Genomic DNA, 115,343 nt, shown 5'->3' with positions numbered 1-115,343 from the left:
TGCTGCGCACCCAAACCTCCAATGTTCAGATCCGTACTATGAAACAGCAGGCACCACCGCTGCGTATCATTGCCCCGGGACGGGTCTATCGTAATGACTATGATCAAACCCACACCCCAATGTTTCATCAAGTGGAGGTGTTGATGGTGGATACCCAGGTGACTTTTGCCGCTCTCAAAGGGATCTTACACGACTTTCTCGTCCATTTTTTTGAAGAGCCCCTATCCGTGCGGTTTCGTCCCTCCTATTTTCCCTTTACCGAGCCCTCAGTGGAGATCGATATTAGGCGCTCGGATCAGCGATGGCTGGAGGTGCTGGGTGCTGGCATGGTGCACCCTAAGGTTCTAAGCGGTGTCGGTATCGATCCGGAGATCTATTCTGGATTTGCTTTTGGTATGGGGGTGGAACGGTTAGCGATGTTGCGCTACCGGGTGCCCGATGTTCGCTCTTTTTTTGAGAACGATGTTCGCTTCCTACAACAGTTCAAATGAGTGAGGCCGCTTGAGTATGAAATTGAGTGAAGCGTGGCTACGCGAATGGGTTGATCCACCGATCAGCTCAGAACAGCTGGCTGAACAGCTGACCTTGGCAGGCTTGGAAGTGGAGCAGCTCACCTTGGTGGCTGGGGACTGCCTGTTTGAGATCAGCTTAACCCCGAATCGGGCCGACTGCTTAAGCATTGCTGGCATGGCACGTGAAGTAGCGCTATTCAACCAACTGCCGTTGAAGGCACCGACAATCACCCCTGCAACAGTGACTATTGAAGATACGGTATCCGTTGGGGTTGAGAGCCCAGCTGCTTGTCCGCGTTATTGCAGTCGGGTCTTGAAAAATCTTGATGCCCGGGTTGAAACGCCTAGGTGGATGCAGCAAAAGTTGCAGCATTGTGGCATTCGCCCGACCCACTCCATTGTGGTCGATATCACCAACTATGTGCAGATCGAGCTAGGTCAGCCCCTGCATGCGTTTGATTTGGCAGTGATTGAAGGTGCGGTGACCGTTCGTTTCGCCCGTGCTGGCGAAACATTAACCGTCCTTGATGAACGTCAGGTGACGCTGGAGTGTGACACCTTGGTGGTGGCTGATCAACGTCAGCTACTGGCCATGGCCGGAATGATGGGTGGGCAGTCGTCCGCGGTTCAACCATCGACTCAACAGCTGCTGTTAGAGAGTGCTCACTTTGATCCTCGAGTCGTTAGCGGCCGAGCACGACGCTATGGGATCACTAGCGAGGCCGCCTACCGTTTTGAGCGTGGTGTTGATCCGCTGCTCCCTGAACGGGCTTTAGAGCGGGCTACGGCCTTGTTATTAGCACACTGTGGCGGTGAGGTTGGTCCGCTGATGGAGGTTACTACCCCGGCGGCATTGCCTCAACCGCCCACCATTCATCTGCAGCACCACGCCCTGGAGCGGCTTATTGGGCATCACTTTGACGCTGCTTGGGTCGCCGCTCAACTGACAGCGCTGGGCTGTCAAGTTCAGAGCATTGCGGAGGGTTGGCAGGTGGTTCCACCCAGTTGGCGGGTCGATCTAGCCTTAGCCGTGGATTTGATTGAAGAGATCGCTCGGGTGTATGGCTACCATCGGATCCCAGCCTGTGCGCCTCAGGCCCCATTGCTGTTTCAATCCCATTCTGAGGAGCAGTTACCACTCAACCGCCTGCGGACACGATTGGTTGACCGAGGTTACCAAGAAGCGATCACCTACAGTTTTGTCGATCCAGAGCAGCAACAACGGCTACATCCGCAGCAGCCTGCTTTAGTTTTGCCGCATCCTATTTCTGTAAAACTCTCCGCCATGCGGCTATCGCTATGGAGTGGTTTATTAGGGGCACTCCTCTATAACCAGCATCGTCAGCAACAGCGGATACGGCTATTCGAAATGGGTCTACGGTTTATTCCCAACGACCAGGCGGAACAGGGGGTTTTACAGGAGCGTGTTATTGCCGGCGTGATCAGTGGTGATCGTGATGAAGCACATTGGGACTTACCGCGCCATAGTATCGATTTTTTCGATATGAAAGGGGATGTAGAAGCTCTGGTCGCACTCACAGATCACCCGGACAGTCTACGATTTAAACAGCACGCTCACCCGGCATTACATCCGGGGAAAAGTGCTGCTATCTATCTACGGGATGGGTTGATAGGGTACCTGGGTGCATTACATCCTACGGTTGAGCAGCAGCTGGAGCTTAATGGCAGCACGTTAGTATTTGAGCTGTTAGTCGACCCATTACTACAGTGCACGGTGCCACGTGCTCGGGAACTCTCTCGTTTTCCGGTTAACCGTCGGGATCTTGCTGTAGTGGTTTCTGAAACGGTGACTGCTGAATCAGTGATGGAATTGTGCAAGGAAGTTGCTAAAGATGAGCTAATGCGAATAAACTTATTCGATATTTATCGCGGTGGAGCGGTTCCTAGGGGGTGTAAAAGTTTGGCAATGAGTTTATGGCTACAGAGTAGCCACCATACCCTGGAGGAAGGCGAAATGGCAGCGATAGTATCGCGGGTAGTGACGGCATTACAACAACGATTCCAAGCATCCTTGAGGCATTGAACGATGGCGCTAACCAAAGCCGATATGGCTGAAAATTTGTTTGCGAAATTAGGGCTCAGCAAACGGGATACCAAACAGCTTATCGAAACCTTTTTTGAAGAGATCCGGACTACTTTACAGAGCGGTGAACAGGTGAAATTGTCTGGCTTTGGTAACTTCGACTTACGAGACAAGAGCCCACGTCCTGGACGCAACCCAAAAACCGGAGAGAACATTCCGATTACGGCGCGGCGTGTGGTTACTTTTCATCCAGGTCAGAAGCTAAAAAACAGAATCGTCTGGCAACAAGCGCCCTAGAAGTACAGCATCTAAGCACTGCTCGGGGCATGAAGCTTTAAGCAGAGATCAGGGCCGCTGATTGCATGCCCCACAGGCGGTAGGCGATCAGCTTGAGCTTACCGCCTTAGCAGGCGCATCCGAGTCTGGTTGGATATGGATTGCATGCTGGCCCTTAGCGCCCTTCTGGAGGGTAAATCGCACCTGCTGACCTGCTTTGAGGGTACGGTAGCCCTCCATTTGAATCATAGAGTAGTGAGCAAAGACATCTTCGCCACTCTCAGGGTGGCAGATAAATCCAAAACCTTTGCCATTATTAAACCACTTGACGATACCTGTCTCCATATCATTACAATCCTTTATTAATCCATTAACTGATGACCAATAGTCTAACTATTTGTTTTTTAAAAAACAAAAATAGCCTACGGGTACTTTAATAGAATTTAGCGCCACGTCAAGTAGTTACTTCTGCTACTTTGCAATGGATTGAGTAGAATAGCGGCTAAAGGTATCTTTCAGCTAAGCGAGATCGCCAGGTAGCCTGAAGCCGTCCCGCTTGTGTATCCTAGAACCAGCTACTGAATAGGATGTCGATCGGGGAGAGTCCGATGGCGAAAAAGAGCCATTTATCCGGGTATTCAAGAGAAGGATACAGCAAGATACAAAAGCCGTTACAACATCGAGTATTTCTTTAAGAACATTAAAGAAAATAAAAGGCTCGCTTTGCGGTTTGATAAACTGGATATAATGTTCTTCGCTTTTTTTACCTTAGCTTGCTTGAAAGTCCTGAAATTATTTTGTTAACAGTGCCATGCAAGGGGTGGTGGCGCAATAAAAAGCGCTGACTAGTTCAATAGCCACTCAGGTCGCTGCGGCAAGCGTGCCTTAGCGACAGCGGAAAATGATACGCCCCTTAGAGAGATCGTAGGGGGTTAACTCCACGGTGACTTTATCGCCGGTTAAAATGCGGATATAGTTTTTACGCATCTTGCCGGAGATGTGGGCTACGACGACATGCCCGTTCTCCAGTTCGACGCGAAACATGGTATTTGGCAGGGTCTCTAAAATAGTCCCCTGCATTTCAATACACTCTTCTTTAGCCATTGCTGCTCCGTAATTTCATGCTCTGCATTGAGTCAGCGCAGATGATGCCGAAAAACCTGGGTAGTGTAAAGGATTACAGAAATGAAAGGGGGCACGTCACCGCAGTGTTGTCTAGAAAGCAGGCAAGGTAGAAAGCAGTTTTTCTACGATCTGAGTTATGTAATATATTGAAATAGTTTGATTACCTTGTTAACGCCTTGAGTCTGTCTAGCAATCTCAACCGCTGTTTCAGCTTCTACGTGGGTGACTGAACCGTATAAAAACACCTCCCTATTTTCCACCGCCAATTTCACATGGTTGAATTTTATCTTTTTGTTTGCTAGCAGTTGCGAGCGGATTTTGGTCGTGAGCCAGACATCATGAGCAGCAACCTGTGCAGTGATGACCGGGAGAGGTCGGATTTCATTGTGGATCGCTAAGATCCCAGGGACCGAAGCGACGATCTGCTCGATTTGTTGTTGCAGTGAAGGCGTAGGCGCTTGCCCAGTGAGTAGCACCACGCCGGTATGGAGGTGAAGCTGATACCGAGTATTTTTCTGCACCACTTGATCTTGCCGTAAGGCAGTCAGGATGCGTACTTTCAACGTATGGTCATCCAGCTGATGACCCACAGTTCGTGGATCAGTGGTTGCTTGAGTGGCTATGACGGCCGCAGCGCCGATTACCCCGGCACCGATACAGCCTGACACTGACAATACTATCCCAAAAAACAGACTATAAGCGATTAGCAAGCGATGCATCTGTCACCCCTATTCATGATCTTGCGACTTAAATAATCTATGATCCACGAGATCACACAAACAGTTGAGGGCGACGGTGTGGACCTCTTGAATTCGAGCGCTACTTTGGGAAGGTACCCGAATTTCAACATCTTGTGGGCCAAGTAAACCCGCTAACACGCCATCGTCATCACCCGTTAAGGCGATAATGGTAATGTCACGCGTTACAGCCGCTTCCACTGCCTTAATGAGCGCTGGATTGGTATTGCGTTCAGATATCACCAGCAAGATATCACCAGCATGACCAAAAGCGCGCACCTGTTTAGCATAAATCTCATCCTGTAAATTATCATTAATAATAGCCGTCAAAGTAACGGCATCAGCGGTTAGCGACAGTGCGGGTAAACTGGGGCGCTCGGTTTCACAATGGTGGATAAGCATGGCGCTAAAACGTTGGGCGCTGGCGGCTGAGACCCCATTCCCACAACAGAGTATTTTATTGCCATTTAATAGGCTTTGGACAATGGCTACTGCAGCCAGGGCAATGCTTTCTGGCAGAATTTCCGCAGCGGCAATTTGCGTTTGAATGCTTTCGGTGAGGCAGGTTTTTATTTGATCTAACATAGGCTACCTGTTAGCGTTAAAAGCATTGGGGATCCATTCGACCGTTGCGGGGTCGCCGTTGAAGGCCAGTAGATCAAAACGACAAGGGGTTGTGTTTAGACAGAGGCCTTGTCTAAATAACCATACACGCGCGGCCTGGTATAAACAGCGCTGTTTGCACCGCGTAAAACTGGCTATTGCGCCGCCACAGTAGTTTGAGGCACGGTAACGAACTTCAACAAATATCCAAATCTGTTGCTCCTGCATGATCAGATCAATTTCGCCGCCCCGGAGTATTACATTAGCCGCAATGAAGCGCAACCCAGCGCGCTCTAAGTAGAGTCGTGCCAGGCGTTCGTAATAGAACCCCTGTTGACGCCGGGTTAGGGTACCAAAAGCTTTTGGCCTTGATAGTAACGTGCCCATGTTAACTGCCGATGAATAATACCATGAGAATCCGCCTTCAGAATACCTGTGGTGCCTGATAATCGAAAATAGGGTAGCCTTAAGAGCTCTTCGAAGTGGTTGGCTAGCAGCCAGGCATCATGTCCCATGGCGTAGAGGCGGATCAGCGAAAAATCCTTATTAAACCGTTTAGCTGCCTGCTGGCTAATAGACAGGGGCTGTTGGGTGATCAGCAGAGGAATATCACCGAATTGTAGCCCTTCCATCTCTAAACGTAGATCGGGGCCAATGGTGGAGCGAAAACTGCGTGAGCTGGCATAGAGTGCAGGTCTTTTATCTGCCGCGGGGATGGTCGTATCCAGCAGGGACTTAAGAAGAGTGAACTCTTCAGGCGTAGCGACCATGTAGACGGCATCAATGGTTGGAAGATCCCACACCACTGAGCCCTCTTCGAAGCGGTTGTCTTGGTTAGGAAATAGTGTTAGCAAAGAGAGCTCTTCAACAGGTTCTTCCGGTCTATCAGGCAGTGTGGCAGTCGCTGCTGGCTGGGAGCGGCTTGATAAGTGATTGATAGTCTGTTTTAACTCCGTGACAGGCGAAAAATAGTGAACCACCGGTTTATAGCCAGAGAGCTGCTGCCACGTGTGCTGAAAAGCCCGAGCTGCTTGCTCCCCCAAAGGGCTTTGAGGCACTAACACTAAAGGCTGTTGTTTTTTTTGGTGCCATAAGTGGCGGGCAGCATCTTGAGCTTCATCGCTTGGAGTGAGCCCGTAGTAACAGATGGAGCGCTGCATCGTTGGCGGCTGCCAGGGAACGTTCAGTGCTAAGAGGGGCAGGGGTACTTTCAGCTGACTGAGCTGTTCAACCTCCTGCTTGAGCAAAGGACCGACGAGTAGTGAAACCTGATCACGTTGCGCCTGGGCCAACAATGCTTGGATAGGCTGGGTCGTGGTATCATAGGTGACGATGTCTGGCAGAGTACTGGCAGGGGTTTCCTCGGTGAGGAGCGATTCAGCTTGCTCTGGCAGCGATGGGGGACTAGTCGCTGGTCGCGCGGCATCCATAAAGCCTTGGTAGATACTGTGTCCGAAGGGGCCCGCAGGACCACTCATGGGCAATAGCAGGCCGATTTTATGCAACTTCAGCGGTTGTAGTTGCAGCTGTTGGATCATCAGTGCTGGTAACTGCTGAGCTGCTGGATGAGTAGGATACTGTTGACGCCATCCCGCGATAGCCTCTTTCAGCTGTTGGAGGCTGGGGGGCGTGGCTTGATAGAGCGCTAGTAGTGCTAACCACCCTTTCAAGGGTGTGGAGGGCTCCACCGCCGCTAGCGACTGCAGATCGGTTGTCGATAAGGCTACAAGCCTTTGCCAGATCTGCTCACAATGAACCGCTTGGGCCGGTTTTGGGAGCAGCGGTTGCCAGGCAATGAGGGCGACTATCTCCGCTGGTGGGTCCTGCTGTAATTTGGCTAGGGTATAGCGTAGTTGATAGTAACGGCATTGCTGATGAGTCGGGAGTGCGCCAGGTGCCAATGCGTTTAAGGGTTTGGAGGCACTGATTGGATCGCGATGCTCTAGGGCGATGGCGGCTGTCAGGAGTTGTTGTTCCTGATATTGTTCAGGCGTGAGTGACGGCGGTAACGCTTGGAGGTGCTGTAGCGCTTGTGCCAGCTGCCCCTCTTGTAAGAGGGCGCGTATGGCCAATAGTCGCCAGGTGTTAGCAACAGGACCCTGGCTTTGCTGCAGACGCGAGAGATAATAAGCAGCACGCGCCGCGGGATCATAGAGATCATCCGGCTGTAATAAGGTGGGAGCCTGTTGACAGCCGCTCACTAGGGTCACCATTAAAAGAACCAGCTGTAAGGCACGACGCGGTAGAGGAACGATTAATCGGATCAGCAACATAAGCCGTTCACAGGCTCCTGCTAGAGTTAAGATAGTTCATCTTAGTGGGGGGCGCCGTAGGACACAACCCAGATCACTCAGATTAAGGCACAATTTACGATGCAACTCCCAACCCTCTACATTGTTCCTACGCCGATTGGTCATTTAGAGGATATCACCCAGCGTGCGCTGACGGTATTACGCACAGTCAACCTCATCGTGGCAGAAGATACCCGGTATAGTGGGCGCTTGTTGAAGCATTTTGGGATCCAAAACCGGTTTTTTGCCCTGCATGACCATAATGAAGCGCGGTGTGTGCCGATCTTAATCAAGCGACTGCAATCAGGGAGCACCCTAGCGTTGGTTTCAAACGCCGGGACTCCGTTGATGAGTGATCCAGGATTTCAATTGGTCTGTGCTTGCCGGGCAGCGGGAATTCCGGTGGTACCACTCCCTGGCCCCTGTGCCGCGATTACAGCACTATCAGCCGCGGGGGTTCCTACGGATCGCTTTTGTTTTGAAGGGTTTTTACCGGCTAAGCGAGCCGAGCGCTGCCATGCCTTACAAGCGTTAGTGGCCGAGCCACGTACGCTGATCTTTTACGAATCCTGTCATCGCCTGGTGGAGTGCTTGCAGGATATCATCACGGTGTTCGGTGTTGAACGCCCTGTGGTACTGGCCCGAGAGTTAACCAAGTTGTGGGAGCAAATTTATGGCGCCCCAGCAGGTCAGCTGCTGGAGTGGGTGCAACAAGATCCCTGGCGCCAGCGGGGCGAGATAGTGTTAGTGGTTTCAGGTTACCCAGGGGATGATCAGGGGTTGTCACCCGCTGTGCAACGGACCCTAGCACTATCACTGCAACAGCTGCCTTTGAAACAGGCCGCAGCCCTGACGGCAGCTATCCATGCTGTTAAAAAGAACGCAGTGTACCGCTATGGATTGACCTTAAAACAGAGGCTGCCAGCTGAGGAGGCATCAGCGTTGTCGTAAACCTTATCGAGCCAGAGATTTCTGGTGGTCATGGGAGGATCTATTGGTTTCAGTTGACCACCTAATCCATCGGTAGTTATCCTAACCATGACTACTACGGAGATTGCAATAGAACCTGGGTCTTTCTCCACCGTGCTGGTACAATAGCGAAACTTTTTTGCTTTGCGACTGATCGCTTATTCCACCAAATTGTCTACTGATTGCTCTCCAGTACAAGAGGTTACTATGGCTGTTTCCACCTTTTTTATGCCGGCTGTTAACATGATAGGTCGTGGTGCACTATCGGATGCGGTTGATGCTGTACAGGCCTATGGGCTGCACAGAGCACTGATCGTCACTGATCAGGGACTGCTGCAGTGTGGAATGGCTACTCGAATACAGCAGTTACTGAATCAACAAGGCATTGAGAGTGTCGTGTATAGCGACACCCGACCTAACCCAACAACGGATAATGTGCAACAGGGCTTGGCACTGTTACAGCAACAGCAGTGTGATTGTGTGATCTCATTAGGCGGAGGGTCTCCCCATGACTGTGCGAAAGGCATCGCCTTAGTCGCGAGCAACGGGGGCTCGATAGAAGATTATGAAGGGGTTGATCGCTCAAGCCGACCACAGCTCCCGATGATTGCTATCAATACAACCGCTGGAACGGCTTCAGAGATCACACGATTTTGTATCATCACTGATCCAATACGCCATATCAAAATGGCGATTGTTGACAAGCACGTGACCCCCTTACTGTCGGTCAATGATCCAGAGTTGATGGCGGGTATGCCCTCTTCGCTGACTGCAGCCACCGGGATGGATGCATTAACCCATGCCGTAGAAGCTTATGTATCGACTGCTGCCAATCCGATTACAGATGCTTGTGCGTTAAAAGCCATCACGATGATTGTTCACGCTTTACCACAGGTGGTCCAGAGAGGGGATGATCAGCCAGCCCGTGAAAGTATGGCCTACGCTCAATTTTTGGCGGGAATGGCCTTTAATAACGCCTCGTTGGGTTATGTTCATGCGATGGCTCACCAGCTTGGCGGTTTTTATGACTTACCACACGGGATCTGCAATGCGATATTGTTACCCCATGTACAAGCTTTCAACGCGCCAGCCTGTGCCAAGCGCTTAGGGGATATTGCAGCCGCCATGGGGATAGATATCCACGGCTTGAATGAACAGCAGCAGACAGAAGCTTGTATCGGTGCTATCAAGGCATTAGCAAAAACTGTGAATATTCCTGCTGGATTGGCGATGTTGCAGGTCAAAGAGTCCGATTTCGCACTGCTCGCCACTAATGCCTTGCAGGATGCCTGTGGAGTGACCAACCCACGTCAGGCAAGCCAGGCAGAAATTATTGCTATTTTTAAAGCCGCGCTGTAATCATTTTGTGACGGCTCACTGAGCCGTCAGGTCGACAGAGCAGAGCAGGCTGTCTGGTTGGTGACGAACCCTTAAGCTGCTGGTGGGCTCCAGTGGTGAAGGGAGTACTGCTTGTACCCACAGCGTGCCATCCGCTAAGCGAACCCTAGCTAACACCCGCCCACTGGTTCGCCACTGCGCACCGAACTGAACTTCTAAAGAGTCCCCCACTTCGGGTAGTTCGGGGCTGTGCCCAGTGAGCCAGTAGCGTGCTCGTCTCTGTGTGCCACGGTGCTGGGCTCGTGCTACGCCCTCTTGCCCCATATAACAGCCCTTAGTAAAGCAAATTCCGTTCAGTTGGTCTAACTGTACGGCTTGAGGCAGTAGCTGGCCGCTGTTAGGGGCATCGATAATCGGTAGACCACTCGCAATATCCAAGGCTAACCACTGCTCAGAGGGCCCAAAGCGGGCACCTTGCCGTAGTAAAGCGCTGGTTATTTCATGGGCTGGTTGCGGTACAACCAGCAAATAACGTTCAGCAGGATCAGGATAATAAAGCAGTACTTGATTCTCAATGACCAAACAGGGCGCTTCAGCACTGGGTAGTTGGGAAAATAGTGTTTGTAGCGCTTGTCTGGCACCAGCACCAGCAATGCCTAGCAGCGAAAACGACTCCTCTTGTTTTATCGTGACTTGAGAAAAGAGGGCATACTGCCGCAGAGCGTTCAGTTGTGCCTCACAAACGCTACGGCGTTGTAGGAGCGCTAGCTGCTCAACCAGCGAAAAAAGTTGGAAACAGCTCCACATTTTACCCTGAACATCGCAATGAGCACCGAGCAAATAGTTATTATCTTGTAAGGTAGTGACGTCGCAGGTTACCTGACCTTGCAGATAGCGTTGTCGATCGGGTCCGCTCAGCGTGACCAGAGCCCACGCTGTTAGCGGGAGAATAGTGAGCGGGAGCTGTTCTGTTGAGAACAGTGCTGTCGGCTCATAAGGGCTGTCAAAGGGCATCATTGGTACATTCATTCATTGAGTGATTGCACAGTATCCTACTATGATCCTATCCTCGAGATCACGTGTCTAGTTTAATGATTCGTGCTGTGGGCCCGATTAGGGTGTTATGGCAAGCCGCTTTACAGCGCTCCCGGTGGACGCAGTGTGGCGTACTGCTACTACAGGGAAGCGTCTCCTGGGCGGTGATGGTCACGCAGTGGCCTATTAGCCGGTGGATGGTGATCCCCCCGTTGTTAGGGGCGATATTGTGGGATGGCCTGAAGGCCCAACGGCGTATTGTAGCCTGCCAGGGAGCTATCGCATTACGCAGTGATGATTGCCTGCTTTGGCAAGATCGGGTGTGGCCGATCACGACTACCCTAGCCACTCCCTGGGGCGTCTGGTTACTGTTGCCGGCGGCTCCCTGGCGGCGTCTATGGCTAGCGAGAGACAGCATGACCCTGGCTGAATGGCGGGCGCTCTGCCGGATACTCCAGCACCGAGAGCGGATGTTAGAACACTAGGAAAAGCCGGTAGTGGGTCATAATGGTTCATCCATCTCGCAAATCAAAGCCACGTCACCGATAGCTTGTGGTTGACTACTGGAGCAGGCAGGGTCTAATTTTTTTTAAACACCGTGATACGGTGTTTTTGCTACTCCCCAAGATACGACTGGTGTCTCTAACACCGGAGCCATTGAAGGCCATAACCACGATGCATCCCTGGATACCCGGCTGATGACCATTTTTGACTACGCTCTCTTGGCGACAATAACGACACTGAACCTGGATAACTGTCCTCTAAACTTTCTTTTTTTGATGACAGTCATCATACATCAGTCTCTATGACCCACTACCCAAACTTCAGTAGCGGCAAGATTTTATTCAGCTTATCAAAGGTCTCTTGGTATTCAGCCTCCATCTCGCTATCAGCGATAATGGCGCCACCAGCCCAGCAGTACAGCCGGTTTTTTTCTGCGAGCAGCGTTCGGATAGCGATATTCGTATCCAGCGTTCCGCAACAACTGACATAACCGATGCTGCCACAGTAGGCGCTACGTCGTTGTGGTTCTAGCGCTTCAATGAGGGTCATGGCGGCTATTTTGGGGGCGCCCGTCACGGAGCCCCCAGGGAAAGTAGCGCGTAGTAGATCGAAAAGCGTATAACGGGGATCGAGGGTCGCTGTAATTGTACTGACCAAATGGTGTACCGCAGGAAAACTTTCGATAACAAATAACTCAGGGACTTGTACACTACCAGGCAGTGCCACACGGCCAATATCATTGCGTAATAGATCAACAATCATCAGATTTTCAGCCCGATCTTTACTGGAAGCGGCCAAGGCAAGGGCTGCTTGGTGATCCTCCTCGGGGTTAGCGTGGCGCCGACAGGTTCCTTTAATGGGTCGTGTATTGATCGCCCCTTGAGTTACTTGTAAGAAGCGCTCTGGAGAGAAGCTTAACAGAGTCGCTTCAGGGAAACGTAAAAAGGCTGAAAAGGGGGCACGATTGGAGGCCTGTAACCGTTGGAAAGCCTGCCATTCATCGCCTTGGTAGGGGGCACAAAAGCGCTGGGCCAAGTTGACTTGATAACAATCGCCACGCTGTAGATGGGCTTGGATCTTAAAAAACTTCTCAGCATAGGCGCTACGACTCATATTGGCTACCCAAGGTCCAGTCAGCTGAAAGGGTTGGATCTGAGTAGCGTGGCGTTGCTGTTGTAACCAGTGAAGTCGTTTTGAGCAGTCGCCTTGGCAGATCAGCAGGCACTGCTGCTGCTGGTGATCAGCTATTAACGCCCAATCATACAGACCGACCGCCATGTCTGGGAGTTGAGTATCGACAGCAGCTATCGTCGGGAAGCTCTCAAAACGCCTGCCCAAATCATAACTAAATAGGCCCACTGCCCCGCCCTGGAAGGGATAAACTGCGTGTGGGCTGACTACCGGAAGGAGTTGTTGCTGCAGTTGTTGGAGCAATAGGAGTGGATCGTCAAAGGCAACCTGTTTCCCATACTGTTTGCTGGTCATGGTGGTGCTTGCACCGTGAGTGACTAAGGTTGCCTGTGGATCAGCCACTAAAATATCAAATCGACTATGGGCATGTTCAGCGCTGCCGGAGTGTAATAACAGCGTCCAGGGTTGGCTCATGAGCGGCGCAAACTCGGTAGTCAAGTACTGTGGGGTATAGGGTAATGCGTAAAAAGTCGGGGTACACGAAGTAGTCATTCATCAATCCGCTAGAAATCAGTGAAGTCTATCCTTCAGGAGTAGATCGGCCACCGGCAGAGCGATCTCACGGGAGTGTCTCCTACCGGATACAGCAAGATCACCACCTATCTAACTTGAGCGAACTCATCAAAAGAGCAATCAGGATAATATTTCTCCATCAAAGCAAATAAAATAGCCGCGGTTTTGATGTCGATCAAGCCGGTGACATTATCTTGGACAAAGTGGCGTTGAAAAGCAGAGACCACTTGGTTGGTTTGTTCATCCAGCTCACCAGAGGCCTCTAGATCGTAGCCATATTTTTTTAAGGCCTGCTGAATGGTCAGGAGTGAGGGCATACTGAGTGTAAATTTTTCAGCGTATTGAATCATGGTCTGATAGTCAAACCAAGCACCGTGGCCATGGCGATACAGCAGCTCCCAGGGGAATCTTGGACCTGGATCTAATTTTCTACTGGGTGCGATATCACTATGGGCAATGATATTCGTTGCTGGGATCTGGGGATATTGTCTCATCAAATAATCGAGGGTTTTGAGGAGTAATTGGATCTGTTGTGGGTCAAAATCTGAAAAGCTGCAGTACGCTCTCTCGTCTATAGACTGGCAACTCACCTGGTTCACCAACTCGATGCCAATAGATTGATCGTTCAAACCGGCGACGCCTTTCCAGGAGCTGACGCCAGCATGCCAAGCACGTTCAGCGTTTTTAACCAATCTAAAGACTTTTAAGTTTTTATAATGATAGCTGCTATCTAGATTTTCCGGGATCACATAATGCGCACTCACCGCTCTGGGTGGCTTGGTATTATTGGTAAATATATCGACAGTGTTTTTAAAGTTTGTTGCGGTATAGTGCAACACGATATACTTGATACGGGCGTTACGGTTAGGTGATTGTATCGACTCATCAATATTGATAGAGGAGTTACCGGAGGAGCAACCAGTGATCACTAGAAAGAGTACGGGGGCAAGGACCTGCCAGATCTTCATCAAAGGATTCCCATTGAATCACTATCATTGAGTATTGATGATACACATCTCAGCAGGATGCTTCAAAGACTATTGATTACTCCTGCTGTAAAACCCTCTCCTTCAGCGGAAGCGATCCCCATGGAGTGATTAGTCTTACTGAGTACGACCCCCAATGGAAGGAGCGTTTTCTGGTTGAAAAACAGTGCCTAAAAAATGCTTTTAAGGGATCTAAGACGCTAGACAATTTGGTTGATAGTCTACCTATTGAGTCAACCTCAGTCACAGGCGTAGTGGCTACACAATACTAGATATCACTATTATTGCCAAACACTCTGACGCCATGGAACCTATACTTTATCGGGCTGGTTACCGGTATAAGGGCGCGTATAACCTACCGATGAGAAAACTATATGGCAAGGAGCAAGCGTATGAAGTTTATTGGCATGCCTATGAAGCGGGCAATAATGAGATCAGTTTAAAGGTTATTTTTAGAGATTATTTAAATAGTCCTAGTGAGGCTAGAGAAGCCTACTTTACTCTAAAGAAAGCAATTTGCCCGCGCCGAACCGCTTCAGCCCAGTAGCATCAATCACCAGAGGAGTCACGGCTCTCTTGCTTGTGGGACGATACTGTATCTCTACACACTGGGCCCGCCTACTGAGGTTAGACTTCATGGCTTCGAGGTCTCGTCAAACCAGAACTGATTTGCTCAACAACGCCCCCCTCAGGTCCTCACGACACTTTTAGGAGAGTTGACTAAAATGAGCACTGCAGTGATTGGTCCTTCGTGAGGATATCCCGGTAGAACCTGTAGACCTTTTGCTAGATAATGGGGCCTTGGGCCTGGAGCAAGGCGCACAGTAGTGGTTGCTAGGGTTTAATCCCAGTTGAGCAAGATCATCCTGCTCAGCAACACTCAATCTAACGTCACATTGAATAGGATCGAGGGTTTAGGCCCAACCGAACTCAAGGTGACAACACCGTGCAATGGGAGAGAGACGCACTACCATGAACAAGCTGGTAAAATGGGTCCTAATGGTGGGAGGGCTGCTAGCCAGTTGGTCTTATGCTGCCGTTGCTGAGGCTCCCCAGCGTTGTGAGCTGCCGCTGTTGCAGGCACAGCCGCAACACCTGGTCGCCAGTCGACAGATGACCCATTACTTGACCCATCATCATTATCGCCACTTTACTTTGGATGATCAGTGCTCTAGTCAAATTTTTGATCGCTATATTAGCCTGTTAGATCCACAGCGCCACCTGCTGTTGCTGTCTGATATCCAGCAATGGACGGCGGCTCGTCGTCAATTCGCCCGGGATCTGAGGAGCGGAAAACTCCAGAGTGCCTACCAGATCTACGCTAGAGTACAACAGCGTCGTTTGGAGCGTTACCGCTATGCCTTAACGGTAGCCAAAAAACCACTCAATTTTGATACGGATGAACAGTTTGAAAGTGACCGTAGCAGCTCACCTTGGCCTACCACAGTAGAACATCTTGACCAGCTGTGGTCCCGTCGAGTGAAATTTGATGCGCTCAATTGCTATCTAGCCAATCAGCGTGAACCCCACATCAGTGAGTTGTTAACGAAGCGTTATCAATCGGCGATCAAGCGTTTAAGCCAAACAAATCATGAAGATGTTTTTTTCCTCTTGATGAACGCCTTTGCTAGTGAAGTTGATCCCCACACCCGCTACTTATCTCCCCGTCTAGCAGCCCAATTTAAAGTTGAAATGAGTTTGTCAATGGAGGGCATTGGCGCCGGGCTACAGCTCATCGATGATTATGTGGTCGTGCGCTCTTTGGTCACGGGTGGCCCTGCAGCTAAGAGTAAAGCAATCATGATTGATGATCGAATTATTGGGGTCGCACCGCCCGGTAAACCGATGGTGGATATTGTCGGTTGGCGTTTAGATGATGTGGTAGAGCTCATCCGCGGCCCTAAAGGGACCCCAATTTGTTTAGAAATTTTACCGCCAGGGGGAACTGGTAAGCCTCGTCAGGTGATTGTAACGCGTGAGCGTATTCGATTGGAAGATCAAGCAGTTAAAGCGACCACTCGCTCGTTTGGAACGCATAAACTAGGGATCTTAACGCTGCCCAGTTTTTATATCGGGTTGGCTGAAGAGGTCAAAAACCAGCTATTAGCCTTTGAGCAGCAGGAGGTTGCTGCAGTACTGATTGATTTGCGGGGTAATGGCGGGGGATCCTTAGAGGAGGTGATCTCACTCACCGGTCTGTTTATTCCCCCAGGACCGGTGGTCCAGGTACGGGATCGTCAGGGGAAGATCACGGTGTACCATAGCCGCTGTCAGACTCAGCACTATGTTAAGCCAGTGCTGCTATTGGTTGACTGTTTTAGCGCTTCCGCCTCCGAGATTTTTGCAGCCGCCCTACAGGACTATGGTAGAGCCCTGGTGGTTGGCGAACAGACGTTTGGGAAAGGCACGGTTCAACAACACCAAGCCTTGGTTCATAAATTTATCCCCTATGCGCCACCTTTGGGTCATATTCAATATACCATTCAAAAATTTTACCGGATTAACGGTGGCAGTACCCAACTGCAGGGGGTACTCCCGGATGTGTGGATGCTGCCGGGGAGCAAACCCCTAGAGATTGGCGAGAGTTTTGCCGATAATGCGCTGGCTTGGGATAGCATTCCGGCGAGCAGTTATCAGCCAGTGTGTGATCTGGCCCCCTATTTAGCAACACTACATGCACAGCATCAGCAACGGATATCGGCTAATGAGGCGTTTACTTTCTTGCGACAGAACCTGGAGCATTACCAGATCTTGAAACAGCAAAAAGGGAGGATCTCTCTCAATTTAAAACAGCGTCAACAGGAGCTCCAGCAGCAAGAGGCGCGTCTATTAGCGCAGGCCAACTGGCGGCGTCACCAGCAAGGGCAACCGCCGGTCAAATCGCTGCAAGATCTGCCAAAAGATGAAAAAATGGCTGATCCCTATTTGGAAGAGGGGCTGGCCATAACGCTAGATTGGCTGCGCTTACGGATAGGTTTAGAGGGTGGTCCATGATGATTGGTAGTGAAATTTATTGAGATCAGCACTACCGCTTTATCCAGCCATTTCATCAACTTAGCCATTACGCACCCCTTACCGTAATAGTACAGTTCAGCTGGTCAATCCACTCTAATCTGTCGAACACCATAAAGCGTACCACTGGCCAGCTATGGGTTCCAGGATGTGTGGACCTAAGACTTTATCTCTCTACTCGCGCTGGCTAGGTGGACGACTAAGCCAGGCGGGGTCATGCTAGAAACAACCCCTCCTGCAGACTCATTTCATATTGGATAAGACGCTACAAGGTGATAGCGACTCCTGTCTTTAAGATAGCGCAGCTCTTTAGGGATTCCCCCATGGCAAAACCCGCTGTTTTGTAGCCAAACGAAGCGTATAGTTTCAGGGTTTTATTAACAGGAAATTGTGTGTTTACCATTAGCATCCCCCCTGTTTTCATGGGGGCTTGGGTAAAATTACCTGCTGTGAGTAGCTGAGGTTGAGACCATAGACGAACCTCTCCACCCAGAGTGAGTTTCTGATAATTCAAACAGTGGTCACTACTGAGCGAAATACCATAAGTGTTGAATGGCTGGTTTTTGCCGTGTAGTAGCGTGAGTTGGTAGTAGCGATCACTTATTTTGATAATATTTCGGATACCGAGTTCTGGTCCGTAGGGCGTTAGCAGTAATTGTGCTGAAGGTAAAAATTCCACAGGCGCAGATACTCCGGGAATTTTAAGAGGGATCAGCGGTAAGGCTACCTGTTTGTTCGTCACTGTGGAATAGATAGAGTAGGCTAAAAGAGGATCGAGTAAACCCCAGTAGTTATATTTTTTAAGCTTCGATCTGTTTAGAGAGTTTGTCTGATAAAGGCTGTTGATTCCTTGTATATAATTGGCCATGTCATGGCCCTTCAAGTTTTCTGAGTGATTATTCTTATAGGAAAAAATATAGTAAATTTGATCAAACTTGCTAGCAAAGTAAAGATGACCTAGGTTGGGGCTGATTGTACTATCCTCTACAAAACGTTGTTGAGTGACTTCTGAAAGCAGGTTACTAGCATGCACCCCCCCCAGATTGATCATGAGCCTGTCCTGGGGATGTGTTTGAGGTGGTAGTTTAAAAGCAGTGTACCCCCCGTTCAGGCCAACAGAGTATCTAATATTTTTTATACCGAGCGCTCGAAGTTGTGCCCCGTGACCTCCTATCTCGTGGTTAGCTGTCGTGATAAAAGTAGCGGCTACTTCACGAGTGCAGTAGAGGAAGAGACGCTCGACTACTCCTGTAGGCTCAGGAAGAAGCCATTCTTCTAGTTGGCGGTAGCCCTCAAAGACGGATGAGGAGAGTTCACTGCTGCTTTTAGATGAGAAGTGGCGATCAATGCTCAATAGGTAGTGGTATGGCTTAGGGCATTCCTGTTTGGCGGTGTGCTCAGCGTAACTCAGCAGTGTGAATAACAAGCAATATAGTGTAGTGCCTATTTTGATAAAATTCATTGAATGTACCACCACAGTTTGGATAGTTGTAGTCCTATGCTCACCGCTGCTGGATTAACAGAGTCAGTGTAACGGGTCATTGATTGAAGGTTGAGTTACCTGTCAGACTGTTTTGCAGTTATCACGCTATGACATGGGTGCCTGTAACGAAGTCTAAACAAAAAAATACCGACAGTTCACTTAGGGGCAAGGATACCAATACAAGCTCTACACCACAAAGGGTTTTATCAACGGAGCATTGCGGAAGCTATCGGGGTACATCATAGTTCAATCTCCCGTGAACTGAAGCGTGACTGGCCTAAAAAAATGCGAATGGGCTCACGGGATAAACAGGCCGTTAGAGGTATGGAATTGGGGCTTAAGAGGACTCCAAGAAAAATCCTTAAGGGCTTAACACCAATAGAAGTTTATACCGGACGCTGTGTTGCGCTTATTGCGTGAATCCAGCCTAACTGATCAAGAGCCGCTAAAGAAACCCCTGGAAAATCCGTACTATCCCTGGGATCTAACTGGTGAAAATAGTACCTAGGATAGTCAGTAATGCTTCGCCATAAGCCACGTTAGGAGTCATGATGCAAAATTCAGCAGTGTTTGCACCCTATCACTTCACCACTCCAATGCAGGGGACCCTAAACGAATCTCACCAGGGCAGGTTTCCCCTCAGGGTACAGTTAACGCCAAGCAACCTTCCTCGAATCCATAATGTTGTCGAATCTGTCAATAGAGAGGCGCCATTAAGCCTACAGTCCAGAGTCATTAAAAGGCTAGACCATCTGGCAGATCACCCCGGTGAAGTACTGTACCAATGGCTTCCTACCATCGCTAAATGCTCCTTAGGATTGGTGCTCCTAGGGGCTACAGTAGGCGCCGCCACCGGCGTTTGTTGTGGGATCCTGGCTTGGAAGTCTGCATTTGCCTTAGCTCATCCTTGGATAGCAGGGGCTTTGGGGATGTCATCATAGCCAGTAGCCTAAAAGAGGCCTTCTCGCCTTGTAGCGAGCAGCCAAAAAATAGCCGATCTCATCAGCTGCCTACCCCTGTAAGATAAACTAGGAGCTATTATGTCACCTCTAAACTCAGTGCATTATCATCATTGCACCATTATCCAGTATAGTTCCCCTGAATATCTGCCTAGGGGTAGTCAACGCCGGTGGCGACCAGGCGTGATCTCGTTGCTCAAAAGGGCTTGGAATACTGTACCCTCCCAACATCGCTTACCACAGTGTAAAAATCGAGCCTATAAAGCCTTGAAAAAATCTTATCAGTGGCTGTTTCGACCAAGTTACTCCACAGGAAAGCGGGTTTCTCCAGCGCTGACTGCCGCCAAATCTTTCACGACTAAGACTATGCCGATGGCCAATCGTCAGCCTCACCAGGCAAACTTTGGATCGCCATCTGTGGTTTCGAAACAACCGGCCATCGGCTTTCTGAGTACTGATAAAGTGATCAATCAGCCGCCGGCGGGAGCGCTACTCAACGCTGAACCCTCGGAGATCCCGATGATGCAAGGTGTCACAGTAAAAACCCCCGCCGTTACCTGCGGACAGGTCACTCAGCATCATGATGAGCTACCATCCAGTCTCTGCCCTAGTCTGTATGAGGAGACACCCTGTGCTCATTCGTCATCCTCCTTGGGCACCGAGGCTAGCAGTACTGTTGCCGAACACTTTGACACCCAGCTGTCGCCAGAGATCATGGTAAAACAGTTATCTGTTGCCCATGCGCCTATTGCACGGAATGATGAACTGCCTGCAAGCCACTCCTCTTATCTGGATGCGAGGACCAGCCATGAGCACCCGGAACACGCCTTAGGGACGGAGGCTAGTACTGTTGCTGAACACTCTAACACCCAGAGGATGCCAGGTATCACAGTAAAACCGTCCCTGAATGCTTCGGCAATCGCTTCGTTGGAAGATGAGTCCTGCTTGAGTGGTGATTCTATCAACCAGAGCACACAGACAACGGTTGCCGTGCTTGACGATCTCACAGAGCCCACAATCGACGATAGTTCAACAACATTTTCCAAGAAAACTGCTAAAGGGCTCGGGATAGCAGCTGCTGCTATAGGGCTCCCTATAGCGATTTCCTGCGCTGCAGGTTATGGAATGTACTTGCTAGCTTTCGCTCACCCAGTAATACTGATAGCACTCGGCTGTTTCGCCGTAGGAGCAGTAGCTTATAAAGCCTACCACTGGGTGACCAGACCGGAAGCGCTTAGCCAACGTTCGATACATGAATAGGATTAAAAGCACCGCAAAAATTTTGTGGCGTAACTTGCAGCGATTGGGCCATAAAACCTTATCAGTTTTCAAAGGCTCTCAGCGTATGAGGATAGCCCCTTAAAAACAGTTTAAGGATTAAGGCGACTTTAGGGGGCCACGTTGCCGATATAGTAAGAGTAAAAACCGGTGATGTTGTCGCTGAACATCTGCTGCTGGAAAGTGATGGCTCATTGAACAATCCGCCTCGACGCGCAACAGCAGGGCAATATCACCTCTCGTTCTGGCCGCACTCAACCAGTCGGGAAATTGTGTGGTGGTGAGGTGGCGCGATCTGCTCTCCTCATAGCCCAACCCATAAGCCAGTTCACCCTGTTCATTGAGTAGGACTAGATCACTGCGCTTCAATTGCCAAGCGGCACTGACGGCGAGTGCCACATCATTACTGAGAATCTTATCACTGTGGCTTAATAAGGATTGATAGCGCTGTAGAAAAGCCTCCGGCAGCTTAGCATCGACAATCGATTGTGGAATAGCTTTAGCGATCAGCAGCCCTAACAGGAGTGGGCACCCTGCGGCACTCCACCAGCGCTGGGTCGGCTTGAACCAGGAGAACACGCCAACCAGCAGCCAGCCACTACAGCAGGCGAGCGCAATCAACCAAGTCAACCGCTCTGCCGGGGTATACAGCAGCTCGTGCGGGATGATCACGTGATGAAAGCCTAGTATAATCAGGCAGAGTAGGCCAAATAATAGGTTGAGGAGGGCATTAGCGCGTAATAAACCCCTGTAGCCCCTCTGAATAGTCTCCATCATCACCCCACTCATCAAGAGCGCCAGCGGTGCAAAGCAGGGCAGGATATAGGTGAGTAGCTTCCCTTTAGCGAGGCTAAATAGCAGGAGTGGTAGGATCAGCCAGCTCAATAAATAGCCCTGACTAGGATCGAGGTGCCGCTGCCGCCAGCCCCGCAGTAGCGCCGCTGGTAGCAGCCCTAACCAGGGCAGTGATCCAAGCAATAATAACGGTAGATAGAACCAACCAGGCGCCCGATGTTGCGCCTGCTCACTGGCAAACCGTTGAATATGCTCTATCCAAAAAAAGTAGTGCCAATAATCGGGTTCTCGCTGGGCAATGGCTATCACCCAAGGGGTACTCACCAGCAACAGTGACAGTACGATCCAGGGGAGCTGCTTGAACAGCACCCCCCAACGCCTTTGCCAATGCAGATAAGGCAGCAGTGTCACCGCCACTACGGCCCAAGCGATAAACCCTTTGGTTAAAAAAGCCATCCCGCTCGCCAGACCTAGCCCAATAGCAGCTAGGATCTGCTCACGGTGGATCGGGGTCGTTAATAGCACATAGGCACTACACAAGGCCAGCGTGATCCAGCAGGTTAACAGGGCATCCAAGGTGGCGTAGGTACCAATGCCATAGACCAGCAACGACGAGAGGTAGATCAGGCTAGCGGCTAAGGCCCGCCGCTGACAGCGCCAGCAGTACCAGGCCAAACCGTAAATCAGCAGCGCGCTCAGGCCGGTGGCTAGGGCAGAGGCACAGCGTACAGCAAAGCGGTTTTCCCCTAACAGCCATTGACTGAGTGTATTCCACCAATAGCCAGCGACCGGTTTTTCAAAGTAGCGCAGCCCCAACAATTTAGGGACTACCCACTCCCGCTCCTGTAGCATTTCACGACTAATTTCTGCATACCGCGTTTCATCCGGCATCCACAATAACCGGCCATTGAGCGGTAGTAGATAGAAAACACCAAAAAACAGCAGCAGTAGCCAGCGGCTTTTTTTCCCCATGCTGTCAACTACTCCTCAAGGTGCTGGCAGCCGACCCAGCCCTCACGCCCTGGACAAGGGCCCTTCACTACAGAGCCCATAGGCACGTTCGACCCAGCCATGGGTATTATCCCTCCCAAGGGACAAAAGTGTACCCCGCGCGCTTTGGCTGTCGCCAACAAGCGATCAAATAGCGGCGCCATCGTCATCCCTTCGACCTCTGCATGCAGGGTATAGACCGCATACTCAGGCTGGCATTGCATCGCCTGCAGCATCAATTCGTTATAGTGGTCCAAGGTCACGGTACGACCGATGACTTCATCAAAGGTGGGCAGGGAGACCGGTAGCTGCAGCGTTCCAACACGGCCATCGGTTAAGCGCGGCCGAAACGGGCGATCACCTCGGCAATCACTACTATAGGTAAACTGAAAGGGCTGTTTGGCTTCAATGACCCGTTGATCGGCACGCCACCCCGGTACAGCGGAACAGGTCACAGCCCGTCCGAGGATCTGGCTCAGCGTCTCTACGCCCTGTTGTAACTGCGTCGTTAAGGTGCTGAGCGGCCAACCGTCGATTTTCGCTTGCCAGCTATAGTGATCCCAAGCATGCAATCCCACCTCATGGCCCTCGGTATCCGTCTCGCGCATCAGGGCTCCCAACTGCTGTCCAATCAGTCGGCCCGGCCAGGCAGTCCCTGCGAATACAATATCCCAACCATACAAAGAGAGGGCCCGTGAACGCAGCATTTTCCATAAAAAAGCGGGTCTCATCAGGCGCCATAAATGCCGGCCCATGTTATCTGGCCCCACACTAAAAAAGAAAGTGGCCTGTATCCCATGCTTAGCCAAGAGATCTAATAGGCGTGGCACCCCTTCACGGGTGCCACGCCAGGTGTCTACATCAATACGCAAGCCAACTTTCATGCACAATCAGGCGCTACCAGCGACCGCAGAAAATAATCTAAGGTTTTAGTCACCGTCTCTTTCAAGGGGATGCTAGGTTGCCACTGGAGATAACGCCGCGCGTTGTGAATGCTGGGTCGGCGGTAGGCGACATCTTGATAACCCCGCCCATAATAGGCACGGCTCTCTATCGCCTTAAAGCCGGCAAAAGGGGGAAAGTGATGCCGTAAAGGATGGGCTTCAAAAACCTGCACGAGCAACTGAGCTAACGCTTCAATGGTGGCTTCGTTATCGGGATTGCCAATATTGATAATTTTGGCATCACAGGCTCCTTTCAGATTTTCAATAATCCGAAACAGTGCCTCAATGCCCTCTTCAATATCGGTGAAACAGCGCTTTTGGGCGCCGCCATCGACCAATTTAATCGCTGTTCCCTCTACCAAATTCAGAATCAATTGGGTAATCGCCCGCGAGCTGCCAATGCGCGCGGCCTGCAGCGAGTCTAATCGAGGCCCTATCCAGTTAAAGGGGCGAAACAGGGTAAATTGCAGCCCCTGATCACGTCCATAGGCCCAAATAATACGATCTAACAGCTGCTTAGAGACGGAGTAGATCCAACGTGGCTTACAGATGGGTCCGACAATCAGCCGGGAGCGATCTTCGTCGAACTGCTCATCATCGCACATCCCGTAGACTTCTGAGGTGGAGGGGAAAATGATGCGTTTCTGATACTTCACACAGTAACGGACGATCTTAAGATTTTCCTCGAAATCAAGCTCAAAAACTCGTAAAGGATTACGGACATACTCTATCGGCGTTGCAATGGCCACCAAGGGCAAAACCACATCACATTTTTTAATATGGTACTCAATCCACTCGGAATGAATACTGATATCCCCCTCGACGAAGTGAAAACGGGGATGATCGATAAAGCGTTGTATGGCATCACTGCCGATATCTAACCCATACACTTCATAATAACCCTTCTGCAGTAAGCGTTCTGTCAGATGGTTACCAATAAACCCATTCACCCCGAGAATTAGTACCCGTACCCGCCTTGGGGTGGCTTCATCCGCACCCGGTGCCATTCGACACCGTTGGCCGACGACCAGTCCTGCTTCGGTGACCAATTGATGGGCATGCAGATAGAGCCCTTGCGCGAGGGCGCCTGCTTGAATGGTTAACCGCCCTTGACCACAGGCAATCTGTAGCGGTGAAGTCGCGAGAATAGTCCCCGGTGGTTGATCACTCGGCTGCCGATCGGCTGTGGCCTGCCATATCGTTAACGGTTGCTCACCGATAAAGGTAAACGCTCCGGGGTAGGGTTGGGTCACGGCACGCACCAGATTAAACAAGCTCTCCGCAGGCTGCGACCAATCCAGTGCGCCATCAGCGGGTGTCCGCGCACCATAGTAACTAGCTTGCCGCTCATCTTGAGGCTGGTGCTGGAGGGTTCCGTTCTTCAGTTTGGGTAGGGACTCAGCTAATAACACCTGAGCGGCTTGGTTGAGTTTGTGATGTAAGGTCAACGCCGTATCTTGCCGCTCAATAGCCACCGCCCGTTGTGCTACTATTGCCCCCGCATCGGGCTGTTCAGTCATCTGATGGAGGGTGATTCCGGTCTCAGTCTCTCCCTTCACTAACACCCAATTGACCGGGGCACGGCCACGATAGCGCGGCAACAACGACCCATGTAAATTGTAAGCCCCCTGTGGTGCACACTGCAGGATCTCTGGACCCAAGAGCTGGCGATAGTAAAAAGAGAAGAGCATGGCGGGCTCTAAGGCGCGAATGCGGTCAATCCATAAGGGGTGATTGACATCAGTTGGCGCATACACCGGTAATTGGTGGGCCGCACAGCGCTGCGCTACCGAACCAAAAAAGCAGTGCTCTTGAGGATTATCCTGATGGGTAAAAACTGCTTGAATAGTAAACCCGGCCGCTAATAGGGCCTCTAGGCCACTGCAGCCGATATCGTGATAAGCGAATACCACTACTTTCATGGTTCACCCGCTTCGCTGTCCTGTTGACGAATGACCTGTTGGATAAAATAGCGGGGGCGCCCGCGCACCTCGTTATAAATACGGCCAATATACTCACCCAACAGACCCAATCCCATCAGTTGTACGCCCATAAAGCTAAATAGGACCGCAAACAGGGTAAACACGCCATTGGCGGCCCATATGGGCCCGCAGATCACTCGCAAAATCACCAGTAGCAGGGATAGTAGAAAACCGCTGAGGGCAATTACACTGCCTAATATACTCAGACAGCGTAGGGGTAACGTGGTCATACAGGTGACTAAATCAAATGATAAGTTGACCAGTTGCCAAAAATTATATTTGGACTCCCCATGCTGCCGCTCACGATGCTCTACCGGCAGTTCAGTGGTGTGGCGCGCGAAACTGTTGGCCAAGATGGGAATAAAGGTACTCCGCTCTGGGCAGTTGAGCATCGCCTCCACAATGGGGCGCCGATAGGCGCGTAGCATACACCCATAATCACTCATCACCTGGCCAGTTACTTTTTGTGTCATCCAGTTAACCAGTTTTGAAAAAAATTTGCGAACCCCCGGATCTTGACGCCCGATCCGAAGGGTACCGACCACCTCATAACCTTGTTGAGCCGCTTGTACTAACTGGGGAATCGCCTCTGGGGGATTTTGTAGATCGGCATCCAGGGTGATCACGATCTCCCCGCGGCTCTGCTCAAAACCTGCCATAATCGCGGCATGCTGTCCGTAGTTGCGATTCAGCAACACCGCCACTATTGTTCCAGCAGCCTCTCTAGCTGCCGTACTGATCAGCTCTGGGGAGGCATCTCGGCTGCCATCATCTACCAAAATAATCTCGTAGGGCAGCTGCAGTGACTCACAAGCACGCTGTGTGCGATCTAAGAGCTCAGGTAGGCTCTGAGACTCATTGTATAGTGGGATGACCACCGAAATATGCTGAATTATTGTGTTGTCAACCATGGAATTAAAATAGCTAAAAAGAGGCAGACTACAGCGTTAGCTCAGTTGTTGCAAGGCTTGTAAGCGCCGCTGCCAGACTATTTTTTGGCGAGTGGGTCCTGAGTGCTCCCCCGGTTGGAGATCGTGGAAGTGAAGGGCTGAGAGCGCCTCGAAGCAGCGCACCAGGTAATCCGCTGGTGGGAAAGTGGTTGTGGTGTCCAGGATCCCCGACCGACAAGCTAACAGCACCTGCGTTAACCGTTGGGGGCGGCGCCAGACATCCAGAGTATACATTAATTTCAGCAGGCATTCTGGGCTTAACTGGGGGCTCTGATGAATCAACGGCTGTACCCTAGCGACGAGGAGTGCCAGTTCCCGTAGATGATTAGGCACTCTGAGGCGCGTACAAAATGCCTGGATAAGTGGTAATGCCGCTACCTCATGATCAGGATGGGCTGGCCAGGAGGCTTTAGGCGTGCGAGCTTTGCCAAACGCCCGGCAGAGCACCGCACAACGCACCGCCAGATCGTCACTGAGTCGCGCACTCTGTTCGAGTGCTTGCAGAGTCTCCAGACCGCTGTCGATTACCGATGGTCCCGTAGAGTGTGTCGGTATCCCAAAGAGGTTGGCTAACTCAGGGAATAATCCCTGCAAAGCCTGGCACTCCTGTAACACTGCAAAGTAGCGTTGGGGTGCCGCACTGCACAAGGCGGTTGCCGTCTCTTTCCAGACTCGTTCTGGTGTCAGCTGCTGTAGTTCACCACTGGTTACCATCGCTTGCATGAGCGCCATCGTCTCTGGCGCAATACGAAAATCAAAAGCCGCATAACAGGCCGCAAAACGCGCCACCCGCAAGACCCGCAGGGGATCTTCGGTAAAAGCCGGTGAGACATGCCGCAACCAACGCTGCTGTAGATCGGCTTGACCACCAGCAGGATCGATCAACGTGCCATCAGCTGCTTGCGCTATGGCATTGAGGGTGAGATCTCGCCGCTGTAGATCTTCCACCAAGGTGATCTGCTGGGTCGCTTGACAGATAAACCCCCGATGGCCTTGAGCCGCTTTACGCTCAGTACGGGCTAACGCATACTCTTCATGGGTGGTTGGATGCAGGAACACCGGAAAATCCCGACCAACCTGCGTATACCCTTGAGCCAACAGGGTTTCAGCGGAGGCACCGACCACCACCCAATCGCGCTCCCGTACGGGCAACCCCAACAACTGATCCCGTACGGCGCCGCCCACTAAATAGCACTGCATCGCTATCATCCCTACTATTCATGGAGGCTGCTGTCTGCACCTTGATCGTAGCCATCACTAGGAGAACAAGACCACTCCCCGGAGTCGTCATCAATCCAGACAGTATCATTGTGCAGGCTTTATCAAGCTAACCCCAATACCCTGCCTGGCAAGAGATCTTAGTTCATCCAGCGCTCACGCCGTCGCCGCCGGCTGGCCAGTACTGGGAGAAAAAATCCCAAGAGTATCCCACCACCGGCCACCGCGCCACCATAACTAAACCACTGCAGTAATTCCTGACGCTGCTGGTGATTTAACCGCTGTTGTAATGCTTGCAGTTGTTGTTGCAATTCGGCAATCTGCCGGGTTAATGCACTGTTCTCTTGCTGTAATGCCTGGATCTGTTGATCCCCAGCCACGGCTTTTTGCTGCAAAGCGGCGGTCCGCTGCTGCCAATCGGCATTAATCGTGTGCAGCTGGCTGTTCATCTGCGTTATCTGCTGCTCTAGTAGCGGCAGACGAGCCTTTAAGCTTGGCTGCTGCGTAAGATGCTGCAAAGGCACCCAGGCACTGCGGCCCTTTTTATCTTGAATGTTAGCAAATTGCTTCTGTTGGTTAATGTCTAACACCGTCACCTGGTCGCCCGTTTTTAAGGAACCAACGATGCGGTACTCCTCACCGGGGCCACCATGCAGATAAACGCTTAACGTGTCCGTAATGTAGTGTGTCTCCGTCGCGTGTAATGCTTTGAGATGAACCCCCATCAATAGCATTAACCCTAATACATACCGTTTTTGCATAAGCTCCTATCAGCTACTGTGATTGATTGTCCTGCATGGATAAAAGCACAGATACCGTGCTCTGTACAGGGCTGATCAGCTGGTCACTCAACGAAATATCCAGCACAAGAGCTGGAAAAAAGTCATGGAGAGCACGGCCGCAATGGGCAATGTGACCACCCAAGAGACTATAATGCTCCTGACGACGCCTAAATTTAAGGCTGCAATGCCTCGGGCAAAGCCCACCCCTAAAACAGCACCGACTAAAGTTTGTGTGGTGGATATTGGCAGACCAATTCCTGAAGCGATCACCACCGTCGCCGCCGCCGAAAACTCCGCAGCAAATCCTCTGCTCGGCGTTAAATCGGTGATTTCAACGCCCACTGTGGCCATCACCTTATGGCCTAGTAAGGCTAACCCCAAAACGATACCCACCCCACCTAACGGTAGTGCCCACCACACCATATGGACCATGGATTCCAGGGAGTCACCCTGTTGTAGTACAGCCGTAATGGCGGACAGTGGGCCAATCGCATTGGCAACATCATTAGAGCCATGTGCAAAAGCCATGGCACAAGCGGTGATTAACATCAAACGACTAAAGACCCGTTCGACATTGGTAAAGTGTTTAGTGCCCTGTTTAATTGAAAGTTTCGCCTGTGCAATGTACCAATAACCCACCAGGGTCAATAACAACGCAATGGCTACGGCCACCAGGGTTGATTCTCCGAAATTCCACTGCAGGCCGATATGCCGCAGACCCTTATGGATCGTCACCAAGGAGATCACCAGCACCGTTAAAAAAATATAGAAGGGTCCATAACGTTTGGCATTGGCAAAGGGCTGCTCGGTATCAAAGATGTAACGCTGAACACTGCTAAAGATAATATAGGCGATAATGCCGGCGACCAGCGGAGTGACTAGCCAGCCGACGACCATCCATTGTACCTGCTCCCATTGAATCGCCTGCAGTCCTACCGTGACCGTTGCAAAGCCGATGATACCGCCAATAATGGAGTGGGTGGTTGAAACCGGCCAACCAGCCCAAGAAGCGATGATCAACCAGGTGGCAGCAGCCAACAACGCTGACATCATCCCAAAAATCAGCACTAACTGATCGCCATCAAATAGGGACAAATCGATAATATCACCCCGGATGGTTTGTGCCACTTCGCCACCCGCTAAGAAAGCCCCGGCGAACTCAAAGATCATGGCGATAATAATCGCCTGTTTAATCGTAATAGCCCGGGAACCTACTGAAGTTCCCATGGCATTGGCTACATCATTTGCGCCGATCCCTATGGCCATCAGTAGGCCAAACAGAGCTGCCACCGACAGCAATAAGGTGCTCTGTTCCATTAAAATTGCCATGTAGTGACCCTTTAACTAGTTAACTAAACATTTAGGAGCGCGCCAACATCATTTCCAAACGAACACCTACACTGAGTGCTTGATCGGCCAAACCACCGACCCATTCTAAGATCTGATAAAGAAACAGGACATCAACCGGATTATACTGCGCTTCCAGCTGCATGAGTGAACGCCGCAAAGCGATCTGCAGCTGATCGGTGTCATCTTCAATTTTATCCAGTTTCATCACCATACTCTCTACTAAGGTGACCTCACGGCCCCGAAAGCCATTTTCTAACAACTCATCAAACTCATTAATCACCAGATTAGCTTGTCGTGCAGCGTCGAGACAGCGTTGCACATACTCCATAAAGGCAGCTTGCATGGCTTGTGGGATCTGCAAATGGCGACCGATCACTCGGCCAGAGATATCTTTGGCCTGGTTGGCTAGCTGATCTTGGTGTCGGAGTAAATCCAACATATCGCTGCGATCAACCGGCAAAAACAGTCCTCGAGGCAGCTTCAAGCGGATTTCTCGTTTGAGTGCATCGGCCTGTTTTTCTTTCAAGGCAAGCTTAGCTTGTATTTGCTCCGCTGCCGGCCACTCTCCCTGAAAAGTCTCTTCAAAAAAAGGGATTAATAGCGCACAGCAGTCATAGACTTTGTTGCTATGTTCTTGCAGCGGCTTGAGAGGAGATTTAGCAAATAATCCCAATATAGTACTTACTGACATGGAAACCCGCCTCCGTTTACCGTTCATTCTCTACTGAGAAGACGTTACACCATCCCTGTTGTCGGCGCAACCGATCCAGATCACGCTAGTAGCGCTATTATTGGTATACTATTAACTACTGGATACCTCAAGGGTACACTCACACTATGCCAATGACTTTACCTCCGTTTCAACAAGCGCGCGTGCTGGTGGTGGGTGATATTGTTCTAGACCGCTATTGGTCCGGAGCCAGTGACCGCATCTCACCCGAAGCCCCGGTGCCCGTTGTCAACGTCCAACAGCGCGAAGATCGTCCTGGCGGGGCCGCCAATGTGGCGATGAATGTCGCTTCGTTGGGTGCTAACACCTGCTTGGTCGGTCTGACCGGGGTTGATGAAGCCGCAGAGGCGTTGAACCGGGCACTCCGCGCAGCCAATATTACCAGCCAAATCATCACGGATCCCGCTTACCAGACCCTAGTGAAGCTCCGCGTGCTCTCGCAGCACCAACAGCTGTTACGCCTAGATTTTGAAACCCGCTTTCAACCGAGCGATGCCGAAATACTGTTGGCGCACATTCAACAACAGGCCTTGGTAGACTCGGCAGAGGTGATGGTCCTGTCAGATTATGCTAAAGGGGCTTTGTCCACGATTCCCGCCTTGATTCAGTTAGGGCGGGCGGCCGGCATCCCGGTATTGATCGATCCCAAAGGGAGCGATTTTTCGCGCTATCGGGGTGCCTCGCTATTGACGCCGAACCTGGCTGAATTTCAGGCGGTGGTGGGCCACTGCCCCGATGAGTCGACCCTGGTTGCTCGAGGGATGCAGCTGCTGACGGACTATGATATTGCAGCCCTGCTGATCACCCGCTCCGAGCAGGGGATGACCCTGCTGCGTCGACAGCAGCCGCCGCTACACCTATCCACTCAAGCCCAAACGGTCTTTGATGTGACTGGTGCCGGAGATACCGTCGTCGCGGTGGTCGCCGCCGCGCTGGCGGCTGGAGCCTCACTGGAGCGTGCCTGTGAGCTGGCTAATGTTGCGGCCGGGTTAGTGGTCAAAAAACTCGGCACCGCTTCGGTTACTTACCAGGAGCTGGAACAAGCACTGCTAAGCCGCGGTACCTTAGGTTATGGGATCCTCAGTGAGCAGCAGCTGAAACAGGCGGTGGCTATCGCGCGCCGCCGTGGGGAACGGATCGTCATGACCCATGGCTGCTTTGATATTTTACATGCTGGACATGTCAATTATTTATCGCAGGCCCGCCAGCTGGGTGATCGGTTGATTGTAGCTATCAATAGTGACGTCTCTATCCGCCGCTTCAAGGGAGCCCAGAGCCCCATCTACCCGCTGGCCCAACGACTGCAGGTGGTGGCGGCCCTCAGTGCCGTCGATTGGGTGGTGCTCTTTGATGATGAGAGCCCAGAGCGCTTGATTACCACTATTTTGCCCGATGTGCTGGTGAACGGGGGTGACGCCCAACCAGAAGCCATTGCCGGTGCCCAAGCGGTCCAACAAGCGGGGGGCACGGTCCAGATCCTCGATTTTATCGCCGACTGTGCTATTACGGCGACTATTCACCAGCTCCATCAAAAGAGAGCTGGGATCGGTGTATTGGGATAATCCCGCTTAGGCAGCTTCCCGCTACCGTCAGCGACCGATCGTGCCATCACGGTTTTAAAGGTAGTGCCTTATAATGATTGGTAGTGAAATTTGTCGATATAAGCACCGATAACTTTTTCATGAAGTTCTAGAGATTTAGAGAAGCAAATGGTTCGTCTCGCCGAGCGTTTGATGTGTATCCGCAGTGTTAAGTTATAGCGTTCGATCCGTTGAGTGAAAATTTTGCCCCATCAGTCATTTGAACCCTCTACCAAAAAATGATAGGAGCTTAAATCTTTTTAAGAATTTCTTTCCAAGACTGTTTACTTTCCCAGTAACTTGTTTGATTTCTTCCAGGAGACATTTCTGATTTATCATCTATGCTGACTAATGACTGACTTATGCTCGCTTTTGCTTTATCTGGTAAAGAATCTGGATTATTATCACCGCACATTTTGTTCCAAAAAACCTCGCTCGAAGGATCATCGCATGGTTTTCTATTATCCTGTACGTGATTTTCTGCTACAGGTGCATGGATATGAATATGTATAGATAATTTTATTTTTTTTGTAGTATCATTTTTAGCATGATGCTCTTTCTGCTTTCTTTTAAAAAACATATAACACATCCTAATTCTTATATCATTTTATGAAAAAAGTAATTATAATTCTTATTTAAATTTTTCAAAGTAATATTTAAAATAAAAAAATAAAAAAAGATATTATTTTTTCTACTCATAAAAATTAGTGGAGGATCGCCTGAATATAGTAAATATAAGAATAAAACACTTAGTTAACCTCAGCTCGTGAATCGCCCCGAGAATCTCGGAGACTCCACTTTTTCCTTATGAGAGAATGGAGTTTATGGAAACTAAAAAAAAACCGGCAAAAAACTATATCACCCGAAGTCCATGGGCGAGCCATCAAGATGGTATTGGAGCATGAGACTAACTATGAGAACCGCTGGGCAGCAATCCACTATATTGCAGTGAAAATAGGCTGCCACCCCAAAACCCTGAGACTGTGGGTGGTGTCCTCTATTGACTGATATGTTATGATTGCCATCAAAACAAGGAATTGTTCGGATGGCGGTTATGGAGGTAAAATGTCGTTACTGTGGGCAAGAGACGGTGGTCAAAAATGGAAAAGCACCAAACGGATTACAACGCTTTCACTGTCAGGCTTGTCGGCGGTACTTCCAGGTAGAATACCGCTACAACGGCCACAAGCCAGGAACTGCTCAACGCATTGTAGATATGGCTTTCAATGGTTCTGGTGTCAGAGATACCAGTCGTGTCCTTGGAATCAGTAAAGATACCGTCATACGGCGCTTAAAAAAAATTAGCCCCCGCCCAGGTGAGCAGTCAACAGCGAGCTATCGCTGATGTGGCACTGATTTGTGGTAGTGGGTCCAACTGACTGATAGCAGGAATTATCAACTCAATTCTCATCAATTTTATCTAAGATGTATGCTTGGTTTCGGAAGTCTACATGAGCCCGGCATTTTGCCTCATCAGTCAGTTGGACCCAGCACCGAATATTCCACCCGCTGAAGCAGAAATGAATTATTATCAACAACACATCGAGCATGCCAAAGTGGCGTGATTCTAAATAAAACGTCTCCGAGAAACCCGGGGCGATTCAGTTTGTCTATGCGGCTTTCATCATTGATGTATTTTCCCGCTACATTCCCTATAGGCATCATAGTAGAGAGCCACTTCAACACTCAGTGATAATAGCAATGCCAAAAAACAGCATAGAGTATGGGAGAAAAAGTCATGTCTCACTTAACAAACTTTAAGGCAGAGGAGCAGGTAATTCCATCGGGAACTGCAGAAAACAGGCCAGTTCAGAGCGCTCCCTGGGGTATTCTGACCGAAACCCAGCTGAAACAAGCGGTGGCCCAAGCCAGACGCCATGGCCAGCGTATTGTCATGACCAATGGTTGCTTTGATATTTTACATGCTGGGCACGTGCACTATTTAGCCCAAGCGCGCCAACTGGGCGATAGATTGATTGTTGCCATCAATAGTGATGCTTCCATTCAACAGCTGAAAGGAGAGAGCCGTCCTATCAACCCGCTAGCGCAGCGGTTGCAGGTGTTAGCAGCACTCAGAGTGGTCGATTGGGTGGTCTCCTTCACTGAAGAGACCCCAGAACGTCTGATCACTGCACTATTGCCCGACGTACTGGTCAAGGGAGGCGACTACCAACCTGACGCTGTCGCCGGGGCGGCAGCCGTTAAAAAAGCAGGCGGAACGGTGCAGATCCTCGACTTTATACCTGGCTGCTCGACGAGCGCTATCATCCGCAATATACGTCATGGCAACGACTAACCCTGGTGTGCATCTCACAAAAAATGGTCCGCAAGATAAATTCGATCCAAAGCGTTCATCATCGGTAGTCAGTGGGTTAGCCTCTTTGAGTTACAGAAAGTTCTATCCAGTCGCTCTCTATTTAGTCGTGGGATTACCGGGGCTCGTGCCACTGGCCTTACTACCTTGTCAGGCCGCTGTAGTCCCGCTAGGGGGTCAAATTAGCGACCTCTCAGCAGTTGTTGATGAATAATGGGGCTGAAGTAGCGACGCTGGATCCCCATCAGCAGATTGGCGTAGCTGAGGAGAGTGTCCTGCATGATCTTCTCGAAGGGTTGGTCAGCTTCGATGACCAAGGCCAGATGTGCCCAGCAGTGGCAACCCATCGGACAGTTAGCCCAGATCAACAGTGCTGGACCTTCTATCTGCGTCCCTCTGCTCGGTGGTCGACGGGTGAGCCGGTGACTGCTCTACAACATGGCTCCCTTACATGAACAGTGGGCTATTGCGGTGAGAGCACAATGGAAAAAATGTTTTGGATCGATGATTGACATTACCTTGGAAAGCGAAGAGTGGCGAGTCTTTCTGAAGAGTTCTCACTCTGGGGGCTATCAAGCGGCGCGGTTTTTCTGGACTTCAGCGTATAATCATCCCAGTGCCCTGTTAAATTTATTCTATGCACCAAACAATCGCAGCGGCACCTTCTGGCATAGCCCGGCCTTTGATCACCTAATGGAGCAAGCCTTACACAGTAGTGATGAAGCAGAGCGTGGTCGCTGCTATCAGCAGGCAGAGTTGATTTTGGCTGAAGAGGCCCCGGTCATTCCCCTCTACCACAGTGATCGGGTGCGTTTAGTCAAACCCTACGTCGGTGGCTTAAGCAAACACAACCCGATGAGTGCGATCTACACTAAAAATCTCTATCTGATCGAACACCCACAAAGCCCCTCACGTTACCGTCAGTAGCCAGTAGCCAGTAGCCAAAGGCTGCCAGCCGCTTTAGCGGGCCCGGCTAGCAGCCCACTGGTTAAGCACAGACCGGGGTGCTCATCACTCGAGGATTGGCCGCTACACTACCCCCCTCCGGCGTAATCACCCTCGGTGAGGGCGTGGTGGGGGTAGCGACGTTGAAGAGTTGATCAATCGCCTGCAGGTCCTGCTCGCTCAGCTGCCCGGCCGCCGCTTTCAAGCCTAACAGGTGTTTAAAATAGTCATACCGTGCCCCAGAGAAGCGCTGCTTGGCCTCGAATAATTTGGCACGAGCCTCCATCACCTCAATAAAGGTCACCATGCCCACTTTAAAGCTGGCGTCCATGGCATCCAGCTCACGCTGAGCCGAAGTGATCGCTTGTTGGTAAGCGCGGCTGGTACGCAGGGCTGAATGGATCCCATTGTACGCTTCATGGGTCATTCTAATCACCTCACGTTGACGCCGCTCCAACGCTTCGCTGGCCTGTACCATCGTAGATTGCTCTGCTTTGATCTTCGCCACAGTCTGTCCCCCTGAAAATAGGGGTAATGAGAGGGAAACCCCGCCAGAAACTTGACGCGTTTTGTCAAGGTTCTCTCCAGAGTTCCGACCGTGTGTCGCTTTCGCTTGTAATTGGAGGGTGGGGAGATGCCCCGCCTGTGCGCTCCGAACCTGTTGCAGCGCGATACGCTGTTCCAAACGGGCTGCTAGCAACCCCCAATTGCGCTGCTCACTCTGTTTTAGCCAATTCTCGATAGCCCCGCTGGGTAGTGAGGGATTAAAATCCCTGCTCTCCAAGCCATTCAGCTGCTTGTGATAATAACCACTCAGTTCTCGCAACTTTTCTAAGGCATTCTCTACTTGATGTTGCTGCATGAGTTCAGCGGCGACGCCGAGATCATACTCCGACTTCGCTTTGTAGAGCTCCTTGATAGGCAGGACACCAACATTGCTCTGCTGTTGTATCTCATGTAGCTTGCGCGCTTTCGCTGTTTTTTCCGCAGTCAGGCGTTTGAGCGTATCAATGGCCAATAGCGTATCGAAGTAGCCAGTAGCGGTGTCCAACATCAGTTTTTGCTGGGCTGCCTGATAGTGGATGTTCTGCAGTTGCACCCGCTGTTGTGCCGCGCTTAATTGGTACCACTTGTTTACTTCAAACAGGGATTGGGTCAGCGTGAAATCGATACTGCTTTGATTGCCGTAGTTTTTACTATAGCCCCCGACGGTCTTTGGTGACGCTCCTGGCAATCCCTGCAATTCGAAGTATTGATGATACGGATCGGGTACAGTCTGCTCTGGGGTTCGGTGCTCTTGCCGAAATTTCAGGTAATTGGCATTGAACCCTAATTGCGGCAATAGGGCCCCACGTGCTTGGCTAACCCCAGCAGCCGCTTCAACCTGCTTAGCCTCGGCACTGCGCAGTTCAGGATTATTCTGTTGTGCCAGCCGATAGACCTGTAGCAAACTCTCTGCATAGCTAGGTAACCCGACACTACTGAGCAACAGACTGAGTACAATCAGAGGAACTCTTTTCATTATCGCCTCGGAAAAATAAAATCTTAATCAGTATCGCGTGGTTAAAGGAGTATCATTGATGCTATCGCTTCAGTGTCACTATTATCCACGATGAACCATTAACAAGTCGTCAAGATTAACACAGGGCAGGGCCTCTAGCCATCCTGCCGCTGCTTTTTAGGTGATGACGAGGAGAGCGCTTGACAAATTACACGACACACTGGATGATGAAAAATTTAGCCTTGGGTAGCCCTTGAACGCATGAGATCGGATTATACTGCTCAGGCGATTGAAGTACTACACGGTTTAGAGCCGGTAAGACGCCGTCCTGGGATGTACACGGACACTGCGCGCCCTAACCATTTAGCGCGTGAAGTGATCGATAATAGCATTGATGAAGCGCTCGGCGGCCATGCCCGGCATATTGGGGTCACCCTCTATCAGGATCACTCTTTGGCCGTAGTCGATGATGGCCGGGGCATTCCAGTCGATCATCACCCGGAAGCCGCTATGTCAGCCCTGGAGTTGATTCTATGTCAGCTGCACGCTGGCGGCAAATTTTCGAATCAACACTATCGCTTCTCTGGAGGGCTCCATGGCGTCGGCATTTCAGTCGTCAATGCTCTCAGTAGCCAGCTACAGGTGACGGTGAAGCGCCAGGCTAAAGTCTATACTATGGCCTTTGAAAATGGTGAAAAAACCTCAGAGCTCACGGTAGTCGGTCGTTGTAAAGCCACAGAGCAAGGCACGCAGATCCGCTTTTGGCCCGATCCGCAATTTTTTGATAATCCAACCTTTTCTGCGAGCCGCCTCAAGCAGCTCTTAAGGGCGAAAGCGGTGCTTTGCCCTGGACTGCAGATCACTTTCAACAACGAGTTCACGGATGAGCAGTCGCAGTGGTGTTATCAGCAAGGGCTCCCCGATTACCTATCAGCCGGTTTAAATGGACAAATCACCCTGCCGGCAGCGCCCATTGTTGGCCGAGTGATCCAGGAGCAGGCCACCGTCGAATGGGCCCTGCTCTGGTTAGCACAGCCGGGTGAGCTGCTCACCGAGAGTTACGTGAATCTTATTCCAACGCCGCAAGGCGGCACGCATGTGAATGGGTTGCGCCAAGGCTTATTAGAGGCGCTGCGTGAATTTTGCCAATGGCGCAACCTACTGCCCCGGGGTCTTACCCTCACTGCTGAAGATATTTGGGCACACTGCAGCTATGTGTTATCGGTCAAGATCACTGAACCACAGTTTTCTGGTCAAACTAAAGAGCGTCTCTCTTCGCGCCACTGTACCGCGCTGGTAGCGACTGCCGTCAAGGAGGCCTTTAGCCACTGGCTGCAACACCATCTGGCGGAAGCCCAACTGCTGGCTGAGCTGCTGCTAGCGACTGCCCAAGCCCGCCTGCAGGCTAGCCGCAAGGTGGTGCGAAAAAAAGTGCTCCAGGGCCCGGCACTGCCCGGAAAGTTGGCAGACTGCACGCTACAAGATCTCCAGCAGACGGAGCTGTTTTTAGTGGAGGGAGACTCGGCGGGGGGCTCTGCCAAGCAGGCACGCCAGCGGGAGTTCCAAGCCGTGATGCCGCTGCGCGGTAAAATTCTCAACACCTGGGAGCTCCCCTCGGGAGAGATCTTGGCCTCCCAAGCTATCCATGATATCTCAACCGCCATCGGTGTCGATCCAGATAGTCCAGATCTCAGCCAGCTGCGGTATGGAAAAATTTGCATTTTGGCAGATGCGGACTCCGATGGCTTACATATTGCCACACTGCTGTGCGCGCTGTTTATGCGGCATTTCCGTCCATTGATTCAAGCTGGACATCTTTACGTGGCGCTGCCGCCACTCTACCGAATTGAACTCGGCGACAGCATTCACTATGCGGCTGATGAAGCAGAAAAAACGCAACTGTTGGCCAGCTTTAAAGCTAAAAAGGGACGCCTGACGGTACAGCGCTTCAAGGGATTAGGGGAGATGAACCCCCTCCAGTTACGAGAGACCACCCTCAACCCTAGCAGCCGCCGCTTAGTGCAGCTCAGGGTCGATGATCTCGCTCAAACCCTGGAGATGATGGATCGGCTGCTCTCCAAAAAACGGGCTGAAGATCGACGGCAGTGGCTGCAAAATAACGACAATCCTCTTGAAAACGCGCTGAGTAGCGCTCCCCTGGCGTCATGAGCCCCTCAATGAGTCACCAATCCCTGATTGAGTCCCTACCGTTACAGCAATTTACTGAAAAAGCTTACCTCAATTATGCCCACTATGTGATCATGGATCGGGCGCTGCCGTTTATCGGCGATGGGTTAAAACCGGTACAACGCCGGATCATTTATGCGATGTCTGAATTAGGGCTGCAGGGCGGGGCTAAATTCAAGAAATCAGCCCGCACGATAGGCGATGTCCTAGGCAAATACCACCCGCATGGAGACACCGCCTGTTATGAAGCGATGGTGTTGATGGCGCAGCCCTTCTCCTATCGCTATCCCTTGATCGAAGGGCAAGGCAACTGGGGCTCGCAGGATGATGCGAAATCCTTTGCCGCCATGCGCTATACCGAAGCGCGTCTGTCGCACATCGCTAATGCTCTTCTGAGCGAATTGGCGTTTGACACCGTCGATCAACAGCCCAATTTTGACGGCACCCTGCAGGAGCCGAAATGGTTACCCGCCCGCCTACCGAACCTGCTGCTGAATGGTGCCAGTGGGATTGCTGTCGGCATGGCGACCGATATTCCACCGCATAATATCGGCGAAGTTATCGCGGCTGTGGTCTTGCTGATCGATCAGCCAGAGGCTGACTTAACGGCCATTCTGACCCAGATCCGCGGTCCGGATTACCCGACGGCAGCCGAAATCATCACCGATCCCGCCGATCTGCACACCCTCTACCAAACAGGCCGGGGCTCTCTCAAACTGCGCGCCGTCTGGCAACAACAGGGTGAGACGTTGGTCATTACCGCCTTGCCTTACCAAGTCTCTGGCGCCAAGGTGCTCGAGCAGATCGCCGCCCAGATGCAGGCTAAGCAGCTGCCCTGGCTGGTCGATCTGCGTGATGAATCGAACCATGAGACGCCAGTACGTCTGGTGCTGGTACTCCGCTCTGCTACAGAGCAGACTGAACCGCTGATGCACCATCTATTGGCGACGACTGATCTTGAAAAGAGCTATCGGGTCAACTTAAATATGATTGGCCTGGATGGCCGCCCAGCCGTGAAAAATTTGCGGACGCTGTTGCAAGAGTGGTTAACGTTTCGTCGCATCACAGTACGCCGGCGCCTCGACTATCAATTAGAGAAGGCCCGTCAACGCTTGCACCTGTTAGCGGGTCTCTGGATTGCCTATCTGAATCTGGAAGCGATCATTGCCGTGATCCGCAATGAGGAGGTGCCGGCGACCGCGCTCATGCAGCAATTTCAGCTCAGTGAGCGCCAAGCAGAGGCGATCTTAGAGCTTAAGCTGCGCCAGCTGGCCAAATTGGAAGCGGATAAGATTCAAGCTGAGCAGACCACCCTACAGCATTTAGAGCAACAGCTGGCAGGACCACTGGGGTGTGCTGAACAACTCGATCAGCTGATTAAGCAGGAGCTGCTGACAGATGCCCAAGGTTATGGCAGCGCTCGCTGCTCGCCCTTAGTCTCTAAAGCGCTCCTTCCCACCGAGGCTACTCTGCTGAGGTTACCCGCGGAGCCCTTAACGATCGTGCTCTCGGAACAGGGCTGGATCCGTTGTGTGAAAGGGCATGATCTAGATCCAATGACCCTGCGCTACAAAACGGGTGATGGCTACCGAACACATCTCCAAACGACCAGTCAACAACCGGTGGTGATCTTGGACAGTAGCGGCCGCAGTTATACCCTCGATCGGCTTACCCTCATCGCCGCTCCTGGGCAGGAGGTGTCGCTGCGCAGCCACTGGCGACTCCCCCCACAAGCATCCCTACAGCATTTGTTGGCAGCTGATCCACAACAACCCCTGCTGTTAGCCTCTGATAAGGGTTATGGGTTTACCTGCCGTTTTGCTGATCTGCTGTCGCGCGCTCACAGTGGAAAACAGATGGTCACACTGCCTAAAGAGAGCCACCTGTTGCCGCCGCTCTACTTTAAAACGCCTCAGGATCGCCTACTGGTAATCACCACGGCTGGCTATCTATTGCTGTTCCCCATGGAGCAATTACCGCAACAATCCAAAGGCAGAGGAGAAAAAATAGTCGCTATGCCAGCTCTCCGCCGTCACCCGGGCGACACGCGTATCGCCCACTTAGCCATCGTGGATCCCAGCATACAGGCTATTCATCTACAGATCGGCCAACGGAAGCTGATACTAAAAGCGGCTGATCTCGCCCGTTTTACAGCCAATCGGGCTGATAAAGGTACCCTACTGCCCCGCGGTAGGCAGCGTATCGACCAGGTACAGTTATGCTGTTGATCTTCCGCTTTCTAAGTTTCCTCTTGCTAGGCACGCTGATCTGCCTGGTGGGTTCGCTATGTTGTTTGGTGCGTCCCCGGGATCCGCAGCATGTTGCCAGATTTGGTCACCTCTTAGGTCGCCTAGCCCCCTTACTGGGCTTACGGGTGATCTGCCGTTTTCCTAGTCATGTGGAGCGTTTTGGTCAAGCAGTCTATATTGGCAACCATCAGAACAATTACGATATGTTTACCATCTCCTGCATGGTGCCCCCCCACACGGTGACTATCGGCAAACAGAGCCTGATTTGGATCCCGATCTTTGGGCCATTGTATTGGCTGAGTGGCAATATTTTACTGAATCGGCGTAAGCAATCCCAAGCGTATAGCACCATCACCGAGGTTGTCAGGCAGTTACAAACGAGTCGGCGATCGGTGTGGATGTTCCCTGAAGGGACCCGCACGCGTGGCCGGGGCTTAATGCCTTTCAAAAAAGGCGCTTTTCACACTGCGATTGCTGCGGGTGTACCGATTATTCCAATTTGTGCCTCGAACTTGCATCGTAAAGTGCACTGGAACCGCTGGCATAATGGCTCGGTGATTATCGAGATGCTGGCGCCCATTGCTACCGAAGGGTATGGCAAGCATCAAGCCCGAGAGCTGGCTGACTACTGCTATCAACTGATGCAGGCTAAAATTACCCAATTAGAGGCTGAGGTTGCCCAGCGTGACAGCGCAGTGTTGCTAAAATCCACCTCAAGAGAAAATGTTTGATGGATAAAACCCCGATCAAGCCGCAAATTTTATCAGTTTCTCCGATAGCCCAATCGCAGCTGTTTACCATTGAGGCGGTGGATTTGCGCTTTAGCAACGGTCAACAGCGGCAGTTTGAGCGCCTGCGCCCCTCTGGAGCCCGTGCCGTGATGGTGGTGGCGATTCACGAGGGTGAACTGCTGTTAATTCGGGAATTTGCCGTGGGGATTGAGGCCTATGAGCTCAGTTTTCCAAAAGGGGCAGTGGATCCTGGTGAGGCGTTATTAGAGGCCGCCAATCGGGAGTTAATGGAAGAGGTGGGATTTGCGGCCCGACAATTAACCCTCCTGCGCACCTTAACGATGGCACCCGGCTACCTCACCAGTGAAATGAGCATTGTACTGGCACAAGATCTCTACCCACAATGGCGCCCTGGGGATGAGCCAGAGCCGCTACAACTCCAGCGCTGGCCTCTGGAGGGCATGCTACAGCTGCTGGAGGATCCCAATTTTAACGAAGCCCGCTGCATCAGTGCGCTCTTCCTTGCCCATCAGTTTTTACACCGTTAGGCTCCCGAGCGAGGGGCTCTAGAAAGCACACGATTACCCATCAGATCGCCCCGCTGTAAAATGCCTATCAGCGAATGATGATGGCCGGCGCTATCGCGTGGCGAATAGCGTCTTCCCCCTGCTTATTCAACGCTCTGAATAGCGTTCTGAATTAGGCCGTTCTACCAGTCTTGCGCAAGGGTCCGGTAGTCACGGTAGCCCGAGCAGCGCCCCACCAAAATAGGCCACTCACCAGCAGATTTAGTCCCGTTAACCCCAGTAACCAGAGCCTATAACTCGCTTGTTGACGACCACACACCTAGAGCAACAGCAGCAATACCATCCATAGCGCTTGTGGTCGCCAGGTATCGCCACGGGCGCAGCAGAAGCCTACTAGGCAGCTCATGAGCAGTTCACTGAGCATCAAGAGGATCAGCAGGGATAGATGGCTGGTGATGGCGACCGTTACTTGAGGATCTACTATCATCCAATGAATCACTTGGCAACCCGCCAGCTTGATGAGGGGTACCGTGAACAATGCAATCGCTAGCAGGCTCAGCAGCAAGAAATGGATCAGTCGTTGCTGATAATGCGGATCCTTCTCGCCGACATAACGCACCAGGAGTGCTGAGGCTACTGCACTGCCCAATAGACTCCAGTACAGTGACAACTGCCGGGTGAGCTGCCAGGCCGCTACCATGGTTGGCAGCGGTTTCAGGGAGATCAACAGCAACAATCTAACAAAATTTTTTGCTGAAAATAGGAGTCCCCCACAGCTGCGTCTTGAGAGTTCTCCAGTGGTGAGGGGAGCTCCCACTTTTTGACACCTCATTATCCATCACTTTGGCGTGAATGAAAGCACTGAACTACTCTGGGAAGGGAGTTTGGGCTTAATAGGCCTCCAAGAAAGGTGCTTAAAGGCTTAAGCCCAATAGAAGTTTATACATGGACGCACATGTTATGTTGATTGCATGAATCCAGCCTGAAAAATCAGGGTGATTAGTGCAGACAAGAGAGCTCTTCATCTGAAAGCCCGGTGCTCTGTTTGATCACCTTAACATCGACACCAGCGGAAAATAAATTTTTAGCAACTTCCAAGTTTCTCTGCTGCATACCCTGCTGTATACCCTGTTGTATGCCACGCTGTTCTAGCTGTTGTGCAAAGGTCATAACCGCTTCCCTCTTCGAAGGTATGGCGTCGGCCAGTAGGGCGATCGCCTGTTCTAACTCCTCTGGCTGCTGCTTGCTGCCGCAGGCATAAAGGATATAGGTTCCAATGTCATAAAGATAATTAGCCCCAACCTCGGAGCAAATTATAGCTAATTTCTCATCCGCAAGCATCCGTTTTAACCAAGCTATCACTCGCTTCTCTCGACTATGCTTGAGTACCATCTCCATGGCAAATACCAAGCCATGTTGGGCAATCTCTTCATCAGTGAGGGTGGTCAAGTCAATCAGGTGAAACGGGGTCATCCCCCACTGTTTGGCGAGCGCAGGCTCTGCGAAACAGTCCCACAGTTTAACACTGTGGGGATAAGGTGACTGCTTGCCGTGGTACAACACTAGGGACACTACAATGGGCAATTTATCGTGTCCTTGGCTCAGATGGCCCCTCATGATAGCTACGCGATATTCCAAGAGGCGAAATGCCATCAGTTTTTCGTCGCGACTCTGATGTTCAGCAGCCAGTACGACATAACCATCACTATTATGGATTTTGCACTGGTAGAGGCAATCGTTCTGGAAGCGCTTGAGCTTCTTGGTCACAAAATCGCCATTGGCCAGTATCAGCGTCGACAAGTCCATCTGTGCTAGTAGCTCCGCTGGTAGTTTGGAGCGCAGTAGGTCAATAGCAATGGCCTTCTCTTGCATCGATCGGCGGAATAGACGGTCGTGTGGGTGCGCTAACTCAGACATTAAGGGTATTCCCCACGCTATTTCTCACCTGGGCTGGTTCTTCGAGGGCTAGAGGGCGATAGACTAACGCAGTTTTCACTCACAGGGTAGTTTTTGTCGTATAGCCTGGCGACCCAGGTGATGAGGCAATCGCTGCGGCCTAGCTATAGGAAAAGTACCGTGTCGTTGTATAATGCCCACTGAACTCTTTTTTATCAGCAGAACACACAGTAATGGCCATTGAACAGACTTTATCGATTATCAAACCAGATGCAGTACGTCGCTCCTTGATCGGCCCGATTTATAGCCGTTTTACCGCCGCCGGCTTGCAAATAGTGGCCGCTCGATTGATGCAACTGGATCGCCTGCAGGCAGCAGGTTTTTATGCGGAGCATCAAGACAGAGCTTTTTTTAATGAATTAGTCGACTTTATGATCTCTGGACCTATCATGGTCCAGGTATTAGCCGGGGAGTCCGCTATACGGCGTTACCGTGAATTGATGGGGGCCACCAATCCGGCGCAAGCACTGGCCGGATCTCTGCGAGCAGACTATAGCCTGAGTATTCAGGAAAACACGGTGCATGGCTCGGATGCCCCGGCAAGCGCCGCGCGGGAGATAGCCTATTTCTTTACCGTGCGGGACGATGGTCATTACGACGCTATCCTGTGATGCACGAAAAGATTAATTTATTCGATCTGGACCGCTCAGCGCTGCGTCACTTTTTTACCCAACGGGGTGAAAAGGCGTTTCGGGCTGAGCAGATTATGCAGTGGATTTATCAGCGCGGCTGTACCGATTTCAGTGTCATGAGCGATCTCAACCAAGCATTGCGCCATCAACTGAGTCGCTGGGCCGTTATCGAAGCACCAAAAATTGCCAGCGAGCAGCGAGCCACTGATGGCACTATCAAATGGTCTATTGCCGTGGGGGATCAGTTGGTGGAGACCGTCTATATTCCAGAGCGGCGTCGTGGCACCCTGTGTATCTCTTCACAAGTGGGATGTGCTTTGGCGTGTCGTTTTTGCTCAACCGCCCAGCAAGGTTTTAACCGCAATTTGCGGATCTCAGAGATCATCGGCCAGGTGTGGCGGGCTAATGAACGGTTGACGGGCTTTTCAGCGGCTGGTCGCTCTCCGATCACCAATGTCGTGCTGATGGGTATGGGGGAGCCGCTGCTCAACCTAGCGAATGTCGTCCCCGCGCTGCAGATCCTGTTGGATGACTACGCTTTTGGCCTCTCTAAACGGCGAGTGACCCTATCGACCTCTGGGGTGGTCCCGGGACTGGATCAACTCGGCCAACTGATTGATGTCGCTTTGGCGGTGTCATTGCATGCGCCGGAAGACAGTTTGCGTGATCAATTAGTCCCGATTAACCGAAAATATAACATTGAAAGCCTGTTAGCGGCAGTACGCCGTTATTTACAGGGTTCCAAGGCTAACCATGGTCGGGTGACCATTGAATATGTCTTGTTAGATCAGATCAATGATAGCGATCAGCAGGCACACCAATTAGCCCGCTGCTTAAAGGGGACCCCCAGTAAAATTAACTTGATTCCATGGAATCCGTTTCCTGGGGCACCCTACCGCTGTAGCTCCCCGCAGCGGATTGCCCGCTTCTCTGAGCTATTAATGACTTATGGGTTGACCGTGACGGTGCGTAAAACCCGCGGGGAGGATATCGATGCGGCTTGTGGTCAACTGGTGGGTAGTGTGTTCGATCGTACCCAGCGTCGGACCCGTGCGCTGCAAACTGGAATAGCGATCCCAATCGTTAACCGTAGCCCAGCACTGTAAAGCCTAGCGTGCTAAGCTAGCGTCAGCTCATCGGCAAAGGGCACCGTACGATGATGAAGGATCTATCGGCTCGCTTGAAAGCCGGCGGTGGGTGTCGCAACTATTTCTATGGGATCCTACTCCTGCTGAGCGGTACTCTCAGTAGCAGCTGTAGTGCTCCGGCAGCGCCTATGGCCGTTATTGATAAGCCAGCGGCGGCGCAAGCCCGCGTTCGTTTAGGGTTGGCCTATCTGGCACGGGGAGAGCTGTTGCTGGCACGTCAGAATCTTGAGCAGGCTTTAAGTTATCAGCCACAGAGTGCCCAGGTGCAAGGGGCCATGGCGTTATATCAGCAACAGGCCGGTGAATCGGGCGCCGCGCAACGCCATTATCAGCGGGCACTGCAGTTGGCCCCGCGCAGCGGGGAGCTGTTACAGCATTATGCCACTTTTTTGTGTGGGCAACGGCGCTATCGTGAGGCACAGCACCACTTTCAGGCAGCGCTGCAGGCGCCAGGGAGTGCTCATTGGATGGATACGCTCCATCAAGCGGGCTGGTGCTATTTACAAGCGGGAGAGCCAGCGGCGGCCCGATCCCTGCTGCAGCGTGCCTTAAAGCATCAACCGGGGCAGGGCGGCCACTGGATTGGGCTGGCGAGCCGGGCCTTGAATGAGGGGAGAGGCCAGGAGGCAACGCAGGGGTTAGCGATTTATGATGCGCTACAACCGGCGAGTGCCGAGAGTCTATGGTTACATCTCCGGCTAGCTGCCTGCGCAGGCGCGACAGGGGTAGTCAATCACTATGGATCGCGACTGCTCCGGGAGTTTCCTGGCACTCAGCAGTGCCAACACTTTTTGAACCATCGCTATGAACGAACCGGTGAGTGATCCGGAGATCACGAGAGAGGACAATAGCATGTCGCTAGCAAAAAAATCGCCGATACAACGGCGTTGCTCGACAGGCCTGATGGTCGGCTCGGTGCCGATCGGCGCGGGTGCTCCGATTAGCGTGCAGTCGATGACCAACACCGTGACCACCGAGGTGGCCAAAACGGTTACCCAGATCCAGGCGTTGCAGCAGGCAGGGGCTGATATTGTGCGGGTTTCAGTCCCGACGATGGAGGCGGCGGAAGCCTTCAAGCAGATCAAGTCTCAGGTGAGTATTCCGTTGGTGGCCGATATTCACTTTGATTATCGCATTGCCTTGAAAGTGGCGGAGTATGGTGCTGACTGCTTGCGAATCAACCCCGGCAATATTGGCCAGGCGGATCGTGTACAGGCGGTGGTGGCTGCGGCTCGCCATCACCAGATCCCGATACGGATTGGGGTCAATGCGGGATCTTTAGAGCGGGATTTACAAGAGAAGTATGGCGAACCGACGCCGGAAGCGTTGGTGGAGTCTGCGCTACGCCATATTGATCACCTAGATCGGCTTGACTTTCAAGCTTTTAAGGTCAGTGTGAAGGCTTCGGATGTCTTTTTGGCCGTGCACGCTTATCGACTGCTGGCACAGCGGATCCCACAACCATTACATTTAGGCATTACTGAAGCGGGGGGGTTGCGGAGTGGTGCGGTCAAATCAGCGGTGGGTTTAGGGCTGTTATTGGCTGAAGGCATTGGGGATACCGTGCGTATCTCCCTAGCAGCTGATCCCGTACAAGAGATCAAAGTGGCTTTTGATTTATTAAAAGCACTGCGTTTGCGCAGCCGCGGTATCAATTTTATTGCCTGCCCCACCTGTTCGCGTCAAGAATTTGATGTGATTAATACGGTGAACACTTTGGAGCAGCGATTAGAAGATATCACTACCCCGCTGGATGTTTCGATTATTGGCTGTGTTGTGAATGGGCCTGGCGAAGCCCAGCAAGCGGATGTAGGCGTGACCGGTGGTCATAAGAGAAGTGGGTTTTATATCAATGGGGTCCGGCAAAAGCTGCGCTTAGACAACCATGCTATGATTGATGAGCTAGAGCAGCAGATTCGGGCGCAGGTTGCCCGCCTGATCAGCAGCGACCGTATCGCCATTCAGCAACTAGAGAGCGAATAAACAGGAGTTGATAATGGCCAAACGGTTGCAAGCAGTCCGTGGGATGAATGATGGTTTACCGGAGACGACGGCGGTGTGGCAGCATGTGGAAGCAGTGCTGCGACGGCTAGTGAGTGCTTATGGTTATGGTGAGATCCGCACCCCCGTGGTTGAAGATGCCACGCTATTTATCCGCTCTATTGGTGAAGTGACGGATATTGTAGAAAAAGAGATCTACCTTTTTAACGACCGTCATGGGGAGGCGTTAGCCTTGCGACCAGAAGGTACCGCAGGGTGTGTTCGTGCCGGGATTGAGCATGGCTTACTCTATCACCAAGAGCAGCGCTTATGGCATCTTGGCCCGATGTTTCGTTATGAACGGCCACAAAAAGGGCGTTACCGGCAGTTTCATCAATTTAGTGTTGAAGTCTTTGGCCTGACAGGCCCGGATATTGATGCGGAACTGATGGTCATGACAGCGCGTCTATGGCGGGAATTGGGGATTGACCAGCAGGTGCGGCTACAATTGAACTCTATCGGCTCCAGCGCTGCCAGAATGGCTTATCGGCAAGCGCTGGTGGCGTACTTGCTACCGCACCAACAGCAGCTCGATGCGGACAGTCAACGGCGGCTGCAGAGCAATCCACTGCGCATTTTAGACAGCAAAGATCAGCAAGTCCAAGCCCTGTTGGCAGGGGCTCCCCGTTTTTCTGACTATTTAGATGCAGCGTCCCAGCAACACCTTGCAGCGCTCTGTCATCTGTTAACAGAGCTGCAGATCCCCTATCAACTCAATGAACGGTTGGTTCGTGGCTTAGACTATTATAATCAAACCGTATTTGAATGGGTCACAGACCGGTTGGGTGCCCAAAGTGCCTTATGTGCTGGGGGGCGCTATGATGGGCTGGTAGAACAGCTTGGTGGGACATCAACGCCAGCCATTGGCTTTTCGATTGGTTTAGAGCGCCTGGTGTTGTTGCTGCAGCAGCAACCGACCCTACTGCCACAGCCTGCTCCCATAGATTGCTATCTGATAGCCGCAGGCCAGGGGAGTGCCAGCGCTGCTTTACAACTGTCAGAGCGGATCCGCACCGCCCTTCCAACCTTGCGGATCATGACCGATTGTGGTGGTCGTGATTTTAAAAAGCAGTTTAAACAGGCAGACAAAGTAGGCGCCCGGGTCGCTCTGGTGCTGGGTGAGCGAGAGATCGCCCAGCAGCAAGTGATCATGAAGCCCTTGCGGGAGCAGTGTGGAGCGTCAAAGAACGATCAGCAGGTGGTGGCACAAGATCAGCTCATCGGGCATTTACAGTGCTGGTTCAAAATCAATACACTCAATCAGGAAACGATCAGTGAATAGTCAAGGTATTCAACTACCCATCAGCGAGCAGGGCTTCTATTTTGTAAAGCGTTATGCCAAAACCATTGGTGTCATCCTGATGATTGTCGCCGGTTTTGTTTATGCGGGCTATCGCCGGCACCTTCAGCAACAAGCGCGGCAAGCCCAAGTAGCGGCAGCTTATGCTGAAATAGTGCCGCTGCTAACAGCTGAGAAAGCGCAGGCGGAACAAGCTGAGAAAACGATAGAGCAATTTATTGACCAGCATCAGGAGAGCGTTTATGGGACGCTGCTAGCGTTACAATGGGCGAAACATTGGGTTGATCAGCAAGCGTATGATCGAGCAGCAGCACAACTGACCGCCGCGCTACAGCGGACACAGGATAGTGATTTACAAGCGGTGATTCGGTTACGTTTGGCAAGGCTACAGGACCAATTAAACCAGCACACAGAGGCTTTGAAAACGGTAGCGGGCCTTCAGAAATCTCAGGCCTGGGGGCTAACCGCACAAGCGTTGCGGGGAGATATTTTACGTCACCAGCAAGATTTTGCGGGTGCCCGAGCTGCTTATCAACAGGTCCTGAATAGTGGAGCATCACCTTTACAGCCTTTAGTGAAGTTATGGCTGAACGAACTCGGCGATAATCAGGAGAAACCATAATGCAGTGCAGGCGATTAATAGGGCTTAACACCCTCCTATTGATGGGGTTATTGAGTGGCTGTTCACTGTTTAATCGAGAACAGGATGTGGTGAAAGTGTCGCCACTCCCCATCGTGGTGAATCAATTTAAGTTAAACCAGGTGTGGAAGCAGACTGTGGGACAGGGAGTTGGGTCTTTTTACTCCCGGTTACAGCCTGCTTATCAAGCTGGCAGGGTCTATGTCGCTGATCGCCAAGGTCGTGTGGCGGCGCTCAGTGCGGCTAAGGGTGAAGTGATTTGGCAAGTCAAGCTTTCTGCCCCCTTAAATAAGCGGAGTGCCTTGTTGTCTGGGGGTATCACCCTGGCCGGAGAGCAATTGCTGCTCAGCAGTGAAAATGCTGAAGTCCTAGCTTTACAGGTCGCGGATGGCACTCTGTTATGGCGCCAGACGGTGGGTGGGGAGGTGATTTCACGACCCCTAGTTGATCAAGGGCTAGTGTTAGTGCATACCAACAATGGCCTGTTAGAAGCACTGGATCAGCAGAGTGGCCAACCACGCTGGCAGCAGAGTCTAGATATTCCGGTACTATCGTTACGGGGTTCCTCTAATCCAGTGGCATCGTCGGAAGGGATTATGGTGGTCGGCGGCAAAAATGGCCGGGTGAATGCGCTCTCTTTAGAGCAGGGTGAGCTCCTCTGGCAACAGCAAATTGCTCAGCCTACCGGGACTACGGAGATTGATCGGCTTAACGATGTTGCGGCAACGCCGGTGATTATCGACAATCGGGTCTTGGCTCTCAGTTATCATGGCACCCTCAGCGCTCTAGCGTTGCATAGTGGTCAAGTGATGTGGCAGCGTCCTATCAGCTCTGCCAGTGATTTTATCGTGGTTGGCCAGCAACTGTACCTGGTTGATCAGGCCGATAATGTGATTGCTGTAGACAGTCGTAGCGGCGTAGAGTTGTGGCGCCAGAGTGCCCTGCGTCATCGACAGTTAACCTCACCGACCCTCTATCAAGGCGCGCTGGTGGTCGGCGACGCCCAGGGTTATCTTCACGGGATATCGTTAGAAGAGGGTCAGTTGGTAGCGCAACAGAAACTGGATAGCAGTGGCTTTTACAGTGCCGCGATAGTCGCTGGTGATCGCTTGGTGGTGCAGGCGCGCAAGGGAGCACTCTACCTGCTGAGTCGTCAGGTTGTGGAATAAAAGTGATTAAACAATTCATCTAGAGGAGAAAAATCATGTCTGATCCACACAATAATCAAGATAAACCAGCTGCTGAAAACAGCGCTCAATGCTCTTCTTTTGTTGACAAAATGAGCGCCTTTATCAGTGATCCGAAGCCCTCCGGAAGTACGCCTTCCACTTGGGTCCCGGTTCGTGAACAGGCGAAGCAGGAAGTTTCCAACGTACTTGCTCAAGTTAAAGGATTATTTATAAAAAAATGAGCGTTAGTAAGATGCTCAATCGGCTGCCTGAGGATAGGGTGGCCGATTTTGCCTGCACTGTCGGTTAACGCTCAGTTGATCTTGATCCCTTAGGGGCTGTTGACAATTCACATAGGTAGGCATAAAAATCCGCAAGCCATAGCGACCGTACTCTCGTAATTGCGCTTCAATTTGTCATATCTAGTTGCTACTGCTCTAAAATGTTTGAGTCTAGCAAAAATATTTTCCACAAGGTGCCTGAGCCCGTAAAGGTACCAATCCATAGAGTCGTTACCAATCAGCGAGTTTTTCTTGCGGGGGATCACTGCCTTAGCCCCTTTTTTTTCTATTTGTTGTCGCACTTGCTGGCTATCATACCCCCTATCAGCAACAATAACCTCTGCTGGCGGAAGAGCCTCCAGAAATTCGGGGGCTACGGTGCAGTCACTGACTTCTCCGCCAGTAACCTTAAAAGCAATGGGTAAACCATAACTGTCGACTGCCATGTGGATTTTACTGGTGTTACCCCCGCAGCTCTTGCCTATCCCTTCATCCCTTTGTCCGGAAGCCCCGGCGCTATGTTGATGAGCTCTTACGTAGGTTCCATCAATAAACTCCCATTCGGTATCTGATTTTTGGCTTAGCGCTGCAAAAATTCTCAACCATTTTCCTGATTTAGACCAGTATTTGAACCTCCTGAAGAGAGAGTTCCAGTGGCCAAATTGCTTTGGCAAGTCACGCCAGGGGCATCCTGAACGCATTCTTTAGAGCATTCCTTCAACACTACGCCGAAGATTTCGGTTGTCATAAATTCCCTCTTGAAGCAAGATTAACCGTAGCTTCGGCCAAAGCTCATCACTGAGCATAAGTCTGAGTGTTGCAAACTTGTTTTTTTTGTTGTTCTTAGAAAAACACAACTTTACAAGTTTGCTCTTATTTTTCAATGCGTTAGTACGAATTGTCAACAGACCCTATCCGATCTCAAAAATTAACAAAGTTGATACTCTTTATGTCTCTTCAATGTGTCTGTCAAATCGGGTGAGGATCAGAAAGCCATATCCACAATGTGTTGAGCAGTTCCTGGCTCATGGCCGTTGTAGCGGTATTCTACCTGTAAGTACCGCCGACAAGCCTGACAGTGAAAGCGTTGTAATCCGTTTGGTGCTTTTCCATTTTTGACCACCGTCTCTTGCCCACAGTAACGACATTGACCCTCTATAAACGCCATCTGAAAACCTCCCTCTTTTGATGGCTATCAAAACATAGCAGTCAATAGAGGACATCACCAACTTAATTTGACAAAAACCATCCTGGCAACTATCCTGGCAAAAAATAGTATCCGGATAGTGCTGGGGGTTTTTTTTTTGTATGAACGCTTAGCCGTTATAAAACATGACATTGAGGACAATATTATGAAGCTACGCGATTTGCTTAGAGAAGAAGGGCCAGGTATTGAATTTTTTGAGAAAATAAAAGATTTTCTGGGAGACGTAGACAGTAGTTTTTCTCGTGAAATTGATGATATGGTATTAACCAAATTTTATAATGCCGAAAAATTACTGGTATTAGCAGAAAAAAATCCTTCTTTAATCCCAGAACTAGAAAATTTGATGCAATCCAATGTACCCGAGGAACTTTTATTCAATAAAATAGCAGAAGTAGTAGCGGCAAACTCGGAAGATGGATTGGCAGGCGGATCAGCGCTGTCAGACGGTGGCCCCCTTGACAAAGGTAAAAAGACCCTGCTAATCATATCCAATAGGGAAACGAACCCGATAGAAGATTTGATGGCATCAGATATAGGCAGGAAACTTTTATTCAATAAAATAGCAGAAGTAGTAGCGGCAAACTCGGAAGATGGATTGGCAGGCGGATCAGCGCTGTCAGATGGTGGCCCCCTTGACAAAGGTAAAATGGACCCGCTAATCGTATCCAATGTTGAAATGAGCCCAAAAGTGGCAAAAAGCTAATTTTTTCTCATGAGTGCGCCGTGCAAAGGCATGGTCTTTCAGCAGGTGCAAATCCCGCTCGGCAACTTTCGCTCCAGCCGGTCGCAATCTAAGCAGCTGTTGAAGTAACGAAACGGCTGAAGCCTCCCGGTGTAGAGAGGTCCATACTAGTGACTTGGTGATGATGCAGGCGGTAACGCGAGTGGACGCTGAGCAGGTCTCGACAATGATGATGCGGAAGCCGACCAGCCTCGAGCGGGATGTGGAAACGGAATCAGGGTTAGGACAGTAAGGCAGGCCAATCGAAATAGGCGGTCAACAGATATGCAGGATCTACAATCACCGCGCTACATCTCGACGCTACCTGCTTACTGTTTGGTCACTTGATAGAGCTTAAAACGCGGTTGATGAGCCAGGAGTTGGTGGCTGCCAAAAGTCTGATCGAGCAGTGTGGCATAGGGCAAAAAAGCATTGGCCACGAGGAGCAACCGGCCCGCTGGCGCTAAGTAGTCCCGGGCGTTGCGGATCCAAGCCGCGGTCGCTTGGGTGCTCAGTTGGCGCCCCTCATGAAAGGGGGATTGGTGATGATCACATCAAAGAGACCCTGAAGATCGGAGAACACCTCACTGGCCACCACGCTACCGCTGAGCTGGTTCTCTGCCAGGGTCGCTTGTGTGGCAGCCAACGCTGGGGCCTGAACATCACTCAAGGTTAACTGGATGGTGGGATAACGTTGCTTGGCCACCACCCCTAAGACGCCAGCACCACAACCTAGATCTAACCCCCGGCCCTGCAGCGCTGGTAGCTGTTATAGCAGTAGCTGGCTACCAGCATCGAGTCCGTCGCGACTAAAGATCCCCGGCAGGGTTTTAATCGTTAACCCCTGATAGTTATAACGATCCCAGTAATTGAGCAGATCAAAGGGGAGCGGCAAGATACAGCGGAAGTGATATAACCGACAACGACGGGCAGTGTCTACTAGAGTGACGATCCCAAAAGGAGAGAGTAATGGCTCGACATGGCGGATACCACTGCGCTGCTCACCCACCAGCCACCAGTCGGTTGTTACGGGTAATATCGCTAGTAAGCTGAAAATGTGCAGTTGTGCTTCGCCCTTGTTTTTCGGCTTTTTATGTAAACCTAGCCTCACTAATTGTAGGTAGTTCGGTAGAGATGGGCCGCTGAAAATCACGGTCAATAGTGGTCTGTGCCGATAAGTTATCCAGACACTCCCCAGTACTGGATATTACCTGTGTTAACCGAGCATATAAATTTGGCATATAGCCTTGTAGAAGACTCAGTGCTGCAGGATCTATTTTTTTATTCCTCATTAGTATTGGAAAAATGTCGAACTCTTTGAAATGCTCATTGCCATATTTTAGCAGCAACTGTAGCTCATCCAATTTATTTTTTTCTATAGCCGTCACTAGGTTACTATCAGTGATAGCATTAGGATTTTTATTTAATAGGAGGTCGAGTGCATCATAATTTTTCTCGATCGCTTTATTGATATCGTATTCGGTCACTTGGTTTGGGTTAAACTCTTTAGAGTCTAGGAGAAGCTCTAGTACCTGCACATTTTCTTCTATAGCGATACTAACCGCCATAGTAGGTACAATTTTTACTTTATTTAATAAATTTTTGATCTTATCTAAATCACTATTAGCGACTGCGATTACTAATGCGATGTTATTGGTTACAGATGTTTTTTCCTGTTTGAAGTTTGCAGGAGATAAAGGGATCACTTTATTCTGATTTTCCAGAGGATTTTTTTCATAAAATATGGAATGAGAAAAATATTTAAATTTTTCCTTCTCTTTTTTCAGGCAATCATTCATTTCCTGTAAATCTTGAGCATCTGTAACTATATTAGAATCTATTTTATAAGTAGATATTTTATTGCCAATCTTAACACTGAGAGAGAAGCCAACTGCAGCACATAAGCTTATGTTATCCAGGATATAATCTGTTAAACTAGCAGTTCCTGTTCTTAGTTTGGTAAAATTCTCAGCAAATCCAACGATGTTGGTACTATTGGGTTCTGAATAAGTGCATAGGATAACATCGCCAGATACCCTTTTAAGTTGAGAGTGTGCGGCTCCCGAAAAACAGGATAGTAAATGAACCACCGGAACGGTGTCTGTTGAGCTGTTTTTTATAACTTTCGAAATGATTTCATCTGACAAAATATGTTTATCATTGTATGATAACAGTAGTCTAGGTGATTTATTTAATAGACCTAATAGAAAATTTTGTGGTGATGGTCGAACACCGTGAATATTTAAAAAATATTCACTAAAACAGTTGCTGGGAAACCCTTCCTCAAGAAATTTTTTAGCGCTTTCTTGGTCCAGACACGTTAGGTTTTGGTTAGGATTTCCTGTTATTTGTGTCTCTTGTAAGTTAAGAATTATAAATTCACTTGTTATCATAATATTATATTGACCTACTATTGCAAAAAGTTATGAATCTTATTTTTATTTTAAACAATAGTCAACAAAATTATTTTGAAATCTTTGAAAAGATCTGGAATGGCATGAATGTTGTTGAATATTGAAAACAACAGTCGACAATTTACTGTTTTGTGACTTGATAGAGCTTAAAGCGTGACTGATTCGCCAGGAGTTGGTGGCTGCCAAAAGTCTGATCGAGCAGTGTGGCATAGGGCAAAAAAGCATTGGCCACGAGGAGCAACCGGCCCGCTGGCGCTAAGTAGTCCCGGGCGTTGCGGATCCAAGCCGCGGTCGCTTGGGTGCTCAGTTGGCGCCCCTCATGGAAGGGGGGATTGGTGATGATCACATCAAAGAGACCCTGAAGATCGGAGAACCCCTCACTGGCCACCACACTACCGCTGAGCTGGTTCTCTGCCAGGGTCGCTTGTGTGGCAGCCAACGCTGGGGCCTGAACATCACTCAAGGTTAACTGGATGGCGGGATAACGTTGCTTGGCCACCACCCCTAAGACGCCAGCACCACAACCTAGATCTAACACCCGGCCCTGCAGCGCTGGTAGCTGTTCTAGTAGTAGCTGGCTACCAGCATCGAGTCCGTCGCGACTAAAGATCCCCGGCAGGGTTTTAATCGTTAACCCCTGATAGCCATAACGATCCCAGTAATTGAGCAGATCAAAGGGGGGCGGCAGGGTACAGCGGAAACGGTATAACCGACAACGACGGGCAGTGTCTACTAGAGTGACTATCCCAAAAGGAGAGAGTAATGGCTCGACATGGCGGATGCCGCTGCGCTGCTCTCCCACCAACCACCAGTCGGTTGTTACGGGTAATATCGCTAGTAAGCTGAAAATGTGCAGTTGTGCTTCGCCCTTGTTTTTCGGCCAGTAGTACAGCACCGTGTCGCAAACAGCGGTTAGGGAGCGCTCAGGCAGGAGAGTACAGTGTACCCGAGCGCTCCCCAGCCAGGGAAGCAGACGCCTGGCATGATGGTAGTAGTGGGTATAGACGCTGGTATGGTGCGGGCTAAACTGGCGACAGTAGTCATCCTGCAGATCACCAGCAAACAGCAGGTGACGTGTTGACAGGGTTACTTGGTGCCGCTCGAGCAGTTGACTCGGCGCAGTTAAGGGTGTGCAACGGCCACTGCTCTGCTGATGAGTCGGCCGGATCATGAATAGGGTGCTGCTACTGTCAGTGAAAATGGGCCTGACGGCCCGGCCACGGCTTGCAAAGTAGCCAGGGTGTTTAACGGCAACGGGGTTTTACGATAACCATGGCCAATCCCCTGTAGACTAAAGACCGGGAAAGCCACGCTCTGGGCAAAACGCTGTTGAACGATCGCTGTGAGCGGTTGATTGCCTGATTGGGTCAAGTCACCAAAAATCACCGCCTTGACCCCGTCGAAAATGCCCGCCTGCCGTAGATGATCTAAACGGCACTCTAGGGCAGCCGGCGGTAGCGCAACGTCTTCTAAAAATAGGAACTGATTAGCTGCTGCTAGTTGCCAGCAGGTGCCTAGACTGGTTTCAACCAGGGTTAAGTTCCCACCCACGACTCTAGCCTCTAACTTAAAGTCATTGGGTAATGCTTTTTGAGACAGTAGCGTTAACTGGGGAATGACAATACTTTTTGGAGGGGCCGTGATAAACGCTAACAGTTGATCCACCGACTGTGGTGCAACTTTATGATTGATAATTTCGGATAACATGGTTGCGTGGAGCGCCGGCCACTGGTATTTTTTTTGTAAATAGAGCTGCAGTGCGGTGATGTCACTATAACCAATCACTATTTTTTGAGTGCGGTTATCTCTAATTTTTGCTTTAACCTCAGGGGGAAGTCTTTCTAAGTAAGGGATCAACCGGGCACTCCCATAACCGCCGCGCAGACACCAAATGAAGCGACTATCATCGGTGAGTGCAGTGATTAAATGGCCTGCTCGAGCGTCATCGCTATTGGCATAGAGCGGATCCTCACCATAAAGGTTTGTCGGCAGATAAAACGGTAATCCTACAGTGGTGAGATAATCTGTTATCGCTGTGAGTTCGGAGGATACAGTTTTAGAAGCGGGTGCAATCACATGAACAATAGCATGCTTTTGTTGGGGGGCTGCCAGGATCTGGCAGGTCATCTGCCAGTGGAGCAACGGGGTTAGAGCCATGGCTAGTATCCTGAATCTTTGAAGCCCATAGCAGAGGAGTCTACACATGGTTAAGAGAGACTCTCATCAGCTTTTAACTAGGTTCTTCTGGAAGACAGGTTTGAAACGAACCTCTTGCTCATCAGAAGAGAGTGACTCTACGCGGATTTGGGTTGGTGGATAGGGTAATGTAATATGATATTTTCGATAGAGAAATAGAATCCGTTCATGGAATTCATGGCGTAACGGCATTCGATGCGAGGGCTCCGCAGCGTATAATCTTATCTCAAAAGTTTGTAATCCCTGTTGCAGATCATTCAAATAGATCTCAGGGGGTGGTATATCCAGCAACAGAGTGCATTTCTTAGTGGCTTGTTTGATGATTTTTTTGATAAATTTCGGATCGACATGAGCCGGTGCTGCGATCTGTAATACCAAACGGATAATGGTGTCGGAGAGTGTCCAATTGATAAATTGCTCCACCATAAAACTATGGTTAGGCACAATAATCTCTTTGCGATCCCAATCGGTAATGATGGTCGCCCGGGTATTAATACGGGTGACCGTCCCGTTAAAATCACGAATAGTGACGGTATCGCCAATCCGAATCGGTTTTTCAAATAGCAAAATCAACCCAGAAATAACATTAGCAAACATATCCTTTAAACCAAACCCGAGTCCAAACCCCAATGCGGTCACCACCCACTGTATTTTTGACCAGTCAATGCCTAGCAAATAAATAACCAGTGAGCCTCCAGCTAGGGTTAATAGATATTTGGTGAGGGTGGTAATCGCATAACTAGTCCCATGACTCAGATCTAAGTGCTGTAGCAGCGCTAGCTCTAACAGTGCCGGTAAATTACGGACGAGTTGCATGGTAATCACCATATAGATGATGGCTTCAAGTACCTTCCCCAAGGTGATGGATTGAACACCCTGTAAGGAATTTTCAACCTGCCCTAGCGCTACATTTTCTAGAAAACCAAAAGCGGGATGCGCCTTAGACCACCAAGCAATTAATAACAAAAATGTCGCCATAGCGATTATGGAACGCAATAATTGAAGCGAACGGCTGCTGATAGTATCCAGATCGAGCAATTGCATCTCTAAGTTATGGTCAATTCTGGTTAATTCTTCTTCAATTCGTGCCCGCTGTGCTAACTTGCTCGCGCGACGCTGTTTGGCTCGTTCAAAGGCGATACGACGTCGTTGAATCAGCATCCAACGCCACACCAGGTGATAAATAATTAACAAGGTAAACCAGATGCCCACAGAGCCTGCTAACCGGAATAGCAGCTGTTGTGAAGCAGTCACATAGCCAAAGGTTGAAAAAAGGCTGGCTAGCAGCGGCGTACTGATTAATAAGTTCCAGAGCAGGCGATTAATAAAATTTCGAGCGGAAGCTTTACGACTAAGATAGAAGGTCACGCCAGTTTTTTTAATGCCCACGATGAGCATCAATAAAATAATACAGAGTACTGTAAAAACAGTTCGCCCTAACGTCTCAGCAAATTGGCGATCTTCTAATTGATTAAAGGTCATGATCATGATGATTAAAGGCACCACAACCCAAGCCACTAGAAGATAACCGTGGGCAATCTTGGAGACCCGGCGTTGATCCCAAACAAAATGCTTAATGAACAGTCCTTGAGGATGAGCGAAGTTCATGCAGATCCGGAGTCCCCATACGAGTGGCACGATGGCCAGTATGGCACTCCCTAGGACCTCCATCGACTCCTTTAGGCTATAACCAATAGCAGCAATGAGTAGGGGGAATGGCAGAGCAATACACACCGCCCAAGCGACCGAGGAGGCTGTTAAACTAAAACTATCCTGGGTGACATTGCCAACGCGCAGCGCCGCCTGTTGTAAGAAAGCATGGTGTTTATGACGTGAACTATGCCCTAACAGGACTCCCAAAAGAGCAAACGCTAGTAATCCGATATGATTGCCAGTCAAGGCAGTAAAGCGCCAGTTTGTAATGCATGGCAGCCCTGCTTTGAACAACTGTTGAATATTTTTAGCCACAGTGACTGGGAAGTTTAAATCTACTGGATTAGCATCAGTAGCCCAAAACAGATGCCGAACAATGGTAGCTTGTAGTTTTTTCTGCTCTTGTACCATTTCCAGTTTGGTTTTTTTTAATTCCTTCAACTGTGAAATAACATCCTGACTGCTCGTGATTAAAGTTTCAAGACGCTCATGCTTTTTAGTAGACTCCTTCTGTAATGCTTGAAGTGAAAGGTTGAATAGAGCAGGCTCCTGTTTCTCTCTAAAGAATTCCGTACTCTTCCGCAACTCATTTTCACATTCCATTTGCTGAACATAGGATTGCTCTATTTCGCGACGTACCTTTCGTAGATCAGGAGGCATGACTAGCTTTAAAAACCGTGAACGTAATAGTTTGCTTAATTGCGGATTATTGACCGGTTCTTGCAGCAGCTGATCAATTTCTATGATCTGTTGCCGGACTCGATAAGCCTGGCGGTTTACTGCCAGCTGATCGACCATAATTTTTTGAAGAGATTGTTGTTGTTGGTCAATCTGCCCTGAAAGTTCTCGATTACGCTGCAAGCACTGTTTTAGTTCAGGCTGTGGCACTGCTAAATCAGCCGATGCAATCAATGCTTGCTGATCCCATTCCTGCTGCTGATCCAATAGTAGGTACTGCTGACGGAGGTAGTCCACTTCAAGCTGTGTGACCGCTAACTTTTTTTGGTAATACTGTTCCTGCTCCTGGATATTTTTTTGCTGCGCCTTATAACAATTAACTTTTGCTCGCAGCATTTCAGTTTCTAACTTGGGATTATTAGAGGAGATGACCTCTATTTTTTGCAGCGCTTGAATGGTCTCTGCCAGCACTTTTTGGATTTCAGTCGACTTTTCCGGAATATCGCTTAAACGTTTAGTGGTTTTTCTTACTTTATTGGTAAATTTTTGCAACTGTTTGTTGTAATCCAGCAAAGTATCACTAGCTTGTAACATCTGTCGTTGCCGTTGTACGCTGTTCAAAGCTAGCTGGCTGTGGCTTGGTAGGGTTTGCTGCAGTGACGCCAGTTTACCTTGGAGTTCTGACGAGCGCTGAGGGAATTTATCAAGTTTCCGCTGGTAATCTGCGCGCTCTTTTTCTGCTGCCCGCTGCTGCTCGCGATAATCTTTGATAGCCCTTTGTAGATCAGCGGTATCCAGGGGGCAGCATTTCGTTTTTTGTTCCGCGGGTTGTTCTAGGCTGCCGGCGTTAGAAACCGGTGCTGCCCTGGCAGGCGTTAGTAATAATCCGCAGGACACCCATAACGCTAAAACAAAGAGCGTCACCAGCCTCCAGTGAAAGTTTGGATAGTGCAAAAACCGTGCACAGTTCATCTCATACTCGCTGTGCATAGGATTCACCGAGCTTGATAGTTTGACCACACACCAAATGGCTAGCCAAGGAGAGACGATTAGGGGCAAATAAATTAATGACCGTCGATCCCAGTTTAAAATAGCCCATCTCGCTACCACGTTTTAAAAGAAGAGGTTCTTCCGGTGAATAGACCCACTGGGTTATCGTTCCAGCCCACGAGATCACTTTGCCGGCCCAGATCACGTGAATACTCCCCACGATAGCGGCACCCACTAAAATTTGCGCTACCGGTCCAAAAGCGGTCTCAAAAATAATAATCACCCGTTCATTACGAGCAAATAGATTGGGAACTTGTTGCGTGGTTAATGGACTGACGGAAAAGCGTGCTCCTGGCACATAAATCATCTGCTGCAATACGCCATCACAGGGCATATGAACCCGGTGATAATCACGCGGTGATAGGTAGAGTGTGGCAAATTGACCTCCCTGAAAGGTCTTGACTAATTGGGTATCCCCCGCCAGCAGTTGATCCAGTTGATAATCGTGCCCCTTCGCTTGGACTAAACGACCCTCATCAATGCACCCGAGTTGACTAATCGTGCCATCAACAGGTACCACCAACCCAGCGTCATCACCACTCATCGGCCTAACCTCTGGCCGCAGATGACGGGTAAAAAATTCATTAAAGGTCTTATAACTGCTAGGCTGAGGTAACAGCGCTTCCTGCATATCAACCCGGTAATAGCGAATAAAAGCTCGGATAAGCCATTGCGTGAATAACCCAGCCCGGCACTCGGCCAGCCAGCCAGCCAGTCGACTGAGGGCATATTTAGGCAATAGGTACTGTAAAGCAAGTTTAAGACCATTGAACACGGGTGATCTCTATATTGGCAGATGGATTTTCGGTGTGTTAGCACCTCTTTGGGTGGTCAACCACCTGAGTTTCAACAACCTGGCCACCCTCACAAGGGCTCTCTTTCATCGCAACGGATGATGATCTAGAGAGAACCCAGGGGTTCGGTTTTCCGAGGCATGATGGCTAGCAACCCTAGCACTACCCTCAGTAGTGCTAGGGTTGCTAGCGGTGCGTAACACCCTCAGTGGTTGTCCTGCTAGAAAGGGATAGTGTCATCAAAATCAATAAAAGGGTCGCTTTCCGGCGGCGCTTCCGCGTTAGAGGATTGTGGCGAAGGTTTTTTTGAGTAGCCACTGGAGGGCTCCTGTGGCGCCTTATCCAGGTTGCTGCTCCCCGCTGCAGCGGGGCTCATAGCGCCACTGCGGCCATCTAACATTTGTAACACGTCCCCTTGGATCTCTGTGGTATAACGCTCCTGCCCCGCTTGATCTTGCCATTTACGCGTTCGTAAGCGACCTTCAAGGTAAACCTTGGCACCCTTACGCAGGTACTCTCCGGCAATTTCTGCTAAACGTCGGTAGAGCACGACACGATGCCACTCCGTCAACTCCTTCTGTTCGCCAGAGGCTTTATCACGCCAACTTTCTGAGGTGGCGAGCCGAAGATTGGCCACCGCCGTTCCATTGGGCATATAGCGTATCTCTGGATCAGATCCCAGGTTGCCAATGAGGATTACTTTATTAACACCACCTCGGGCCACAAAATTCTCCTTGATTGCTTGGTTAGTCACGCTGCTTCTCCACCTATTATAACACAGCTTGCTGATTGCACTCTAGGCTGGCCAAGTCGATCCAGCCGTTACAGCGGCTATGGGCCAATTTTGGTTTAAGGGCCTGGTTAACCCGTGGAATTTTGTATAATACGCGTGGACCCTTATTCAGGTTAAAAGCCCTATCGTATGGACACTATTAAAGTACAAGGCGCACGGACACACAATCTAAAAAATATTGACGTGTCGATCCCGCGCGACAAATTGATCGTTATCACCGGGCTCTCCGGCTCGGGGAAGTCCTCGCTCGCCTTTGATACTCTCTATGCGGAAGGGCAGCGCCGCTATGTAGAGTCGCTCTCGGCCTATGCACGACAGTTCTTATCACGGCTGGAAAAGCCAGAGGTTGACGCTATTGAGGGGTTATCACCGGCGATTGCTATTGAACAAAAAACGCGTTCACACAACCCTCGATCCACAGTGGGAACGATGACGGAGATTTACGACTACTTGCGACTGCTCTTTGCTCGAGTGGGCGAGCCCCGTTGTCCACAGCATGGGACCCCTTTAGCTGCACAAACGGTCAGTCAGATGGTGGATCAGGTGCTGATCCTGCCGCCCCAGCAGCGGCTACTACTGCTGGCACCTATCGTGCAGCAGCGAAAGGGCGATCAGAGCAAAGTGTTAGCTGATTTGACTCGTCAGGGCTATACCCGAGTTCGAATCGATGGAACGCTCTATGAGCTCTCTGATCTCCCGCCACTGTTGCCGACACAAAAACATACGCTTGAGGTGGTGGTCGATCGGTTTAAAGTCCACCCTGATCTGGCGCCTCGATTAGCAGAGTCCTTTGAAATGGCGCTGGGGTTGTCCGGCGGCACGGCTCTGATTGTGGATATGGATAATCAACAAGCACCTTCCTTGCTATTTTCGGCACAGTTTAGCTGTCCATCCTGCGGGTATAACGTCAGTAAAATGGAGCCGCGGCTATTTTCATTTAATAATCCAGCGGGGGCTTGTTCACAGTGTGATGGACTGGGCGTTCAGCAATTTTTTGATCCCGATCAAGTGGTCAAAAACCCCGAGTTATCCCTAGCTGGAGGGGCCATTCGGGGGTGGGATCGACGTAATTACTTCTATTTTCAACTGTTGACCCGGTTGGCGGAGCACTATCAGTTTGATATGACCGCACCCTTTAATAGCCTGCCTCCGGCTATCGTACAGCTGATACTCTACGGATCTAAGGCTGTTGGGGGGAACCAGATAGTCCCCAAACCGTCGACCGGGAAAACGGCGAAACCGCTCTCTTTCGAGGGGGTATTACCGACCATGGAGCGTCGCTATCAAGAGACCGAGTCGCTGGCGGTCCGTGAAAACTTGGTGCAGTACCTTAGCCAGCGATCCTGCCCAGCGTGTCAAGGGACCCGGTTGCGTGAAGCCGCCCGTCACGTCTATCTAGGTGAAATGACCTTGCCGCAGATGGTGCAGATGAGTATTGGCGAGACTTTACACTGCTTCGAACACCTCTCTTTATCGGGACAACGGGCTGAGATTGCGAGCAAAATCTTGAAGACTGTGTGTGATCGACTGCATTTTCTAGTGCAGGTTGGCCTGGACTATTTAACGCTGGCTCGGGCGGCGGATACGCTCTCTGGCGGCGAAACGCAGCGTATTCGGCTGGCTAGCCAAATCGGTGCTGGTCTGGTGGGCGTCATGTACGTGCTGGATGAGCCCTCCATTGGGCTTCATCAGCGGGATAACGCGCGTTTACTGGAAGCGCTGTTCCATCTGCGGGATTTGGGCAATACGGTGATTGTGGTGGAGCATGATGAAGAGGCTATCCGAGCAGCCGATCATATTATTGATATGGGTCCAGGCGCTGGTCTATACGGGGGAGAGCTGGTGGCACAAGGGAGCCTTAGTGAGATCCTGGCAGCCCCACACTCCTTGACCGGGCAGTTCCTCTCGGGCCAGCGGACTATCTCGATTCCACAGCAGCGGCGGGTTGCCGATCCCCAGAAAGTGATTACCTTATCCGGGGCCAGCGGCCATAACCTACAAACGGTGACCTTGATCCTGCCGATTGGGCTCTTCACCTGTATTACTGGGGTCTCTGGCTCTGGAAAATCGACGTTAATTAACCAGACGCTGCTCCGCTTAGTGCAGCAGCAGCTGAATCAAACGGGTGGTGGTGGAGAACCACCCGCACCTTATCAGTCGATTGAGGGGCTACAGCACCTTGATAAAGTGATTGCGATTGATCAAAGTCCGATTGGCCGTACTCCGCGCTCCAACCCGGCAACCTACACCGGTTTATTAACACCTATTCGTGAGCTGTTTGCTGGGGTGCCAGAAGCGCGGGTCCGTGGCTATCTGCCGGCGCGCTTTAGCTTCAATCTACGAGGGGGTCGTTGTGAAGCCTGTCAAGGGGAGGGGGAGATCAAAGTCGCGATGCACTTTCTACCCGATATCTATGTGACTTGCGATCACTGTCAAGGAACCCGCTATAATCGTGAGACCCTAGAGATCAAATATAAAAACCAGACGATTCATCAGGTGCTGCAGATGAGTGTCTCCCAGGCCTACGACTTTTTTGACGCGGTCCCGGTATTGGCGCGTAAATTACAGACCCTCATCGAGGTGGGGCTCTCCTATGTGCAGTTAGGACAAGCAGCGACGACGCTGTCAGGCGGTGAAGCGCAGCGCATCAAGTTATCCCGTGAGCTGTCGAAACGGGCCACGGGCCAAACGCTCTACATTCTGGACGAGCCGACTACTGGTCTACATTTTGCCGATATTCAGCAGTTATTAGCAGTCCTGCACCAGTTGCGAGATCAAGGCAACACCGTGGTGGTGATTGAGCATAACCTGGATGTGATTAAGACGGCCGATTGGATTGTTGATTTAGGTCCAGAGGGTGGCAGCGGTGGTGGGCGGATCTTGGTGGCGGGCACCCCAGAACAGGTGGCTCAGGATCCCCACTCGCACACTGCCCGCTTTTTAAAGCCCCTGTTAACCGGGTAGTGGGTCATATGACTGATAGTGAAAGTTATCGGTAGAAGCACCGATAACTTTTTCATGAAGTTCTACAGATTTATAGAAACCATAACACATCAGTCAATAGGAGACATCACCCTCAAAAAATGGGCCTATGACCATCAGAATAGTTGGCTTACCCTCAAAGGTGTGCTGATCCTAGGGGGTATTGATTTCTGGCCATGCTATTGGCCGGTGAAACAGTCTATAATGGCTGCACTGAGTCTACCAGGCTAATGACCGATGGGTTCACGAAATGAAGGATACAGGATGGGTGTGCTCCCTCACGATGCACTGACTATTCAAGGGGTATTGGCGGGTGCACACTGGGAAGTGCCGTTAACGATCAGCCATTTACCCACTCGTGTGCAATTAGCCGAAACTTGGCATTACTGTCAGCAGGCTAAAATCGCCCAAAAAGCAGGGGCTACCGCCCTGTTGGTGCGTGGGGTAGCGATGGTGGAACGCTTAACCAGCCTCCTCACAGACAGCGATAGCTTGCACGCCGCTCTCTTGTTCCCCTTGGTGGAGGCTGGAGTCATCAGCCAACCGGCGTTATCCGCCGACTTCTCCCCAGCGATCACCGCATTAATCCAAGGTGTTGCACAGCTGGCGGTGATCGAACCCCTGAATCTCTCGCAGCACCCCCTCACCGCTGTGCAGTGGAGTAAGCGGCGACGCCTGTTACTGGCCACGATCCGTGATGTTCGCTGTGTGATGATTAAACTAGTAGAGCGTATTGTTTATTTGGGAGCGATCAAAGCGCACGATCTCGCGTTGCAACAGTCTGTTGCTAGCGTGTGTCAACAGCTGTATGTGCCCTTGGCCAATTATCTGGGGATTGGCCAGTTAAAGTGGGAATTAGAAGATTGCTCATTGCGCGCTTTGTCGCCGCAGGCTTATCGGTTGCTGGCGTTTCAGTTACAGGCGCGGCGCCACGATCGTGAACAGGAGATCGCCGCCCGCGTCCGTGAACTGCGGGCCTTATTGGAGCACTCAGGGTTCACGGCGCAAATCTCTGGTCGCCCCAAGCATCTTTTCAGTATTTGGCAGAAGTTGCAGAACAAGTCGAAGTCATTTGAACAGCTGTTTGATGTCCGTGCGCTGCGCATCATTGTTGAGGGGGTGTCAGCTTGCTATACGGTCTTAAGCCTGTTGCATGCCCGGTATCGCTCGCTGCCGGAGGAATTTGTTGATTATATCGCGCATCCCAAGCCCAATGGCTACCAATCTATCCATACGGTGCTGCTGGACACACAGGGTGAGCCCATGGAGATCCAAATCCGCACCACCCTGATGCATCAGGCAGCCGAGCTCGGCATGGCAGCGCATTGGCAGTATAAAGCGGGGGCGTTGGCGGCAGGGGAGATAAACGCTCAACAACGTATCCTCTGGTTGCGACGACTGTTAGCATGGGACACTGCCCTGGAAACAGCTAGTCTGCCCCAACCACTGCTAGCCGATCGTTGGATCTATCTATTAACACCGCGGGGTGAGGTGGTAGAGCTGCCGGCGGGTGCCACCCCCTTAGATTTCGCCTATGCTATTCATACCGAAATTGGCCATCGCTGTATTGGCGCTAAAGTGGATGGTCGGATTGTTCCATTGACTTACCGGCTGCAGCTGGGCGAACAGATCACTATCCTCACTCAAAAAGTAGCCCAGGCACGCCGTGATTGGTTAAATCCTCACTATGGTTTTATTACAACTCGCCGGGCTCGTGTTAAGATCCGCGCCTGGTTGGATCAGCAGGATCGCTTGCAGGGCCTTCACGATAACCGAGATCCCCTTAAAAACAGAGCACTACTACGGCCCGCTAACGCAGAGAGGGTTGGATTAAAGGCAGCGGGATCCCTCGTACCGCCAAGGCAGCACAGCGGGTCGGCAGCGCTGTCTACAGCGGCTCAGAGTGGGAAGATCATCAGGGTAGCGGGTGTTGACAATCTTTTGGTGATTTTTGCCCGTTGCTGCCAGCCGACACCTGGTCAGCGGATCAGTGGTTTTATTACGCGGGGTCGGGGGATCTCGATTCACCGAGTAGACTGTCATCGGCTCAGTGACTTGCAGGGCCGCATGCCGGCACGTTTGATCAGCGTGCAGTGGTGCAACGGTATGCTTCATTCAAACACGACTTAGGCGTAGCATGAGAACAAACTATATTTTTGTCACCGGCGGGGTTGTCTCCTCCTTGGGGAAAGGCATTGTCGCTGCTTCTTTGGGATCGATCCTCGAAGCCCGCGGCCTCACAGTGACAATCATCAAAATGGATCCCTATATGAATGTGGATCCAGGGACCATGAGCCCCTCACAACACGGTGAGGTGTTTGTCACGGAAGATGGTGCCGAGACTGATTTGGATTTAGGGCATTATGAGCGCTTTATTCATACCAAAATGAGCCGCCGTAATAATTTTACGGCGGGTCGAATCTATGAGGACGTCCTGCGTGCCGAGCGGCGGGGTGATTATCTGGGGGCCACCATCCAGATCATTCCGCACATTACCAATGCGATTAAACAACGGATCACCGAAGGGTTTGAGGCCTATGATGTGGTCTTAGTGGAAGTGGGCGGCACTGTAGGGGATATTGAATCTCGACCTTTTTTGGAAGCGATTCGTCAACTGGCAGCTGAGATAGGGCGTGAACGGGCGCTGTTTATGCACGTCACGCTGCTTCCCTATTTGGCCACTTCTAGAGAAGTAAAAACCAAACCGACCCAACACTCCGTGAAAGAGCTGTTGTCATTGGGGATCCAACCCGATCTACTGGTTTGCCGCTCGGATCATGCGATTCCCAGTAGTGCACGGGCTAAGATTGCGCTGTTTTGTAATGTGTTACCCAGTGCAGTAGTGGCTTTACCCGATTTGGATTCTATTTATAAAGTACCGATGCTACTACAAGACCAAGGGGTCGATAGCGTGGTCTGTGCACATTTTAACTTAACCTGCCCGGAGGCCAACCTCGAGGATTGGCAACAGGTCGTGGCACAGGAGGTCAATCCTTTAGGGGAAGTCACGGTGGGGATCATCGGTAAATATGTGGAGTTACCAGATGCTTATAAATCGCTGAATGAGGCCTTGAGGCATGGTGGGCTACAACAGCACCGGCGGGTTAACATTCACTATATTAATGCCGAAACGATTGAGCAGCAAGGAGATCACTTATTAACTGCGTTGGATGCTATTTTAGTACCAGGCGGGTTTGGTCCTCGGGGGATGGCTGGTAAAATAATGGCCATCCGTTATGCGCGAGAACAGAGCATTCCTTTTTTGGGGATCTGCTTAGGGCTGCAAGCAGCGGTGATTGAGTACGCGCGCCATGTGGCCGGGCTATCCGGGGCTAACTCTTCTGAATTTGTGGTAGAGGGTCCCTATCCTGTGGTGGCTTTAGCCACCGAATGGCGTGATCCACAGGGTAAATTGGAAGTGCGCGAAGCGACGGCTGATCTGGGTGGAACAATGCGTTTGGGGGCGCAACAGTGTCATCTGCAAGCGGGTAGTTTAGTGCATCGATTGTATGGTCAACAGACTATTTGTGAACGCCATCGGCATCGCTATGAGGTGAACCCTCAGCTATTGCCACGCATTGAAGCAGCTGGTTTACGGGTCACCGGTTGGTCGGTCGATCAAAAATTAGTTGAGATCATTGAGATCCCCACCCACCCGTGGTTTATCGCCTGTCAATTCCATCCAGAATTCACCTCCACCCCCCGGGGTGGACATCCGCTCTTCAGCGGTTTTATTCAAGCAGCGGTGGCTCGGCAACAGCGTCAGCAGGCTTCCAAGCCGTTGCCCTAACTGCTGGGAGCCCCTGGGTGAGCCATCGAGAGGTCGCCAAGGCGGCTGGCTATCGAGTTCATTAGGGTGTTCAACAGAGGAGAGATCATGTCGACCATCGTGAAAGTAATCGGCCGGGAGATTATTGACTCGCGCGGCTATCCGACCGTTGAAGCGGAGATCCACTTAGCAGACGGCTCTATCGGCTTAGCCTCTGTGCCCTCGGGCGCTTCGACTGGATCACGCGAAGCCTTAGAGCTACGTGATGGTGATAATACCCGTTATGGAGGCAAAGGGGTGTTAAAAGCAGTCGCGCATATCAATGGGATCATCGCCAGCGCGCTGCAGGCAAAAGCGGCGAGTGATCAAAGCGGTCTGGATCAAACGCTATTGGCGCTGGATGGCACCGAGAATAAGGCCCACTTAGGGGCTAATGCCGTTTTAGCCGTCTCACTGGCGGCCGCTAAAGCGGCCGCCGCAGCTAAGCGCTGCGCCTTGTACGCCCATATTGCTGATTTGAATGGGACCCCTGGCCACTACTCTATGCCTTTGCCGATGATGAATATCATTAATGGTGGCCAGCATGCGGATAACACAGTGGACATTCAAGAGTTCATGATCCAACCGGTCGGGGCCACCAGCTTTAAAGAGGCGGTACGCATCGGGGCGGAAATTTTTCATCAGTTGGCTCAGGTATTAAAATCCCAAGGTTTGAGCACTACAGTGGGAGACGAAGGGGGCTATGCCCCGAATTTGGCCTCCAATGCGGCAGCATTAGACTGTATTCAGCAAGCAGTTGAACAGGCGGGTTATCAATTAGGGCGCGAGGTGACGTTAGCCTTAGATTGTGCTGCTTCGGAGCTCTATCACCGCGATAGCCACTGCTATGAGTTAGCTGGTGAAGGAAAGCGCTTGAGTGCCGAGGAATTTACCCACTATTTGCAGGCATTAACCCAGCGTTATCCGATCACCTCGATTGAAGATGGGCTGGATGAGTCCGATTGGGAAGGTTTTGCTTACCAGACGAAACGCTTAGGGGGGAGTCACCAGCTGGTCGGCGATGATCTGTTTGTGACCAATACCGCCTTGCTGCAGCAGGGCATTACTCAAGGGGTGGCCAATGCCATTCTCATCAAATTGAATCAAATCGGCACCCTGACAGAGACCTTAGCGGCGATAAAAATGGCTAAAGCTGCGGGGTATGCTACGATCATTTCGCATCGTTCAGGGGAGACTGAAGAGACTTTCATTGCTGACTTAGCGGTAGGCACGGCTGCTGGCCAGATCAAAACCGGCTCCTTGAGTCGTACCGATCGACTGGCCAAATATAACCAGTTACTGCGGATTGAAGAGGCTCTAGGCCCCCGGGCCCGCTTTCGGGGGTTGCAGGAGCTCAGGGGATACCGTGCTTAGGTGAGATAACCGCTCGCTTGGCACCGTGTAGGTCTCAGCACCAGTGCTCACGCTAATTTTGGATGTCCAATAGTCCCTACCCTCCTCGATGGCGATGGAGTGGTGGGAGTCAATCACACTTGACTGGGTAAGTTTTGGAATGGTGGCTAAGGGAGTTCATAAACCAGCACAGTTGGCGGCGATCAAGTTACCGCCACAATCTTTGGAAGCGGAGCAATCCCTGTTAGGGGGATTAATGCTCGATAGTCACTGTTGGGACAGCGTCACTGAACAGGTGTCAGCGACCGATTTTTACAGCCAACCGCATCGACTGATTTTTACCGCCATCGAGAGCTTATTAATGCAATCAAAGCCGGTGGATGTGATTATCCTAGCCGAAGCACTCGAACAGCACCATCAGTTAGAGCGCGTCGGAGGCTTTGCCTATTTAGCGGAGCTCTCTAAAAACACCCCGAGTGTGGCCAATATCCAGGCTTATGCCAGTATTGTGCGCGAGCGCGCGATACTGCGTGAGTTGATCAGCGTTGCCCATGAGATTGCCGATGCCGGCTATGAGCCGCAAGGCCGCCACAGTGGCGAGCTGCTGGATTTTGCCGAGTCCCGAGTGTTTCAGATCGCAGAAACGCGGAGCGGCAAAGAGCAGGGACCGCAAACTATCAATAAAATTCTTGAAGAGACGCTAACACGCATCGAAAAGCTCTATCACAATCCCCAGAATGGGCTGATAGGCCTCTCCACGGGTTTTACTGATTTAGATAAAAAAACCGCAGGATTACAGAACTCTGATCTCATCATTGTCGCTGCCAGGCCCTCCATGGGGAAAACCACCTTTGCTCTCAACATGTGCCAGCAGGTGGCCATGTCGCAATCCAAACCGGTCCTGATTTTTAGCTTAGAGATGCCCGCTGATCAATTGATGATGCGGATGCTCTCTACCCTCTCCAGTATTGATCAAACACGCATTCGGACGGGTCAACTGGATGATGAAGATTGGGCGCGAATCACCAGTAGCATGGGTTTATTGATGGAGAAATGTAACCTCTATATTGATGATTCAGCCAGTTTAACCCCCACTGATCTCCGTGCTCGAGCGCGGCGACTGTTTCGAGAGCAGGGGGGATTAAGTCTGATCATGGTTGACTATTTACAGTTGATGCGTGCGCCAGGGCAGTCTGAAAATCGTACCCAAGAGATTGCTGAAATTTCACGATCCCTGAAAGCCTTAGCTAAGGAGTTACAGGTCCCGGTGATCGCTTTATCCCAGTTAAACCGGAGTCTAGAGCAGCGATCAGAAAAGCGGCCGCTGAACTCGGATTTGCGGGAGTCTGGCTCGATTGAACAGGATGCCGACTTGATCCTATTTATCTACCGGGATGAGGTCTATCATGAGAACAGTCAGCTGAAGGGAATTGCAGAAATCATCATTGGCAAACAGCGTAACGGCCCAATTGGCACCGTACGCCTCACCTTTCAGGGCCACTACTCGCGGTTTGACAACTATGCGGGTGCGCCATTCGAAGCCGATGATTAAGCCTGTTAGTCTTATCCAATATGAAATGAGTCTGAAGGAAGGGTTGCCCATCAACAACTAGGTAATAGGGTCTATCAAGGAGGAGGTCAACCCATGTTGAAACACCATCTTCATGTCGGAGGCCTACTTGCGCTAGGTTCTGAGGGTAGTCGCTGACTATCCGATTAATCGGATAAAAAAGCTACTGCCCTGAAATATGGAAATTTTCTCTTGATCATTGTTTAAACGCGCCTGTCATGACGTTTACTCCAGATCTATATCAAATTATTTATATAAGGAGTGGTTTGTGTTTTGGTTAAATCCATTATATCCAATACCATTTGAAATGGGACGTTACAGCTCCTGTCACGTCAATAAACACTCTGGTGATGGTGATTTTTCTAGTCCTATGGCTGTGCTACGTACTTTCAACTCCGATGCACTCTCTACAGAGTACTCAGAGGAGCAGATTAAAAGTGATGAGAACAATGAACAGCATATTAAATGTTGTCTAGGTGGCTTGAACTGTGGAAGAAATAAAGAATATACAAGATCCGAAGCAATAAAAGAAGTAATGGTAAGCTTAAACTTATCAAGAGAAGCAGCTGATGTATATGTTTTTTCTATAGATAATCCCCCTAGCCCTGCTTTAACTACAGACGAATTTATAGCACTAGAAGCGTATCTGCATGATCATAATGGCCTATTAAACTCTTTTTTAATAGCGGGTGAACACATTCCATTTATAACAGATTGGATAGATAAGAAGCTAATTAAGCAAGTCGTCGATTTAAACAGCGCGATAAAAAAATCCCACCTTCAGGGGATCTCACCTTAAAAGAAGTTAAAAAAAGTAATACATTTAAACATAATAATGCTATAACTATATAAGGTGAATGAGTTGCGATTTTATCTGATAGTAAGATTAGGAAATGGATATGATCTCAAAAATCATTTATGCCAGTGATTCCCACGGGATAGATCTCAAGGATAGCCTGGTAAGAAAAGGGTATGAAGCCAGGTTAGCGATTCAAGATATCGGAATTTTCAAGGGTTCTCCAGTTGATTATATCGATATTTCAAAGCAACTGGCAGAAGCGTTACGTCATCAACCCGATGCCAGGGGGGTCATCATCGGCGGGAGTGGCCAAGGGGTTGCCATTGTACTGAATCGGTTCACACCTATTCGCGCCTGTCACTGTCGCACAGTGGCTGATGCTGTCGAGGTGAGGGGAAAACTCAATGCCAATGTTCTCTGTTTAGGCAGTCAACAAAACTCCTTTGAAGAGTCCTCAGCCATAGTAGAGGCCTTCATCAGCACGCCGTTTACCGGTGGAAAGCATACGATCGGTGTGCAGAAGCTTTCAGCCAGCCCCTCTCATCATGCCAGTCAGGGGGTTAACCTGATCGTACGTGCCATGATTATCCACGACGATCATATTTTGCTGACCACCGCCACGGCGAGTAATCGTGATTTCGCCCCAAACCTCTACTTCCTGCCCGGCGGCCATGTCGATTACAACGAACCTTGCCTAGAGGCGCTTAAACGCGAATTGCTTGAGGAGATGGCTGTCACGATTGAACAGGCAGAATTGAAAGGAGTGCTCGAATGCAGTTGGCATCGCTGTGGTCAGATTTATCACGAACTTAATGCCGTTTATCTTGCTCACCTGAGCGGACTTGATCTTAAGAAACCACCGCCATCCATTGAGTGCTGTCAGACATTCGTTTGGGTTCCTGTCGCCAACCTGCCACAGATCACCCTGCTGCCAGAGACCCTCAAACCACTCATCCGGGATGTGCTCAACGACAGTCAAAACCTAACACTCTATAGCGAAATGAAGAAGCACCCTGCGGATTGACAGCGGCAGATTGTAAACGCGCAACAGGGCCATAGTTGGGCTTTACCTAGGCACTGGTGCTGTTTATCAGCTAGCCAATGGGAGTTTATCTCTGGGTTAGATTGCTTATAAAAAGCATCGCTTTTATAACAATAGCCTGCTCAATTTATTATGCCAATCCAGCCTGTTTGCGGTGGTGACGTAGCCTATCAGATAACATTAACTGATGGATAAGGTGAGAAATGTCGACAGCCAATAAGCATCCATTTTTAGAAATTAAAAGGTATCAGTACTGGACAGTTTTTCTCCATGAGTCTCAATGTTATATCGGACGGGTTTATCTTCTGGCACATGAGAAACCTGATCGTGATTTTTTAGGCATTGAAGGTGAGGAACGGGAGGAGTTCTTCCAGATCGGCCGCTCTATTAAACAGGCGCTTTCCGCATTATTTCGACCCGATCGAATTAATTACGCTATGCTCAGCAATACATTTGAAAAATTGCATGTGCACCTCATTCCAAGATATCAAACCCCACGTTTTTTTCATGGAATAGAGTTTGTGGATGCACGTTGGGGGCAAAACTATGCCCCCTATGACAAGTCGTTTATAATCCCCCAGGCGTTATGCTACGCCATTAGAGATGCACTTTGTGAGGCGCTCTCTGTCGTTAACTGAGTCACATGAGTCACTAGGAGATCATAGGCAGTGGAGAGCGTATTCAATAGGACCTCATAGGCTGCTAGCAAGCTGTCTACTTTTTCCTCCTGTTCTAGAAAAATTTTCTTGAATGTCAGTAGCTTTATTGGAAAATCCCCATCGATTGAGGGGAAATTCTCCCTAAAGGCAGAGATAGGAATCTCCTCGCCCACATATCCAGACATCAGGAACAGTGCATCCCGGAAAAAATGTTTTGTGCGTTTTAACAAATGTGGGAAAAAAACCTTCATCTCACCCGGTGATGATAGGTTTAATTGCAAACCACGGTTGCGTAGCTCATGAATTAGGTAGGCACAGTGCGAGAAGCTATCGACCTGCAGTGGAGCAATCAATGCAGGAGGGTCCCATTGGAAATGGCGCCCGAAGATAGAACTGGCTTTTTCAAGGAGAAAATTATAAGCAAGCGGTTTTATTCCATGGTGGTGGTATGGGTGGTAGTAATCTATCCTACTCACCGTAGTGATGGATAACTTGTAGGGGAACTCCCCTTTCATCTCCTGGTACAAGGCACGAACTTTGATCTTGCCACCTTTTTTTAGACACAGAGAAGAGAAACCTTAAGCGACCTGGGATAACCAATTTTTTTCAAAATTTACAGGAGACAGATAGCCTAGCGTTGAGTGCCGTCTCTGTCGGTTATAAAACACTTCTACGTATTCAAAAATGCTCAATTTGGCTTGTTCTCTGCTCTCAAAACGTTCAAAGTGGGTGTGCTCTGTTTTTAAGGTATGGAAAAAACTCTCTGCTACTGCATTGTCATAACAATTGCCCGTACTACTCATGCTAAGCGTTATCTGGTGATGCGCCGATACAGCCTTGAATCCTTTGCTGGTATACTGGCTGCCTCGGTCGGAGTGGTGGATGAGACCTGCAGCAGGCTTCCTCCGTGTTATTGCCTGGCGTAATGCTGCGGCTACTAACTCGGTGGTCATGTGAGCTTGCATATCCATCCCCACGATACTACGAGAGAACAGGTCCAGTACGATAGCAACATACAACCATCCCTCTTGGGTCGGAATATAGGTAATATCTGCTGCCCAGTATTGATCAGGGCGAGTGGCTGTGAACTTCTGCTTGAGTAAATTAGGCGCCACTGCGGCCTTTGGATCGACTATTGTGGTTACCTTAAATCGTTTTTTCATCTTAGCCGCAATATGGGCTGCTTTCATTAGCCGACAAACCCGTTTGCGTGAACAGCGCTCACCTCTAGCTCGTAACTCAGCATGGATACGTGGGCTACCGTAAATTTGGTTGCTTATGGTATAAACCTCTTTAATTTCAGATATTAAACGCTCATCCTCACAATAGCGCTTGGATGGCTCAGCCTTGATAAACTGATAATAGCCACTGCGGGATACACCTAACACGTTGGACATCCTCTCTACGCTGAATTCCCCAGCATGCTTTTGCATAAACTGGTATTTTACTTGCGGGCCACTGAGAAGATGCCCAAGGCTTTTTTTAGGATATCCCTCTCTTCGCGTGCTATCGCCAATTCTTTCCGCAATTGACTGAGCTCAGCATCAGACGCTTTCAGGTATCCTTTGCCCGGGAAAGCCTCTGCACCATCCTTGTTATGCTGATGGACCCACCCTGCCAATGTACTCTTGGGAACTCCCAATTCCTCGCTCAATTGACAGAGCGTTTTACCAGTGCTGTGATACAGCTTTACCGCATTCAGCTTGAATTCCTTATCATAGCTCCTTGATTCCCCTTGATTCATAACTTCACCTCAAAAAGTAACAAAAAATTATACGCTTTGTTCCTCTTCGTTGTGTCCGTTAAAGGGTAGCAAGATCACTTGGTTAAAGGCTGTGACGTCAACCCTATCCAGGATGACGCTTAGGTCAAAATCGGACCAGTTCTTTGTCAGGATAGCTTCACTGTTTGCGCCCGTCCCGCGCACGAGCAGATCATGAACCCCTTTGATACGCTTCCCTTGCTGAATAAATGTACTGAGTGCTTTATCAAAACAGTTCGTTAGCGCTGCCTCTGTAGTCTTTATCGCCATGACTAAACCTCTAGAGCCTGAGCCAGTAGGGGTGAGATTTTAATTTTATGTTGAGCGCTATCTCTCTGGTGTCGAGCCCCTGGGATCCTAAATTCAACATTTTGTTGGGTTATAAAGGAGCTCAACTGACCCATCTCTTGGATAAAAAGTGATGGGCAGGTGAATGTTTCAACATGGAATGCGAAGAAAAGATCCCCTTTATTGGGGGAGGAGTCCATGTAGCGCGTACCTTTAACTGCTGGGTTGATGACCCCCCCGATTAAAGGTCCTGCCAGAACACTCACTAGCAGTGAGATGAGACTTCCCTTGATATCACCATCCAGGGTTTGTAGCCCCCCGGCAAGCGCCTCACTGGGATCGTTGGTTCCAACGCCCTGCCGATCAACAGCCCATCCTGAGGGGAGAGAGAGCCCTTTTTGCTGGTAGTCGCAAATTTTGCCTCTTGAGACCTTTGAAGTCGCAAAATCCGCTGTGATAGGGAAAGGAGTCTGTGGGATGGAGTAGGAGATTGGATTGGTTCCGAATGTCTTTCTCTGGCCACCCTTGACCACGACCGCAGGGGAAGAGGTCGACAGCGTAAGCCCGACACAGCCCTGGGAACTGGCGATCTCACTATAGTAGGCTAGGGCACCGAGATGGGAGCCATTGATGACGCCGACGACACCGATTCCTCCATGGATAGCTTTCTGTACCGCGAGCTCCATGGCTCTTTTGCCTTGAGGTGGCCCTAGACCGCAACGGGCGTCGATAATCGCGACAGCGGAAGTCTCTCGCACAACAGTGGCTTCGGCAGCTGGGGAGATGGTTCCACGCTGGAGTCCTTCCAAGATGTGAAGCAGCCGCTCAACGCCATGAAGAGCGTATCCCCTTGCACTGCCTTCTATGAGGATCTCTGCGGTAGCCTCCGCTGCTTGCGCTTTGACCCCTGCACGAATTAATGTTGCAGAGATCCGCTGGGTTAGAAGATCCCGAGGGATCTCTAAGTCCTGCTGGGGATAACTGGTGTCCATCTCAATAGGTCTCCCTCTGTTATACCTAACTCTTGAGCAGAATTTTGTGAACGTACTTTCCCTAACTCTGGCAGTCCATCCAGTGAACTGCCTGGGAACAGCACCCACTCGCCATCCTTTTGACGCTTCATTTTTTCTGAATAGATGGCGACAAGATCCTGGCTGCTATTGACCGAGAGATGTAACCGCTGACCCTCTTGAAAATTAAGGGGTGGAGCCTTAATTTTCATAAGACCAAAATTATCCACATGGACCACAGTTCCATCGGCAATGGGCAGAGATTCCATAAAATCTGGAGACATTCTTTGACCCAATTCATCCATCGGTGTCCCCTCAATGAGTTTGACTGCCGTGGGAATTTGCACATATTTTCCACCAAAAGATTTGCCATTAACTCTGCGGCAAGTATTATTTTTATAGATAGCCTGTAATCCAAAATCCTGGATTAGCCAATGGAAATATCCTGAATTATTGCCAACAAACCTAAGGCCCTGTTTGGTGCATCCAAAAATACGTGACGGATTAGTACCCAGCCCGCTAACCACGACGACAAAAAGAGTCTCTTTAGCTGGATAACTATCTGCGAGGAGGCGAATGACAAATGAGGAATTGGTGACGGAAAAATTTTTAACCTTAGCCATAGGCGCTATCTGTAGAGAGCGCATCCTCTTTTCAGAAATCAAATTTTTTAATTCCTGATGCATCTCGTTAAATGCAATATCGATGCAGTCAGTGATAATGACAACCTGTCGTATAGGCTGGTTCTGATCTCCCATAATCGTTCCTTTGCAAAAAATATAAATTGTATTAAAATTAATCGTATAATTTTAATACTTAAATTGATGATAGTAAGTTTAGCTTATTTCCATCAAGATAGTCGTGTTCTGCAGTATACTTTTGGAGGCTATCACCGCCATCTTCTGATGGAAAAGAGAGCATAGCTGAGGCCACTGGTGGTGTATCAACGCTATCTTGAGATAAATCTTGAAAGGAGTATTCCTCAGATATTTTTTCTAATGTGGTATTAATTTTACTAAGATATGGCGCAATTTCATATTGAGTAATGGGTTTTTCAGCTGATCTAAAAAAAACAGAAACAACAACGTTTTTCATTCCATGAAAAATCTGGCGCTGCTGTAATAATTCTAAAATTTCACTTTCTTTCATTCCCTTATCGTGTAGCTGATCCTTAATAGTATTATAGGGGATGTTATGAATAATGATTTCTATATCTAATTCATTATTTATAATCTCTTTAATTTCTTGAACAATGAGTGTATCTATGACTCGTCCTTCTGGAATGAGAATTGATAAATCTCTTTTTTTCGAAGGGAAAATTTTCTTTTGTCTCCGATTAATAAAAGCAGTAATTCTTCCACTCAGGTTCGCTGGAATTCCATTACCTTTCAGGTTAACTTGCATCAATGACTGGGGCAAAACAGGATGTAAGTTCTCCTTCAACTCAAGAGAGACAATCCGATTTAGTCTAAGGTCTAGAACCTCAAGATTCGTCGAGGCTAGCGTATCCCAAAGTAGTTGCCCTCCTTCAGGACCAATCCCATTTTTTTTCAAATCAAGTAGACGAAGGTTCGGTTTTTGGGGGAGAATTTTAGCTATACCAATTGCTCCAGAATTCTGCAGATCATTCTCACTTAAATCTAAAATTTGCATCGTAGGCGGTGCACCTTGAAAAATAGCCACTGCCCCATCAGATCCCAATTTATTATAACCTATGTCTAGTAACCGAATGGTTGATTTCTCTAGCCCAATTGAAAATAGAGTAGCATCTGTCCCACCTATGATATTTCTTCCTAAATAAAGCACTCTTAGACAGAGACAATTTGGCAAAACTTTCGCCAATGCTTTAAGGTGGGTTAGTTTATTTTCTGCTAAATCCAAAACCTGAATTTTTGTCTTGGGAAGAATAAGAGATAGAATTTCTAATCCCTGATCTGAAACTTCATTGTGCCATAAATCAAGAATTTGAACTCCACTTTTAAAAATCGTCTTAGCGAGTTCACTGACTCCTCGATCAGTAATTTTATTTCCCTTAAGATATAGGCTATGAATTCTACTTTTAGGTAAAATAGAAGCGATCATGGAGATTCCAGCATCGCCGATTTCACGATGAGCTAAGTCAAGAATTTGGACAGTCCCGATAAATGAGTTCAGCTTAATTTTTAAGCTAGGTAGCAAAGGCTCTGTGTGCCATAGGGTATTTAGACACACACCATTGTGATCTTGCAATGTGGCTGCCTTAGAGAGCCAATAGGCAGCTTGCGTCTGATCTCTTTTATAGATGCCGCGAGCATTATTATAAAGAATGGCCAGACGTACCATAGCCTGAGTACACCCGCCATGTGATGCTTTTACAAAGTAGCTCATAGCCTCTTTGTCTGAGGTGCACAAAAACTGTGACATGTGGAAAATTCCCAGCTTTGTTTGGGCGTCGATCACCCCATTCTCGGCCGCCTTATAAGTATCAGCCAATTGTTCTCTCACCTCATCAGCCACTTGAAAATCACCACTAAGATTGCTCGATATATCTTCTGAAAAGTACCCTATAACACGTTGGATTGCTAAAAAAGGAAGGGAGATCCCATTATCTAAGCTATTCACTGTCCTCTCCATAGTTCCTCTGCCAAGTTCGATAGATAGCGTATTCCTTCATTCATCTCTCCCAAACTAATTTTTTTTACTGGTGAATGCCACTCCATATTGAGTCTTAAAGCCTCATTATCTTGAAATGAATTTATCTTAGCAATAAGATCAAATAGGGATGGCCTCTCCCATCGAAACTGTTCGAAAAGTTCAACCAGGAGTGAGCTAGAAATAGGTGGAATGGTTTGCTCGGTCGAAAAGGACGGATATCGGACCTGCTCGTGATAGATAGTGAGATCTAACATCTGTTCCTGAATCCATGGGGTGATCTTGCTACCCTTTAACGGACACAACGAAGAGGAACAAAGCGTATAATTTTTTGTTACTTTTTGAGGTGAAGTTATGAATCAAGGGGAATCAAGGAGCTATGATAAGGAATTCAAGCTGAATGCGGTAAAGCTGTATCACAGCACTGGTAAAACGCTCTGTCAATTGAGCGAGGAATTGGGAGTTCCCAAGAGTACATTGGCAGGGTGGGTCCATCAGCATAACAAGGATGGTGCAGAGGCTTTCCCGGGCAAAGGATACCTGAAAGCGTCTGATGCTGAGCTCAGTCAATTGCGGAAAGAATTGGCGATAGCACGCGAAGAGAGGGATATCCTAAAAAAAGCCTTGGGCATCTTCTCAGTGGCCCGCAAGTAAAATACCAGTTTATGCAAAAGCATGCTGGGGAATTCAGCGTAGAGAGGATGTCCAACGTGTTAGGTGTATCCCGCAGTGGCTATTATCAGTTTATCAAGGCTGAGCCATCCAAGCGCTATTGTGAGGATGAGCGTTTAATATCTGAAATTAAAGAGGTTTATACCATAAGCAACCAAATTTACGGTAGCCCACGTATCCATGCTGAGTTACGAGCTAGAGGTGAGCGCTGTTCACGCAAACGGGTTTGTCGGCTAATGAAAGCAGCCCATATTGCGGCTAAGATGAAAAAACGATTTAAGGTAACCACAATAGTCGATCCAAAGGCCGCAGTGGCGCCTAATTTACTCAAGCAGAAGTTCACAGCCACTCGCCCTGATCAATACTGGGCAGCAGATATTACCTATATTCCGACCCAAGAGGGATGGTTGTATGTTGCTATCGTACTGGACCTGTTCTCTCGTAGTATCGTGGGGATGGATATGCAAGCTCACATGACCACCGAGTTAGTAGCCGCAGCATTACGCCAGGCAATAACACGGAGGAAGCCTGCTGCAGGTCTCATCCACCACTCCGACCGAGGCAGCCAGTATACCAGCAAAGGATTCAAGGCTGTATCGGCGCATCACCAGATAACGCTTAGCATGAGTAGTACGGGCAATTGTTATGACAATGCAGTAGCAGAGAGTTTTTTCCATACCTTAAAAACAGAGCACACCCACTTTGAACGTTTTGAGAGCAGAGAACAAGCCAAATTGAGCATTTTTGAATACGTAGAAGTGTTTTATAACCGACAGAGACGGCACTCAACGCTAGGCTATCTGTCTCCTGTAAATTTTGAAAAAAATTGGTTATCCCAGGTCGCTTAAGGTTTCTCTTCTCTGTGTCTAAAAAAAGGTGGCAAGATCAGGGAGGGGTGACGTAGCAGACGTATATCATTCAACTCTTTTACCGCCATCACACATCTTTCAAGCCCTAATCCAAAGGCAGAGACTCTGAATTGCCGTGGATCTATCCCCTGTTTCTGTAGCAGCGCTGCGGAAGCTTGACCACACTCTAGCATTTTGATCCAAAGCCCCGGCTGTAGGCTAACTTCTATGGAAAAACCTGGAGCAGTGTAGGGATGTACTTTTGGATGAGCACGAGACCGCCAGTGTTTCTCTTGAAATATGCCTTGCAAAATGACCTCTACCTCTTCTAAGAGCGTAGATTCACTCTGTTGGGAGATCGGAGGCGATTGGAAAAGCCATATATCCAGTTTATGAGGCTCTGAAATGCGCTCTGGAGCGGGTAGTGTTCGCAAATAACAGATACCTGGCATTAAAAAGGTCGCCTGCTCTAGGCCCTGGTCGTGGATGATATTAACGGCTCTCCCAAGTAAGGGGGTCATGTGGCTACGCAAAAGCCGGTTGTCTGAGAGGTAGCGAATTTTACGTGATGCCCTTTGCGGATGATTGGCGGGAATGAGGAGGTTATCAAACTCTTCCTGAGTCCTCATAATCCGTGGGCCTCGTATATCATACAGAGGAATCTTTGGCCATCTCTCCTGAATGGCTCGAGATATGCGCTGCACCATCAGCGCGATAGCATGCAATGGAGGGGAGGCTACCTCTGAAAGATCCCTAAGCTGAATAAGATGCTGTAGGACATTCGGTTGTATCACTATGCTATCACCCTATTGTTCATTCACTCCGCAAGTCGCTTGATGACATTTGAACCTTTATCTAACTGCAGCTTCACCTGACGGTCAAGGTGAGGGGTCAAATATTTTTTTTCGGCACTGCTCAACTCTTCCGCATCCTGGAGACGAAAAATTTCCTCAATAGAGGCGATCTGCATCGTCACATCCTTGACATTTTTTCTCTCAAATATCAGGGAAGCGATCTTTTGCATATGCCAAATACTCGCCCTGACCATGTGATTGGCCCATAAAACAAGCGTTATCTCTAATTCATTTAAGAGCTGGTGAGAAAGCGCATTGGCATAGGTAGTGGGTACGATGATGACCGGAACCGATCTATCCCAGGAGCTCATAAAAAGCTCAATATCTTCTGTAGTTGCTTTTTTGGAATGGATGAGCAGCGCGTCGGCTCCAGCCTGCGCATACGCATCACATCGCTCGAGAGTCTCAGTTAAAGTTGCCCCTATAACAAACGCTTCTGTGCGGGCAACAACGCTAAAGGATGGATCTTGTTGCGTATCCTTCGCTGCCCGTATTTTGCCACAGAACTCCTTAATAGGAGCCAATACTTGGCTGGCACTCAGACGGAAAGAGTTACACTTGGGGAAAATCTTATCCTCAAGACAGATGCCTGCTATATCCCTCTGCTCACACTTAGTAACGAGGCGGCGCACATTATTAAAATTACCATATCCTGTGTCAGCATCCATAAGAATAGGAATGGTTGTGCAATCACTCATAAACTCAAGGAGTCCTAGCACCTGAGTCCAGCTGATCTCGTTATTATCGCGCACCATTAATGAGGCAGCAATGGAGAGGCCACTCGCCCATATCCCCTCAAAGCCTGCCTCCTCAACAATACGGGCACTCAGCGCATTATGTGCTTCCAAAAAAAATGATTGATTCTTAGAGCGTAAAATAGCGCTTAGTTTTTCCGTTTTTTTCATAATACAGCACCGTGTCACGCAGTTATCTAGAGAAAATTCCCAATCCCGTCACCACCCAAAAGCCCTGGCCTTCTCGCCCAACATTAAGGAGACCTGATCTTCTGGCGGGCGGTAAACTAGATCGCCACGTGTTTCACCATTAAAATCTCCCAAGAGGCGTCGCTGCCTGGGGGTCATACGGGCCATGATATGCGGTGCTGCGGCAAAATAATAATCCCTGAACCACATCTGTCCATATCTAATAGAGATGCTGAGGCGGCTCTGGTTGGAGTGGTTCGGAGCAACGGCATGCCATAGCGTTAAGGCGTGTATCAAAACATCCCCGGCCTTCAGTTTCAGCTGCACTGCTCCAGGAGGTAACTGTCCTTTTTCCAGATATTGATTTGCCTCCGAGATCAAACAGTAGGGGTTATGCTCTTCGACTCTCCTGAGATGGCTACCCGGTATAGCAATAAAATTGCTAGCATTGTCTTCTTTGACGTTGGTTAAAAAGAATTGAAACTTGAGCTGTAAAGGCAAATTCTCCCGAGTGGGGAGAATACGCTGCAGTGCAGGACCGGAGTCTGTGTGGAATTTTTGCAGATTTGTAGAGCCATCCCTACAGGGGTGCCGTACAAATAGGTGACAACTCATGGCCCTAATGTAGGGACCCATCAAATAGGTGACTACATTGAACGTCTTTGGATGGTCCAGTAGGTAGTCTAAGCCCTCTGTGTAGTCAAACGGATTGTGTATGTTGTAGTACTTCTTCCCGTGAAACTGACTGGTATTGTGACTACTGACGTTGTTATGCTGAGAGATGACTGTACCAACCTCCCCCAGAAGATCAACAATCTCCTGGGGTGAGAGAACATTTTCTAGTATCAAAAAACCGTCACGATGCCAACGTTCAAGTTGCTGGCTCCCTAGGGGCAATCCAACCCTATTTTCGTCCATAAAAATACCCCTTCGGTCATAAAAGTCTCAGTCTTAAGTGCTCTATAAAAATGAAATGCAATGAGTTATGCTAAAGATATGAATTTTCACTCTGCATGCTGTTGCCCAATGAAATTGTCCATAAAATTGACAGAAACTGAGCGCTTTACATTACAACAACTATCTTTAAACCATCATTATAGAGAGACCAGGATGCGAGGAGCTGGACTGTTACTACTAGCCAAGGGACTCAAACCGGTTGAAGTTTCCAAGGAGCTTTTGGTTAGTTTTCGAGCGGTGTATAACTGGATCCATAGGTGGCGCCGAGCAGGTATTTGTGGCCTGCTTTGTCAATATAACGGCGGCCGACCACGAGCGCTGTCGCCAGAAATGGTTGCCAGTGCTGTCGACGCTGCATGCTCGGAATCATTGAGTTTAGCAGGCATAGCCAAACGAGTGGAAGCTGAACATGGTGCCTTACCTTGCACGCTAGAAACACTCGCTTCGGCGCTTAAAGAGCAAGGGCTCTCCTATAAAAGATCACGTTATTCACTTAAAAAAAACGTGATGAAGCCTGTTACATTGCAAAATCAGCTGTACTCTCAAGGCTCAAATTGCTCTCCCGTGAAGACAACAAATATCGTTTGATCTATTTTGATGAAAGTGGTTTTTCCTCTACCCCTCCTGTTCAGAATGGTTGGGGACCTAGAGGGCAGCCGCATCGGGTAGAACCAAAACCACACTGCAGACGTTCGGTACTGGGGGCTTTAGATTTTTCAGCTAACACCTTGTCCCATAAGATTATTGAGCAAAATGTGACAAGAAAAGAGGTCGTTGACTTTTTAGAGGATATTGCCCAGAAGGGTGAGCAACGCTATACCTTTGTGGTATTAGATAATGCCAGTATTCATCATGGCATTGAGCAAGAGACATTGAAACGGTGGTTCGTGGAGAACAATATGGTACTTCTTTATCTTCCCGCTTATAGTCCAGAGCTTAATTTGATTGAGATAGTTTGGAAACAAGCTAAGTATCATTGGCGCCGCTTGGTAACCTGGAGTAAACAAACTATCAATACAGAAATTAACCGCTTGTTGAGCTCTTATGGCAATATTTTTGCAGTTAATTTTTCGCGATAACTTAACTGGTTCGTCCTAACCAATTGAATTACAAAAAAAATCGTTATCCCCTGGGATAATAGGGGTGTTATCCCTGTGATGCAGGTACCCCATCCTAGTGGCTTAGTTTTAAAAAATTTGAGCCAGAGATGTACTCACGATTGCTCGCTGACAAACAACGCTTTCGACGACGCAAAACTCAGCTATCTCTATCAGAAATGATGACTCTGTTGGTGCTTTTTCATCAGTTACGCCATCGGCAATTCAAGAGATTCTATTTGAATTATGTCTCCCAATATTTGCGTGCAGAGTTCCCAAAACTGCCCTCTTATTCGCGTTGTATTGAGCTCATGCCCCGCTGTGCCTTAGCTTTCGCTGCCTTTTTCCAATCGCTAAAAGGTAAGCCAACAGGTATCAGTATTGTCGATTCTACGCCACTAGCGGTTTGTGATAACTTGCGTATTAAGAGACATCGAGTTTTCCACGGTCTGGCCGAACGGGGTAAATCTTCGACAGGGTGGTTTTTTGGTTTCAAGTTACACATCGTTATCAATCACCTGGGAGAGATCCTTAACTGTCGTCTCACTCCAGGCAATGTGAATGATCGTAAACCATTACCCAGGTTGCTTCAGGGCATCGTAGGCAAGCTTTATGCTGACAAAGGCTATCTCTCCAAATCTTTAACAGAAACATTAAAAGTGCTAGGCGTAGATTTAGTGACTAAAGTCAGAAAAAACATGGCACCAATTACTCATTCAGCTTTTGATAAAGCCTTACTGAGTAAGCGTTCATTGGTTGAAACAGTGTTCGATCAACTAAAAAATCTGTGCCAAATAGAACATACTCGACATCGCTCTCCAGCCAATTTTATCGTTAATCTCATTAGCGGAATTGTTGCCTATCGCCTTATGCCTAAAAAACCCTCAATCTCCCTTCAATCCTCTGATTTACTGACCGTTATATGAGCCCTTATCCCGAACTGAGGTTATCTTTAATGAAAAAATTGTGCACCGAGTTTACGCTGCGGCTTCTTAAGTGTTTGCTGATAGAGGACACTGGCATACTGGCTGACCTCGGTCAGAGTGAGCGGAAACTACTACCGGAGATAAAAATCCCCTGTGTACGAAGTTCATTACTAGCCCGATGTTGCCCATGAGCAGGAAATTCAATAGCATAATCAATAACAGCTATTTTAGTGGTGTATTTTTATCTCCACGACCTTTGCAATGAGAGTCACTGGACTCCTTGATAACACTGCATTGGTGTGTGCAGCATGGCTGCTTATCCCGGACAGAGGTTCATCCGCATCAATGACTATCGAGTTATCAGTCGCTACGGCGCTCATCGATCACCAGGCTTTGCAGCACAATGCGTTGCAAATAAGACAGCTAACCTCTCATAGCCAGATAATGGCGATGATTAAAGCCGATGGCTATGGTCATGGCCTACTGCAGGTTGCTCAGGCTTTATCCTCAGTGGACAGCTTTGGGGTGGCACGGTTGGAGGAGGCCCTGCAGCTGCGGGAAGTCGGAATCATCAAACCAATTGTCGTCTTCAATAGCGTGCCTTCAATGCAGGCAATCACGCTGAGCTGCCAGTATCAGCTGACCTTGGTACTGCATAGTCTAGAGCAACTAGCATACTTAGAACAAGCCATCGTCAACAAACCGATTCGGGTTTGGCTAAAAATCGATACCGGATTACATCGACTGGGGATCACAGCGCAGCAGGCTGCTGCAGTCTATCAGCGGTTATCCCATTGCCGGAATGTTCAGCAACCGATTGGTTTACTGAGCCATTTTAGTCGCTCAGATGAACTGACGGCAGAGCCTACCCAGCGGCAGATCACCCAGTTTGATGATTTTGCGCGGGGTAAGCCTGGACTGCAATCGTTAGCCAGCTCTTGTGCCATCCTACAATGGCCACAGTCACACCGTGACTGTGTGCGCCCCGGCCTGCTGCTGTATGGGATCTCTCCGTTATCGGGTGTCCTCGCCAGCGAGTTGGGATTACGACCGGTGATGACCCTTCAAAGCCAGTTGTTGGCTGTGAGAGAGCATCCAGCGGGTGCTCCGGTGGGGTATGGTGCCGACTGGCATAGTCAGCAGGCCACTCGACTGGGCGTTGTCGCACTGGGGTATGGCGATGGCTACCCACGGGATGCCCCCTCAGGGACACCACTATTAGTGAATGGCCGTCGCGTGCCGCTAGTCGGTCGAGTCTCCATGGATCTGCTCACCGTGGATCTAGGCCCTGACGCTACCGAACGGAGTGGCGCAGCGGTGACAGCTTGGGGTGCTGCGTTACCTGTTGAAACCGTTGCACAACACTTGGGAGTCAGTGCCTATGAATTGGTCACTCGACTGACAAACCGTGTTATCAAGCAAATCGTTATTAAGTAATCATTCTCCGTCAACCACTGAGCGGTGATGGCAAATTATCCTAGCAGCTGGAGCCAGGCGCAGCTGCGCTGGAATATCCCTATTATCTCTAAAGAGTCGAGAGGATCATCGCTGGTCGCTTGCTCTCAAGAGATTTTACGCCTGCCAAGTAGATTATCTATCATTTTAGCCCCCCCCCATTTCCTAAAACATTGGCAGCAGTTATCACCGGGTCAAACAAAATATAGAGTGCTGTTATCAGTGACATCATTTCTGTGTTAAATCCTAGATACTTTTCAAGAATAGGAAGCATGACAATAATTCCACCCCCGGGGATAGCTGATACAGAAAATTTAGCCAGTACAAAATAGAAAGAAAAAATCAAATAGTTCAGTAATGAAGGCTCATCCATACCGAAGCTTTTTAATACAGCATAAGCAAATAGTGGTATTGCAAAACAATCACCGACAAGATGAATGTTGACAGTCGCAGGGATGACAGCACCGGCTATCTCTTTATTGTTAAGGTTGAGCTCTGTCCCTTTTGGAGCGATCATGGATAAGTTAAAGCTATATATCAATTTGCCAATATAATGACTTATCCAGGTAGAAAAAAGTTAGAGCAGCACACTGCAGTTATTATTAATCCTATAATATTAGTAGCGCTTTTAGATAAAGTAACAGCTGATTTAAATAGTAAACCAAAGATAATAAAAGGTAGAAATAATGCAATAACTGATTTTATCGTTAGGCTGGTGGAATATAAAGTCTGTTTTAATACAAGAGGGATGATAGGATCAAATAATATAATAGAAAAAATAGTCGACGCCAAGATAAATGGCATTTTATGAAACATAAATTTTCCTCAGATTAAATCTGATCTCATCAAGATCTAATGGATTTAGGCAATAAGAGAGATAGTTCCGGTTGCTTGTCAGGGTATGATTGTTATAGGCCACTGGAGCGGTGGGGCACCCTCCCTCTAAGACAATCATACCCAAACGATGATCTTGATCCGTTAGCTGAACTCAAAAAATAACAAACTGTATACGCTTCATTGTCCTTCGAGAGCTCCAATCAAAATGAGGAAAGATCGGGGAGCCTACTGTGTGAGATCCTCAAAGAATTTTTTAATCCCTGCAAAGAATTTGCGAGAGCGGGGACTGTGTTGTTGATTATGATCCTGATGGAAGCTCTCCTCCAACTCTGTGAGCAAGCGTTTCTGGTGCTCATTTAACTTGACTGGGGTTTCTACCATGACACGGCAGAGCAGATCACCCACTGCGCGTCCTCGGATGGCTTTGACCCCTTTGCCACTCAGCCGGAATAACTTGCCACTTTGGGTCTCCGGAGGAATTGTTAAATTAACTCGGCCATTCAGGATAGGAACCTCTATCTTGCCCCCTAAGGCTGCCAGGGTGAAACTCACGGGCACTTCACAGTAGAGATTATTCTCTTGGCGTTGAAAGAGTGGATGGGGTTTCACCTTAAACTCAATATAGAGATCCCCAGCTGGGGTGCCGAAAGCGCCGGCTTCTCCTTCACCCGATAGGCGGATACGATCGCCAGTGTCTACTCCTGCGGGTATTTTGACCGATAGGGTTTTGGTCTTTTCCTGACAGCCACGACCACGGCAGGAGGAACAGGGGTCGCTAATGATCTTCCCGCGCCCTCGGCATTTGGGGCAGGTCTGTTGGACGGCAAAGAAACCTTGGCGCATCTGAATTTGTCCAGTACCCCGGCACGTTGAGCAGCTGCTGGGTGTCGTTCCCGCCTTAGCGCCGCTGCCACTGCAAGTCTCACAAGCGACCAGGGTTGGAAACTTTAGCTCCTTAGTCAGGCCACGAACCGCCTCTTCAAGCGATAATTCAAGAGTGTGCAGTAAATCAGAACCGCGGGGACTGCTTTGCCGACCGCCACCAAAAATATCGCCAAACATCTCTCCGAAAACTTCGTTGAAGTCAGTGGTGCCTTGCTGCCCCATTCCACCATTTTCAAAAGCGGCATGTCCATGGCGATCATAAGCCGCTCTTTTCTCACTATCGCTCAAAATCTCATAAGCTTTTTTGATCTCTTTAAAGCGTGCTTCAGCGCCTTTGTCACCTTGATTGCGATCAGGGTGATATTTCATCGCTAGGCGCTTATACGCTTTTTTAAGGGTATCCTCATCAGCATTGTGCGGGACCCCTAAGGTGTCATAATAATCTTGTTCTGCCATGGCTATCAACCTACTACACTTTAGCGGCAAACGGGCGTGGGAAACCCCAACGCCCGTACCTAATCAAAAACCAGTCCCAGCGGCGATGGTTTTACTTTTTATCGGTGACCTCTTCAAACTCAGCGTCGAGGGCTTCATCGTTTCCCTGGCCACTGGCCGTTTTTTCAGCGTGATCTGGGGAGTGTTGTTGTGACGATTCCATCAATTTGCTGGAAACTTCGATCACCGCTTGAATTTTAGCCTCCAGTACCGCTTTGTCTTCCACTTTTTTAGCATCCTCTAAGGCTTGGATGGCTGCTTCAATGGCGGTTTTTTCTTCGGCGGGCAGTTTGTCTCCCACGTCGTCCAACTGTTTGCGGGTACCATGAATGAGGTGGTCTGCTTGGTTACGCAGCTGCACGATCGTTTCAAACTGCCGATCAGCTTCTGCATTGGCTTCGGCATCGCGTACCATCTTTTCAATCTCCTCTTGGTTTAAACCCGAAGAGGCTTTGATGGTGATTTTCTGTTCACGTCCGCTTTTTTTATCTTTAGCCGAGACATGGAGGATGCCGTCAGCATCGATATCAAAGGTCACTTCGATTTGCGGCATGCCGCGAGAGGCTGGCTGGATCCCCTCCAGATTAAATTGTCCCAGCGATTTGTTATCAGCAGAGCGTTTCCGTTCACCTTGTAACACATGAATCGTCACCGCTGTTTGGTTATCTTCAGCTGTGGAAAACACTTGACTATGTTTGGTGGGGATCGTGGTATTTTTCTCAATGAGCTTGGTCATGACGCTACCCATGGTTTCAATACCCAGCGACAGCGGGGTCACATCCAAGAGGAGCAGATCCTTCACATCACCAGCCAAAACTCCGCCCTGGATGGCTGCCCCTACCGCGACCGCTTCATCGGGGTTGACATCTTTACGGGGCTCTTTACCAAAGAAATTTTTAACTTTCGCCTGTACCAATGGCATCCGAGTTTGACCACCGACTAAGATAATGTCATTGATTTTGTCGGCGGTTAATTTCGCATCAGTTAAGGCAATTTTGAGCGGCTCTAAGGTACGGTTAACCAACGCTTCTACCAGCGACTCTAATTTGGCACGGGTTAATTTAATCATCAGATGCTTTGGCCCGCCGGCATCAGCAGTGATATAGGGCAGATTGACGTCGGTTTGCTGGGCTGATGAGAGCTCTATTTTCGCTTTTTCTGCCGCCTCTTTAAGGCGTTGCATCGCCAGCGGATCGTTCTTGAGATCCACCCCCTGCTCTTTTTTGAATTCAGCTACTAAATAGTTGATCAGGTGGTTATCAAAGTCTTCGCCCCCTAAGTGAGAATCCCCATTGGTGGCAAGCACTTCAAAGGTCCTTTCCCCTTCAACATGGTTAATTTCAATGATCGAAATATCAAACGTTCCACCGCCCAGATCATAGACCGCAATGATGCGATCATCACTCTCTTTGTCTAATCCATACGCTAGTGCCGCCGCCGTAGGTTCATTGATAATACGTTTAACCTCTAGGCCAGCAATGCGTCCCGCATCTTTGGTGGCTTGGCGCTGTGAGTCGTTAAAGTAGGCAGGAACCGTAATCACTGCTTCCGTGACGGACTCCCCTAAATAATCTTCCGCAGTCTTTTTCATCTTTTTGAGAATTTCTGCAGAAATTTGGGGCGGGGCTTTTTTCTGATCTTTCACCGCAACCCAGGCATCACCGTTGTCAGCCTTAACGATTTTATAGGGCATAATACTGACATCACGCTGGACCTCTTCATCCGTAAAACGCCGCCCAATCAACCGTTTGATAGCGAAGAGCGTATTCTGTGGATTGGTCACCGCTTGGCGCTTGGCGGGTTGTCCTACTAAGGTTTCATTGTCTTGAGTATACGCAATCACGGAAGGAGTGGTGCGATCCCCTTCACTATTTTCTAGCACCCGCGGTTTTGTGCCATCCATGACGGCGACACAAGAGTTAGTCGTTCCTAAATCAATTCCAATAATCTTGCCCATTGAACCTCTCCACGCTCATGATAGTTTGTCGTCGCACAGTGCTTCATCAGCTTGCTCACTGCCCCACCTGGTGGACTGCACGAACAGTTGAATTTAAAGATGGGGGCGACTGAGTAGGCATCAAGAGGAAAGTAAAAAAAATTAATGAGACCCAGCAATTAACTGCTCTAATTGCTCCTGAGCGACCGCAAATTGCCGAATGCCTTCAGCCAATTTATCAACAGCCATAGCATCCTGGTGGTGTAACCAGTAAAATTCTGCTTCCGTTAAGGCGGCAGGGGGGGGGGTTAACACCTCTGGTGGGCCTAAGTGTGCCAGTAGGGATCCAGGGCTGTCCGCCAAGGCTTGTAACAGTGGAGGCGCAATGGTCAGTTTGTCGCAGCCTGCTAAGGCCATAATTTGATCAATAGACCGGAAGCTGGCCCCCATGACGACAGTGGGATAGCCATGTTGTTTATAATAGTTATACACTTGGGTGACAAAAGCCACGCCGGGATCACCTTGAACAGGCGAGGTTGCACGATCACCGTGGGTTTGATACCAATCGCCAATACGCCCCACAAAGGGAGAAATCAGGGTGACACCCGCTTCAGCACAAGCGCGGGCTTGGGCAAAAGAGAATAACAGGGTTAAATTGCAGTGGATCCCTTGTTGTTCTAATAGGGCGGCGGCTTGGATCCCCTGCCAGGTGGCGGCGAGCTTGATCAACAGTCGTTGTGGATTGCCGCCGGCCTGGCGATAAAGCGCTACGAGACGCTGGGCCTTAGCGAGGCTGCCTTGAGTATCATAAGAGAGGCGCGCGGGGATCTCGATAGAGAGCAGTCCAGGTATCATGGGGGTGATCAGTAGGGCTATTTTTACCACTAACTGATCGGCGGCCTCGGCAAGTTGTTGCTGCGGATCGGTGGTTTGTTGGCGTGCCCAAGCCACGGCTTCATCTATCAAATGGCGAAAGGAAGGCTGTTGTGCCACCTTAAGAATCAAAGCAGGATTGGTCGTGGCATCGACCGGTTGGTAGCGTTTAATCGCCGCCAAATCACCAGTATCGGCGACCACAGTACTCCAGCAGCGTAGGGCGGTTAACTTATCCGTCATATGAGGAGTGCTCTCAGGTTTATCATGCGGAGGGTTATTCAATGATGAGTGGGGAGCCGTCGGTGGGTGATGAAACACGGCACGAATCGCCTTATCATTGAAGGGGATGATATCTCGGCGATTGTAGTCGAAAGTGCCTAGCAAAGCGAACAATAAAACCCTCTTCGCTGCCTAGCTCCGGTGGTAAGCAGCTTAGAGGATCTGATGGGGTGGGTAAATCCATAAGGATTTCTGAGCAATTTATGCTAGAGTCTTAGGGATATGCGGGAAGCACACCATTCTCTGCTACTAACGCTGGTCGTTGGTCGCCTGATACCTTGATGATTCTCATTGGAGTGGATTTTTTATAGCGAGGGTTTTCGTGAATGCTTTTTTGATGTTTATTAATAGCTATTTGGGGGCGACCCTCCTCTACTTACTGTTAGGCGTAGGTCTGTACTTTACTGGGCGGTTAGGTTGCTTGCAGATCCGCCATTTCTCCCATATGTTCTCCTTGATCAAAAGCAGCCGGAATAAGTCACAAGTCGGGATCTCCTCTTTCCAAGCGCTTTGTACTGGCTTAGCGGCGCGCGTCGGTACTGGTAACTTGGCAGGCGTTGCGGTTGCCCTAACGCTCGGAGGGCCAGGGGCTATTTTTTGGATGTGGATGATTGCCCTAATCGGCATGGCCACCGCGTTTGCTGAAAGCAGCTTAGCACAGCTTTACAAGGGCAAAGATCATCAAGGAAACTATTGTGGAGGCCCTGCTTACTACATGGAAAAAGGGTTGGGTAAGCGTTGGCTGGGGGTGCTGTTCTCGCTGTTTTTGATCATCGCTTACGGGTGGGTTTTTAACGCGGTCCAGACCAACTCGATTGCGCAAGCGATGCACCTCGCTTTCGGCTTGAACCCGCTGTATGTGGGTCTTTTTGTGGTCGCCGTGGCCAGCACGATTATTTTCGGTGGTAACCGCACCATCGTCCGGGTAACCGAGAGGGTGGTCCCCTTGATGGCGCTGATCTATTTAACATTAACGCTCTGGGTGGTTATCACTCATTTTGCACAATTGCCGGCCATCATCACCCTGATTTTTAAAAGTGCGTTTGGGTGGCAAGAGGCTGGTGCTGGAACCTTAGGGTATACGATGGGGCAAGCGCTATCCAACGGCGTCAAACGGGGACTGTTCTCTAATGAAGCGGGTATGGGATCAGCACCCAATACGGCCGCGGCTGCCGTTCCTTACCCACCGCACCCCGCTTCACAGGGCTATATTCAAATGTTAGGGGTCTTTTTAGATACCTTTGTGATTTGTAGTGCAACCGCAACCATTATCCTGTGCTCTGGTGCACTAGAGAATGCCCACGGCCTGGGCGGTATTGAGCTGACGCAGCAGGCTTTTTCGGCAGCGGTGGGGCCCTGGGGTGCGGCATTCGTTGCCGTGGCCCTGTTTTTTTTCGCCTTTACCGCCGTGATCGCCAATTACTCTTATGCTGAGGGTAATTTGAATTTTCTTAAGCAGAATCATCCAGGACGGTTGACGCTATTCCGTCTTAGCGTGCTGGGCATGATACTGTTGGGTGCTTTGGTTGAGGTCCCGCTCGTGTGGACTTTGGCAGACATCTCGATGAGTTTGATGGCCATCACTAATTTAGTAGCGGTCGTGCTACTCTCTGGAACCGCTATCAAATTGGCTAAAGATTACCAGGCTCAACGGCAGCAGGGGGAATTACCGTTCTTTACCACAGAACACTACCCTGAGATCGCTGGGCAGTTAACGCCAGGGATCTGGCCGTCAGGTCCATCATCAAACCCCTCAGAGAACCTTCAGAAGCGTGAAATCGCTTGATAATCAGGTTTTTAGCTGCTTATAAGCGGATATTTTTTACCCGGGAGCGCCGCAGGATGGGCAGTAGCGGTGCCCTAATCTTTCACTACCCCTACGTTGAAACAGGCGCCAGCGCTTCCTGACAGGCGGCCTCAGCAGCAGACTCCCGTCTGACTACTGTTGATGACTATCCCTACACCCCCTGGGCTTGCGCGACCACGCTCCGCAGAGGGACTGCCTGCTCAGATCGGCCATCACCACGCTCCATACTAGCCCTAGGCTAGGGGGCTAGTAGCGCTCTCATAGCCGAGATCATCCTCTTTTTTATCCTGGTTCTATAGTCTTTTATGACGAAGTTCTCTATTTTTGTAACAACAATATCTCCTATTTTGCTCTGTTCCTGCGAAAAGTAATCTCCCGTGTAAATTTTTCTTCACCTGTTAGATCAGAGAACCGAGACTAAACCTCCGTAACAATAAGAGAGGCATTATGTTAACAGTTTATAAATAATCTTGAAATATTTAATTAATTAAATGAATATTTTATATTTTATAGTTGTTAAAATAATTAGTTACATAAAAAAACAATATTGATATATATCAATAAATGATTCATTAAAAAACATTATAGATATTTATTTTTTGTTATTATGAGACCATGTAAAAAAATTTGTTATTTTTTAATAACATAAGAAAATTATTCAATGTTAAGGATGTTAAGCTCCATCGTGATATAAATTTATAATTGTTTGTTTTAAAAACAAATATTTGTTCTATACTCGTTAAGGTATCGTTTATTATTGCACCTTTTTAGGTTGCGTAGCCTACAGACGATGCCTTTATGTTTTGGTGAACTTTATGACAATGCTTTAGGTAAAACACATGCAAACCGCGCATATCCTGATTGTTGAAGATGAGCTAGTCACTCGTAACACTTTAAAGACTATTTTTGAAGCAGAAGGTTATCTGGTTCATGAGGCCAATGATGGTACTGAAATGCATCAGATATTGGCGGAGCATCCCGTTAACTTGGTGATTATGGACATTAACCTACCGGGTAAAAACGGTCTGTTGTTGGCACGTGAACTCCGTGAGCACGCCAACATCCCCTTAATTTTTCTCACAGGGCGGACCAATGAAATCGATAAAATCCTTGGTTTAGAGATTGGTGCGGATGACTATCTGACCAAACCGTTTAATCCCCGTGAGCTCACGATTCGTACACGTAATTTGCTGTTTCGTTCTATGCATCAGGAGATCGTTGATGATAAACAGCGGCCGGTGGAGCAGTACAAATTTAATGGGTGGACGCTGGAAGTGAATAGTCGGTCGCTGATTAGCCCGACTGGCCAAGTCTTCAAACTGCCGCGTAGTGAATTTCGAGCCCTACAACTGTTCTGTGAACATCCCGGAAAAATCCATTCGCGGGCGGTTTTACTGAAAAAAATGACTAATCGAGAGCTAAAAGCACATGATCGGACAGTGGATGTGACCATTCGGCGGATCCGCAAACATTTTGAATCAGAGGCTGATTCACCTGAGATCATTGTCACCATACATGGTGAAGGGTACCGTTTTTGTGGTGATCTGCAAACCTCTTGAGGGGTAGTCTTGGCGGATATAGGGGAGGTGATGTTGTTAGGGGCTCAATAGGGCTAACAATCCCTTAGATTTCATACTGTGATCGATTACAATGACCGGTACTTGATTACAACAAAACGCTTAGGACCCTGCATGGCTCAATATGTCTACATGATGCATCGTGTGAATAAAGTGGTCCCACCAAAGCGTCACATTTTGAAAGAGATCTCACTGAGTTTCTTGCCGGGCGCTAAAATCGGGGTGTTAGGTCTGAATGGGTCGGGTAAGTCGACGCTACTGCGTATTATGGCAGGCCTTGATCAAGAGATTGATGGTCAAGCGATCGCTCAACCAGGGCTGAAAATTGGCTACTTATCGCAAGAGCCTAAGCTAGATCCACAGCAGAGTGTGCGGGAGGCGGTTGAGGAGGCAGTGGTTGAGGTTAAGCAGGCTCTGAACCGACTGGATGAAGTGTACGCGAGTTATGCAGAAGCGGATGCTGACTTTGACAAACTGGCACAAGAACAGGCCAGCTTAGAGGGCTTAATTCAGGCACACGATGGTCATACCTTACCACAGCAGCTGGATCGCGCTGCCAGCGCGTTGAGGCTACCAGCTTGGGAGGCCAAAATCAGCCAGCTATCAGGGGGTGAGCGTCGTCGGGTGGCTATTTGCCGACTGTTATTGGAAAAGCCGGATATGCTGCTGTTGGATGAACCGACCAACCATTTAGATGCCGAATCGGTTGCCTGGTTAGAGTCCTTCTTACAAACCTACAGCGGAACTGTCGTGGCGATTACGCATGATCGTTACTTCTTGGACAATGTGGCCGGTTGGATTTTGGAGCTGGATCGAGGGGCAGGTATTCCCTGGCAGGGGAACTACTCCTCGTGGTTAGAGCAAAAGGGACAGCGATTAGCCCAAGAGGCGTCTAGTGAAGCGGCCCACAAAAAATCTATCGACAGTGAGCTGGCGTGGATCCGTCAAAATCCTAAAGGTAGGCAAGCGAAGAGTAAAGCGCGTTTAGCGCGCTTCGAAGAGCTTAATGCCCTGGACTATCAGAAACGCAATGAAACCAACGAGCTATTTATTCCTCCAGGCCCGCGCTTGGGAGATAAAGTCATTGAAGTGCATCATCTCAGCAAATCCTATGGTGAGCGGTTATTAATCGATAACCTATCGTTCACCGTGCCTAAAGGGGCGATTGTCGGGATTATTGGTCCTAATGGGGCGGGGAAAACGACGCTATTTCGCCTACTCATGGGGCAGGAGAAACCAGATTCTGGTCGTATTGAGACAGGCGACACTGTTGTGATGGCGGCGGTTGATCAATCTAGAGAGGCCCTAGATGATCACAAGACGGTCTGGGAGGAGATCTCGGATGGTCTAGATCTACTGCAGGTGGGATCTTTTATCCTGCCCAGTCGTGCTTACGTCGGCCGCTTTAATTTTAAGGGCGTTGATCAGCAAAAACGCATTGGTGAACTGTCAGGAGGTGAGCGCAATCGGGTCCATTTGGCCAAGTTGCTAAAAACAGGCAGCAATGTCTTGCTACTCGATGAGCCCACCAATGATTTAGATGTTGAGACTTTGCGAGCGCTGGAGAATGCCTTGCTAGAGTATCCAGGCTGTCTGTTAGTCATTTCGCACGATCGTTGGTTCTTAGATCGGGTTGCCACCCATATGCTAGACTACGAGGGCAACGGCAAAATCACTTTTTATCCGGGTAATTTTACCGATTACGAAGCCTGGAAACAGCAGCGTTTAGCAGTAGCGAGCGGCTAAAGCGCTTGCACGGCTGTCAACGTCGTCGAGAGGGTGGTTGACTGTGACGCTGATGGCTGTTATGGCGTAGAGAAGCTTCATACATCGTGAGATCACCATTGAATTGGCTGAGAGTCCCCTGATTAATAATCCATAGGCGATCAGCCACGTGCTGGATTAGATAGCGATCGTGGCTGATCAACACGACAGCCCCTTGATAGTGATTTAAAGCCGCCATCAGCGCCTCACGCATCTCCATATCGAGATGGTTGGTGGGTTCATCCAAAATCAGCAAATGGGGTTTATTGGTCGTTAAACAAGCAAATAGTAGGCGTGCTTGTTCACCCCCTGATAACGCTGAGACCCCTTGTTCGGCTTTCTCCCTGGAGAATCCAAAACGACCTAAGTGCGAGCGGATTTTCTGGTCATTCGCATTTGGCCAGCGTTCAGCAATATGGCTGTAGGGGGTTCCTACCGATTGTAGCACCTCATTCAAAGCTTGATGATAGAAGGCCACGTTGAGTTTACGGTGGCGCTCCAAGCAACCCTGTTGAGCGGGCAGATCCCCTGATAAAAAGCGGGCTAAGGTGGTTTTTCCTTGACCATTAGCACCGACTAAGGCAATACGATCATCAGGGGCTAAATAGCCGCTAGCCTGTCTTAACACGGCGTGTTGCGCATACCCGAGGGTTATTTTGCTAAAGGAGATCAACGGAGCACTTAAGGTTTCAGGCTCAGGAAACTGGAAAGCGAGTGTGGGATCATCCTGCTCTACTGGAATAAATTGCAGTTTCTCGAGGGCTTTTAAACGGCTTTGTGCCTGTTTAGCTTTGGAAGCCTTAGCGCGATAGCGATTCACAAAGGCCATCATGTGATCTTGCTGCTGTTTAAGTTTGTGATTATGGGCAGTGATGTTTTGCTGCTGCATTTGATAGGTGGTTAAAAAAGTCTCAAAATTGCCGCTATAAGGCGTTAGCTGTCCCTGCTTCAAATGTAGGATCTGGTTGACGGTCTGGTTTAGAAAGTCGCGATCATGCGAAATCAGCAGAAAACTTTTAGGATAACGTTGTAGGCATTGCTGTAACCAAGCGGTGGTTTCCAGATCCAGGTGGTTGGTGGGTTCATCTAACAGTAGCAGATCGGGCTGTTGAAAGAGGGCCGCGGCCAAGGCGACCCGCATCCGAAATCCCCCAGAAAAGGTCGCTAAGCGCCGTTGTTGATCAGCATCATTGAAGCCTAATCCTTTTAAAATCAGCGCGGCTCTCGCTTCGGCACTATAAGCATCGATCTGGATCAAGCGATCGTACAGGATGGCCAAGCGATTGGCATCTTCACACTGCTCTATGGACTCTAGTAACTGCAGTCGCTCGGCATCTTGAGATAACAAAAAGGTCAGCGGCGTGAGCTCACCATCAGGCAGCTCCTGCTTAATGGTTAGAATAGACCACTGTTTGGCGCGATCGATGCGACCTTGATCGGCGACCAACTCCCCCTGGATGAGTTTAAATAGCGTTGATTTTCCCGATCCATTGCGCCCCACCAAACCAACGTGTTGTTGATCAGCTATTTGGAAGCTGATCTCTTTTAACAGCGAGCGTCCAGCGATCGCATAATCAATTTTTTGCATAGAAAGCATGGTGGGTGTTGTTCTCCTGGAACAGTCTGATTAAAGTACTACAAAGTCCTGAGGTTATAGTTCAGCTAACAGGGCCAGCGCCTCCGACAGGCGTTTAACCGCAAACACCTCTAGGGATGCTGAGGGCTGTTTAGGACGGTTGGCATAGGGAATAATCGCCCGTTGAAAGCCATGTTTAGCCGCTTCTGCCATCCGCTCTTGCCCACTGGGAACCGGGCGGATCTCTCCAGCCAACCCCACCTCACCAAAGACAACCAGTTGTGCCGGCAGCGGTCGATCACGGAGGCTAGAGACTAGGGCGAATAATAGCGCTAAATCAGCACTCGTTTCACTCACTTTGAGGCCGCCAACCACATTAACAAACACATCTTGATCGGCCATCTGCACCCCAGCATGACGATGCAGCACTGCCAGGAGGAGTGACAAACGGTTCTGCTCAAGGCCCACCGAGACCCGACGCGGATTTGCCATCACCGAGTGGTCGACCAGCGCTTGGATCTCCACTAACAGCGGGCGGGTGCCCTCCCGGACCACCATGATAGCGCTCCCCGCGGCGGTTTCAGCCTCGCGATTCAGGAAAATCGCCGAAGGATTGGTCACCTCGCGCAGACCCTGTTCGGTCATGGCAAACACGCCCAACTCATGGATAGCCCCAAAGCGATTTTTATGGCTACGCAACGTGCGGAACCGCGAATCCGCCTCACCCTCGAGCAGCAGTGAACAGTCGATACAGTGCTCCAATACTTTAGGGCCAGCCAAGACCCCATCTTTGGTCACATGTCCCACCATGATAATCGCTATTTGGTGGGTTTTGGCGAAACGGGTTAAATAGGCAGCACTCTCACGCACCTGTGCCACGCTACCGGGTGCGGATTGCAGATCGGCTAGCTGCATCACTTGAATGGAGTCGATCACCACCAATTTGGGTGCCGTCTGTTGCATTAACAGGCAAATTTGCTCAACACTCGTGGCAGAGAGCATCAGCAGTTGATCAGTCGGCAAGTTGAGACGCTGGGCGCGCAGCGCCACCTGCTGGAGGGACTCCTCACCCGTCACATAGAGTACCGGCATGCTCGCGGCGAGCTGACATAAGATCTGCAGTAGCAGGGTACTTTTGCCAGCACCGGGCTGACCGCCGATCAAAATGGTACTTCCGGGAACAATGCCGCCGCCCAACACCCGATCGAGCTCGCCGACCTCTGTTGAAAAGCGGGGCTGGGCTTGTAATGAAATCTCTGATAGGCGTTGCGGCTGGGTGTTATCAGCTTCCCCGGCATAGCCCAGCGTGGTTGGGGAACGCACACTGTTGGTCGCCACCAAACGAATTTCACTCACCGTATTCCACGCTTGACAAGCACTACACTGCCCCTGCCAACGGGGGTAGTCCGCGCCACACTCCTGGCAGACGAAGGATCGTTTGACTGCCTTAGCCACTCTCATTGTCCTCATGCTCTTCAGGTGATTAGCCTGGGTTGAACGCCACAGCCGCTAGCTATCACCGCTGTGATCAGAGAGTAACTGCTCATGATCCTGAAGACAATACCTCAGCTGATATCGCCCCTGAAGGCTTAGGGGTACTCAGGCCCATAGGGCTGATGGCAGCTTAATCGTCAATTCAGCCAACGGATGGAATACCTATTCCAAAACCAGGGATAAAAAGGGCTTTTTGATGGGCCTACCGGCTGCTTTCGCTTACAGTAGGGATGAGCTGCTTTCTATTAGCAGGAATGCAACTGCTGTCAGGGATCACTCATCGCTGGTGCTCTTAACGGCCAATCGTGCCAGGAGGCCTCTTATTGAATGCACACCCGTTGTTTCATAAAATCATGAGGAGTGTCCTATGCCAAACTCACCTGCAGCTGATATCACCAAAGCCCTACGACACGCTGTTAAGGAAGAGAATATTCCCCAAATCAGAAAAATTTTGCTCGATCCCCAACTATTTTACATCACCTATAATAGTGCGTTTGCTGCTCCCTTGGAAAAGGCCGTTAAAAAGGGCAGTAGTATCCTGGTACAGATCATAGTGGAGGCTATTCAAAAAAGATATCAGCAAGATGCTGGCCCTGATGCAGCGGCTGTTATTAATAAAGCCATTCAATTAGAGACGACCCTGAGCTATCTAGATATTTTAAAAAAACTTTATAAGGCACGGGCTAGTCTGCCGGTGCACCAAAAATGTGATATCACTGTATTACGGAACGCTGTGGTAGGGGGCAACCAAGAGGCCATTCAAGTGATCCTAGAGGCGAACGCACAGACGCCGCTTCCGGGTGATCAATTATTAGAGGAGGCGGTTGAGTGGGCTATGAAAAAAACACTGTTGTCCTCCAAGGCACTGCTGATTTCACCCAAGGCACGGCAAGCGGTTGTTGAAGATCCAGCTGCCGTGGTTGAGGACTCTCTGCCTTTGGCGGCACTGCCAGCAACCCCCAGTAAACCATCCGCCACTGCAGCAGCTAAGCAACTGATGACCCCGAGCAAGCCATTACCACGACCCTCAATAGAGCCTAGCCCGGATTCGCAAAAATTAGCAGAAATCATGCAAATGATGCAAGCGATGATGCCTTCGTCGGAATCAGCTGTTGGCAGAGCGCTCGAAAGCGCCTCTGGAGAGGGGATTCCTGCCACCCCGATGATCGATCCATCGTGATAACCCCAGCAAGCTGCAGGAGGTTAACGGGGTTTAGAGGGAGTACTTTTCATCTCCTAAAAATAGACTAGACTTATAGTTAAGGCGATGCTGGTAGGGCGGGTCGATTACACATGGACATGGATGTCAGGCATCTCTCTGAGCTGGCTTTGACTTGGAAGGGTCGAGGGGTGGCTCTGGTTTTCGGTTTCAAAAAATTATGCCGAAACCATTGAGTACTACCGTGTCATAGGAGAAACTTTAGATATTCCACCTGTACAAACAAACCATGGATTCCTGTACGCCTATGAGAAAGGACTAGGGGTGGAGAGAAATATTCAAACAGCGATTGAATGGTATAAAAAATCTGCGAATGGGTACGACAAGGAAGCACAGAAATATCTTGAAGGAATTAGAAAATATGATGAATGAAATCGATAGACAACTTTTAACTGCTATAAATCGCGGCGATACAGATCTTTTCAATAGCTTACTAGAGCGTGGGGCTAACATTTTTATCCGGGATTCTCATGGTCAAACCCCCCTGTGCATTGCTGCTTTTGATGGCTATTTAGATATTGTCAATTGCTTACTAGAGGGTGGGGCTAGCGCTAATATCCCGAATAATGATGGTCAAACCCCCCTGCACAGGGCTGCTGATAATGGCCATATCGATACTGTCAATAGCTTACTAGAGAGTGGGGCTAAAGTTGATATCCGGGATAATGATGGTCAAACCCCCCTGCACAGGGCTGCTGATAATGGCCATATCGATATTGTCAACAGCTTACTAGAGCGTGGGGCTGACGTTGATATCCGGGATAAAGATGGTAAAATCCCCCTGCACAGGGCTGCTGATAGTGGCCATATTGATACTGTCAATAGATTACTAAAGCGTTGGGCTGACGTTGATATCCAGGATTATCGTGGTCAAACCCCCCTGCACAGGGCTGCTGATAATGGCCATATCGATACTGTCAATAAATTACTAAATCGTGGGGCTAAAGTTGATATCCGGGATAATGATGGTCAAACCCCCCTGCACAGGGCTGCTGATAATGGCCATATCGATACTGTCAATAGATTACTACAGCGTGGGGCTGACATTAATATCCGGGATAATGATGGTCAACCCCCCCTGCACAGGGCTGCCGATAATGGCCATATCAATATTGTCAATAGATTACTAGAGCTTTGGGCTAAAGTTGATATCCGGGATAATGATGGTCAACCCCCCCTGCACAGGGCTGCTCGTCATGGCCGTATCAATATTGTCAATAGATTACTAGAGCGTAGGGTTAACGTTGATACCCGGGATTCTCATGGTCAAACCCCCCTGTTCTGGGCTGCTGTTGAAGGCTATTTCGATATTGTTAATTGCTTACTAGAGCGTGGGGCTAACGTTGATCCCCGGGATAATGGTGGTCTAACCGCCCTGCACAAGGCTGCTTATTATGGCCGTATCAATATTGTCAATAGCTTACTAGAGCGCGGGGTTAACGTTAATACCCGGGATAATGATGGTCAAACCCCCCTGTTCTGGGCTGTTTTTGCGGGCCATGCCAATATTGTCAATAGCTTAATAGAGCGTGGGGCTAACATTGATCCCCGGGATAATGGTGGTCTAACCCCCCTGCACCCCGCTGCTTTTTATGGCTATTTCGATATTGTCAATAGCTTACTAGAGCGTGGGGCTAAGGTTGATACCCGGAATAATGATGGTCAAACCCCCCTGCACAGGGCTGTTTATAATGAAAAAATCGATACTGTCAATAGCTTACTAGAGCATGGGGCTAACGTTGATATCCAGGATTCTCTTGGTCAAACCCCCCTGCACATTGCTGCTTTTGATGGCTATTCCGATATTGTCAATTGCTTACTAGAGCGTGGGGCTAACGTTAATATCCCGAATAATGATGGTCTAACCCCCCTGCACAGGGCTATTGAAAAATTCCCGAAGTGGTTTGCTATAGGATGTGCAGAAAATATTGATGTTATAAATAACTTGCTAGACCAAGGAGTAACCATTCCAGAATTGGAAGAAGAAATTGGTTCAATTTTCAATAAAAAAGTAACATTCCGTACCTTTCTCCAAGAAAAGAACCCAGAAAGACTTACTTATTATGTACGGAGTGAAGACATTGCATCTAAATTAATATCAGTAAAAAACAGCTCTTTACAATTTAAGAACATTATTGAGCAGCAGTATATAGCAGCAGAAAAAATTAAAACATGTGCTGATAGAATGGGATCAATAATATTGACAGTGTATTCTGGAGGAGAATTCATTGAATTGCCTAGTGATATGATGAGGAAAATCAGTTATTGTTTAACAGAATATGATAATAACAATGTAATAGCAGCATTCTTGAACCCTGCGAAAATTATAGTGGATCGTAAAAACATCCATAGATTAGAGCGTACGGTAAATTCTGATCTAGAGCAGGCGAAATTTACCGGTACTGAGCTGCATTTCGTTGATTTCCCCGGCCTGAGGTGCTCTCTGGGGAATTTTTCGGTTATAATTGATTTATTGCAATCTAGGATAAAAGTTAAGGTGTCTACAGGGGATTTTCTGACGCGCTACAATGAATATTCTACAGACAACGGCAGAGTAACGTTGCCAGAAATCAGTCATACCGAACCACAAGAGTCTGCTCGAGTTGAGCACATCAGACACCAGATAGCATCTGCACCTGGTGGTAATACTCATCAATTTGCTACTGCATTTAACAATATTGATTCCACAAACTCTCCATTCCAAGTTTACCCGGCAACCAGGAGCGAAAATGGGTAGTGGTCTATAATGACTGATGGTGAAATTTTTCGATATAGGCACCAATTACTTTTTCATGGATCTCTATAGATTTGGAAAAGCAAATTGTGCGTCTAGCCAAGCGCTTGATAGGTGTTCGTAGTGTTAGATTATAAAGCTCAAGCTGGATTAACAGAGTAAGTGCAACAGGCTATTGATTGAAAGGTGAGTTAACTGTCAGACTATTGCACAGTTCTCAAGCCATGGAATAGGTGCCTGCAATGAAGCCTCAAAACAAACACTACCGACAGTTAACTCAAGGGCAAAGATACCAGATACAGGCCCTGCACAGCAATGGTTTCGCCCAACGGCGTATCGCAGAATCTATAGGGGTACATCACAGTTCAATTTCCCGAGAACTGAGACGTAACTCGAGCCAGGGGATTTACGGTGCAAAGAGTGCTAACCTATTGAAAGACAGACGAAAGATGACGGCTATAAAGTTTAAAAAATATGATGAACGTCATGCTGAAATTTTGCGTAACGGTCTGATAATGGGTTGGTCGCCGGAAAACATGAGCGCTCGCATGCAACTAGAAATCCCGAGTATTGCACTCAGTCCTACGACGATTTATCGTAGGATAAGGGAGGACAAGGCTGCTGGTGGCTGTTTATACAAGCTGCTGCCTAGGTTTGGTAAGCGCCGCTGGAAAGGCGGCAAACGCAAAGCGGGTCGCTCAATGATCCCTGCACGTGTTGATATCAGCCAACGCCCAGCAATTGTTGAGCAGCGTTCGCGTTTAGGAGATTGGGAGGGAGATACAGTGTATGGACAAGATGCCAGTTTAGTGACATTGGTCGAGCGTAAAAGCCTGCTGACTTTGATAGGAAAAGTTGAGGATAAAACGGCGGAAACAGTATCTAATATGATGATTAATATGCTAAATCGCGTTGATACTGTACATACCATTACCTTGGATAATGGTGGAGAATTTGCTCAGCACCAGAGGGTTGCAAAAGCCACTGGGTCCCAGATATTCTTCGCACGCCCTTATGCTAGTTATCAGCGGGGTACCAATGAAAATACTAATGGTTTAATCCGTCGATGCTGGCCTAAAAAAATGTGTATGGGGCCTCTGAGCAAACAGGAGATTAGAGATATGGAATTACGCCTTAATATGACTCCCAGAAAAGTGCTCTTGGGTCTAACTCCCATAGAAGCTTATACCGGCTGCCGTGTTGCACTTATTGCGTGAATCCAGCGTTAGGTTACTTGATACTATGGGTATTTAAATAGAATAGTTTAAATACTATTCTTATAGGTCTATTCAATAAATATTAACTATTATACAGTGCGATGTTTACTATAGTATAGAACAGTCATTCCAATCACTAGACATAAAATTGCAGTTTTTCCTAAAAATTCAATACAGAAAAATGTATGCGTTAATAGAGCGCATAGTGCTCCTCCTAAACCAATGGCCAATTCTTTTACTAATAAAGTATTCGTTTTTGATGCATGACAATCAATATAAGGAGTAAACACTTCCTCTAACGCAAGACAAGTAACCCAAATTAAAGCACCACTTAACGTTTCTATTTTAAAAAATGAAGGTATACTCATAATAACACAAGAAATAGCCAGCGCAAGCATTGATATATAAAGAGAAACTTTGCCTCTTCTAATAATAACATAGTATTGTGTTAAAATGACAAAACCACCGTAAAGCATTAGGGTTAATCCATACCAGGCAGGAAGCTCTCCAAGGGTATTGATTAAGTATTCAGGCATAATAATGTATAAGCCAAACACACGAATTCCAATAGCCATTCCAAAACAAAGCCAAATAAAATATAATGATTTATTTTCTTTAATGGCATTAAAAGTTAAGGGGGCAACTTCTTTCCGATGTTTAATGGAACTAAAAGAAACATAAGAAATAAAAGTAGCCATCATAAGAATAGTCATTGTTATTAATAATAATATTAAACCAGCTCCAATATTGCAAAAGTTGATGGCAATTTTATTTTTTCCTGAATTTTCCGCACTGTCCGCAGCGATAGATTTTATAATAAACCCATGAGTGCTAAGACCAAAAGCAATGAAGATAACGCCTAAAACATTCCACTTAAATAGGAGTAAAAAAAATACTCCTATTGCAGAAATGGCCAGAGAAACTACACCATCATAATTTTTAAAACTTTTTGATAAATAAGGAGAAAAAAACAATAAAGACCTATGTCCCATTGTGAAGATGGTAGTGGCAATCACTCCATATTGATTAGAGATAACAATACAAATATAAAAAGCAATCGCTGATAAAAATCTTATTAAAAATAACCTATTCAATTTAAATTTGTTTTAGCTGGATAGGCTGAGATTCATCAGATAAACTATACCACCATAAATCCATTGACATTCCACCGATTGCCTCCTGCATACCTGATAGTTCCGACTATCCTGGTGTCAGGATAACAAGAACAGTTTTTAAAATAAACTTAAAAAATAATCATCTTACACTAAGGGTCATGGAATTTTTTAACTAAATAATTGATAGATAAGATTAAATTCGTAATATCCCGTTTGGGATACCCACCAAAAAACGAGTTTTCAGTGCTGCGATGAGTGCTCAGTGGCGAGCTCTATTCACCGCTGGAACTGATCAGGCTGTAAGAAAATTGCTATACTGGAGGTGTGTTGGTGACCCCTAGCGAGACCTTCCACAGCTGCTGAAACTGGATGGATAAGCGGTTCAATGCGTGGTCATTTAAAGGCCAGGCAGTAGTTCTGTCAAAGCCTTGCCGACTTGAATAAGCTAATCATCAATCTCGATACCCTATTGTCTATCATTGATGAAGAGGCGTTGCGTTTTGCTGAGTCGTACTACGTCCCAAACAGTCTAAAAAAAAGAGAGCGGAAGTTCGATGTCTAGTCTTTTGCTAAACAATGTGAGTAAAACTTACTACACGAGAAGAGTGTTTACGCCATCAACAGCCCATGAGGTGTTAAGTGATCTCTCTTTTGAAGTGAAGCCAGGAGAGCGAGTAGCCCTGGTTGGGCCTAATGGATCAGGGAAAAGCACGACTATAAAAATTCTCTCTGGAATCATTCAGCCAACGATAGGTGTAGTCTCTGTTGCCGGGATCACGCCATGGCGTCATCGCTCTCAGGTGGCAAAAATTTTAGGGGTCCTATTGGGTCACTGCTCTCAACTTTGGCCCAATGGCTCCGTTGAAGAGGCTCTGCAATACGCTAGTGCGGTCCATGGTTTAACCACTACAGAGTATCACGCCAGGGTGAGCACTTTAGGAGAATCATTGGACATTCATCCTCTGCTCAAAAAAAAGGTGACCAAACTGTCATCAGGGGAGCGGATGAAATGCGAAATAGCGTTAGGATTTTTGCATGATCCTAAAATTATGCTGTTAGATGAGCCAAGCATTGGACTAGACTTCAATGCAAAAAGAGTCTTTAGAGAACTTTTAACCACGGTTGCTATCAATAGTAATAAAACCATTCTACTCACCTCGCACGATATGAATGATATTGAGCCTATTTGCCAGAGGGTCCTTATTCTTAGCCAAGGAAAACTGGTCTATCATGGAGCCATTACGGACTTAAAAAGAAAATTTGCAAAATTTAAAGTGATTAAAATAATAGCCGAACGACTACCGGAAAGCCTTAATATTCTCGGCTGTGAGATCAGTACTACTGGTGAAAATATGATTAATATTACGCTTGATTTAGAAAAAAATTCAATAGCCAATTGCATAGCTGATATAGCCAAAAAAATTTCCTTTAGCGATATAGCCATCGAAAGCAAATCGCTAGAGTCTATTATCGAGAGAGTTTATCATGAAAACAGTGGTGAGTTATAAAAATTTATCAATCCTTGCCGTCACCTTGGAAGCCAGGCAAAGGATGAACCTTGTCCTTAGAATTTTTCTCTATCTGATGGTCATGCTGCTATTTGCTCAAACGTTTAGGGCAGCTAAAACCAGTACGGAAGGTCTTTTCTACATCGCCATGACTCAATTGCTCGTCTCTTCATTTGCTCCACAAACTTTCGAAATATTTAATGATCTACAGACAGGGCTATACTCTTTGCGCATCGGTAAGCCGCTGCATTATGTGGCCATACACTTTTTCCGTAGTCTGTCTGTTTATCTTTACAGACTCGCGATGCTCGTCATAGCATTCCTATTAATCCAGCGATGCATACCCCACTGCTTAGGTCAAACACGGCCTATGATCGGCGCCTTTCTTTTTTTTGCCACTATTGGGGGCTCTATTTATGCTTTGTTATCTATAGTGATTGCTTTAGCCTCCTACTGGACTCAGGATGTTAAAGTGCTTTTTTACTTCAATATGACCACGCTGTTTTCACTGGGGGGTCTGATTGTGCCCTTAGATCTTTACTCTCACACCATGCAGAAAATTGCCTTTTATTCTCCATACCCGTACATTCTGTGGTATCCGGCACGGGCTGCTCGCCTTGGGTTTCTTGGAGAGCCAGGGCACCTGTGGGCACAGGGGGCTTGGTTCGCAGCGATAGCAGCATTCACTTTATTGGTTTATCACAGATTGAATCAGTCACTCTTAATCCAGGGTTAAAAACTGCATGCAGCGTCACTATTTTGTGTTATACGCCATGATGGTGAATCTTCGATCAGCACGACACTTTAAAGTAGTTTTTTGGATTAAAGTAACCGCCAACGCATTGAAGCACGGGATGTTTGCGCTAGCATGGAAACCTTTCTACGCCAACTACGGAGACATTAATGGTTGGACCTATCAGGAGCACCTGCTGATGATTGGTTTGGTCACGATGAGTCTAGGCATTACGGAAATTTTTTTTGACGGGTTGCGTGAGCTGCCTACTATGATAGACAGGGGCAGCTTAGATCGCTTCCTGCTCTTGCCACGAGACCCAGTGCTGATCTTATCACTCTCTCAATCTGCTCTCTCTTCTTGGTCAGATCTCATCGCTGGAGTTTTCCTATTGTATGCATCAGGCCACTTCGATTTTATTTTGCTGTTATTTATTCCGTTAGGAGTGCTTTTTTTCTTTTCATTATATCTCTACATCGGCAGTTTAAGGTTTTTTATCCCAGACGAGAACACTGTGATTCATGAAATTTACTCAAAGACTCTCTTAATCGCGAATCAGCCTAACGCTGGCTATTCTGGTTTTTTAAAACTACTCACCAATAGCCTTATTCCAGTAGCATTAGTCAGCTATTTTCCAATCGAGTATAGGCGCACAGGTAACGTTTACTTTTTAACGGTTGCTGTGGTTGGTGGGATGATGTTTCATATTTTTTCCAGGCTGTTTTTTTTATGGGGATTACGCTATTACGATTCAGCTAGCGGATTTAGAAGGTAGATCTTATCTTATACCATGAAATTAATGACGGAACAGCCGGCATCTTTAGTGCGGACTCAGACTGGCGACCTCTTGTTCAGACAGACCAGTACAGCGCTTAATGGTTTGCTTATCGACGCCAGAAGCTAACATTTTCTTAGCAATTTCAAAAGCTTTTCGTTGTCCACCCCTGTCCTCTGCTTCATCTAGGGTAGCCTTGTAGTCTCGAATCCGTTTGGATTCTTGTTCATAAGCGAGATACTCTGCCTCAGTCCAGTAGTGCTGATCTAATGCCTGATAGGCCTCCTCTAAGATAGGATGATGGTCGACTAACTTTTTCAACTCCTCGGCTGAAATGTAGGGAGCATACTTAAAAAAGCAGCACCAGCGTTCCAGCATGTTGCTGAGCGCTTCATCCGGTCCTTTTTTAAATTTTGGTAGTTCGATAAAGGTAAAGGAGAAATCTTTTAAGTCGTGCTCATAACTCTTTTTATCTAAAATAATATGATCTGACTTATAAGCTGCTTTGTCAGGGAAGATGATACAGTCAGCAATAGCGATAAAGATAACCTCTTTCAAATTATGGTAATTATCCCCGCTATTGGCTTGTCTACCGTAGGCTTTGGCGGCATAGTACTGGGCCCGCTGTTCGAAACCTTTGGTTTTAGCCACTTGCATCTCAATAATATATTGAATCCCTTCAGAATCTCGGCAGAGAACATCAACAATGCTCTGTTTTTTAAGCGCGATATCGGGATCTTGAACGGTCTTCAGGAATTCGACCTGTTCAATTTTTTTAGGTCCTTTAAACTCCAGGATATCATTGATAAATTGAATCAATACCGTCTTATGCTTTTCGCTGCCAAAGATTTTCCGGAAGGCAACATCATTTTTGGGATCTAAGAATTTGGCAAACATTCGCTTTTTCTCTTGGTGGAGCACCAACCACTGGGGGGATTATACCATACCGTGTTAAACGACAGTAGGTTCCGTCAATAGGGTTTCAATCCGTTGACTCTCTGGTAGGAAGCAGCGATTGATTGATCTTGACCCGTTTTAATGGACACTAAGAAGAGCAACGCTCTAGTTACTGTTGCCTGCTATTTTCAAAATTTTTCCAGGCGGTTTTTTCTGTGGGGATTACGCTATGACGATTCAGCTAGCGGATTCAGGTAGCCTAGACTGAATACTGGGTGTCATTTTGTAATCCAGCCTCTTTGAGATCAAGCTCGCGCTCTAATTTTCGCAAAGTAATATCATTGATGCTGTTTTGTAGACGTAACTGATAAAGGATTTGGCGCTCGGCTTGTAACACATTGTGTTGCATCCGCTGGAGGATGCTCATGAGGGGTCGATGGATTTTAGAGTGATCTTGCTCCTCAGCCAGCGGTTGTTGCAGACAGGAGTGCTTTAATCCGTCACAGGCTTGATTCAATAGCTGGAGCAACTGTGGACCGTGCGGGTGGTCAGTCCAATACTCGTGATAGTGCTTTTGATCCTGTTCAATTTGCTGTAGGGCTGCTTGCTGTACTGCAAACCGCGCTTGCTGCTCTTCACTCTGCTCGGCAGCGGCTACGGTCACAGGTATCTTGGTCACACAATAGGGCAGCACTAGGGTGCCTAACAATAGCGTGCATAAAATGACCCCCACGGCGATCACAATCAGTAGTTCACGCGCTGGAAAGGGTGTTCCATCAGGCAGGCACAGCGGGAGGCTCAGGGCGGCAGCGAGCGTAATAACGCCACGGATCCCGGAAAAGGTGATGCTCCCTAGACTAGCCCGGTTTAGCCAGGACTCCTGATCACGCTGGCCACTACGCCCACGTGTGAGCAGCAGGGGTACTAGCAGCCAGGCCAAGCGAAGTAGCAGCAGTAGCAGCGTGATCCCGCCAATGGTGATTAACAGGTGCAAATTCGGCCGATCCATGAGGAGCTTTTGTGAGAGGCTTTGTAGGTTTTGTGGGATTTGCAACCCTAGCAATAGAAAAATCAAGCCATTGAAAATGAACTCCAGGAAGGGCCAGAAACTGCGTGCTTGCAGCCGAGCTGCACTAGAATCAGCGTGGATACTTTTTAGATGGCTTAAACTCATTCCCGCAGCCACTACGGCGAGGATGCCAGATAGGCTATAGTGTTCGGCGATTAAGTAGGTTCCAAAGGGTAGCAATAGAAAAAGCAGTAAGGTCTGCAGCGGATGTGTCGCCAACTGAGGGTTCATTAGCCTAGCTCTTAGCTGATTAAACAGGTAGGCCACCAGCATTCCCAATACAATACTTCCACCGGTGATCACTACAAATTTTTGAACCGCTGATCCAAAGGAGAAAGTACCGCTGATAACCGTGGCCAGAGCGAATTTCAGTGCAATCAAGCTAGAGGCATCGTTAATCAAGGCTTCACCTGCCAGTAGATGTTGGGTCGAGCTCGGCAGTTGTAAACGTTTGGTAATAGCCAGGACCGCCACCACATCAGTTGGTGACAGAATCGCGGCCAACACAAAGGAGATCGCTAGGGGTAATGAGGTAATCCAGTGATGGATCAAATAGCCGCCGATCACTACATTCAAGAGGGTTAGTCCTATGGCCAAGCCTAAAATATCTTTTTTAAGCCGGAAAAATTCACGTTGGGGTAGTTGCCAGCTATCTAGAAATAACAGCGGGGGGATAAATAAGATCATGAAGAGCTCGGGGTCCAGCGTGATCTTGGGAAAGTTCGGGAAATAACTCACCACGCTCCCCAAGATAATTTGCAACAGCGGTATCGGGAGCACTGGCGGCAAGGCTTGAGCGATTAAGCCGGTGAGTGACACTAACAGTAGTAACCAGAGGGTTAATGTAACTATCTCCATAGCGCGGCATAACGGACTCAGAAGTGGGTGGGTAACTGACAATATAGTTGGTTTTTTAACGACTAGCTGAAATAACTTATAAAATATTTTATCAGCGATGAATAAACATTATCTGTTGGTCATTAGGCCACTTTACAACAGATAAAACTGACTGCTCTAGCCCTGTACCCCGTCAGGCCAATGGGCTAAGGATGATAGTCTCCCACCTGCTTTCATCAAGCTTGCTGCAGCGAACGGCCCTGTTCTCTTCCGCCGGTAGAAGCCGAGGCTCCTACCCACGCAATAGTCATAAACACTGTTTAACAGGTTAAAAAAAACGGGATAGTGTCACTTTTATCGTCGATGAGCGCCTTAATAGAGGATTGTTTCTTGACAATTTTTTCAAATTCTCCTTAAACTTCTTAAAGTGTGGGAATTTGTGGAGTATGGTGGGGGTAGCAGCGTTTGAGCAGGATCAGGTGATGTATCGTGGGGCAACGCTCATTAGCTTGGATGGCAAAGGACGGCTAGCGATTCCAACGCGCTACCGTGAGCTGCTGATAGCAGGCAGTCAAGGGCAGATGGTGTGTACCATTGATGTTCATCAGTGCTGTCTACTGCTCTATCCATTGCCGGAGTGGGAAATCATCGAACAACGACTGGCTACTTTATCCAGTATGAACCCGTTAGAACGCCGTCTACAGCGCCTGCTGTTAGGGTATGCCCATGAAGTGCAGTTAGACAGTGCTGGCCGCTTATTAATTGCCAGTACCC

At 49.1% G+C, this 115,343-nt stretch carries 99 protein-coding genes and 10 pseudogenes (2 of these 109 cut by a window edge); 55 read left to right on the top strand and 54 right to left on the bottom strand.

Translation table 11 applies throughout. The features are described from left to right. The 3 genes in view from pheS to ihfA are tightly spaced (at most 16 nt apart) and all read left to right on the top strand, a layout consistent with a single transcriptional unit that may run on beyond the window. A protein-coding gene (gene pheS / locus NL324_RS01115) for a phenylalanine--tRNA ligase subunit alpha (RefSeq protein ID WP_253305987.1) crosses the window boundary here: on the top strand, positions 1-491 show its end. 493 nt of this gene lie to the left of the window's left edge; the window shows 491 of its 984 coding nt (coding positions 494-984); the start codon falls outside the window, past its left edge; it ends in the stop codon at positions 489-491. Positions 492-507: 16 nt separating this feature from the next. Further along, positions 508-2,556, top strand: a complete 2,049-nt coding sequence (gene pheT / locus NL324_RS01110) for a phenylalanine--tRNA ligase subunit beta (RefSeq protein ID WP_253305986.1) — start codon at positions 508-510, stop codon at positions 2,554-2,556. 3 nt (positions 2,557-2,559) lie between these two features. Beyond that, positions 2,560-2,853, top strand: coding sequence for an integration host factor subunit alpha (gene ihfA / locus NL324_RS01105; protein WP_253305985.1), 294 nt, complete (start codon positions 2,560-2,562; stop codon positions 2,851-2,853). Between the two features lie 87 nt (positions 2,854-2,940). Here the strand turns inward: ihfA and cspD are convergent, their stop codons facing one another. The 6 genes from cspD to NL324_RS01075 form a co-directional block, all read right to left on the bottom strand. Beyond that, entirely contained in the window at positions 2,941-3,177 is a 237-nt protein-coding gene (gene cspD, locus NL324_RS01100) for a cold shock domain-containing protein CspD (RefSeq protein WP_253305984.1), read from the bottom strand. Between the two features lie 540 nt (positions 3,178-3,717). After that, positions 3,718-3,936 (bottom strand): translation initiation factor IF-1, encoded by a 219-nt coding sequence (gene infA / locus NL324_RS01095; protein WP_253305983.1) that lies wholly within the window; start codon positions 3,934-3,936, stop codon positions 3,718-3,720. 155 nt (positions 3,937-4,091) lie between these two features. Continuing rightward, on the bottom strand, positions 4,092-4,676 hold the full coding sequence (gene dolP / locus NL324_RS01090; RefSeq protein ID WP_253305982.1) for a division/outer membrane stress-associated lipid-binding lipoprotein: 585 nt from the start codon (positions 4,674-4,676) through the stop codon (positions 4,092-4,094). A 9-nt stretch (positions 4,677-4,685) separates the two neighbouring features. Continuing rightward, entirely contained in the window at positions 4,686-5,279 is a 594-nt protein-coding gene (locus tag NL324_RS01085) for an SIS domain-containing protein (protein WP_253305981.1), read from the bottom strand. A gap of 3 nt (positions 5,280-5,282) precedes the next feature. Beyond that, entirely contained in the window at positions 5,283-5,684 is a 402-nt protein-coding gene (locus tag NL324_RS01080; RefSeq protein WP_253305980.1) for a YraN family protein, read from the bottom strand. Further along, positions 5,642-7,570: a penicillin-binding protein activator gene (locus NL324_RS01075; RefSeq protein ID WP_253305979.1), complete on the bottom strand. Its 1,929-nt coding sequence runs from the start codon at positions 7,568-7,570 to the stop codon at positions 5,642-5,644. Before NL324_RS01075 ends, NL324_RS01080 begins: the two co-directional genes overlap by 43 nt. Positions 7,571-7,669: 99 nt before the next feature. On the opposite strand from NL324_RS01075, the gene rsmI reads away from it, so the two are divergent. Both rsmI and yiaY read left to right on the top strand, forming a co-directional pair. Next, entirely contained in the window at positions 7,670-8,539 is an 870-nt protein-coding gene (rsmI, locus tag NL324_RS01070) for a 16S rRNA (cytidine(1402)-2'-O)-methyltransferase (protein ID WP_253305978.1), read from the top strand. Positions 8,540-8,764: 225 nt separating this feature from the next. Beyond that, entirely contained in the window at positions 8,765-9,916 is a 1,152-nt protein-coding gene (gene yiaY / locus NL324_RS01065) for an L-threonine dehydrogenase (protein ID WP_253305977.1), read from the top strand. Positions 9,917-9,931: 15 nt separating this feature from the next. On the opposite strand, the gene ygfZ is transcribed toward yiaY, so the two are convergent. Further along, a complete protein-coding gene (gene ygfZ, locus NL324_RS01060; RefSeq protein ID WP_253305976.1) occupies positions 9,932-10,912 on the bottom strand; it encodes a tRNA-modifying protein YgfZ in 981 nt (326 codons plus the stop codon). Between the two features lie 62 nt (positions 10,913-10,974). On the opposite strand from ygfZ, the gene NL324_RS01055 reads away from it, so the two are divergent. Further along, positions 10,975-11,415: a protein YgfX gene (locus NL324_RS01055; protein ID WP_253305975.1), complete on the top strand. Its 441-nt coding sequence runs from the start codon at positions 10,975-10,977 to the stop codon at positions 11,413-11,415. A 75-nt stretch (positions 11,416-11,490) separates the two neighbouring features. On the opposite strand, the gene NL324_RS08300 is transcribed toward NL324_RS01055, so the two are convergent. The 3 genes from NL324_RS08300 to NL324_RS01045 form a co-directional block, all read right to left on the bottom strand. Beyond that, complete coding sequence (locus tag NL324_RS08300) at positions 11,491-11,598, bottom strand: IS1-like element transposase (protein WP_436298177.1); 108 nt, start codon at positions 11,596-11,598, stop codon at positions 11,491-11,493. A gap of 145 nt (positions 11,599-11,743) precedes the next feature. Next, positions 11,744-13,117, bottom strand: a complete 1,374-nt coding sequence (gene pabB / locus NL324_RS01050) for an aminodeoxychorismate synthase component 1 (RefSeq protein ID WP_253305974.1) — start codon at positions 13,115-13,117, stop codon at positions 11,744-11,746. Between the two features lie 107 nt (positions 13,118-13,224). Beyond that, positions 13,225-14,106, bottom strand: a complete 882-nt coding sequence (locus tag NL324_RS01045; RefSeq protein WP_253305973.1) for an N-acetylmuramoyl-L-alanine amidase — start codon at positions 14,104-14,106, stop codon at positions 13,225-13,227. Positions 14,107-14,389: 283 nt separating this feature from the next. On the opposite strand from NL324_RS01045, the gene NL324_RS01040 reads away from it, so the two are divergent. Continuing rightward, positions 14,390-14,671, top strand: coding sequence for a GrpB family protein (locus tag NL324_RS01040; RefSeq protein WP_366516356.1), 282 nt, complete (start codon positions 14,390-14,392; stop codon positions 14,669-14,671). Positions 14,672-15,096: 425 nt separating this feature from the next. Continuing rightward, positions 15,097-17,118 carry a carboxy terminal-processing peptidase gene (gene prc / locus NL324_RS01035; protein ID WP_253305971.1) on the top strand — a complete coding sequence of 674 codons (2,022 nt, stop codon included), beginning with the start codon at positions 15,097-15,099 and terminating at the stop codon, positions 17,116-17,118. Positions 17,119-17,401: 283 nt separating this feature from the next. Here the strand turns inward: prc and NL324_RS01030 are convergent, their stop codons facing one another. Next, positions 17,402-18,598, bottom strand: coding sequence for a hypothetical protein (locus tag NL324_RS01030; RefSeq protein ID WP_253305970.1), 1,197 nt, complete (start codon positions 18,596-18,598; stop codon positions 17,402-17,404). Positions 18,599-18,763: 165 nt separating this feature from the next. Here NL324_RS01030 and NL324_RS01025 point away from each other — a divergent pair, with 165 nt between their 5' ends. The 3 genes from NL324_RS01025 (at position 18,764) to NL324_RS01015 (ending at position 20,838) form a co-directional block, all read left to right on the top strand. Next, complete coding sequence (locus NL324_RS01025; RefSeq protein WP_366516355.1) at positions 18,764-19,039, top strand: helix-turn-helix domain-containing protein; 276 nt, start codon at positions 18,764-18,766, stop codon at positions 19,037-19,039. A gap of 131 nt (positions 19,040-19,170) precedes the next feature. Beyond that, positions 19,171-19,560: a hypothetical protein gene (locus NL324_RS01020; protein WP_253305969.1), complete on the top strand. Its 390-nt coding sequence runs from the start codon at positions 19,171-19,173 to the stop codon at positions 19,558-19,560. A 99-nt stretch (positions 19,561-19,659) separates the two neighbouring features. Further along, positions 19,660-20,838: a hypothetical protein gene (locus NL324_RS01015; RefSeq protein ID WP_253305968.1), complete on the top strand. Its 1,179-nt coding sequence runs from the start codon at positions 19,660-19,662 to the stop codon at positions 20,836-20,838. 117 nt (positions 20,839-20,955) lie between these two features. On the opposite strand, the gene arnT is transcribed toward NL324_RS01015, so the two are convergent. The 8 genes from arnT to NL324_RS00975 all read right to left on the bottom strand — a co-directional run bounded on the left by arnT (position 20,956) and on the right by NL324_RS00975 (position 30,558). Continuing rightward, positions 20,956-22,623, bottom strand: a complete 1,668-nt coding sequence (gene arnT, locus NL324_RS01010; RefSeq protein WP_253305967.1) for a lipid IV(A) 4-amino-4-deoxy-L-arabinosyltransferase — start codon at positions 22,621-22,623, stop codon at positions 20,956-20,958. 8 nt (positions 22,624-22,631) lie between these two features. Beyond that, on the bottom strand, positions 22,632-23,525 hold the full coding sequence (gene arnD / locus NL324_RS01005; protein WP_253305966.1) for a 4-deoxy-4-formamido-L-arabinose-phosphoundecaprenol deformylase: 894 nt from the start codon (positions 23,523-23,525) through the stop codon (positions 22,632-22,634). After that, positions 23,522-25,507: a bifunctional UDP-4-amino-4-deoxy-L-arabinose formyltransferase/UDP-glucuronic acid oxidase ArnA gene (arnA, locus tag NL324_RS01000; RefSeq protein ID WP_253305965.1), complete on the bottom strand. Its 1,986-nt coding sequence runs from the start codon at positions 25,505-25,507 to the stop codon at positions 23,522-23,524. The genes arnD and arnA overlap by 4 nt, the downstream gene beginning before the upstream one ends. Next, positions 25,504-26,478 carry a glycosyltransferase gene (locus NL324_RS00995; RefSeq protein WP_253305964.1) on the bottom strand — a complete coding sequence of 325 codons (975 nt, stop codon included), beginning with the start codon at positions 26,476-26,478 and terminating at the stop codon, positions 25,504-25,506. The genes arnA and NL324_RS00995 overlap by 4 nt, the downstream gene beginning before the upstream one ends. A 36-nt stretch (positions 26,479-26,514) precedes the next feature. Next, the gene (locus NL324_RS00990) at positions 26,515-27,717 is read right to left on the bottom strand and encodes a multifunctional CCA addition/repair protein (RefSeq protein WP_253305963.1); all 1,203 of its coding nucleotides are present in this window, start codon (positions 27,715-27,717) and stop codon (positions 26,515-26,517) included. 158 nt (positions 27,718-27,875) lie between these two features. Continuing rightward, positions 27,876-28,496 (bottom strand): TIGR04211 family SH3 domain-containing protein, encoded by a 621-nt coding sequence (locus NL324_RS00985; protein ID WP_253305962.1) that lies wholly within the window; start codon positions 28,494-28,496, stop codon positions 27,876-27,878. Positions 28,497-28,583: 87 nt separating this feature from the next. Further along, positions 28,584-29,846, bottom strand: coding sequence for an inorganic phosphate transporter (locus tag NL324_RS00980; RefSeq protein ID WP_253305961.1), 1,263 nt, complete (start codon positions 29,844-29,846; stop codon positions 28,584-28,586). A 31-nt stretch (positions 29,847-29,877) separates the two neighbouring features. Then, a complete protein-coding gene (locus NL324_RS00975; protein WP_253305960.1) occupies positions 29,878-30,558 on the bottom strand; it encodes a TIGR00153 family protein in 681 nt (226 codons plus the stop codon). Positions 30,559-30,704: 146 nt separating this feature from the next. Here NL324_RS00975 and hldE point away from each other — a divergent pair, with 146 nt between their 5' ends. Continuing rightward, on the top strand, positions 30,705-32,159 hold the full coding sequence (gene hldE, locus NL324_RS00970) for a bifunctional D-glycero-beta-D-manno-heptose-7-phosphate kinase/D-glycero-beta-D-manno-heptose 1-phosphate adenylyltransferase HldE (RefSeq protein WP_253305959.1): 1,455 nt from the start codon (positions 30,705-30,707) through the stop codon (positions 32,157-32,159). Between the two features lie 68 nt (positions 32,160-32,227). Here hldE and NL324_RS00965 read toward each other — a convergent pair. Together NL324_RS00965 and NL324_RS00960 are read right to left on the bottom strand one after the other, a co-directional pair. Then, positions 32,228-32,386 (bottom strand): annotated as a pseudogene (locus tag NL324_RS00965) (IS1 family transposase); the annotation flags it as partial. A gap of 41 nt (positions 32,387-32,427) precedes the next feature. Beyond that, positions 32,428-32,766: a hypothetical protein gene (locus NL324_RS00960; RefSeq protein WP_253305958.1), complete on the bottom strand. Its 339-nt coding sequence runs from the start codon at positions 32,764-32,766 to the stop codon at positions 32,428-32,430. A gap of 218 nt (positions 32,767-32,984) precedes the next feature. On the opposite strand from NL324_RS00960, the pseudogene NL324_RS00955 reads away from it, so the two are divergent. The 5 genes and pseudogenes from NL324_RS00955 to NL324_RS00935 form a co-directional block, all read left to right on the top strand. After that, positions 32,985-33,167: pseudogene (locus tag NL324_RS00955) on the top strand (hypothetical protein); the annotation flags it as partial. 64 nt (positions 33,168-33,231) lie between these two features. Next, on the top strand, positions 33,232-33,522 hold the full coding sequence (locus NL324_RS00950; protein ID WP_253305957.1) for an IS1-like element transposase: 291 nt from the start codon (positions 33,232-33,234) through the stop codon (positions 33,520-33,522). A 489-nt stretch (positions 33,523-34,011) separates the two neighbouring features. Next, positions 34,012-34,473, top strand: a pseudogene (gene rfaE2 / locus NL324_RS00945) (D-glycero-beta-D-manno-heptose 1-phosphate adenylyltransferase); the annotation flags it as partial. 224 nt (positions 34,474-34,697) lie between these two features. Continuing rightward, the gene (locus tag NL324_RS00940; RefSeq protein ID WP_253305956.1) at positions 34,698-34,946 is read left to right on the top strand and encodes an ABC transporter substrate-binding protein; all 249 of its coding nucleotides are present in this window, start codon (positions 34,698-34,700) and stop codon (positions 34,944-34,946) included. Beyond that, positions 34,930-35,418, top strand: coding sequence for an ABC transporter substrate-binding protein (locus NL324_RS00935; protein WP_253305955.1), 489 nt, complete (start codon positions 34,930-34,932; stop codon positions 35,416-35,418). Before NL324_RS00940 ends, NL324_RS00935 begins: the two co-directional genes overlap by 17 nt. Positions 35,419-35,479: 61 nt before the next feature. On the opposite strand, the gene NL324_RS00930 is transcribed toward NL324_RS00935, so the two are convergent. Then, positions 35,480-36,958: a TolC family outer membrane protein gene (locus tag NL324_RS00930; RefSeq protein ID WP_253305954.1), complete on the bottom strand. Its 1,479-nt coding sequence runs from the start codon at positions 36,956-36,958 to the stop codon at positions 35,480-35,482. 240 nt (positions 36,959-37,198) lie between these two features. Between NL324_RS00930 and parE the strand changes: the two genes are divergently transcribed. Genes parE through nudE form a run of 4 tightly spaced genes read left to right on the top strand, consistent with a single transcriptional unit; the run spans position 37,199 to position 42,652 of the window. Beyond that, positions 37,199-39,106 carry a DNA topoisomerase IV subunit B gene (gene parE / locus NL324_RS00925; RefSeq protein WP_253305953.1) on the top strand — a complete coding sequence of 636 codons (1,908 nt, stop codon included), beginning with the start codon at positions 37,199-37,201 and terminating at the stop codon, positions 39,104-39,106. A gap of 8 nt (positions 39,107-39,114) precedes the next feature. Next, positions 39,115-41,352 carry a DNA topoisomerase IV subunit A gene (gene parC / locus NL324_RS00920; RefSeq protein WP_253305952.1) on the top strand — a complete coding sequence of 746 codons (2,238 nt, stop codon included), beginning with the start codon at positions 39,115-39,117 and terminating at the stop codon, positions 41,350-41,352. After that, positions 41,343-42,104, top strand: a complete 762-nt coding sequence (locus NL324_RS00915; protein WP_253305951.1) for a 1-acylglycerol-3-phosphate O-acyltransferase — start codon at positions 41,343-41,345, stop codon at positions 42,102-42,104. Before parC ends, NL324_RS00915 begins: the two co-directional genes overlap by 10 nt. Next, positions 42,104-42,652, top strand: coding sequence for an ADP compounds hydrolase NudE (gene nudE / locus NL324_RS00910; protein WP_253305950.1), 549 nt, complete (start codon positions 42,104-42,106; stop codon positions 42,650-42,652). Before NL324_RS00915 ends, nudE begins: the two co-directional genes overlap by 1 nt. A gap of 298 nt (positions 42,653-42,950) precedes the next feature. Here nudE and NL324_RS00905 read toward each other — a convergent pair whose 3' ends face one another. Further along, positions 42,951-43,463 (bottom strand): hypothetical protein, encoded by a 513-nt coding sequence (locus tag NL324_RS00905; RefSeq protein ID WP_253305949.1) that lies wholly within the window; start codon positions 43,461-43,463, stop codon positions 42,951-42,953. Between the two features lie 167 nt (positions 43,464-43,630). Continuing rightward, positions 43,631-44,548: an Rpn family recombination-promoting nuclease/putative transposase gene (locus tag NL324_RS00900; RefSeq protein WP_253305948.1), complete on the bottom strand. Its 918-nt coding sequence runs from the start codon at positions 44,546-44,548 to the stop codon at positions 43,631-43,633. A gap of 212 nt (positions 44,549-44,760) precedes the next feature. Here NL324_RS00900 and ndk point away from each other — a divergent pair, with 212 nt between their 5' ends. The 8 genes from ndk to NL324_RS00860 are packed head-to-tail and all read left to right on the top strand — an operon-like array spanning position 44,761 to position 51,758. Next, the gene (ndk, locus tag NL324_RS00895) at positions 44,761-45,198 is read left to right on the top strand and encodes a nucleoside-diphosphate kinase (RefSeq protein ID WP_253305947.1); all 438 of its coding nucleotides are present in this window, start codon (positions 44,761-44,763) and stop codon (positions 45,196-45,198) included. Then, positions 45,198-46,325: a dual-specificity RNA methyltransferase RlmN gene (gene rlmN, locus NL324_RS00890; RefSeq protein ID WP_253305946.1), complete on the top strand. Its 1,128-nt coding sequence runs from the start codon at positions 45,198-45,200 to the stop codon at positions 46,323-46,325. Before ndk ends, rlmN begins: the two co-directional genes overlap by 1 nt. Positions 46,326-46,375: 50 nt before the next feature. Further along, a complete protein-coding gene (gene pilW, locus NL324_RS00885) occupies positions 46,376-47,191 on the top strand; it encodes a type IV pilus biogenesis/stability protein PilW (protein WP_253305945.1) in 816 nt (271 codons plus the stop codon). A gap of 28 nt (positions 47,192-47,219) precedes the next feature. Then, entirely contained in the window at positions 47,220-48,350 is a 1,131-nt protein-coding gene (ispG, locus tag NL324_RS00880) for a flavodoxin-dependent (E)-4-hydroxy-3-methylbut-2-enyl-diphosphate synthase (RefSeq protein WP_253307091.1), read from the top strand. Positions 48,351-48,363: 13 nt separating this feature from the next. Continuing rightward, positions 48,364-49,689: a histidine--tRNA ligase gene (hisS, locus tag NL324_RS00875; RefSeq protein ID WP_253305944.1), complete on the top strand. Its 1,326-nt coding sequence runs from the start codon at positions 48,364-48,366 to the stop codon at positions 49,687-49,689. Next, positions 49,682-50,329, top strand: a complete 648-nt coding sequence (locus tag NL324_RS00870) for a YfgM family protein (protein WP_253305943.1) — start codon at positions 49,682-49,684, stop codon at positions 50,327-50,329. The genes hisS and NL324_RS00870 overlap by 8 nt, the downstream gene beginning before the upstream one ends. Further along, on the top strand, positions 50,329-51,516 hold the full coding sequence (gene bamB / locus NL324_RS00865; RefSeq protein ID WP_253305942.1) for an outer membrane protein assembly factor BamB: 1,188 nt from the start codon (positions 50,329-50,331) through the stop codon (positions 51,514-51,516). Before NL324_RS00870 ends, bamB begins: the two co-directional genes overlap by 1 nt. Before the next feature lie 35 nt (positions 51,517-51,551). Further along, positions 51,552-51,758, top strand: a complete 207-nt coding sequence (locus NL324_RS00860; RefSeq protein WP_253305941.1) for a hypothetical protein — start codon at positions 51,552-51,554, stop codon at positions 51,756-51,758. A gap of 107 nt (positions 51,759-51,865) precedes the next feature. Here the strand turns inward: NL324_RS00860 and NL324_RS00855 are convergent. Both NL324_RS00855 and NL324_RS00850 read right to left on the bottom strand, forming a co-directional pair. Then, positions 51,866-52,603, bottom strand: a pseudogene (locus NL324_RS00855) (IS5 family transposase). A 179-nt stretch (positions 52,604-52,782) separates the two neighbouring features. Beyond that, the gene (locus NL324_RS00850) at positions 52,783-52,965 is read right to left on the bottom strand and encodes an IS1/IS1595 family N-terminal zinc-binding domain-containing protein (protein ID WP_253305940.1); all 183 of its coding nucleotides are present in this window, start codon (positions 52,963-52,965) and stop codon (positions 52,783-52,785) included. Between the two features lie 67 nt (positions 52,966-53,032). On the opposite strand from NL324_RS00850, the gene NL324_RS00845 reads away from it, so the two are divergent. Next, complete coding sequence (locus NL324_RS00845) at positions 53,033-53,707, top strand: hypothetical protein (RefSeq protein WP_253305939.1); 675 nt, start codon at positions 53,033-53,035, stop codon at positions 53,705-53,707. A gap of 347 nt (positions 53,708-54,054) precedes the next feature. Here NL324_RS00845 and NL324_RS00840 read toward each other — a convergent pair. The 8 genes and pseudogenes from NL324_RS00840 to ssb all read right to left on the bottom strand — a co-directional run bounded on the left by NL324_RS00840 (position 54,055) and on the right by ssb (position 63,234). Next, positions 54,055-54,482 (bottom strand): annotated as a pseudogene (locus NL324_RS00840) (methyltransferase). A gap of 12 nt (positions 54,483-54,494) precedes the next feature. After that, on the bottom strand, positions 54,495-54,836 hold the full coding sequence (locus NL324_RS00835; protein ID WP_253305938.1) for a 16S rRNA (guanine(1207)-N(2))-methyltransferase RsmC: 342 nt from the start codon (positions 54,834-54,836) through the stop codon (positions 54,495-54,497). Further along, positions 54,817-56,118: an ankyrin repeat domain-containing protein gene (locus NL324_RS00830; protein ID WP_253305937.1), complete on the bottom strand. Its 1,302-nt coding sequence runs from the start codon at positions 56,116-56,118 to the stop codon at positions 54,817-54,819. Before NL324_RS00830 ends, NL324_RS00835 begins: the two co-directional genes overlap by 20 nt. 142 nt (positions 56,119-56,260) lie before the next feature. Next, positions 56,261-57,310 (bottom strand): 16S rRNA (guanine(1207)-N(2))-methyltransferase RsmC, encoded by a 1,050-nt coding sequence (gene rsmC / locus NL324_RS00825; protein WP_253305936.1) that lies wholly within the window; start codon positions 57,308-57,310, stop codon positions 56,261-56,263. Next, positions 57,307-58,296, bottom strand: coding sequence for an LD-carboxypeptidase (locus NL324_RS00820; protein WP_253305935.1), 990 nt, complete (start codon positions 58,294-58,296; stop codon positions 57,307-57,309). The genes rsmC and NL324_RS00820 overlap by 4 nt, the downstream gene beginning before the upstream one ends. A gap of 66 nt (positions 58,297-58,362) precedes the next feature. Further along, on the bottom strand, positions 58,363-61,656 hold the full coding sequence (gene mscM, locus NL324_RS00815; protein ID WP_253305934.1) for a miniconductance mechanosensitive channel MscM: 3,294 nt from the start codon (positions 61,654-61,656) through the stop codon (positions 58,363-58,365). Next, on the bottom strand, positions 61,640-62,491 hold the full coding sequence (gene asd, locus NL324_RS00810) for an archaetidylserine decarboxylase (protein ID WP_253305933.1): 852 nt from the start codon (positions 62,489-62,491) through the stop codon (positions 61,640-61,642). The genes mscM and asd overlap by 17 nt, the downstream gene beginning before the upstream one ends. 239 nt (positions 62,492-62,730) lie before the next feature. Further along, positions 62,731-63,234: a single-stranded DNA-binding protein gene (gene ssb, locus NL324_RS00805; RefSeq protein ID WP_253307090.1), complete on the bottom strand. Its 504-nt coding sequence runs from the start codon at positions 63,232-63,234 to the stop codon at positions 62,731-62,733. Between the two features lie 198 nt (positions 63,235-63,432). Between ssb and uvrA the strand changes: the two genes are divergently transcribed. From uvrA to NL324_RS00765, 8 genes are all read left to right on the top strand, one after another. After that, positions 63,433-66,267, top strand: a complete 2,835-nt coding sequence (gene uvrA, locus NL324_RS00800) for an excinuclease ABC subunit UvrA (RefSeq protein ID WP_253305932.1) — start codon at positions 63,433-63,435, stop codon at positions 66,265-66,267. A 282-nt stretch (positions 66,268-66,549) separates the two neighbouring features. After that, positions 66,550-68,415, top strand: coding sequence for a RelA/SpoT-related domain-containing protein (locus NL324_RS00795; RefSeq protein ID WP_253305931.1), 1,866 nt, complete (start codon positions 66,550-66,552; stop codon positions 68,413-68,415). 7 nt (positions 68,416-68,422) lie between these two features. Continuing rightward, positions 68,423-70,075, top strand: coding sequence for a CTP synthase (gene pyrG, locus NL324_RS00790; RefSeq protein WP_253305930.1), 1,653 nt, complete (start codon positions 68,423-68,425; stop codon positions 70,073-70,075). A gap of 87 nt (positions 70,076-70,162) precedes the next feature. Then, the gene (gene eno / locus NL324_RS00785) at positions 70,163-71,467 is read left to right on the top strand and encodes a phosphopyruvate hydratase (protein WP_253305929.1); all 1,305 of its coding nucleotides are present in this window, start codon (positions 70,163-70,165) and stop codon (positions 71,465-71,467) included. A 139-nt stretch (positions 71,468-71,606) separates the two neighbouring features. Further along, entirely contained in the window at positions 71,607-72,998 is a 1,392-nt protein-coding gene (gene dnaB, locus NL324_RS00780; RefSeq protein WP_253307089.1) for a replicative DNA helicase, read from the top strand. Between the two features lie 286 nt (positions 72,999-73,284). Then, positions 73,285-73,815 carry a hypothetical protein gene (locus NL324_RS00775; protein ID WP_253305928.1) on the top strand — a complete coding sequence of 177 codons (531 nt, stop codon included), beginning with the start codon at positions 73,285-73,287 and terminating at the stop codon, positions 73,813-73,815. A 100-nt stretch (positions 73,816-73,915) separates the two neighbouring features. Continuing rightward, complete coding sequence (locus NL324_RS00770; RefSeq protein ID WP_253305927.1) at positions 73,916-74,839, top strand: RpiB/LacA/LacB family sugar-phosphate isomerase; 924 nt, start codon at positions 73,916-73,918, stop codon at positions 74,837-74,839. A 221-nt stretch (positions 74,840-75,060) separates the two neighbouring features. Continuing rightward, entirely contained in the window at positions 75,061-75,495 is a 435-nt protein-coding gene (locus NL324_RS00765) for an HIT family protein (protein WP_253305926.1), read from the top strand. Here NL324_RS00765 and NL324_RS00760 read toward each other — a convergent pair. The 6 genes and pseudogenes from NL324_RS00760 to NL324_RS00730 form a co-directional block, all read right to left on the bottom strand. Then, positions 75,447-76,031, bottom strand: coding sequence for a hypothetical protein (locus tag NL324_RS00760; protein ID WP_253305925.1), 585 nt, complete (start codon positions 76,029-76,031; stop codon positions 75,447-75,449). The two genes, NL324_RS00765 and NL324_RS00760, sit on opposite strands and share 49 nt — an antisense overlap. A gap of 63 nt (positions 76,032-76,094) precedes the next feature. Continuing rightward, a pseudogene (locus NL324_RS00755) lies at positions 76,095-77,260 on the bottom strand (IS3 family transposase). A 27-nt stretch (positions 77,261-77,287) separates the two neighbouring features. Further along, positions 77,288-77,548, bottom strand: a complete 261-nt coding sequence (locus NL324_RS00745) for a hypothetical protein (RefSeq protein ID WP_253305924.1) — start codon at positions 77,546-77,548, stop codon at positions 77,288-77,290. 2 nt (positions 77,549-77,550) lie between these two features. Then, positions 77,551-78,558: an Ldh family oxidoreductase gene (locus tag NL324_RS00740; protein WP_253305923.1), complete on the bottom strand. Its 1,008-nt coding sequence runs from the start codon at positions 78,556-78,558 to the stop codon at positions 77,551-77,553. Next, positions 78,528-79,334, bottom strand: a complete 807-nt coding sequence (locus tag NL324_RS00735; protein ID WP_253305922.1) for an SAM-dependent chlorinase/fluorinase — start codon at positions 79,332-79,334, stop codon at positions 78,528-78,530. The genes NL324_RS00740 and NL324_RS00735 overlap by 31 nt, the downstream gene beginning before the upstream one ends. Before the next feature lie 58 nt (positions 79,335-79,392). Continuing rightward, on the bottom strand, positions 79,393-81,177 hold the full coding sequence (locus tag NL324_RS00730) for a hypothetical protein (protein ID WP_253305921.1): 1,785 nt from the start codon (positions 81,175-81,177) through the stop codon (positions 79,393-79,395). A gap of 384 nt (positions 81,178-81,561) precedes the next feature. Here NL324_RS00730 and NL324_RS00720 point away from each other — a divergent pair. Then, a pseudogene (locus tag NL324_RS00720) lies at positions 81,562-82,727 on the top strand (IS3 family transposase). Here NL324_RS00720 and NL324_RS00715 read toward each other — a convergent pair. The 3 genes from NL324_RS00715 to NL324_RS00705 form a co-directional block, all read right to left on the bottom strand. After that, complete coding sequence (locus NL324_RS00715; RefSeq protein ID WP_253307088.1) at positions 82,724-83,434, bottom strand: tRNA ligase subunit PheS family protein; 711 nt, start codon at positions 83,432-83,434, stop codon at positions 82,724-82,726. The pseudogene NL324_RS00720 and the gene NL324_RS00715 sit on opposite strands and share 4 nt — an antisense overlap. A gap of 110 nt (positions 83,435-83,544) precedes the next feature. Next, a complete protein-coding gene (aepX, locus tag NL324_RS00710; protein WP_253305920.1) occupies positions 83,545-84,486 on the bottom strand; it encodes a phosphoenolpyruvate mutase in 942 nt (313 codons plus the stop codon). A gap of 48 nt (positions 84,487-84,534) precedes the next feature. Further along, positions 84,535-85,422, bottom strand: a complete 888-nt coding sequence (locus tag NL324_RS00705; RefSeq protein ID WP_253305919.1) for a phytanoyl-CoA dioxygenase family protein — start codon at positions 85,420-85,422, stop codon at positions 84,535-84,537. 108 nt (positions 85,423-85,530) lie between these two features. Here NL324_RS00705 and NL324_RS00700 point away from each other — a divergent pair, with 108 nt between their 5' ends. The 3 genes and pseudogenes from NL324_RS00700 to NL324_RS00690 all read left to right on the top strand — a co-directional run. Next, entirely contained in the window at positions 85,531-86,049 is a 519-nt protein-coding gene (locus tag NL324_RS00700) for a helix-turn-helix domain-containing protein (protein ID WP_253305868.1), read from the top strand. Continuing rightward, positions 86,016-86,540: an IS630 family transposase gene (locus NL324_RS00695; RefSeq protein ID WP_301282740.1), complete on the top strand. Its 525-nt coding sequence runs from the start codon at positions 86,016-86,018 to the stop codon at positions 86,538-86,540. Before NL324_RS00700 ends, NL324_RS00695 begins: the two co-directional genes overlap by 34 nt. A gap of 113 nt (positions 86,541-86,653) precedes the next feature. Continuing rightward, positions 86,654-87,484, top strand: a pseudogene (locus NL324_RS00690) (IS982 family transposase); the annotation flags it as partial. 115 nt (positions 87,485-87,599) lie between these two features. Here the strand turns inward: NL324_RS00690 and NL324_RS00685 are convergent. Continuing rightward, positions 87,600-87,716 (bottom strand): annotated as a pseudogene (locus NL324_RS00685) (IS481 family transposase); the annotation flags it as partial. Positions 87,717-87,829: 113 nt separating this feature from the next. Here NL324_RS00685 and alr point away from each other — a divergent pair. Beyond that, complete coding sequence (gene alr / locus NL324_RS00680; RefSeq protein WP_253305917.1) at positions 87,830-88,921, top strand: alanine racemase; 1,092 nt, start codon at positions 87,830-87,832, stop codon at positions 88,919-88,921. A 160-nt stretch (positions 88,922-89,081) separates the two neighbouring features. Here the strand turns inward: alr and NL324_RS00675 are convergent, their stop codons facing one another. Further along, positions 89,082-89,456: a cation:dicarboxylate symporter family transporter gene (locus NL324_RS00675; protein ID WP_253305916.1), complete on the bottom strand. Its 375-nt coding sequence runs from the start codon at positions 89,454-89,456 to the stop codon at positions 89,082-89,084. A 36-nt stretch (positions 89,457-89,492) separates the two neighbouring features. Between NL324_RS00675 and NL324_RS00670 the strand changes: the two genes are divergently transcribed. After that, positions 89,493-89,750 carry a hypothetical protein gene (locus NL324_RS00670; RefSeq protein ID WP_253305915.1) on the top strand — a complete coding sequence of 86 codons (258 nt, stop codon included), beginning with the start codon at positions 89,493-89,495 and terminating at the stop codon, positions 89,748-89,750. 251 nt (positions 89,751-90,001) lie between these two features. On the opposite strand, the gene dnaJ is transcribed toward NL324_RS00670, so the two are convergent. The 3 genes from dnaJ to tal all read right to left on the bottom strand — a co-directional run bounded on the left by dnaJ (position 90,002) and on the right by tal (position 94,208). After that, entirely contained in the window at positions 90,002-91,117 is a 1,116-nt protein-coding gene (dnaJ, locus tag NL324_RS00665) for a molecular chaperone DnaJ (protein WP_253305914.1), read from the bottom strand. 91 nt (positions 91,118-91,208) lie between these two features. After that, complete coding sequence (gene dnaK, locus NL324_RS00660; protein ID WP_253305913.1) at positions 91,209-93,113, bottom strand: molecular chaperone DnaK; 1,905 nt, start codon at positions 93,111-93,113, stop codon at positions 91,209-91,211. A 141-nt stretch (positions 93,114-93,254) separates the two neighbouring features. Continuing rightward, a complete protein-coding gene (gene tal, locus NL324_RS00655; protein ID WP_253307087.1) occupies positions 93,255-94,208 on the bottom strand; it encodes a transaldolase in 954 nt (317 codons plus the stop codon). 361 nt (positions 94,209-94,569) lie between these two features. Here tal and NL324_RS00650 point away from each other — a divergent pair, with 361 nt between their 5' ends. The 3 genes from NL324_RS00650 to ettA all read left to right on the top strand — a co-directional run bounded on the left by NL324_RS00650 (position 94,570) and on the right by ettA (position 99,377). Continuing rightward, positions 94,570-96,033, top strand: a complete 1,464-nt coding sequence (locus NL324_RS00650; protein ID WP_436298157.1) for an alanine/glycine:cation symporter family protein — start codon at positions 94,570-94,572, stop codon at positions 96,031-96,033. 860 nt (positions 96,034-96,893) lie between these two features. Further along, positions 96,894-97,613 (top strand): two-component system response regulator ArcA, encoded by a 720-nt coding sequence (gene arcA / locus NL324_RS00645; protein ID WP_253305912.1) that lies wholly within the window; start codon positions 96,894-96,896, stop codon positions 97,611-97,613. A gap of 132 nt (positions 97,614-97,745) precedes the next feature. Beyond that, a complete protein-coding gene (gene ettA / locus NL324_RS00640) occupies positions 97,746-99,377 on the top strand; it encodes an energy-dependent translational throttle protein EttA (protein ID WP_253305911.1) in 1,632 nt (543 codons plus the stop codon). A 16-nt stretch (positions 99,378-99,393) separates the two neighbouring features. On the opposite strand, the gene NL324_RS00635 is transcribed toward ettA, so the two are convergent. Both NL324_RS00635 and radA read right to left on the bottom strand, forming a co-directional pair. Further along, positions 99,394-100,992 (bottom strand): ABC-F family ATP-binding cassette domain-containing protein, encoded by a 1,599-nt coding sequence (locus NL324_RS00635; protein WP_253305910.1) that lies wholly within the window; start codon positions 100,990-100,992, stop codon positions 99,394-99,396. Between the two features lie 54 nt (positions 100,993-101,046). Then, the gene (gene radA / locus NL324_RS00630) at positions 101,047-102,426 is read right to left on the bottom strand and encodes a DNA repair protein RadA (RefSeq protein ID WP_253307085.1); all 1,380 of its coding nucleotides are present in this window, start codon (positions 102,424-102,426) and stop codon (positions 101,047-101,049) included. A 406-nt stretch (positions 102,427-102,832) separates the two neighbouring features. Between radA and NL324_RS00625 the strand changes: the two genes are divergently transcribed. The 3 genes from NL324_RS00625 to NL324_RS00620 all read left to right on the top strand — a co-directional run bounded on the left by NL324_RS00625 (position 102,833) and on the right by NL324_RS00620 (position 106,421). Next, the gene (locus NL324_RS00625; RefSeq protein WP_253305909.1) at positions 102,833-103,645 is read left to right on the top strand and encodes a hypothetical protein; all 813 of its coding nucleotides are present in this window, start codon (positions 102,833-102,835) and stop codon (positions 103,643-103,645) included. 210 nt (positions 103,646-103,855) lie between these two features. Further along, a complete protein-coding gene (locus NL324_RS08295) occupies positions 103,856-104,056 on the top strand; it encodes an SEL1-like repeat protein (protein WP_366516354.1) in 201 nt (66 codons plus the stop codon). Next, entirely contained in the window at positions 104,046-106,421 is a 2,376-nt protein-coding gene (locus NL324_RS00620; protein WP_253305908.1) for an ankyrin repeat domain-containing protein, read from the top strand. The genes NL324_RS08295 and NL324_RS00620 overlap by 11 nt, the downstream gene beginning before the upstream one ends. A gap of 4 nt (positions 106,422-106,425) precedes the next feature. Here the strand turns inward: NL324_RS00620 and NL324_RS00615 are convergent. Then, positions 106,426-106,566, bottom strand: a pseudogene (locus NL324_RS00615) (IS1 family transposase); the annotation flags it as partial. Positions 106,567-106,660: 94 nt separating this feature from the next. Here NL324_RS00615 and NL324_RS00610 point away from each other — a divergent pair. Continuing rightward, entirely contained in the window at positions 106,661-107,635 is a 975-nt protein-coding gene (locus NL324_RS00610; RefSeq protein WP_253305907.1) for an IS30 family transposase, read from the top strand. Positions 107,636-107,724: 89 nt separating this feature from the next. Here the strand turns inward: NL324_RS00610 and NL324_RS00605 are convergent, their stop codons facing one another. Next, the gene (locus tag NL324_RS00605) at positions 107,725-108,729 is read right to left on the bottom strand and encodes a hypothetical protein (RefSeq protein ID WP_253305906.1); all 1,005 of its coding nucleotides are present in this window, start codon (positions 108,727-108,729) and stop codon (positions 107,725-107,727) included. A 575-nt stretch (positions 108,730-109,304) separates the two neighbouring features. On the opposite strand from NL324_RS00605, the gene NL324_RS00600 reads away from it, so the two are divergent. Genes NL324_RS00600 through NL324_RS00590 form a run of 3 tightly spaced genes read left to right on the top strand, consistent with a single transcriptional unit; the run spans position 109,305 to position 111,766 of the window. After that, positions 109,305-110,258: an ATP-binding cassette domain-containing protein gene (locus tag NL324_RS00600; protein ID WP_301282744.1), complete on the top strand. Its 954-nt coding sequence runs from the start codon at positions 109,305-109,307 to the stop codon at positions 110,256-110,258. Next, on the top strand, positions 110,236-110,994 hold the full coding sequence (locus NL324_RS00595; protein ID WP_253305904.1) for a hypothetical protein: 759 nt from the start codon (positions 110,236-110,238) through the stop codon (positions 110,992-110,994). Before NL324_RS00600 ends, NL324_RS00595 begins: the two co-directional genes overlap by 23 nt. A gap of 7 nt (positions 110,995-111,001) precedes the next feature. Continuing rightward, a complete protein-coding gene (locus NL324_RS00590) occupies positions 111,002-111,766 on the top strand; it encodes an ABC-2 family transporter protein (protein WP_253305903.1) in 765 nt (254 codons plus the stop codon). A gap of 45 nt (positions 111,767-111,811) precedes the next feature. On the opposite strand, the gene NL324_RS00585 is transcribed toward NL324_RS00590, so the two are convergent. Further along, a complete protein-coding gene (locus tag NL324_RS00585; protein ID WP_253305902.1) occupies positions 111,812-112,663 on the bottom strand; it encodes an Rpn family recombination-promoting nuclease/putative transposase in 852 nt (283 codons plus the stop codon). Positions 112,664-112,922: 259 nt separating this feature from the next. Then, entirely contained in the window at positions 112,923-114,590 is a 1,668-nt protein-coding gene (locus NL324_RS00580) for a Na+/H+ antiporter (RefSeq protein WP_253305901.1), read from the bottom strand. A 461-nt stretch (positions 114,591-115,051) separates the two neighbouring features. On the opposite strand from NL324_RS00580, the gene mraZ reads away from it, so the two are divergent. After that, on the top strand, positions 115,052-115,343 hold the 5' portion of the coding sequence (gene mraZ, locus NL324_RS00575; protein ID WP_253307084.1) for a division/cell wall cluster transcriptional repressor MraZ. It continues 167 nt past the right edge of the window; 292 of the gene's 459 nt are visible here — the first part of the coding sequence; its start codon is at positions 115,052-115,054; the stop codon falls past the right edge of the window.

Origin of the sequence: unidentified bacterial endosymbiont (assembly GCF_918320885.1) — a bacterium.
In the GTDB taxonomy this organism is placed as follows: Bacteria; Pseudomonadota; Gammaproteobacteria; order Enterobacterales.
The sequence above is the reverse complement of the archived record's forward strand: the minus strand, read 5'-3'. Positions and strand labels throughout refer to the sequence as shown.

Excerpts from the sequence above, each read along its gene's own strand:
- NL324_RS00975 (WP_253305960.1), bottom strand. The coding sequence starts at position 30,558 with ATGTCAGTAAGTACTATATTGGGATTATTTGCTAAATCTCCTCTCAAG.
- NL324_RS00585 (WP_253305902.1), bottom strand. The coding sequence starts at position 112,663 with ATGTTTGCCAAATTCTTAGATCCCAAAAATGATGTTGCCTTCCGGAAA.
- NL324_RS00765 (WP_253305926.1), top strand. The coding sequence starts at position 75,061 with ATGTCGACAGCCAATAAGCATCCATTTTTAGAAATTAAAAGGTATCAG.
- rsmI (WP_253305978.1), top strand. The coding sequence starts at position 7,670 with ATGCAACTCCCAACCCTCTACATTGTTCCTACGCCGATTGGTCATTTA.
- NL324_RS00620 (WP_253305908.1), top strand. The coding sequence starts at position 104,046 with ATGATGAATGAAATCGATAGACAACTTTTAACTGCTATAAATCGCGGC.
- NL324_RS00670 (WP_253305915.1), top strand. The coding sequence starts at position 89,493 with ATGACTTATCCAGGTAGAAAAAAGTTAGAGCAGCACACTGCAGTTATT.
- NL324_RS00850 (WP_253305940.1), bottom strand. The coding sequence starts at position 52,965 with ATGGCGTTTATAGAGGGTCAATGTCGTTACTGTGGGCAAGAGACGGTG.
- NL324_RS00985 (WP_253305962.1), bottom strand. The coding sequence starts at position 28,496 with ATGCAAAAACGGTATGTATTAGGGTTAATGCTATTGATGGGGGTTCAT.
- mscM (WP_253305934.1), bottom strand. The coding sequence starts at position 61,656 with ATGCACAGCGAGTATGAGATGAACTGTGCACGGTTTTTGCACTATCCA.
- parE (WP_253305953.1), top strand. The coding sequence starts at position 37,199 with ATGAGATCGGATTATACTGCTCAGGCGATTGAAGTACTACACGGTTTA.
- NL324_RS00905 (WP_253305949.1), bottom strand. The coding sequence starts at position 43,463 with ATGAGGTGTCAAAAAGTGGGAGCTCCCCTCACCACTGGAGAACTCTCA.
- ygfZ (WP_253305976.1), bottom strand. The coding sequence starts at position 10,912 with ATGATGCCCTTTGACAGCCCTTATGAGCCGACAGCACTGTTCTCAACA.
- NL324_RS00635 (WP_253305910.1), bottom strand. The coding sequence starts at position 100,992 with ATGCTTTCTATGCAAAAAATTGATTATGCGATCGCTGGACGCTCGCTG.
- NL324_RS01045 (WP_253305973.1), bottom strand. The coding sequence starts at position 14,106 with ATGAAGATCTGGCAGGTCCTTGCCCCCGTACTCTTTCTAGTGATCACT.
- NL324_RS00595 (WP_253305904.1), top strand. The coding sequence starts at position 110,236 with ATGAAAACAGTGGTGAGTTATAAAAATTTATCAATCCTTGCCGTCACC.
- NL324_RS00580 (WP_253305901.1), bottom strand. The coding sequence starts at position 114,590 with ATGGAGATAGTTACATTAACCCTCTGGTTACTACTGTTAGTGTCACTC.
- NL324_RS00960 (WP_253305958.1), bottom strand. The coding sequence starts at position 32,766 with ATGTGTTATATGTTTTTTAAAAGAAAGCAGAAAGAGCATCATGCTAAA.
- ndk (WP_253305947.1), top strand. The coding sequence starts at position 44,761 with ATGGCCATTGAACAGACTTTATCGATTATCAAACCAGATGCAGTACGT.
- NL324_RS00675 (WP_253305916.1), bottom strand. The coding sequence starts at position 89,456 with ATGATCGCTCCAAAAGGGACAGAGCTCAACCTTAACAATAAAGAGATA.
- pheT (WP_253305986.1), top strand. The coding sequence starts at position 508 with ATGAAATTGAGTGAAGCGTGGCTACGCGAATGGGTTGATCCACCGATC.
- nudE (WP_253305950.1), top strand. The coding sequence starts at position 42,104 with ATGGATAAAACCCCGATCAAGCCGCAAATTTTATCAGTTTCTCCGATA.
- dnaK (WP_253305913.1), bottom strand. The coding sequence starts at position 93,113 with ATGGGCAAGATTATTGGAATTGATTTAGGAACGACTAACTCTTGTGTC.
- NL324_RS00830 (WP_253305937.1), bottom strand. The coding sequence starts at position 56,118 with ATGATAACAAGTGAATTTATAATTCTTAACTTACAAGAGACACAAATA.
- NL324_RS00625 (WP_253305909.1), top strand. The coding sequence starts at position 102,833 with ATGCCAAACTCACCTGCAGCTGATATCACCAAAGCCCTACGACACGCT.
- NL324_RS00900 (WP_253305948.1), bottom strand. The coding sequence starts at position 44,548 with ATGTCTGAGTTAGCGCACCCACACGACCGTCTATTCCGCCGATCGATG.
- NL324_RS00600 (WP_301282744.1), top strand. The coding sequence starts at position 109,305 with ATGTCTAGTCTTTTGCTAAACAATGTGAGTAAAACTTACTACACGAGA.
- eno (WP_253305929.1), top strand. The coding sequence starts at position 70,163 with ATGTCGACCATCGTGAAAGTAATCGGCCGGGAGATTATTGACTCGCGC.
- NL324_RS01020 (WP_253305969.1), top strand. The coding sequence starts at position 19,171 with ATGCAAAATTCAGCAGTGTTTGCACCCTATCACTTCACCACTCCAATG.
- prc (WP_253305971.1), top strand. The coding sequence starts at position 15,097 with ATGAACAAGCTGGTAAAATGGGTCCTAATGGTGGGAGGGCTGCTAGCC.
- NL324_RS00760 (WP_253305925.1), bottom strand. The coding sequence starts at position 76,031 with ATGAAAGGGGAGTTCCCCTACAAGTTATCCATCACTACGGTGAGTAGG.
- NL324_RS00980 (WP_253305961.1), bottom strand. The coding sequence starts at position 29,846 with ATGGCAATTTTAATGGAACAGAGCACCTTATTGCTGTCGGTGGCAGCT.
- hldE (WP_253305959.1), top strand. The coding sequence starts at position 30,705 with ATGCCAATGACTTTACCTCCGTTTCAACAAGCGCGCGTGCTGGTGGTG.
- dolP (WP_253305982.1), bottom strand. The coding sequence starts at position 4,676 with ATGCATCGCTTGCTAATCGCTTATAGTCTGTTTTTTGGGATAGTATTG.
- NL324_RS00715 (WP_253307088.1), bottom strand. The coding sequence starts at position 83,434 with ATGGTGCAGCGCATATCTCGAGCCATTCAGGAGAGATGGCCAAAGATT.
- NL324_RS00860 (WP_253305941.1), top strand. The coding sequence starts at position 51,552 with ATGTCTGATCCACACAATAATCAAGATAAACCAGCTGCTGAAAACAGC.
- infA (WP_253305983.1), bottom strand. The coding sequence starts at position 3,936 with ATGGCTAAAGAAGAGTGTATTGAAATGCAGGGGACTATTTTAGAGACC.
- pilW (WP_253305945.1), top strand. The coding sequence starts at position 46,376 with ATGATGAAGGATCTATCGGCTCGCTTGAAAGCCGGCGGTGGGTGTCGC.
- NL324_RS01085 (WP_253305981.1), bottom strand. The coding sequence starts at position 5,279 with ATGTTAGATCAAATAAAAACCTGCCTCACCGAAAGCATTCAAACGCAA.
- NL324_RS01075 (WP_253305979.1), bottom strand. The coding sequence starts at position 7,570 with ATGTTGCTGATCCGATTAATCGTTCCTCTACCGCGTCGTGCCTTACAG.
- NL324_RS00745 (WP_253305924.1), bottom strand. The coding sequence starts at position 77,548 with ATGGCGATAAAGACTACAGAGGCAGCGCTAACGAACTGTTTTGATAAA.
- bamB (WP_253305942.1), top strand. The coding sequence starts at position 50,329 with ATGCAGTGCAGGCGATTAATAGGGCTTAACACCCTCCTATTGATGGGG.
- NL324_RS00990 (WP_253305963.1), bottom strand. The coding sequence starts at position 27,717 with ATGCAGTGCTATTTAGTGGGCGGCGCCGTACGGGATCAGTTGTTGGGG.
- NL324_RS08300 (WP_436298177.1), bottom strand. The coding sequence starts at position 11,598 with ATGGCCTTCAATGGCTCCGGTGTTAGAGACACCAGTCGTATCTTGGGG.
- NL324_RS00915 (WP_253305951.1), top strand. The coding sequence starts at position 41,343 with ATGCTGTTGATCTTCCGCTTTCTAAGTTTCCTCTTGCTAGGCACGCTG.
- dnaJ (WP_253305914.1), bottom strand. The coding sequence starts at position 91,117 with ATGGCAGAACAAGATTATTATGACACCTTAGGGGTCCCGCACAATGCT.
- NL324_RS01015 (WP_253305968.1), top strand. The coding sequence starts at position 19,660 with ATGTCACCTCTAAACTCAGTGCATTATCATCATTGCACCATTATCCAG.
- NL324_RS00795 (WP_253305931.1), top strand. The coding sequence starts at position 66,550 with ATGGGTGTGCTCCCTCACGATGCACTGACTATTCAAGGGGTATTGGCG.
- NL324_RS00705 (WP_253305919.1), bottom strand. The coding sequence starts at position 85,422 with ATGGACGAAAATAGGGTTGGATTGCCCCTAGGGAGCCAGCAACTTGAA.
- arcA (WP_253305912.1), top strand. The coding sequence starts at position 96,894 with ATGCAAACCGCGCATATCCTGATTGTTGAAGATGAGCTAGTCACTCGT.
- tal (WP_253307087.1), bottom strand. The coding sequence starts at position 94,208 with ATGACGGATAAGTTAACCGCCCTACGCTGCTGGAGTACTGTGGTCGCC.
- NL324_RS00590 (WP_253305903.1), top strand. The coding sequence starts at position 111,002 with ATGCAGCGTCACTATTTTGTGTTATACGCCATGATGGTGAATCTTCGA.
- uvrA (WP_253305932.1), top strand. The coding sequence starts at position 63,433 with ATGGACACTATTAAAGTACAAGGCGCACGGACACACAATCTAAAAAAT.
- NL324_RS00950 (WP_253305957.1), top strand. The coding sequence starts at position 33,232 with ATGGAGGTAAAATGTCGTTACTGTGGGCAAGAGACGGTGGTCAAAAAT.
- NL324_RS00735 (WP_253305922.1), bottom strand. The coding sequence starts at position 79,334 with ATGGGAGATCAGAACCAGCCTATACGACAGGTTGTCATTATCACTGAC.
- rsmC (WP_253305936.1), bottom strand. The coding sequence starts at position 57,310 with ATGATCCGGCCGACTCATCAGCAGAGCAGTGGCCGTTGCACACCCTTA.
- parC (WP_253305952.1), top strand. The coding sequence starts at position 39,115 with ATGAGTCACCAATCCCTGATTGAGTCCCTACCGTTACAGCAATTTACT.
- NL324_RS00740 (WP_253305923.1), bottom strand. The coding sequence starts at position 78,558 with ATGGACACCAGTTATCCCCAGCAGGACTTAGAGATCCCTCGGGATCTT.
- NL324_RS00940 (WP_253305956.1), top strand. The coding sequence starts at position 34,698 with ATGAATAATGGGGCTGAAGTAGCGACGCTGGATCCCCATCAGCAGATT.
- ispG (WP_253307091.1), top strand. The coding sequence starts at position 47,220 with ATGTCGCTAGCAAAAAAATCGCCGATACAACGGCGTTGCTCGACAGGC.
- dnaB (WP_253307089.1), top strand. The coding sequence starts at position 71,607 with ATGGTGGCTAAGGGAGTTCATAAACCAGCACAGTTGGCGGCGATCAAG.
- NL324_RS00700 (WP_253305868.1), top strand. The coding sequence starts at position 85,531 with ATGAAATTGTCCATAAAATTGACAGAAACTGAGCGCTTTACATTACAA.
- NL324_RS00770 (WP_253305927.1), top strand. The coding sequence starts at position 73,916 with ATGATCTCAAAAATCATTTATGCCAGTGATTCCCACGGGATAGATCTC.
- NL324_RS01030 (WP_253305970.1), bottom strand. The coding sequence starts at position 18,598 with ATGAATTTTATCAAAATAGGCACTACACTATATTGCTTGTTATTCACA.
- hisS (WP_253305944.1), top strand. The coding sequence starts at position 48,364 with ATGGCCAAACGGTTGCAAGCAGTCCGTGGGATGAATGATGGTTTACCG.
- pabB (WP_253305974.1), bottom strand. The coding sequence starts at position 13,117 with ATGACTACTTCGTGTACCCCGACTTTTTACGCATTACCCTATACCCCA.
- pyrG (WP_253305930.1), top strand. The coding sequence starts at position 68,423 with ATGAGAACAAACTATATTTTTGTCACCGGCGGGGTTGTCTCCTCCTTG.
- NL324_RS00820 (WP_253305935.1), bottom strand. The coding sequence starts at position 58,296 with ATGGCTCTAACCCCGTTGCTCCACTGGCAGATGACCTGCCAGATCCTG.
- arnT (WP_253305967.1), bottom strand. The coding sequence starts at position 22,623 with ATGGGGAAAAAAAGCCGCTGGCTACTGCTGCTGTTTTTTGGTGTTTTC.
- arnD (WP_253305966.1), bottom strand. The coding sequence starts at position 23,525 with ATGAAAGTTGGCTTGCGTATTGATGTAGACACCTGGCGTGGCACCCGT.
- ettA (WP_253305911.1), top strand. The coding sequence starts at position 97,746 with ATGGCTCAATATGTCTACATGATGCATCGTGTGAATAAAGTGGTCCCA.
- arnA (WP_253305965.1), bottom strand. The coding sequence starts at position 25,507 with ATGAAAGTAGTGGTATTCGCTTATCACGATATCGGCTGCAGTGGCCTA.
- NL324_RS00610 (WP_253305907.1), top strand. The coding sequence starts at position 106,661 with ATGAAGCCTCAAAACAAACACTACCGACAGTTAACTCAAGGGCAAAGA.
- yiaY (WP_253305977.1), top strand. The coding sequence starts at position 8,765 with ATGGCTGTTTCCACCTTTTTTATGCCGGCTGTTAACATGATAGGTCGT.
- aepX (WP_253305920.1), bottom strand. The coding sequence starts at position 84,486 with ATGAAAAAAACGGAAAAACTAAGCGCTATTTTACGCTCTAAGAATCAA.
- NL324_RS00995 (WP_253305964.1), bottom strand. The coding sequence starts at position 26,478 with ATGGTTGACAACACAATAATTCAGCATATTTCGGTGGTCATCCCACTA.
- rlmN (WP_253305946.1), top strand. The coding sequence starts at position 45,198 with ATGCACGAAAAGATTAATTTATTCGATCTGGACCGCTCAGCGCTGCGT.
- cspD (WP_253305984.1), bottom strand. The coding sequence starts at position 3,177 with ATGGAGACAGGTATCGTCAAGTGGTTTAATAATGGCAAAGGTTTTGGA.
- NL324_RS01080 (WP_253305980.1), bottom strand. The coding sequence starts at position 5,684 with ATGGGCACGTTACTATCAAGGCCAAAAGCTTTTGGTACCCTAACCCGG.
- NL324_RS00935 (WP_253305955.1), top strand. The coding sequence starts at position 34,930 with ATGGCTCCCTTACATGAACAGTGGGCTATTGCGGTGAGAGCACAATGG.
- ihfA (WP_253305985.1), top strand. The coding sequence starts at position 2,560 with ATGGCGCTAACCAAAGCCGATATGGCTGAAAATTTGTTTGCGAAATTA.
- alr (WP_253305917.1), top strand. The coding sequence starts at position 87,830 with ATGACTATCGAGTTATCAGTCGCTACGGCGCTCATCGATCACCAGGCT.
- NL324_RS00930 (WP_253305954.1), bottom strand. The coding sequence starts at position 36,958 with ATGAAAAGAGTTCCTCTGATTGTACTCAGTCTGTTGCTCAGTAGTGTC.